This is a genomic window from Lachnoanaerobaculum orale (assembly GCF_003862485.1).
Classification (GTDB): domain Bacteria; phylum Bacillota; class Clostridia; order Lachnospirales; family Lachnospiraceae; genus Lachnoanaerobaculum; species Lachnoanaerobaculum orale.
This window is the reverse complement of the sequence record NZ_RRCM01000003.1, coordinates 1-115,343: the sequence shown is the minus strand read 5'-3', so window position 1 is coordinate 115,343 and position 115,343 is coordinate 1. Positions and strand designations below refer to the sequence as shown.

At 37.4% G+C, this 115,343-nt stretch carries 107 protein-coding genes and 4 pseudogenes (1 of these 111 running past the window's edge); 13 read left to right on the top strand and 98 right to left on the bottom strand.

Annotated elements, in window-relative coordinates:
• From EHW90_RS12405 to EHW90_RS12360, 10 genes are all read right to left on the bottom strand, one after another.
• A protein-coding gene (locus tag EHW90_RS12405) for a glycoside hydrolase family 32 protein (protein WP_124952996.1) crosses the window boundary here: on the bottom strand, nucleotides 1–661 show its 5' portion. Its footprint begins 770 nt before the window's first position; 661 of the gene's 1,431 nt are visible here — the first part of the coding sequence; the start codon lies at nucleotides 659–661; its stop codon lies beyond the left edge, outside the window.
• Nucleotides 651–1,658, bottom strand: coding sequence for a LacI family DNA-binding transcriptional regulator (locus EHW90_RS12400; protein WP_060931895.1), 1,008 nt, complete (start codon nucleotides 1,656–1,658; stop codon nucleotides 651–653). Before EHW90_RS12400 ends, EHW90_RS12405 begins: the two co-directional genes overlap by 11 nt.
• A gap of 31 nt (nucleotides 1,659–1,689) precedes the next feature.
• Entirely contained in the window at nucleotides 1,690–2,535 is an 846-nt protein-coding gene (locus tag EHW90_RS12395; protein ID WP_060931894.1) for a carbohydrate ABC transporter permease, read from the bottom strand.
• Between the two features lie 8 nt (nucleotides 2,536–2,543).
• Nucleotides 2,544–3,443, bottom strand: coding sequence for a carbohydrate ABC transporter permease (locus tag EHW90_RS12390; protein WP_124952995.1), 900 nt, complete (start codon nucleotides 3,441–3,443; stop codon nucleotides 2,544–2,546).
• A 64-nt stretch (nucleotides 3,444–3,507) separates the two neighbouring features.
• Nucleotides 3,508–4,836 carry an ABC transporter substrate-binding protein gene (locus tag EHW90_RS12385; protein WP_124952994.1) on the bottom strand — a complete coding sequence of 443 codons (1,329 nt, stop codon included), beginning with the start codon at nucleotides 4,834–4,836 and terminating at the stop codon, nucleotides 3,508–3,510.
• A 582-nt stretch (nucleotides 4,837–5,418) separates the two neighbouring features.
• Nucleotides 5,419–6,045, bottom strand: coding sequence for a lactate utilization protein (locus tag EHW90_RS12380; protein ID WP_124952993.1), 627 nt, complete (start codon nucleotides 6,043–6,045; stop codon nucleotides 5,419–5,421).
• A gap of 93 nt (nucleotides 6,046–6,138) precedes the next feature.
• Nucleotides 6,139–7,788 carry a SulP family inorganic anion transporter gene (locus EHW90_RS12375; RefSeq protein ID WP_124952992.1) on the bottom strand — a complete coding sequence of 550 codons (1,650 nt, stop codon included), beginning with the start codon at nucleotides 7,786–7,788 and terminating at the stop codon, nucleotides 6,139–6,141.
• A gap of 119 nt (nucleotides 7,789–7,907) precedes the next feature.
• Nucleotides 7,908–8,666 carry an EFR1 family ferrodoxin gene (locus EHW90_RS12370; RefSeq protein WP_124952991.1) on the bottom strand — a complete coding sequence of 253 codons (759 nt, stop codon included), beginning with the start codon at nucleotides 8,664–8,666 and terminating at the stop codon, nucleotides 7,908–7,910.
• A 1-nt stretch (nucleotide 8,667) separates the two neighbouring features.
• Complete coding sequence (locus EHW90_RS12365; protein ID WP_124952990.1) at nucleotides 8,668–9,975, bottom strand: ATP-binding protein; 1,308 nt, start codon at nucleotides 9,973–9,975, stop codon at nucleotides 8,668–8,670.
• Nucleotides 9,976–10,163: 188 nt separating this feature from the next.
• A complete protein-coding gene (locus tag EHW90_RS12360; RefSeq protein ID WP_124952989.1) occupies nucleotides 10,164–10,997 on the bottom strand; it encodes a DUF364 domain-containing protein in 834 nt (277 codons plus the stop codon).
• A 183-nt stretch (nucleotides 10,998–11,180) separates the two neighbouring features.
• Here EHW90_RS12360 and EHW90_RS12355 point away from each other — a divergent pair, with 183 nt between their 5' ends.
• Nucleotides 11,181–12,203, top strand: coding sequence for a hypothetical protein (locus EHW90_RS12355; RefSeq protein WP_124952988.1), 1,023 nt, complete (start codon nucleotides 11,181–11,183; stop codon nucleotides 12,201–12,203).
• Nucleotides 12,204–12,243: 40 nt separating this feature from the next.
• Here EHW90_RS12355 and EHW90_RS12350 read toward each other — a convergent pair whose 3' ends face one another.
• Entirely contained in the window at nucleotides 12,244–12,678 is a 435-nt protein-coding gene (locus EHW90_RS12350; protein ID WP_124952987.1) for a hypothetical protein, read from the bottom strand.
• 245 nt (nucleotides 12,679–12,923) lie between these two features.
• Here EHW90_RS12350 and EHW90_RS12345 point away from each other — a divergent pair.
• Nucleotides 12,924–13,364: pseudogene (locus tag EHW90_RS12345) on the top strand (hypothetical protein); the annotation flags it as partial.
• 171 nt (nucleotides 13,365–13,535) lie between these two features.
• Here the strand turns inward: EHW90_RS12345 and EHW90_RS12340 are convergent.
• From EHW90_RS12340 to EHW90_RS12320, 4 genes are all read right to left on the bottom strand, one after another.
• Nucleotides 13,536–14,753: a tyrosine-type recombinase/integrase gene (locus EHW90_RS12340; protein WP_001291561.1), complete on the bottom strand. Its 1,218-nt coding sequence runs from the start codon at nucleotides 14,751–14,753 to the stop codon at nucleotides 13,536–13,538.
• Between the two features lie 81 nt (nucleotides 14,754–14,834).
• Nucleotides 14,835–15,038, bottom strand: a complete 204-nt coding sequence (locus EHW90_RS12335) for an excisionase (protein ID WP_000814511.1) — start codon at nucleotides 15,036–15,038, stop codon at nucleotides 14,835–14,837.
• 460 nt (nucleotides 15,039–15,498) lie between these two features.
• Complete coding sequence (locus tag EHW90_RS12325) at nucleotides 15,499–15,729, bottom strand: helix-turn-helix domain-containing protein (RefSeq protein WP_000857133.1); 231 nt, start codon at nucleotides 15,727–15,729, stop codon at nucleotides 15,499–15,501.
• Nucleotides 15,726–16,148, bottom strand: a complete 423-nt coding sequence (locus tag EHW90_RS12320) for a sigma-70 family RNA polymerase sigma factor (RefSeq protein ID WP_000804885.1) — start codon at nucleotides 16,146–16,148, stop codon at nucleotides 15,726–15,728. Before EHW90_RS12320 ends, EHW90_RS12325 begins: the two co-directional genes overlap by 4 nt.
• Nucleotides 16,149–16,652: 504 nt before the next feature.
• Between EHW90_RS12320 and EHW90_RS12310 the strand changes: the two genes are divergently transcribed.
• A complete protein-coding gene (locus tag EHW90_RS12310) occupies nucleotides 16,653–17,006 on the top strand; it encodes a helix-turn-helix transcriptional regulator (RefSeq protein WP_001227347.1) in 354 nt (117 codons plus the stop codon).
• A 59-nt stretch (nucleotides 17,007–17,065) separates the two neighbouring features.
• Here the strand turns inward: EHW90_RS12310 and EHW90_RS12305 are convergent, their stop codons facing one another.
• The 14 genes from EHW90_RS12305 to EHW90_RS12235 form a co-directional block, all read right to left on the bottom strand.
• On the bottom strand, nucleotides 17,066–17,254 hold the full coding sequence (locus tag EHW90_RS12305; protein WP_012962334.1) for a cysteine-rich KTR domain-containing protein: 189 nt from the start codon (nucleotides 17,252–17,254) through the stop codon (nucleotides 17,066–17,068).
• A gap of 97 nt (nucleotides 17,255–17,351) precedes the next feature.
• On the bottom strand, nucleotides 17,352–19,271 hold the full coding sequence (tet(M), locus tag EHW90_RS12300; RefSeq protein WP_002414694.1) for a tetracycline resistance ribosomal protection protein Tet(M): 1,920 nt from the start codon (nucleotides 19,269–19,271) through the stop codon (nucleotides 17,352–17,354).
• 15 nt (nucleotides 19,272–19,286) lie between these two features.
• A complete protein-coding gene (locus EHW90_RS12295) occupies nucleotides 19,287–19,364 on the bottom strand; it encodes a tetracycline resistance determinant leader peptide (protein WP_078372222.1) in 78 nt (25 codons plus the stop codon).
• Between the two features lie 283 nt (nucleotides 19,365–19,647).
• Nucleotides 19,648–20,565, bottom strand: coding sequence for a conjugal transfer protein (locus tag EHW90_RS12290; RefSeq protein ID WP_000975335.1), 918 nt, complete (start codon nucleotides 20,563–20,565; stop codon nucleotides 19,648–19,650).
• A 14-nt stretch (nucleotides 20,566–20,579) separates the two neighbouring features.
• Complete coding sequence (locus tag EHW90_RS12285) at nucleotides 20,580–21,581, bottom strand: bifunctional lytic transglycosylase/C40 family peptidase (RefSeq protein WP_000769868.1); 1,002 nt, start codon at nucleotides 21,579–21,581, stop codon at nucleotides 20,580–20,582.
• Nucleotides 21,578–23,755: a CD3337/EF1877 family mobilome membrane protein gene (locus EHW90_RS12280; RefSeq protein WP_000804748.1), complete on the bottom strand. Its 2,178-nt coding sequence runs from the start codon at nucleotides 23,753–23,755 to the stop codon at nucleotides 21,578–21,580. Before EHW90_RS12280 ends, EHW90_RS12285 begins: the two co-directional genes overlap by 4 nt.
• 2 nt (nucleotides 23,756–23,757) lie before the next feature.
• Complete coding sequence (gene tcpF, locus EHW90_RS12275) at nucleotides 23,758–26,205, bottom strand: conjugal transfer ATPase TcpF (protein WP_000331160.1); 2,448 nt, start codon at nucleotides 26,203–26,205, stop codon at nucleotides 23,758–23,760.
• Nucleotides 26,189–26,695, bottom strand: coding sequence for a conjugal transfer protein (locus tag EHW90_RS12270; RefSeq protein ID WP_000506270.1), 507 nt, complete (start codon nucleotides 26,693–26,695; stop codon nucleotides 26,189–26,191). Before EHW90_RS12270 ends, tcpF begins: the two co-directional genes overlap by 17 nt.
• Nucleotides 26,670–27,167, bottom strand: coding sequence for an antirestriction protein ArdA (locus EHW90_RS12265; protein ID WP_000342539.1), 498 nt, complete (start codon nucleotides 27,165–27,167; stop codon nucleotides 26,670–26,672). The genes EHW90_RS12270 and EHW90_RS12265 overlap by 26 nt, the downstream gene beginning before the upstream one ends.
• A 116-nt stretch (nucleotides 27,168–27,283) precedes the next feature.
• Complete coding sequence (locus EHW90_RS12260) at nucleotides 27,284–27,505, bottom strand: hypothetical protein (RefSeq protein ID WP_001009056.1); 222 nt, start codon at nucleotides 27,503–27,505, stop codon at nucleotides 27,284–27,286.
• Between the two features lie 42 nt (nucleotides 27,506–27,547).
• Nucleotides 27,548–28,753: a MobT family relaxase gene (gene mobT, locus EHW90_RS12255; RefSeq protein ID WP_000398284.1), complete on the bottom strand. Its 1,206-nt coding sequence runs from the start codon at nucleotides 28,751–28,753 to the stop codon at nucleotides 27,548–27,550.
• A gap of 177 nt (nucleotides 28,754–28,930) precedes the next feature.
• Nucleotides 28,931–30,316 carry an FtsK/SpoIIIE domain-containing protein gene (locus tag EHW90_RS12245; protein ID WP_000813488.1) on the bottom strand — a complete coding sequence of 462 codons (1,386 nt, stop codon included), beginning with the start codon at nucleotides 30,314–30,316 and terminating at the stop codon, nucleotides 28,931–28,933.
• Nucleotides 30,317–30,344: 28 nt separating this feature from the next.
• Nucleotides 30,345–30,728 carry a YdcP family protein gene (locus EHW90_RS12240; RefSeq protein WP_001234286.1) on the bottom strand — a complete coding sequence of 128 codons (384 nt, stop codon included), beginning with the start codon at nucleotides 30,726–30,728 and terminating at the stop codon, nucleotides 30,345–30,347.
• A gap of 18 nt (nucleotides 30,729–30,746) precedes the next feature.
• Nucleotides 30,747–31,061: a YdcP family protein gene (locus EHW90_RS12235; protein ID WP_000420682.1), complete on the bottom strand. Its 315-nt coding sequence runs from the start codon at nucleotides 31,059–31,061 to the stop codon at nucleotides 30,747–30,749.
• Between the two features lie 338 nt (nucleotides 31,062–31,399).
• Here EHW90_RS12235 and EHW90_RS12225 point away from each other — a divergent pair, with 338 nt between their 5' ends.
• On the top strand, nucleotides 31,400–32,557 hold the full coding sequence (locus tag EHW90_RS12225) for a hypothetical protein (RefSeq protein ID WP_243114015.1): 1,158 nt from the start codon (nucleotides 31,400–31,402) through the stop codon (nucleotides 32,555–32,557).
• Nucleotides 32,558–32,644: 87 nt separating this feature from the next.
• Here EHW90_RS12225 and EHW90_RS12220 read toward each other — a convergent pair whose 3' ends face one another.
• The 6 genes from EHW90_RS12220 to EHW90_RS12195 form a co-directional block, all read right to left on the bottom strand.
• Complete coding sequence (locus EHW90_RS12220) at nucleotides 32,645–33,076, bottom strand: hypothetical protein (protein WP_124952986.1); 432 nt, start codon at nucleotides 33,074–33,076, stop codon at nucleotides 32,645–32,647.
• A gap of 17 nt (nucleotides 33,077–33,093) precedes the next feature.
• The gene (locus EHW90_RS12215; protein ID WP_124952985.1) at nucleotides 33,094–34,491 is read right to left on the bottom strand and encodes an aldehyde dehydrogenase family protein; all 1,398 of its coding nucleotides are present in this window, start codon (nucleotides 34,489–34,491) and stop codon (nucleotides 33,094–33,096) included.
• A gap of 29 nt (nucleotides 34,492–34,520) precedes the next feature.
• Nucleotides 34,521–34,862, bottom strand: a complete 342-nt coding sequence (locus tag EHW90_RS12210) for a hypothetical protein (protein WP_124952984.1) — start codon at nucleotides 34,860–34,862, stop codon at nucleotides 34,521–34,523.
• Nucleotides 34,863–34,993: 131 nt separating this feature from the next.
• Nucleotides 34,994–36,010, bottom strand: coding sequence for a type II toxin-antitoxin system antitoxin SocA domain-containing protein (locus EHW90_RS12205; RefSeq protein WP_243114019.1), 1,017 nt, complete (start codon nucleotides 36,008–36,010; stop codon nucleotides 34,994–34,996).
• Nucleotides 36,011–36,020: 10 nt separating this feature from the next.
• Complete coding sequence (locus EHW90_RS12200) at nucleotides 36,021–36,407, bottom strand: type II toxin-antitoxin system MqsR family toxin (protein WP_124952982.1); 387 nt, start codon at nucleotides 36,405–36,407, stop codon at nucleotides 36,021–36,023.
• A 171-nt stretch (nucleotides 36,408–36,578) separates the two neighbouring features.
• Entirely contained in the window at nucleotides 36,579–36,962 is a 384-nt protein-coding gene (locus EHW90_RS12195) for a hypothetical protein (RefSeq protein WP_124952981.1), read from the bottom strand.
• A gap of 93 nt (nucleotides 36,963–37,055) precedes the next feature.
• Here EHW90_RS12195 and EHW90_RS12190 point away from each other — a divergent pair, with 93 nt between their 5' ends.
• Both EHW90_RS12190 and EHW90_RS12185 read left to right on the top strand, forming a co-directional pair.
• A complete protein-coding gene (locus tag EHW90_RS12190; protein ID WP_124952980.1) occupies nucleotides 37,056–38,081 on the top strand; it encodes a hypothetical protein in 1,026 nt (341 codons plus the stop codon).
• Between the two features lie 12 nt (nucleotides 38,082–38,093).
• Nucleotides 38,094–39,119 (top strand): hypothetical protein, encoded by a 1,026-nt coding sequence (locus EHW90_RS12185; protein WP_124952979.1) that lies wholly within the window; start codon nucleotides 38,094–38,096, stop codon nucleotides 39,117–39,119.
• Between the two features lie 157 nt (nucleotides 39,120–39,276).
• Here the strand turns inward: EHW90_RS12185 and EHW90_RS12180 are convergent, their stop codons facing one another.
• The 3 genes from EHW90_RS12180 to EHW90_RS13665 form a co-directional block, all read right to left on the bottom strand.
• The gene (locus tag EHW90_RS12180) at nucleotides 39,277–40,173 is read right to left on the bottom strand and encodes a hypothetical protein (RefSeq protein WP_124952978.1); all 897 of its coding nucleotides are present in this window, start codon (nucleotides 40,171–40,173) and stop codon (nucleotides 39,277–39,279) included.
• Nucleotides 40,174–40,243: 70 nt separating this feature from the next.
• The gene (locus EHW90_RS13860) at nucleotides 40,244–40,333 is read right to left on the bottom strand and encodes a hypothetical protein (RefSeq protein WP_124952977.1); all 90 of its coding nucleotides are present in this window, start codon (nucleotides 40,331–40,333) and stop codon (nucleotides 40,244–40,246) included.
• A complete protein-coding gene (locus tag EHW90_RS13665) occupies nucleotides 40,330–40,578 on the bottom strand; it encodes a recombinase family protein (RefSeq protein ID WP_124952976.1) in 249 nt (82 codons plus the stop codon). Before EHW90_RS13665 ends, EHW90_RS13860 begins: the two co-directional genes overlap by 4 nt.
• A gap of 176 nt (nucleotides 40,579–40,754) precedes the next feature.
• On the opposite strand from EHW90_RS13665, the gene EHW90_RS13660 reads away from it, so the two are divergent.
• Together EHW90_RS13660 and EHW90_RS13655 are read left to right on the top strand one after the other, a co-directional pair.
• Complete coding sequence (locus tag EHW90_RS13660) at nucleotides 40,755–41,006, top strand: transposase (protein ID WP_124953021.1); 252 nt, start codon at nucleotides 40,755–40,757, stop codon at nucleotides 41,004–41,006.
• Complete coding sequence (locus EHW90_RS13655; protein ID WP_124953020.1) at nucleotides 41,000–41,143, top strand: transposase; 144 nt, start codon at nucleotides 41,000–41,002, stop codon at nucleotides 41,141–41,143. Before EHW90_RS13660 ends, EHW90_RS13655 begins: the two co-directional genes overlap by 7 nt.
• Nucleotides 41,144–41,339: 196 nt before the next feature.
• On the opposite strand, the gene EHW90_RS12155 is transcribed toward EHW90_RS13655, so the two are convergent.
• The 9 genes from EHW90_RS12155 to EHW90_RS13855 form a co-directional block, all read right to left on the bottom strand.
• On the bottom strand, nucleotides 41,340–41,519 hold the full coding sequence (locus tag EHW90_RS12155) for a DUF6440 family protein (RefSeq protein WP_124952975.1): 180 nt from the start codon (nucleotides 41,517–41,519) through the stop codon (nucleotides 41,340–41,342).
• Between the two features lie 56 nt (nucleotides 41,520–41,575).
• Nucleotides 41,576–42,961 (bottom strand): ABC transporter ATP-binding protein, encoded by a 1,386-nt coding sequence (locus EHW90_RS12150; RefSeq protein WP_124952974.1) that lies wholly within the window; start codon nucleotides 42,959–42,961, stop codon nucleotides 41,576–41,578.
• On the bottom strand, nucleotides 42,949–43,641 hold the full coding sequence (locus EHW90_RS12145) for an energy-coupling factor transporter transmembrane component T family protein (protein ID WP_124952973.1): 693 nt from the start codon (nucleotides 43,639–43,641) through the stop codon (nucleotides 42,949–42,951). Before EHW90_RS12145 ends, EHW90_RS12150 begins: the two co-directional genes overlap by 13 nt.
• On the bottom strand, nucleotides 43,641–44,222 hold the full coding sequence (locus EHW90_RS12140; protein WP_009663884.1) for an MptD family putative ECF transporter S component: 582 nt from the start codon (nucleotides 44,220–44,222) through the stop codon (nucleotides 43,641–43,643). The genes EHW90_RS12145 and EHW90_RS12140 overlap by 1 nt, the downstream gene beginning before the upstream one ends.
• Before the next feature lie 9 nt (nucleotides 44,223–44,231).
• Nucleotides 44,232–45,953: an ABC transporter ATP-binding protein gene (locus EHW90_RS12135; RefSeq protein ID WP_124952972.1), complete on the bottom strand. Its 1,722-nt coding sequence runs from the start codon at nucleotides 45,951–45,953 to the stop codon at nucleotides 44,232–44,234.
• Nucleotides 45,937–47,691, bottom strand: a complete 1,755-nt coding sequence (locus EHW90_RS12130) for an ABC transporter ATP-binding protein (RefSeq protein ID WP_124952971.1) — start codon at nucleotides 47,689–47,691, stop codon at nucleotides 45,937–45,939. Before EHW90_RS12130 ends, EHW90_RS12135 begins: the two co-directional genes overlap by 17 nt.
• Nucleotides 47,678–48,286: a TetR/AcrR family transcriptional regulator gene (locus tag EHW90_RS12125; RefSeq protein ID WP_009447429.1), complete on the bottom strand. Its 609-nt coding sequence runs from the start codon at nucleotides 48,284–48,286 to the stop codon at nucleotides 47,678–47,680. The genes EHW90_RS12130 and EHW90_RS12125 overlap by 14 nt, the downstream gene beginning before the upstream one ends.
• A 236-nt stretch (nucleotides 48,287–48,522) precedes the next feature.
• Nucleotides 48,523–48,885 carry a PepSY domain-containing protein gene (locus EHW90_RS12120; RefSeq protein WP_330507922.1) on the bottom strand — a complete coding sequence of 121 codons (363 nt, stop codon included), beginning with the start codon at nucleotides 48,883–48,885 and terminating at the stop codon, nucleotides 48,523–48,525.
• A 259-nt stretch (nucleotides 48,886–49,144) separates the two neighbouring features.
• Nucleotides 49,145–49,870, bottom strand: coding sequence for a helicase C-terminal domain-containing protein (locus EHW90_RS13855; protein WP_279221910.1), 726 nt, complete (start codon nucleotides 49,868–49,870; stop codon nucleotides 49,145–49,147).
• A 1,524-nt stretch (nucleotides 49,871–51,394) separates the two neighbouring features.
• Here EHW90_RS13855 and EHW90_RS13850 point away from each other — a divergent pair.
• Nucleotides 51,395–52,076, top strand: a pseudogene (locus tag EHW90_RS13850) (hypothetical protein); the annotation flags it as partial.
• Between the two features lie 55 nt (nucleotides 52,077–52,131).
• Here the strand turns inward: EHW90_RS13850 and EHW90_RS12105 are convergent.
• From EHW90_RS12105 to EHW90_RS12095, 3 genes are read right to left on the bottom strand one after another with little or no spacing between them, the layout of a single operon-like run.
• Nucleotides 52,132–57,429: a DEAD/DEAH box helicase gene (locus EHW90_RS12105; protein ID WP_124952970.1), complete on the bottom strand. Its 5,298-nt coding sequence runs from the start codon at nucleotides 57,427–57,429 to the stop codon at nucleotides 52,132–52,134.
• Nucleotides 57,430–57,450: 21 nt separating this feature from the next.
• Nucleotides 57,451–61,116 carry an ATP-dependent DNA helicase gene (locus tag EHW90_RS12100; RefSeq protein ID WP_124952969.1) on the bottom strand — a complete coding sequence of 1,222 codons (3,666 nt, stop codon included), beginning with the start codon at nucleotides 61,114–61,116 and terminating at the stop codon, nucleotides 57,451–57,453.
• 16 nt (nucleotides 61,117–61,132) lie between these two features.
• On the bottom strand, nucleotides 61,133–62,821 hold the full coding sequence (locus tag EHW90_RS12095) for a restriction endonuclease (protein WP_243114013.1): 1,689 nt from the start codon (nucleotides 62,819–62,821) through the stop codon (nucleotides 61,133–61,135).
• Between the two features lie 767 nt (nucleotides 62,822–63,588).
• On the opposite strand from EHW90_RS12095, the gene EHW90_RS13310 reads away from it, so the two are divergent.
• Both EHW90_RS13310 and EHW90_RS12090 read left to right on the top strand, forming a co-directional pair.
• Entirely contained in the window at nucleotides 63,589–63,756 is a 168-nt protein-coding gene (locus EHW90_RS13310) for a hypothetical protein (protein WP_167456760.1), read from the top strand.
• 66 nt (nucleotides 63,757–63,822) lie between these two features.
• A complete protein-coding gene (locus EHW90_RS12090) occupies nucleotides 63,823–64,200 on the top strand; it encodes a hypothetical protein (protein WP_124952968.1) in 378 nt (125 codons plus the stop codon).
• A gap of 77 nt (nucleotides 64,201–64,277) precedes the next feature.
• On the opposite strand, the gene EHW90_RS12085 is transcribed toward EHW90_RS12090, so the two are convergent.
• The 30 genes and pseudogenes from EHW90_RS12085 to EHW90_RS11935 all read right to left on the bottom strand — a co-directional run bounded on the left by EHW90_RS12085 (nucleotide 64,278) and on the right by EHW90_RS11935 (nucleotide 90,742).
• Nucleotides 64,278–64,556, bottom strand: a complete 279-nt coding sequence (locus tag EHW90_RS12085; protein WP_124952967.1) for a hypothetical protein — start codon at nucleotides 64,554–64,556, stop codon at nucleotides 64,278–64,280.
• Nucleotides 64,549–64,887, bottom strand: coding sequence for a SymE family type I addiction module toxin (locus tag EHW90_RS12080; RefSeq protein WP_124952966.1), 339 nt, complete (start codon nucleotides 64,885–64,887; stop codon nucleotides 64,549–64,551). Before EHW90_RS12080 ends, EHW90_RS12085 begins: the two co-directional genes overlap by 8 nt.
• 119 nt (nucleotides 64,888–65,006) lie before the next feature.
• A pseudogene (locus EHW90_RS12075) lies at nucleotides 65,007–65,537 on the bottom strand (class I SAM-dependent RNA methyltransferase); the annotation flags it as partial.
• Between the two features lie 116 nt (nucleotides 65,538–65,653).
• Nucleotides 65,654–66,742 (bottom strand): Fic family protein, encoded by a 1,089-nt coding sequence (locus tag EHW90_RS12070; protein WP_124952965.1) that lies wholly within the window; start codon nucleotides 66,740–66,742, stop codon nucleotides 65,654–65,656.
• Nucleotides 66,743–66,901: 159 nt separating this feature from the next.
• On the bottom strand, nucleotides 66,902–67,096 hold the full coding sequence (locus EHW90_RS12065; protein ID WP_040458012.1) for a hypothetical protein: 195 nt from the start codon (nucleotides 67,094–67,096) through the stop codon (nucleotides 66,902–66,904).
• Nucleotides 67,097–67,596: 500 nt separating this feature from the next.
• The gene (locus tag EHW90_RS12055; protein ID WP_243114010.1) at nucleotides 67,597–67,830 is read right to left on the bottom strand and encodes a hypothetical protein; all 234 of its coding nucleotides are present in this window, start codon (nucleotides 67,828–67,830) and stop codon (nucleotides 67,597–67,599) included.
• A gap of 327 nt (nucleotides 67,831–68,157) precedes the next feature.
• Nucleotides 68,158–68,923 (bottom strand): annotated as a pseudogene (locus EHW90_RS13900) (Fic family protein); the annotation flags it as partial.
• A 51-nt stretch (nucleotides 68,924–68,974) separates the two neighbouring features.
• Nucleotides 68,975–69,304, bottom strand: a complete 330-nt coding sequence (locus EHW90_RS12045; protein WP_124952964.1) for a type II toxin-antitoxin system RelE/ParE family toxin — start codon at nucleotides 69,302–69,304, stop codon at nucleotides 68,975–68,977.
• Nucleotides 69,301–69,606 carry a type II toxin-antitoxin system RelB/DinJ family antitoxin gene (locus EHW90_RS12040; protein ID WP_124952963.1) on the bottom strand — a complete coding sequence of 102 codons (306 nt, stop codon included), beginning with the start codon at nucleotides 69,604–69,606 and terminating at the stop codon, nucleotides 69,301–69,303. Before EHW90_RS12040 ends, EHW90_RS12045 begins: the two co-directional genes overlap by 4 nt.
• 323 nt (nucleotides 69,607–69,929) lie before the next feature.
• Nucleotides 69,930–71,213, bottom strand: coding sequence for a hypothetical protein (locus EHW90_RS12035; RefSeq protein ID WP_124952962.1), 1,284 nt, complete (start codon nucleotides 71,211–71,213; stop codon nucleotides 69,930–69,932).
• A gap of 53 nt (nucleotides 71,214–71,266) precedes the next feature.
• Entirely contained in the window at nucleotides 71,267–72,670 is a 1,404-nt protein-coding gene (rlmD, locus tag EHW90_RS12030) for a 23S rRNA (uracil(1939)-C(5))-methyltransferase RlmD (protein WP_124952961.1), read from the bottom strand.
• 62 nt (nucleotides 72,671–72,732) lie between these two features.
• On the bottom strand, nucleotides 72,733–73,680 hold the full coding sequence (locus EHW90_RS12025; protein ID WP_009445873.1) for a 3'-5' exoribonuclease YhaM family protein: 948 nt from the start codon (nucleotides 73,678–73,680) through the stop codon (nucleotides 72,733–72,735).
• An 11-nt stretch (nucleotides 73,681–73,691) separates the two neighbouring features.
• On the bottom strand, nucleotides 73,692–74,951 hold the full coding sequence (locus EHW90_RS12020) for a S1C family serine protease (protein ID WP_124952960.1): 1,260 nt from the start codon (nucleotides 74,949–74,951) through the stop codon (nucleotides 73,692–73,694).
• 125 nt (nucleotides 74,952–75,076) lie between these two features.
• Nucleotides 75,077–76,180 carry an AI-2E family transporter gene (locus EHW90_RS12015; protein ID WP_124952959.1) on the bottom strand — a complete coding sequence of 368 codons (1,104 nt, stop codon included), beginning with the start codon at nucleotides 76,178–76,180 and terminating at the stop codon, nucleotides 75,077–75,079.
• Between the two features lie 4 nt (nucleotides 76,181–76,184).
• Complete coding sequence (locus tag EHW90_RS12010) at nucleotides 76,185–77,189, bottom strand: hypothetical protein (RefSeq protein ID WP_124952958.1); 1,005 nt, start codon at nucleotides 77,187–77,189, stop codon at nucleotides 76,185–76,187.
• A gap of 6 nt (nucleotides 77,190–77,195) precedes the next feature.
• Complete coding sequence (locus tag EHW90_RS12005; protein WP_124952957.1) at nucleotides 77,196–77,741, bottom strand: ATP-binding cassette domain-containing protein; 546 nt, start codon at nucleotides 77,739–77,741, stop codon at nucleotides 77,196–77,198.
• A complete protein-coding gene (locus EHW90_RS12000; RefSeq protein ID WP_124952956.1) occupies nucleotides 77,741–78,493 on the bottom strand; it encodes an ABC transporter permease in 753 nt (250 codons plus the stop codon). The genes EHW90_RS12005 and EHW90_RS12000 overlap by 1 nt, the downstream gene beginning before the upstream one ends.
• Nucleotide 78,494: 1 nt before the next feature.
• Nucleotides 78,495–79,538, bottom strand: coding sequence for an ABC transporter substrate-binding protein (locus EHW90_RS11995; RefSeq protein ID WP_243114009.1), 1,044 nt, complete (start codon nucleotides 79,536–79,538; stop codon nucleotides 78,495–78,497).
• Nucleotides 79,539–79,694: 156 nt separating this feature from the next.
• Entirely contained in the window at nucleotides 79,695–80,213 is a 519-nt protein-coding gene (locus EHW90_RS11990; protein WP_009755531.1) for a YtxH domain-containing protein, read from the bottom strand.
• Between the two features lie 167 nt (nucleotides 80,214–80,380).
• Nucleotides 80,381–80,611, bottom strand: coding sequence for a PF20097 family protein (locus EHW90_RS11985; RefSeq protein ID WP_124952955.1), 231 nt, complete (start codon nucleotides 80,609–80,611; stop codon nucleotides 80,381–80,383).
• An 81-nt stretch (nucleotides 80,612–80,692) separates the two neighbouring features.
• Complete coding sequence (locus tag EHW90_RS11980; RefSeq protein WP_060931617.1) at nucleotides 80,693–80,965, bottom strand: PF20097 family protein; 273 nt, start codon at nucleotides 80,963–80,965, stop codon at nucleotides 80,693–80,695.
• Between the two features lie 24 nt (nucleotides 80,966–80,989).
• Nucleotides 80,990–81,451, bottom strand: a complete 462-nt coding sequence (locus tag EHW90_RS11975) for a hypothetical protein (protein WP_124952954.1) — start codon at nucleotides 81,449–81,451, stop codon at nucleotides 80,990–80,992.
• 126 nt (nucleotides 81,452–81,577) lie between these two features.
• On the bottom strand, nucleotides 81,578–82,726 hold the full coding sequence (fucO, locus tag EHW90_RS11970; protein ID WP_124952953.1) for a lactaldehyde reductase: 1,149 nt from the start codon (nucleotides 82,724–82,726) through the stop codon (nucleotides 81,578–81,580).
• Nucleotides 82,727–82,765: 39 nt separating this feature from the next.
• Nucleotides 82,766–83,197 (bottom strand): RbsD/FucU family protein, encoded by a 432-nt coding sequence (locus EHW90_RS11965; protein ID WP_009663870.1) that lies wholly within the window; start codon nucleotides 83,195–83,197, stop codon nucleotides 82,766–82,768.
• 9 nt (nucleotides 83,198–83,206) lie between these two features.
• Nucleotides 83,207–84,325 (bottom strand): ABC transporter substrate-binding protein, encoded by a 1,119-nt coding sequence (locus EHW90_RS11960; protein WP_124952952.1) that lies wholly within the window; start codon nucleotides 84,323–84,325, stop codon nucleotides 83,207–83,209.
• Nucleotides 84,326–84,338: 13 nt separating this feature from the next.
• Entirely contained in the window at nucleotides 84,339–85,313 is a 975-nt protein-coding gene (locus tag EHW90_RS11955) for an ABC transporter permease (RefSeq protein WP_124952951.1), read from the bottom strand.
• Nucleotides 85,313–86,812 (bottom strand): sugar ABC transporter ATP-binding protein, encoded by a 1,500-nt coding sequence (locus EHW90_RS11950; RefSeq protein ID WP_060931623.1) that lies wholly within the window; start codon nucleotides 86,810–86,812, stop codon nucleotides 85,313–85,315. The genes EHW90_RS11955 and EHW90_RS11950 overlap by 1 nt, the downstream gene beginning before the upstream one ends.
• 12 nt (nucleotides 86,813–86,824) lie before the next feature.
• The gene (locus EHW90_RS11945; RefSeq protein WP_009755540.1) at nucleotides 86,825–87,484 is read right to left on the bottom strand and encodes an L-fuculose-phosphate aldolase; all 660 of its coding nucleotides are present in this window, start codon (nucleotides 87,482–87,484) and stop codon (nucleotides 86,825–86,827) included.
• Between the two features lie 54 nt (nucleotides 87,485–87,538).
• Complete coding sequence (locus EHW90_RS11940; protein ID WP_124952950.1) at nucleotides 87,539–89,320, bottom strand: L-fucose isomerase; 1,782 nt, start codon at nucleotides 89,318–89,320, stop codon at nucleotides 87,539–87,541.
• Between the two features lie 9 nt (nucleotides 89,321–89,329).
• On the bottom strand, nucleotides 89,330–90,742 hold the full coding sequence (locus EHW90_RS11935; RefSeq protein ID WP_060931625.1) for a rhamnulokinase: 1,413 nt from the start codon (nucleotides 90,740–90,742) through the stop codon (nucleotides 89,330–89,332).
• Nucleotides 90,743–91,136: 394 nt separating this feature from the next.
• On the opposite strand from EHW90_RS11935, the gene EHW90_RS11930 reads away from it, so the two are divergent.
• A complete protein-coding gene (locus EHW90_RS11930; protein WP_124952949.1) occupies nucleotides 91,137–91,892 on the top strand; it encodes a DeoR/GlpR family DNA-binding transcription regulator in 756 nt (251 codons plus the stop codon).
• Between the two features lie 55 nt (nucleotides 91,893–91,947).
• Here EHW90_RS11930 and EHW90_RS11925 read toward each other — a convergent pair whose 3' ends face one another.
• The 3 genes from EHW90_RS11925 to EHW90_RS11915 form a co-directional block, all read right to left on the bottom strand.
• Entirely contained in the window at nucleotides 91,948–94,008 is a 2,061-nt protein-coding gene (locus EHW90_RS11925; protein WP_124953018.1) for an IdeS/Mac family cysteine endopeptidase, read from the bottom strand.
• Between the two features lie 151 nt (nucleotides 94,009–94,159).
• Entirely contained in the window at nucleotides 94,160–95,812 is a 1,653-nt protein-coding gene (locus tag EHW90_RS11920) for a glycosyl hydrolase family 18 protein (RefSeq protein ID WP_124952948.1), read from the bottom strand.
• A gap of 667 nt (nucleotides 95,813–96,479) precedes the next feature.
• The gene (locus EHW90_RS11915; RefSeq protein WP_124952947.1) at nucleotides 96,480–96,980 is read right to left on the bottom strand and encodes a QueT transporter family protein; all 501 of its coding nucleotides are present in this window, start codon (nucleotides 96,978–96,980) and stop codon (nucleotides 96,480–96,482) included.
• A 241-nt stretch (nucleotides 96,981–97,221) separates the two neighbouring features.
• On the opposite strand from EHW90_RS11915, the gene EHW90_RS11910 reads away from it, so the two are divergent.
• Nucleotides 97,222–98,610: an ISNCY family transposase gene (locus tag EHW90_RS11910; RefSeq protein ID WP_124952946.1), complete on the top strand. Its 1,389-nt coding sequence runs from the start codon at nucleotides 97,222–97,224 to the stop codon at nucleotides 98,608–98,610.
• 94 nt (nucleotides 98,611–98,704) lie between these two features.
• Here the strand turns inward: EHW90_RS11910 and EHW90_RS11905 are convergent, their stop codons facing one another.
• From EHW90_RS11905 to EHW90_RS13305, 15 genes are all read right to left on the bottom strand, one after another.
• The gene (locus tag EHW90_RS11905; protein WP_124952945.1) at nucleotides 98,705–99,874 is read right to left on the bottom strand and encodes an iron-containing alcohol dehydrogenase; all 1,170 of its coding nucleotides are present in this window, start codon (nucleotides 99,872–99,874) and stop codon (nucleotides 98,705–98,707) included.
• Between the two features lie 30 nt (nucleotides 99,875–99,904).
• A complete protein-coding gene (gene lon / locus EHW90_RS11900; RefSeq protein ID WP_124952944.1) occupies nucleotides 99,905–102,163 on the bottom strand; it encodes an endopeptidase La in 2,259 nt (752 codons plus the stop codon).
• A 389-nt stretch (nucleotides 102,164–102,552) separates the two neighbouring features.
• Nucleotides 102,553–103,725, bottom strand: a complete 1,173-nt coding sequence (locus EHW90_RS11895; protein ID WP_124952943.1) for a MalY/PatB family protein — start codon at nucleotides 103,723–103,725, stop codon at nucleotides 102,553–102,555.
• Between the two features lie 11 nt (nucleotides 103,726–103,736).
• The gene (locus EHW90_RS11890) at nucleotides 103,737–104,876 is read right to left on the bottom strand and encodes a trans-sulfuration enzyme family protein (protein WP_124952942.1); all 1,140 of its coding nucleotides are present in this window, start codon (nucleotides 104,874–104,876) and stop codon (nucleotides 103,737–103,739) included.
• Between the two features lie 144 nt (nucleotides 104,877–105,020).
• On the bottom strand, nucleotides 105,021–105,563 hold the full coding sequence (locus EHW90_RS11885; RefSeq protein WP_124952941.1) for an NUDIX domain-containing protein: 543 nt from the start codon (nucleotides 105,561–105,563) through the stop codon (nucleotides 105,021–105,023).
• The gene (locus EHW90_RS11880; RefSeq protein WP_124952940.1) at nucleotides 105,551–105,871 is read right to left on the bottom strand and encodes a hypothetical protein; all 321 of its coding nucleotides are present in this window, start codon (nucleotides 105,869–105,871) and stop codon (nucleotides 105,551–105,553) included. The genes EHW90_RS11885 and EHW90_RS11880 overlap by 13 nt, the downstream gene beginning before the upstream one ends.
• Complete coding sequence (locus EHW90_RS11875) at nucleotides 105,865–106,509, bottom strand: HAD-IA family hydrolase (protein ID WP_124952939.1); 645 nt, start codon at nucleotides 106,507–106,509, stop codon at nucleotides 105,865–105,867. The genes EHW90_RS11880 and EHW90_RS11875 overlap by 7 nt, the downstream gene beginning before the upstream one ends.
• Complete coding sequence (locus EHW90_RS11870; protein WP_124952938.1) at nucleotides 106,509–107,774, bottom strand: HlyC/CorC family transporter; 1,266 nt, start codon at nucleotides 107,772–107,774, stop codon at nucleotides 106,509–106,511. Before EHW90_RS11870 ends, EHW90_RS11875 begins: the two co-directional genes overlap by 1 nt.
• 13 nt (nucleotides 107,775–107,787) lie before the next feature.
• A complete protein-coding gene (gene lspA, locus EHW90_RS11865) occupies nucleotides 107,788–108,267 on the bottom strand; it encodes a signal peptidase II (protein WP_124952937.1) in 480 nt (159 codons plus the stop codon).
• Between the two features lie 8 nt (nucleotides 108,268–108,275).
• Entirely contained in the window at nucleotides 108,276–109,643 is a 1,368-nt protein-coding gene (clpX, locus tag EHW90_RS11860; RefSeq protein WP_124952936.1) for an ATP-dependent Clp protease ATP-binding subunit ClpX, read from the bottom strand.
• Nucleotides 109,644–109,786: 143 nt separating this feature from the next.
• A complete protein-coding gene (locus tag EHW90_RS11855; RefSeq protein ID WP_124952935.1) occupies nucleotides 109,787–110,155 on the bottom strand; it encodes a hypothetical protein in 369 nt (122 codons plus the stop codon).
• A gap of 145 nt (nucleotides 110,156–110,300) precedes the next feature.
• Nucleotides 110,301–111,293, bottom strand: coding sequence for a hypothetical protein (locus EHW90_RS11850; RefSeq protein WP_009444883.1), 993 nt, complete (start codon nucleotides 111,291–111,293; stop codon nucleotides 110,301–110,303).
• Nucleotides 111,294–111,304: 11 nt separating this feature from the next.
• Nucleotides 111,305–113,491 (bottom strand): RHS repeat-associated core domain-containing protein, encoded by a 2,187-nt coding sequence (locus EHW90_RS11845; RefSeq protein WP_243114007.1) that lies wholly within the window; start codon nucleotides 113,489–113,491, stop codon nucleotides 111,305–111,307.
• Between the two features lie 73 nt (nucleotides 113,492–113,564).
• Complete coding sequence (locus EHW90_RS11840; RefSeq protein ID WP_243114005.1) at nucleotides 113,565–114,221, bottom strand: hypothetical protein; 657 nt, start codon at nucleotides 114,219–114,221, stop codon at nucleotides 113,565–113,567.
• A 161-nt stretch (nucleotides 114,222–114,382) separates the two neighbouring features.
• The gene (locus EHW90_RS13305) at nucleotides 114,383–114,769 is read right to left on the bottom strand and encodes a hypothetical protein (protein WP_124952933.1); all 387 of its coding nucleotides are present in this window, start codon (nucleotides 114,767–114,769) and stop codon (nucleotides 114,383–114,385) included.
• Between the last annotated feature and the right edge of the window lie 574 nt (nucleotides 114,770–115,343).

Below are 115,343 nucleotides of genomic sequence, written 5' to 3'. Positions count from 1 at the left end.
CATATTTCTTACCAAGCATAAAAAAATCCGGGCATTCCCACATCTTACCGTACTTTCCGTCGTTCTCAAAGAGTATTCCTACATACTTCCATTCAAGCAAGTCCTTTGATTCAAACAAAAGTATAGTTCCAAGACCCTCGTCATTTTTGGCACTTACTATACAATAGTATATGTCGTCTTCCTTCCATATCTTAGGGTCTCTAAAGTCAACTCCGCTAAAACCCTCCGGTAAATCTTCCGTCTTAATCGCAGCTTCATTTGAAATACATTTATATTCGGTTCCGTCACCTATGGCTACAGCCTGCTCTTCTTTATCGTCATTGTGAAGAGTATATATCAATGTGTGCTTATCCCCTTCAACTATAGCTGTACCTGAAAAGCACTGTCCCTTTATTTCATCATCAGGTGCCAATGCCACAGGCAATCTTTCCCAGTCTACAAAGTCTTTACTCTTTGCATGCCCCCAGTGCATCGGCCCCCATTTTATATCATATGGATTATACTGATAGAACAGATGATATTCGCCGTCAAAATATGAAAAACCGTTCGGGTCGTTCATCCAACCGATATCAGGCGTAAAATGGTACACCGGTCTGTCAATGTCCTTTATTTTTGATTTATTTTCTCTGAAATATTCGTCAGCTCTTTCTTTATTGTTCATATAAATCTTCTTTCCTGTTTGTAGTCATTCCCTGTCTAAAGTATATATCAAGTACTTTTGTTTTTCTGTCCACCCTCTCGCCTTCTATAATAGCATGCAGACTGTCCACAGCCGCCTTTGCAAGCTCATCAATCGGCTGAACTATGGCACTGAGACTCGGATATGCTGTGTCCAGTATAAAAGTTCCGTCATATGCCACTATTTTCAAATCTTGTGGAATTCTCTTGCCAAGGCTTAATGCCTTTTTCATATATAAAAGCGCATGAGTATCGGTTGCAAATATACCGTCAACATTCGGATAAAGTTTGAATGCCTCTTCTATATTTTCCTCAATATACTCATAGTCAAACCTGTCCATAAGCGGTTTATACTCTCGGGCTGTAATTCCCGCTTTTTTTATCTCCTTTGCAAATGCCCTATGTCTCTTTATAAACGGATAGTTCTTGGTAGTTGCGTCGCTAAATTGTAATACTTCCTTACAACCGCTCTCTATCAAAGCCTTTGCCGCCAACTTACCGCCTTTTTCATGGTCCACAGTTACCACCAAAATATCATCATTTAATTTAGGAGTATCAAATCCTACTATCGGACCCTTCAGCTTTTTATAGATACTGTAATCAAGTGTATGTGTTCCCGTGATTATTCCGTCCACCATATTTCTCTCCAGCATCTCAAGGTACGCTTCCTCATTTGTAGCTTCTCCGATAGTATTACAAAGCATTGTCTTATAGCCATACTTTCTGAGTCTGTTTTCAACCGCACTGTAAAGAGTAGCATAGTACGGATTTCCTATAGCCGGTGTAATCACCGCCACAATATTGGTTTTATTTCTGAAAAGATTTCTGGCAAGTTCATTCGGCTTATAATTAAGCTCCGCTATAACATCTTCCACTTTTTTTCTGGTTTTATCCGAGACATAACCGCTGTCATTGATTACTCTTGATACCGTTCCTACTCCTACTCCTGCCTTCTTTGCAACCTCCTGTATACTTGACATAACCCCTCCATCTACATATTCAAGTTAAAATTTAACCCTTAATTCCTGTAGATGCAATACCTTCTACATAAAATTTCTGCATGAATATATACATTATAATCATAGGAATTGATGCAAGTGTCAATACCGCCATAATAACACCGTAGTGTATAGGGCTTACTCCCACAAATATCTGTACTGCAAGCTGCACCGTTCTCTTTTCCTCTCCGGTAGTAATAAGGAAAGGCCACATAAAGTCATTCCATCTTGATACAAAATCAAGTATAAACACTGTAGCAAATACAGTCTTTGATATAGGCATAACTATACTGAAATATGTTCTTATAGGTCCGCATCCGTCTACCTTTGCAGCTTCTATAAGCTCGTCAGGTATACTGATAAAGTATGAATAGAACATATATATAGAAAAGCAATTCATCATAAACGGAATTGTAAGACCGAGCATTGTATTTACCCAGCCGATTTGTGCCATCTCAATATACATCGGAAGTATAATAGCTTCAACCGGCATTGACATAAGCGCTATTACAAGCGTAAGACTTATACCTCTAAATCTGTACTTTAATTTGGCAAGTGCATAACCGAACATTGAGCCCAGTAACAAATCGCCAAAAAGTACTATCCCTATATAAACCAAAGTATTCTTTAATATTGTGAATACTTTTAATCTTTGAAATACCTCAACATAGTTTTGCAAAGTAAAATGAGCAGGTACAAAAGTAGAAAGTGAGTTCAAGTTTGAGAAGATCTCAAGTTCAGGCTTAAATGATGAAGCAAGCATCCACAGAAGCGGAGATACAAATATAAGACCCACTACAATATTGCCGAGGTAAAATATAACATTACCAAGCACTTTATTTATCTTTTTATTATTCATATTCCCTCCTAATTTGTCTTACTTATCCTTTTAACCACAATTGACAGTGTAACAACTATAATAAAGAACACCGTAGCTATACTGCAGGCATAACCGAAATTACCCTTTTGAAAACCTTGCTCATATATGTAAAAAACTAATGTCTTTGTAGCATTTCTCGGTCCGCCCTTTGTCATAATATATGGCTGAGTAAAGAGCTTCATAGCCTGTATAAGTGTTATCATAAGTACATATTTAATCGTATTTATAAGTCCCGGAAGAGTTACATATATAAGCTTTGCAAACCAGTCCGCTCCGTCCACACTTGCAGCCTCATACTGCTCTGTAGGTATAGCATTAAGTCCTGCAATAAAGATCATCATTTGATATCCCGCACCCTGCCAAGCCGACATGAATATAATAGAATTCATAGCCGTCTTCGGATTGTTCAAAAAGTCAATAGGCTGTAAACCTATGCTCTTTAAAAATGCATTTATAAGTCCTGTATTGGCATTAGAGTTATAAAGTATTGTCCAAAGTACAGCGATAATTACCATTGATGTTATCTGTGGACTGTAATAAAGTGTTCTGAATACTGCGACACCTTTTTTCTTACTTGATACCATAAGTGCAAGAACCAATGCCAATATACACTGCACAGGTACTACAATAACTGTAAAATATATTGTATTTTTCAACGCTACATAAAAGTTTGCATCTTTGAAAAGTTTTGCATAGTTGTTAAGAGCATTGAATTTTATATTATCAGGACGCACTACCTGATAAGTAAAGAATGAATAGTAAACTGTATATATAATCGGAATTATCAAAAAAGCAATCAAAAGAATAAGTGCAGGTGAGGACATTATAAATCCTGCCAAATTATCACCGTATTCTCTTTTACTCTTTTTACTTAGCTTGGCCTCCATATTACTTCCTTTCTACAAAAGGCTTGGCAATATGCCAAGCCTTCCAAACTACAATAGTATGAAATTATTTCTTATAGTACATTTCATAATTCTCATCAAAGTTCTTTGCTACATTGTCAAGCTCTTCCTTAGCGTCCGAACCTGAGAATATATTGAGCATAGCTGTTGAGAAATCTGTTGAAAGTACTGAGTATGAAGGTGTTCTTGGTCTTGATACACCTGTATTCTGTAACTGCCACTTCATAAGTGCTCTTGCACCGCTGTCCCAGCCTTCCATCTTATCATAAGATGATGTTCTTGATGCAGGTTTTGCAACCGCACTTGCATAAGATGCAATATTATCGCTGTTCATTGCCCACTGTAAGAACTTACCTGCCGCATCAGGATTCTTAGAATCCTTTGTGATAGCTGCCGCCCAGTCTCCTGTAGGAGATACAGCCTTTCCGTCATCCGCTACAGGGAAGTATGAAACACCCCAGTTAAGATTTGACTTTTCAAGATCTGCTATATTCCATGAACCTCCAAGTAATGTAGCGGCTTTACCGTTAAGGAATTCATCCTTTACAGGATCAAGATTTGCGTATCCGTTCTTAATGAACTCATTGAGATACTCTGCCGCCTTAACACTTGCATCCGAATTTACATATCCGTCAGCTTTAGATCCGTCGTCACTTACAAACTGTGCTCCGGCTTCTGTAAAGAATGAACCGAGTGCATAGATAATTCCCTCACCCTTGTCCATAATAATATTTGTTCCTACATAATCGGATGTTGTAAGTTTCTTTGCATTGTCAAGGAACTGGCTCCATGTCCAGGCCTGCTTAATATCTGTATCTGAAGGATATGGTATACCTGCCTTATCAAGATAGTCCTTATTATAGAAAAGTGCTACCGATGACTCTGTAGGGGCTATTGCATAAAGCTTGCCGTCATATGTATCGGCCTGTACCGTACTTGGCATAAAGTCCTTAAGATCATCCGCAGGGAAATAACTGTCAAGCGGAACTGTAATGCCGTTTGCCGCATAGTATGAAACCATAGGTCCGTCTACATATAGAATATCAGGAAGATTTCCTGAGGTTGTAGCTGTTGTAATCTTATTCTCATAAGCATATGCATCAGCTCTGTCTATAGCCTCTCTCTTTACCTGAATATCAGGATTCTCCTTATTCCACTGATCAATCTTCTCTACCCACCAAGCCTCAATAGCTGCAGTATCTGTCGGGCTCCAAATAGTTACATTGGTAACACCGTCTGCACTCTTACTCTCTGCAGCCTGTGAACTTCCTTCACTGCTTGCATCCGCCTGCTTTGTCGCACCGGCATTATTTCCACAAGCCGCCAGCATACCGCCAAGTGCCAAAACACCTAAAGTTGTTAAAACTTTTTTCATTATATAACCTCCTCAATAATTGATTACTACCGCAGTAGCAAAACCTCATGCTTTCACAAAGATATCGATAAATCATCCAATTTTTATATATTATTATAGTAAATATTGGCAATTTTATTTTTGTCTCTCTTTGTGGAACGCGTTCCATATCTGTTATTTGTATTTTATCACATACAAATTAAATGTCAATATTTTATTTAAAACATATTTTTGTTAGTTTTTTATCAATAGTTATTACTGTTATTTTAAACTGCTTTCATACTTTATATCCCTATTTATGTCTTTATGATTGGTTATATATCTCCAAGTTTTATCTTGCTTAATAAGCTGTAGTTTCTGATATCGTATAGGCATTTATCCTTATTTTTAAGGTATAGAACTCGCAGACCTCTTCTATGCATACCCTCTCTTGAATTTTATAATAAAGAACTCACGTTTTAATCCTGTCCTAAATTTCTTTAATTACTTATTTTCATACGATTATATTGCTTTCACCTTGTATTCATAACTACAGCATATAAAATTACCCTCCTTACCGTTTTATTCGGTAAAGAGGGTACATATTTTATATATTACACACTTTTAAAATCCCAAACTATCATTAACCAAGATTACATGTATTCTGTCTTTGTGGCGTGAATATCTTGTAATCAAAAACTGGCAGCAGATAGTATCAGGTGATTTACAGTCCGAGCATTTTCCTGTAATCTTGCAAGGAGTATTTATATCAAATCTCTGCGTATTTGCGGTAGCCGCAACATTTCTGGCACGCTTCATGGCACTGTCGATGTCTGAACATATCTTATTGATTCCGACTATAAAAACAACCTTTTTCGGTCCCTGTGCAATACATGATACACGGTTTGAGTTCCCGTCAATATTTACAAGCACTCCGTCATCTGTCATAGCATTGGCGCTTGAAAGAAATATATCCACATCATAAGCCGCCAAAAGAGCTTCTCTAGGTTCCATCTTGGCTCTGTCCATATAATTATAGTTGCCCTGCTCAAGTGCACAAATCAAACCGATTTCATGCGCACTCATGCAACCTCCCATTGCAATCTTACTGTTTTCAGGGATAAGCTCAAGAGCAATCTTAAGTGCTTCTTCCTTATCCTTTGCATAATACCCTGTCATATTTCTGGATTTAAGACCCTTGATTACGGTATCTGCCAACACTTCATTTCTCTTTTTTAAGTTCTCGTTCATATATTCTCCTCTTACTTAATTACTATCAATATATTTGAGCGTTGATATGAAATAGTATTTAGATTATAACTCTTTTTTTACAAATCAGAAATACTAATTGCACTCAAGAGCCTTGGCTCTTTCAAGTGCTTTATTTATATTTTCACAGAAGTTTTCTCTTCCCGCTTTTTCTATGAATCCCGCCTTTTCCATTACTTTCATCGGTTGCTTATTTACATGAGACAATATTAAAGTCATATTTCTTTTTTTGCAAATCCCAAGTAATTCTTCCAAAGCTTCAAGTCCTGAAATATCCATTGCAGGCACATTTCTCATACGAAGAACCAGTACATTTTTTTCGTCCTCATTTGCTATATTAAGTAAATCTTTTGTAGCACCGAAAAATAACGCTCCGAAAATCTCATAGACTATTGTATTTTCAGGTACAGCCTTAAGGTCGGAATTCAGTGCATACTCATCCGAGTCTGATTTATCCACCCATTGGCGTACATTTGCAATATCGGACATACGCTTTAGGAAAAGAAATGCCGCAAGAATCATACCGAACTTTATAGCCATTACAAGGTCAAAAAGTACCGTTAAAAATAAAGTAATCAATAAAACCGCAATATCACTTTTAGGTGCTGTTTTTATTATATGTACCACATTTCTCCATCCGCTCATATTGTAGCCTACTATAATAAGAATGGCAGCCAGACAGCTCATAGGAATGAGCGATGCATATGGCATCAAGAATAACAATATCAGCATAAGTGTAATTGCATGAATCATACCTGCAATCGGTGTTCTTCCACCGTTTTTAACATTGGCGGCGGTTCTTGCAATAGCTCCGGTAGCAGGTATTCCTCCAAAGAGCGCAGACATTATATTACCGACTCCCTGTCCTATAAGCTCTGCATTAGGACTGTGATGACTCTCCGTCATTGTATCTGAAACCACACAGGATAAAAGGGATTCTATGGCAGCCAATATTGCTATGGTAAATGCAGGTGAAATCATCAAGGAGATAAGCTCAGGTGATATATCCGGTACACTAAACTTTGGAAGTCCGGCTTTTATAGTATATAAATCTCCTATGGTTTTTACAGGAAGATTTCCGAACTTTACAATTAGAGTTGTAACTATAATTGCAATCAAAGATCCCGGAATCTTTTTAGATACCTTCGGCCAGAATATCTGAATAAGCAGCGCCAAAAGACCTATTAAAAAAGTTGCGATATTTAATGTGTGAAAGTTCTTAAAAAGAGCAATCATCTTCTCCACAAATTCTGCAGGCACCGCTCCCATATCAAGTCCGAAAAAGTCTTTTATCTGTCCTGCCACTATACTTACAGCGATTCCAAAGGTGAATCCTACCGTAATAGTCTTCGGTATAAACTTTATCAAATCTCCAAGTCTAAAGATTCCCATAAGTATCAGCATAAATCCTGCCATTATGGTGGCAACTGTAAGTCCTGCCATGCCATACTGAGCCACTATACCATAGATTATTATAACAAATGCTGCTGTAGGTCCACCTATTTGTACTATACTTCCACCTAAAAATGAGATAAAAAATCCTGCAACCACTGCCGTATAAAGTCCCTGCTCCGGATTTACACCTGATGCAATTGCAAGCGCTATCGACAGCGGCATTGCAATAATTGCAACTATAATACCTGAAATCAAGTCCTTTGCAAACTGCTCTCCGGTGTAACCTTTTAATGCTTCAAAAATCTTGGGTCTTATATAACTTAAGTCCACATTTCCTCCCTTAAGTCCTAAAAAATTGAGTATTTACTCTTAGAACCATATGATTCTAACATAGAAAAAATAAACTGTACAATAGCTTTGTATACAAAGATTAAACTTATTATCCGACATTATATCTTAGTATACGGATTCTTATATTGTCCGTGTTTGTTGCTTCTTCCGCTGCCATAGCTTATTGCAAACTTCGGACATCTATGTAGACAACCTAAACACATCTCACATTCTTCATCTTTCCATACCGGGTGTTCACCTTCCATAATTATTGCTCCGACAGGACATTTTTTCTCACATAATTTACATCCTATACATAAATCCTTATTTACAGATAAATTCTTTGTCTTTCTTTCTGTAGCATACATAAATGCTGACGGTAATGCTGCCACAAACTTTGGTAATTTCTTTTTGGTAAAGTCTCCGCATCTCTTTAATTTGATATTTTCAATAACTGTTTTAAGCTGAGCTTTTCCTTTATTTAGCCACCGCTCTACCCTCTCTTTATTTGAGAGATTAAAAATCGGTGTCCATGTATCAGGCATTATCACACTGTAGTATGCATCAAATTTTTGACCTTTTCTTTTTAAAATTTCTCTTGCCATAGCTACCAGCTGTCCGGTAGAAGTACCATAGCTCGCAAGAAGAAAAGTATATTTGCAATTCTCTATTGTAAATTTTTCTAAAAATTCCGTTACAATTCTTGGAAGCCTCCAAAAATACGTCGGAGTTATAATACCCAATATTTTTTCATCTTTAAATAAGTATTTACCTTCCCTAATACAATCCACTATGGATATAGCTTTATCATCAGTTTCTGCTGCAATTTGCTCTGCAATATATTTTCCGTTACCTGTTGCACTAAAGTATAATATCATCTTATTTATCTGCGTATTCTCTAATTTTATAAATATTATACAAAGGAATATTTGTCATCCATTCCTGCTCACGATAATCTGACATAGATGTACGAACAGCATACTTTGGATGATACTTTTCACAAAAGGCTTTAAGACTCTTAGCTCTCAAATTCTCTTCCGCTTTCACCTCCAGTGGAATTATCGATGTTTTGCCTTGAATCATAAAATCTATCTCGCCACCTGAATTAGCTGTGGAATAATAATAAGGCTCTATACCTTCCGATGCAATAAGTTGCTGTAAAACATATTGCTCTGTCAATGCGCCCTTAAATTCGGTAAAAATTCTGTTGCCGTCAATAATCACTTGAGCATCCAAATCTGTCATAGCTATCAACAGACCTATATCAATCAGATACACTTTAAATGCATCAAGGTCAAGATAAGCTTTCAATGGAAGCGCTACTTTTCCTACTCTTTGTACCTTATGGATCAACCCGCAATCTAAAAGCCACTGTAGTGCAAGTTCAAAGTCCTTTGCTCTTGAACCCTTTCTGACTTGTCCATAGATGTATTTTTTATTTTCTTTTGCCAACTGCATTGGAATAGAATCCCACACAAGATTTAGTCTTGGAACAAGTGAAACTTCAGCATGCTTTGAAAAGTCTTGTTGATAATAATTCAAAAGGTTTCTCTGTATTTCTCTCACTTTTTTAAAATCTTTACTGTCAACATAAGTTTTTACAACCTCAGGCATTCCACCTACATAGTAGTATTCACGAAGTCTTTCTATATATTTAGTCTTAAACATTGTTATCATATCTGTATCATCACTTTGAAGCACATTTGCAAAACGTTCCTCACCTAAAGCATATAAAAACTCAAGAAATGTCAATGGGTAAAGATCCATAAAGTCAACCTTGCCTACAGGAAATGATGTTCCTTTATGAAGAGCTACACCTAATAATGAACCTGCTGCTACTATTGCATACTCCGGTGCATTCTCACAAAAGTATTTCAATGAAGATAGAGCCTTTGGTACCTCTTGTACTTCATCAAATATCAATAAAGTATTTTCTGCATCAATAGAAACTCCTGTTTCTATACTGATTGCCAATAAAATCCTATCTATATTGATATCGCCCTCAAATACCTGCTCCAACCTTTTATTATTATCAAAATTTACATAAGCAACTTTTTCAAAGCATGTTCTTCCGAACTCCTTCATCAGCCAGGTCTTTCCAACCTGTCTTGCCCCTCTGATAATCAAAGGCTTTCTATTTTGTTTATCCTTCCATTCTATAAGTTTTTCAAGTGCAAAACGCTTCATAAGGTCTACCTCCCAAAATACTTCTCTAAAAACATATACTCTTTTTATATATTAGAGGTTTAAAAGTATTTCGTCAACATTTTTAAGGCCGTAAAAATGTATTCTATCACACTTTTAAGGCCGTAAAAATGTAATTCGCTACACTTTTAAGGCCGTAAAATCGTTATCTGCTTATAAATCTAAATTTTTTACACTCCCTGCTTATTGTAAATTACGATTCTTTCGGCGCTCTTGCCAAAGAAATGATAACCTGAGCCTCCCTCACTTATAACATCAAGCATCTCATCAGGTTTTGTCACCAAGATACCGCCCATTACAGTCACTCCTCTTTTAAAGAATGCATCCGGTATCATACCTGCTGTAGGACCTGTAACCAAAATATCGGCACCGGGTTTACACATAGCCAGTAAATCAGGTAATGTATCATTGAGGATAGTAACACCTGTAATAACATCAAGGTCGGAATCCGGCAGATACAAATTCGCATCCTTTGCAGGTGCAAAATGTTCCAGCTCCTTGCCCTTTAGAGTACATGAGTCCATCTCCAGAACTTTAAAATCTGCATCTGCCGCAATCAGCTTTTTAAGCATCGGTACCAAAGCACCTATTACAACACTTTTTTTACCCTGAGGAATTTCCATAACATCAAAAGAGTCTACATCTGTCTCTATTTTATACTCCAAATTCTTATTTTCTTCCCAATAACAAGCCGAAAGTGCATTAAGTGTTGCAATGGCCAATGTCTTTCTGAGAATATTTGCATGCGAAAGATCGTCCAAATAACTTTTTACACTCCTTCCGCCAAGTTTACCTGATAAAGGCATAGCCTTTGCGGAGCTTGGACAGCATACAGCCTCAGGAATCTCCTTAACGGGTGTAAAACAAAGCCCTCCATGACCTGTACTTAATTTTACTCCTGAAAAGAACAGTCCGAACACCGCCCTTTCAACTACCATTTTATCCAGTCTCTCTCCAAAATACTCCTTTAAAATATCGGCACTTTCCTGCAATAATATATTCATACTTTATTTCCTTTCCGTCTACAGCTCATTATAGATTTCAATACTTTCAATAATAACTTTTTCACTCTCACCTCTAATACCACATACTATTCCATTACAGATATAATATCAATAATATATCGCAAATTATTATGTAAAATGATATAATATAACCACTTATCTGTAATCAAACAGGAGGATATTATGGGATTTTTTATATCTACATTGGCCTTTGGTGCTGTTTCACTGCTTTGCTTTATTTTAGCTGTTTTTATATACTTCAGACTGCTGATAGCTGTTTGTACTTTTAAGAAGCTCCCTAAATGGATATATACTTTAGGTCATATCCAGATTACAAGGAGGGCTGTTCAATATGACGACATTACAGATAGGCCCGCACTTATAGAGGCGAGCGTTTTTATGGTGTGTATTATTTTAGTTAATATAATAGTTACCGGTGTGAATTATTTCAAATTACACAATATTGGAAAAGCAATTTTTTCCTGTTTACAAATGCAGTTTGCTGTAATTATAGCTGCAATAATACTTTCCGGAATTACCAGACCGCTTATACGTTTTTTGATACCCTCATACCGTACGAAATATTCTTACTCAACTACCAATGCGTTGGATGTACTTATGTTTTTCTACTCATTTGCATTCACCTTTTTTATATCTATAGCAGGTATTCCGGCTAAACCGGTAAATGTGCAGATAGCAGGAACTAATGTGATTATCGGTACAACAAAGGCATCCGCTCTTCTTGATAATGGCTTTACCTTTAAAGACAAAAATGCAGACAGTGAGATCATAAATACTCGAAGCGACCACTTTTCCTATGGAGAATATTTGGAATTATATCTTGGTGACAAGTCTTTCGGTCATGTATGTGTCACACCGACATGGAAAGACTCGGATGAGCTTAAAAACTGTACTTTAACATCATTTAAGGTTACACCTGATGATACAGATTTATCTGCTGTGAAGATTAACAATGTAGCGCTGTCGAATTTAGATCTTAACGACTTTGAAAATAAAAATTTGACAGATATTTTTTCACTGCATCCTATAGATTATGATGAGATGAAAGGTCCTTATTATTTTGTACTCACATTGCAAACTCATGACTATTCTATGTGGAAACGCTATAGTATAGAAGCTGATTTTAACTCCGATAACAGTCTTTCATACTACAATGTTATGGCACAACATACTATATGGGAATAAAAAACGGAAAGCTTAAGCGGCTTTCCGTTTTTATATAAGATTATCTAATATTCATATTTTCCATACAGTTTTTCAGTATTGTGCTTATATAATCTCCCTTTTTCCTATTTATACATGCAGTCGCATATGTCATTGGAGCTTTGTATACTTCTCCTATGTAATCGGGACTTATTAAAACAGGCATGGAATAGTATGCATTCTTTTTATTTTTCAAATCTATAAACCACTCTCCACCTATATACTTCCTGAAAGTCTCGCCGATATATACAGTCAAATAGTCAAGGGTTTTGGCATCACCTATCAAGTCCTTTATCTCACTGTAATTAGTGAGAATCCAATTTTCAATTCTATCCAAAGACTCTATACTGTAGTCAAGTTTTAAATTGTTTTCTTTAGCAAATGCATCTGTAAAATACTCCATTTTAGAGTCTATAAAAATAATCCATTCTTCAAAGTTTTCCTTAGTATAAGCCATTTTTTATATCCAACTTTCTTAATTTATATAAATATTCTCCAACTAAATCAATGCTCTACAATTAAACATTTATTTGTATTTAGTATAATCATACATAGATGTAAATACAATATAATTTTTATATATTAGATTAAAGTAAATATAATTTATAAATTCAAAATATTTAAGTATATTTAGTTAATATTAAATAGATTTTTATATAAATATGTAGTAAAATTAAATCAAAATTTATGGAGGTGAAATTTATGTCAAAAAAAATCACGTCAAAACTTCCGGTTGTTTTATGTTTTTTATCCATATGTCTCTTGGCTATATTTACATCTGCCTGCTCATCAGGTAAAAAGCCTGCAGATTCACAAAAGAGTACAAGTTCCAATAAGTTTTCTCTTTATTTAAAGGGAGACAATCTCTATATGGCTCGATATGATAACTCTGAAATTATAGACTTGGGACCTTGTACAACTAACGGAAGTGTTATGGAAAGATTTCCTATAAAACAATACAGTAAAGATACCGATTTATTCTGTTCCTTTTCAGATTATGATGGAGAAACCTATACTCTGTATACATCAACATCTAAAGCACCTACAAAGCGAACCAAAGTAGCTGACAAAGTTACAGTACATTCAACCTTAAAAAACGGTGATATACTATACCTTTCAAATAAAGAGTTATTTTTATATAAACAAAGTATAAATTTCTAATTATCTTTTTATATTTTCTTAAATGCTCGTAAAGCCTTATTCTATGTGCTTTCGAGTATTTTTACTGTAGGAAGATACTTCACGTTTCTTTGCATATTTCCTCATGTCTTAGCTGTCAGAAGTGGTAAATAAGTAGTAAATTCATTTGTACTACTAAGCAACAAGACGCTCCTGTTGCTTCTCTTTATTCAAGCGTTTCATTTCTGCCATTGCAGAATCGAATGTTGCATGTGCGTAATAGTTCAGCGTCATGGCTATATTAGCATGTCCCATAATGTACTGTAATGCCTTTGGATTCATTCCTGCATTTGCATAGTTGGTACAGAATGTATGTCGCAAACTATGTGGAGTGATGTGTGGCAATTTATCCTCGTTATACTTATTGTATTTCTTAACAAGACCTTTCATCATGCCGTTGTAATCACTTGCCACTTTTGGATAGTTCTTTCTATTAAGAAAGAGGAAATCACTATATCCATCAATCTCAACACGCTTATCATTCTTTCGATTCGCTAACACTCGCTTAAATGCTTGATAGGCTTCTTCAACCATAGGAACTTGACGTTCGCCACTTTTGGTCTTTGGTGTTTCAATGTAGTACCCAATTTCAGTATCTCTCAATAGCTGATGGTCTATATTGACAAGACGATTCTCAAAATCTAAATCTGGAAGTGTCAAACCACCAAACTCTGAAATACGAAGACCTGTTTTTAAGAGTATCAGAATTTCATCATAATTTTTGCTGTAGGTTTTATCAGCTTTTGCAAAGGCTAACAGTTTTTCTTCCTGTTCTTCTGTTAGTACGGTCTTAGGGACAGTATCATCATCAAGAACTGCTTTCAGTTGAAAGTCAAATGGATTCTTCCGAACACAATCATCTTGTATAGCAATATAGAATGAAGCCTTTAAAGAACGTTTGTAGTTATTGATGGTTTGATAAGCATAACCATTTTCACTCATTCTAATAGCCCATTCTTTAGCGTCTGATGGCTTAATACTGTCAATACTTCTTACACCTAACTTGTCTTTCTTCAAAATATCCATAAGATATTTGCGTCCAGTTTCAGTGTTTTTTCTAACCTTTGGTCTTTGAGCGTTCTGTTTTGCGTAAAGCTGGCAGAGTGTCATTTTCTTTCCTACAACATCAATACCATCATGAATGTCTTTCTGTAACTCTGCGATTTTCTCTCTAAGTGAGATACAATCACGCTTTCCTGCTGGTACTCGGTCTGTAGCCACAAGTTTCCACGAGTAAACAAATTGCGGTTCTCCAAATGAATCTATATATTTGTATAAGTATCTTCCGTCTTTTCGTTGGCTCTCTCCAGTCTTTAAGATTCGACCTTTATTGTCACGTCTTTTTTCTGACATGGCATTTGCTCCTTTCCTTTATGGAAAGAGCCTTGATACGACTTAATACTATTTTATCATATACAAGACCCTTTGGCGACGCTAGATTGCGTCCAATGTATCTATAATTTTTTCAAATTGTTTTCGTTTAATCTGAATACGATTGCCATTCATAATCAGCCAATTTGCATTTTTATTTTCCTCTGCCAAGCGTCGTAGCTTGTTTTCGCCAATACGAAAATATTTTGACGCTTCTTCAATGGTTAGGGTATAACGTTCCCAAATAGGAATGTCAGTCTGCTTCATAAAATCCTCCTTTCCAAATCACTTATTTGGATTTCATAAAAGTTGTTTTACCAGCAATCGAACAGCTTTAGCAAAGCTCACGGGAGTTCCACCCCTGCATGGTTCTCATGTAGCCATACTCATTGCCTGCGACGGTTTTATCACGCTCGGACTATTGACTGTATGGGAGTATCATTATCACGATAAGAATGTCGTTGCAGGCAATCCTGCTAAAGATTGCTTCTCGGATCACTAACATGAATCGCTCGCTATCTTTATAAGATAGGTCATGGCGGTTAGTTCCGTTGGCTCTTTTCTTATCGAAACGTATTCGATTACTTTTATTCAGTTTTCAAAGAACAATGGCTCGTTAGCCTATCAAAACACATTGAAAGCTCAATATGCTTTGGTGGAATAACAAACCTCCCTGTTCGGGAAGCGTGGAATGGTTTAGCACGCTTCCACGAAAGGAGAGAGGATATTACTTAATTTCAAATGACAAAATCTTTGTAATCAGTCTGGTTTCCATTCTTCCACGTAAGACTTCATCAACGACCATACTTTGATTGCCATATTCATCTTTCATAAGTCGTAGGGAACGCTTCGTTATGTACCCTCTGTAATGATGTAGAATCTGGTTAATCGCTTCGGTATCGCCATCTGTTGCCTTTACAATGAGAGGAAAGGGAATCATAGGATATTGTGTTTTCATTCTTCAAATTCCTCCATAAACTTTTTAATTAAGGCTAGTCCACTGGTTCTATGCCGATAGACAGTAGAACGGTTCAATTTCAACAGGTCTGCAATTTCTGAATCGCTCATGTCCATAAAGTAAAACAGCAGTAGAATTTCACGTTTCTTGTCTGGCAACTCACGTAATGCTTCACTCAACAAATCATTTTCAACGCCTACTGATAACCCATTGAGTGTAAAAATCTGAAAGTCAGTTGAATAGTTATCTGTTGTCGCAAACTGGCTAACAAGATAATCGCCAACATCCGAAAAGGACACCTCACGCTTTGCAATCCTTGAAAGATAAAGCATATAATTCTTTCGCTCGTCTTCCATAGCACGTTTACAGATATAGTCAAACTGATTTTCTATTGTGGTCTGAAAAGAAGATGGTTTCATGTTTCTCACCCCCTTTCTGTCTAGGAAAGGAAGTGAGCCTTGCTCGTTTATCTCCTTTCACTCTTAGTCCCAATGTGAAAGGGGGATTTGTTGCATTACTGATAAATAAACTTTGTAAAAAAGTTCTGAATAGCCAAAAAAGCATATAAACAGATTTATTTCTCTGTTTACATGCTTCTGTTATTCTATCTATATGATTTATAAAACCACATTGGTGGACGTACTTATCTATTGCAGATAGACGACTTTTTTTGACAAGAACCCAATGTAAGGAAATTTATTGTATATGATGTACTTCATGGCGACGTTGACCTCCAACAAACCGCCATTTGGAAGTAATATACAATATTTTAACAGCGTAAATAGCACTACCATATAACGGTTTTTTTTATTGGCGTTTAGTAGTGCTTTTTATTAAATATAAACCTATAAACCATATAACACGTTTTTCTATACCTGTTTTTAATTCAGTAGGAACAATAAAATGTATAGAGGTGGTCTACTATGCGTAAAAAAGAAGATAAATATGATTTTAGAGCCTTTGGTTTAGCCATTAAAGAAGCTCGATTGAAACGAGGTTTAACTCGTGAACAAGTGGGAGCATTGATTGAAATTGACCCACGGTACTTAACTAATATTGAAAATAAAGGGCAACACCCCAGCATACAAGTTCTTTATGACCTTGTATCGTTACTTCATGTTTCCGTTGATGAATTTTTCTTACCTGCTAATAACTTGGTAAAAAGCACCCGACGATTACAGATAGAGAAATACATGGATAGCTTTACAGACAAAGAACTATCCTTAATGGAATCTTTAGCCAGCGGTATCAACGAAGCAAGAAACATCGAAGACTAATTAAAAGAATCCATACATAACGGAAAGAGCCGATAAAATGAGATTGTATTAATCTCATTTTATCGGCTCTGCGTCTTTGCGTCTGGCTCTGTAATCACAGTTACTTTGAACTGCTTTATTTCAATTAAATTTTCTTGTCTGCATTTCGGACAATAGAGGGGGAATTTTTTTAATTCAGTATCTTCCCTTATCTTTAATCGTGTTTTATTTCCACATACAGGACACAATATCCACTTGTAGTTTATAATAACTATCTCCTCCTTTACACTTTAATTCAAATCTTTATTAAAAAATATTTCATCTTATTTAACAAGAAACCATATTTATATAACAACATAAAATACACTAAGTTATTTTATTGAACATATATCGTACTTTATCTATCCGACTATTTGGACGACGGGGCTGGCAAACAGGTTCACCGGTAGTAACATGGTACCCTTTTAACTCTGTTAAACAAACACTACGTCCATTTGTAAAGAAAGTTAAATCACTACGATATTCTTGAATACACCGAGCAGGGATTTCTCCACTAAGAATGACCTCATTATTTTTCAATTGAGTGTCTACGATGTTCGCACAATATTTAGGAGCATCGTTGTATGCTCGTGAAAGATATTCCTGTGGCGCATAAATTTTAAAACTAAGATATGGCTCTAACAATTCTGTTCCAGCTTTTTTTAAGACTTGTTCCAATACAATAGGAGCAAGCATCCGAAAATCTGCTGGGGTACTAACAGGGCTATAGTATAAGCCATACTTAAAACAGATTTTACAGTCCGTCACATTCCAACCATACAATCCTTGTTCACAGCCATAGCGTATCCCCTCCATAACTGCATTTTGAAACGATTGATTTAAGTATCCAAGAGAAACCGAGCTCTCATACTGTACTCCGCTCCCTAATGGAAGCGGTGCTACAGATAGACCAATGGAAGCCCAGAAAGGATTCGGTGGAACTTCGATGTGAATGGTATACTCTGCTTTTTTTAACGGTCTTTCCATATAAATGACTGTAGGCTCTTTTATTTCTATCTCCACATGATACTTTTCTTGCAGCAGAGCACAAGTCACTTCCATTTGTACTTTCCCTAAGAAAGAAAGTATGATTTCATGTGTCGCAGAATCCACATAATATCGCAGAAGCGGGTCACTGTCGGAGATTTCTAAAAGTGCATCAAGTAACATTTCCCTTTGTTGAGGTTTGCTCGGTTCAACAGTCGTTTGCAGCAGAGGGAGGGGATTTTCAATTCTCTCTCTCTGTGGCAATAGCTTTGTATCTCCAAGAACACTATTTAACTTCAAAAACTCATTCTGCAAAATAACAATTTCCCCGGAATAAGCCTTATCGATTTTACATAATTCACCATTTATTGAAGTATACATTTCTGTAATTTTTATTTTTTCCTTTTCCGATATTCTAACCGAATCTCGCAAATGCAGTACGCCACTATAAAGACGTATATATGCAAGACGCTGTCTTTTTTCCGAATACTCAATTTTGAAAACTTTTCCGCAAAGTTCAGACTGACCTCGATGTGTTGATGAATAAAATTTATTCGTAATCACTTCTATAAGGTTATCAATCCCTATATTGTTTTTTGCACTTCCGTGATAAACAGGGAACAGGGAACAATTATGAAATCTTATGCTTTCCTCTTGTTCGAGTTCTAATGCTTCCAATAATTTCCCAGACGTATATTTCTCCAAAAGGTAATCATTTCCTTCTATTACCATATCCCATTGTTCAGATTCGGTAAAGTTCATTACACGCATATTAGGATGCAGTTCTACCTTCTGTTTGATTACAATTTCCGCAGAAAGTTTCTCTTTAATATCCTGATAAACCGTTGATAAATCAATTCCATTTTGGTCAATCTTATTGATAAAAAAGATTGTGGGAATACCTATTTTCCTAAGTGCATGAAACAATATACGAGTTTGTGCTTGTACGCCATCTTTTGCAGAAATCAGTAGAATTGCCCCATCTAATACTGATAATGAACGATATACTTCTGCTAAAAAATCCATATGTCCTGGCGTGTCTATGATGTTTATCTTAGTATTTTTCCACTGAAAAGAGGTTATCGCCGTCTGAATTGTAATTCCTCTCTGACGTTCTAAAAGCGTATTATCCGTTTTCGTTGTACCTCTGTCCACGCTTCCTAATTCTGTAATCGCTCCACTGTTATATAATAAGCTTTCTGTTAAGGTAGTTTTTCCCGCATCAACATGAGCTAAAACTCCAATATTAATAATTTTCATGTGATTTTCCTCCATTCAAAAGCCCAAAAGGGCATAAAAATCCCAGTGATAAATACTCTTATCACTGGGATTTTTATGCATAACCATAGGCATACAAAGCATACAGATATTCTCCGGATACTTTAGAATCACATGATAAAGGTATTCTTAAACTGGGTACAAAAAACTAAGCCCTCCTAAAAAAGGACATCCAATTATTTGTTCCCACTATCAAATTGACAGTTTATTTAAGAATACCTTGCCGCATATTTATTAACTCCTTTTAAATAGATACTTAAATAATAGCACGTAAGAGCATATTTGTAAAGGAATCTCCAATTTTTTATCAAAGAGAGTACGTGATTACAAAATAGCTGTAATAATGTACCAATATTTGTTATTCTATAATCTTCCAATTACTCCCGTTCTTTTCAAGTACCAAATCAAATTGAGATACCTGCGTTGCTTTGGTCTGCTGGTCGATATACTCCACTGTCAGCGATACCGTGACTTGATTATCCTTACGATTGTGAATAGGATTTACCAGTTCTTGAAAGATGTACTCTTTTCCGATTGGTTTTAATATCCCGTCATTCACATAGTAGGAAAGTTCACTGGCTGTCGCTGTAGGATAGAGCTTGAAGAACGTCGTTAAAAACTCATTGATTTCATTGGTTGTAATGGAATCAACCGTCCCCTCACTTTCAATGGCTTTTGGTTTATAACTTGATTTCTTAGGTATGTTGGTAATGGTCGGATTCTTAACCAGTACCATATTTCCAGAACCATCTACATAGACACTCACTATATAAGCAGAGTGGACGGTCTTTGTATTTTCTCCCTCTGTAATGAGCTGGTCTACACTGTAGGTTACATTAAACTCATTGTCGCCAGTTGGCTCTACCGTCCATATCTGAAATCCTCTTACAGAAGACGATACAGGAATATCTTTGCGTACTGTATCAACATTGAGAGCTTGAAGTTCATCTGTCAGATAGCCTTTTAGACTTTCCATTCGATTATCAATGGACTTATCGGATTGCTCCCATGAATAGTAGACTTTCGCAAAGTTCTCTACAAAATTTTCTACATGATGAGTATCAACGTATTCCTTTTCTATGATAGTTGTTTCGTGAATAGTATGAGTATCTATAGCTGTAAAGTGCTTGAATATCGCAAAGCTGAAACTAAGCCCTAAAAGTACCCACAAGGCAATCACAACCTTTTTATGAGGATTGACCTTATAGTAGACACGAGGTTTCTTTTCCTTTGGTATCTGTTTTTCTTTATTCTGATTTTTTCTAAATTTCATCATTAAATCTTCCTTTCTCATTGTTTGATTCGTCCTGCTCCCACTAAATGCTGTTGCCAGTAGGGGCTTGTTAAGTCGGCATAACCGATTGGGTCGCCTGCATGAAACATACGGTTATTGCCAAGGTATATCCCAACATGAGTAATATAAGAGCCAGCGTTATAGGTAGAATGAAAGAAAACCAAATCGCCAGCTTGTGCTTCCGATAGTGGGATATGCTGGGTCACATCATATTGCTGTTGTGCGGTTCGTGGTAAGTTAATTCCAGCTTTTCCATACGTCCATTGTGTCAGTCCGCTACAATCAAAAGAAGTAGTCGGGGAAGCTCCACCGTAAACGTATCGCCAGCCCTCATATTTCAGTGCTTCGTCCATGATGGCTTGTACCGTATCATCATCAAACTCTGTTGTGACAAGATACTGCGTTACCAGTTGCACATAAAACATATTGCCATAGTTGTATCGCCAGCCCCCATTGATAGGTATGGCTATGGGATTGGGGTAAGACACTTTTTCGCCACCTGAATACTCTTTTGAGAAACTTTGAGCCAGTTCAAAGGTATATTTATTTCCACGATTAGCCACATACCCTAAGAAACCACCACCATAATTGTAGGACTGGATAACCGATTCTAAATCTACACTGAGCCTTTCGCTACTGGCTAATAATTCACTGAAATACTTCACACCTTGCTTAATGGATTCTTCTGTACTCAATGAATTAGGTGGAAGACCGAGGGATTCCGAGGACTGCATAACATCTTCCGCAGTACCGCCCGATTCCACCTGTATAATCGCAAGAAGTATGTTGACATATTCTTCAACGCCATATTCTTTGGCATATTTTTCTACCATAGGCTTATGAGCCAGCACTTCTGCGGAAACATTCACACCTCCATAATGAATATTGGAAATTCCGCTGTCCTGTTCATCTGAAAATAAAATGGCAACAAACAGAAGCAGTGAGAAGACCATCAAGAATAATCCAGAACCACCAATCACTAAAGTTTTCAACTTCATGGTTTCTTACCGACTTTCTTAATGGTGGCGGTTTTGATTGGTGGTCTACTTCTTGTATTTTGTAGTGGTACTCTTTGAACAGTAGACGGACGTTCTTTTGTGATTGGACGTTGTGAAGTTCTATCTGCTGTAGTGGTTGAAGTTGCTGGCTTTTGAACGGTTTTTTCTTGAACGGTATTGCCTTGGCGTTCCACTTTTGGACTTGAAAAATCGGACTTAACTGCTGGACGCTCTTGTTTGGCTTGTTGAGATTCCTTATATGAAGTCTGAATATTAGACTGTTTTGAGGTCTGTTCATCATGATATTGTTCTTGTCTTGTAGTCGGTCTTTCATGAACAGAAGAAGCAGGCTGTTTTTTCTGTTTGACCTGTTCCATTTCAGAGCGACGCTTCGCAATGGTTTTTCGCCTTTGTTCCTGCTGTTCCTTGCGTCCACTGGCTCTGTCCGCTTTGGTTTGAGAAATACTACTGGTTAAATCACGGACATTCTCTTTTACTTTGGATTTTCCTTGATATACTGCATATCTTGCATTGGTCGGCAAATCTTTAACCTGTTCTTTCAAACCACTAGCAGTGTCTACCATTCTGTCTTTGGTATCAGCTACTGTACCGATGGTTTGACCGATACGTTTTCCAAGTGTTGATTTTTCCTTTCCGTCTGGTCGGGAGTGATCTGCTTGTGTCCTTGCAGAACTCCCCGAACCCGACTGTCCTTTTTTACCTGTAACAATGGCAGACCCAGCCCCTAGAGTAGTCATGGAACGTCCAAGTTTCCGCTGTAGACGGTGCATGTGAGCGTGCATAAGCATACGAGGTTTTCTCATCACACGACTTCCCACACTTTGAGAATCGTTACTCTGTAGAGAAAACATACTCATTAAATCGCCCAGCTTGAAGTAGATTCCTGCAAAGGTCACAATCTGTAGAAAAGCAATCAAAAAGAACGGATAACCAGCCGATAAGGTATAGAGCATGGTTGAAATACTAAATGCTGTCGTAATAATCAATGTGATTCCAGCTCGTGTCAAAATGGTATTAAAGAGCTTTGTTATGGCTCGTTTTGACATACCATCAAATGATGGAATCATGCTTAAAATAAAGCTCACAGGCAGAAACATAGCATAGATGATAAAAAGTACCTGCGAGAAAATCATGATTCCTGTTAATAGGAATACAAATATGGAAATCCCAATATTGAAGACAAATAGGAAGAAGACTGTACCTAAACGGTTAATGGTCTTTGTAATGGTTAGATTGGTATTGCTTCTGTCTTCAATTTCTTCCGCAACAATTTTTTCTCTGTCTTCGCCATTGTTGGAATCTGGGCTGGTGGAGAGCAGGCTTTCCACACGGTCAATACCGATACTTTCAATGTCTGAACTGTTGTATTGAAGCAGTAGCCACGGTTGCTGAACCTGTATGGAAAACAGGCTATCTCTGATTAAGTCCACGCTGTCCTTGCCTTGACTATCGGAATGGGGCATGACAATCTTCGTGCCAAGTGATAAACTGGCATTACTGATGTCTGATGAAAAGTCATTGATTTTTTTAATGTAGTCGGGAGCGTAGGCAATAAAGGAAGCCGATAGGATAAACACCAGCACAAAATTCATAATGGCATGAATTGCCTTTGTGGTTTCTCTCTTTATCAGTCCCGTATAGGCAACATAAACCCCAAGAACCAAAATCAAGAGTAAGAGGAATCCAACATAGAAACCCTCTGTTGAAAATCCGTTTGCACTCACACCAGCTAAGGTCTGCATATTCTTACCAATGGAATCTGCTGTAGCGGAAATGAAGTCTAAGGAATAGGCTTCCTGTACTAAGTAACCTGTCGCATTGGAAACATACAAACTGATTGTCCAAATAAAATTGGTAATGGCATATAGTCCATACATGACCTGTTTTCCAATCCCGTCCGACCAGTTCCACGGAAGCCAGCCCCAGCTATTATCCACATAAAAATCCAGTTGATAGTTTTCAAGTGGGTATCGGCTGTATTCATTTGCCACATTGACCGTATCATCTACCAAGCCCGCAGCTTGAACCACCGTTCCCAGCATGGCTAAAAGAAAAATGGCAATCACAAGTGTGAAAGCCACTGTCATTGCCACTTTACCTAGACGTTTCAGCGTCCAGTTTGATTTTATTCTGTTTACTATTGATGGTTTCACATTTACACCTCTTTTCGCACAGGTGGTCTGGTATCAAAGGCATGGAGCAGTTCTTCAAATACAGGGTGGAACTGTATCACACCGACACGACCATATAAATCACTGATAAGGCATTGCCCGTTTTCCAAATCACGCAATCGCTTCTGATTGTTTTCGTCCTCTGGGTCTACACCAAAAAAGGCTAAGGTCTTTTTAATCTCGTTAAGGTCAGTGGAACGAAATGCAAATTTTAAGCCGAGGTTATTTTTCAGTTTTTCATCTAAGAGGTCGTCTGTATTTTGGGTCACGAAATATACCCCAGCGTTCATAGCACGACCAGCCCGAACCAGCTTCATAGATAGTGTTTTTCCTTGTGCTACCTGTAAAAAGCTCCATGCTTCGTCTAAATCTACAATCTTGAAAATGCTTCGGTCTGTATGGATAAAGTCTAAAGCAAAGGTACTAATGACAATCAGCATAGCAACGGATAAAAGCTCCATAGTGGTATATTCCTCAAAGGAAGTTTCCTTGTCGGGAAGTACCAAGTCCGCAACCTGTATAATGTTCAGTTGTTTTTCTAAGCTGATAGACTGCTCCACATAACCATTACTGAATAATAAATGTGCAAAGTCATAGTCTGTAAAACTTTCGATATGGTCGGCTATACTGGTACTTAGTGGCGTATTCTCAACCCGTAATTCCTCAATCACTTTCATCAACCCTCGTACTTCACTATTGGTTACTGCACGAATGGCTTTTCTAAGGATTGGGAAGCGTTCCCCATCACGAGAGGAAATCCCCGTAAGGAATGTCAGAATATCAATAGCCAGTGATTCAGAATCTTTGGGATTTTTCATAATCACATAAGGGTCAAGTAAGCCTTTGTTTTTCTCATCAGAAGTCAGAGTGACGATATTGATTTCATGGGAAATCTCTGGCAAGGTTTCTTTCCATCTGCCACGTTCTGCTTTTGGGTCTACAATCACTGCTTGTGCCCCATAAAGCACCGCATAATAGACGATAAGGTTATTCGCAAAGGATTTACCACCACCCAGCGAACCAACAAAAGCCGACGCTAACGCATTGGTTACTGAACCCTTAACCCCTTGACTGGCAAGAGCAGGTTTCAGATAGACATTGCGTCCAGTATCTAAGCTGTAGCCAACATAAATCCCCTCATTTTCCCCCAGCATTTGAGTAGCACCAAAACCTAAACCAGCGAGGAAATCAGAGGTCACGTATTGAATATAATCATTCATATAACGCTTGCTGGCAGGTAAAAATTCTTCATGTAAGCCGAGCATATCCCCAAATGGTCGTACCAGTTTTACGCTTAAATCGTCATAAAAATCTTTCACTTCATTACAACGACGTTTGAGTTCGTCAAGATCATTTGCTGATACCCTTACCACATAAGACAGCTTGTACATAGATTCCTTGCTTTGGTCTAAATTGGTTTCCAGCTCATTCACACTTTCCAGAGCTTCCGCCACATTGGAGCTGGTTTCATTATCACTTTGCCAAGCGTGGTTATCCAAGTCTTTCAGTTCTTTCTTTTTATTGCGGACAGTAGATAGGGCTTTACGATTCGCTACAATTTCCACATTCATTGACGTATCAATCGGGAATGTAAATTGCTGTTGCTGGTAGTAGAAGATTTCAGAGGACGGGAAGTCCAGTTCTCCGACAATGCTGTTAATGGTAAAGTAAGCTACATAGACGGTTTCATCTTCCTGCTGGATTTTCAAATATCGCTGTTTTTCTTCCACCAAACAGCGAGTAGGCTTAATCAAGTCATAGTATTTAATCAGCGTTTCATTATCCAGCTTTTTCTTTGATAGATGGTACTCATACTCTTCATAGGCAGTGCCTGTCTGTCCGTAAAGGTGTTCAATCAGATAGCCGAAGTCGTCCTTATCTAACCTGCGGATTTTGAAACGACGAGAGATTTTATTTTCTAAGAGCTTTTCCATCTTCTGAAAACGCAGGATTTCATCATTACTCATACTAACAAAATCGCCCATCAGCTTATGGTTCACATCATAGACAAAATCAGACAAAGCATTTTTTGCTTCAACGGTAAGACTTTTCATAGAAAACTCCTGATCGTTGAGAAGCAACTTAAAGCCGATAAAGAAACGGTAGTTCACTTGATTTTCGCCAATCATGGATATTAAAGCGTCTGTCTGTTGGTCGATTTTGTCATAGGCAACCGCTTTGAGCTTGCCAGTGACTTCATTTTTGGAACGCTCTTGTGCAGAACGTATGCTGGATTCTGTACTGATTTGTAAAGCATGAATTTTGCCATCACGATTTTGTGCGATAAGCTGTCTGAAAGAATCATGCACTTGTATTTTCTGTTCTGGACTTAGAAATGAGTAATTGTAAGGAACAAGCTCATAGTAAGCATAACATTCCCCGTCTTTATTCCAGACGAGATTGTTTTCAATGTATTTAATTGGATATGCCATAAAATTCACTCCTAACTGCTGTAATGGCTTCTTGTGGCTGGTTTCTGCCAAGCGTTACTTTTTTTCCTGCATAGGTCAGCTTTGGTCGCAGTGCATAAGCAATGACAGACTTCAAAAATCCATAAGGCTTTTTACCATCAAAAGTTTTTGTAGACATAAACCATGTGAAAGCCACAGGAATCCCAAAGTATTTGAGAAATGCTCCCTCTATCATGGAAAGAGGGGGCAAGTTGCCAAGTATCATCACTGCAAAGAGTGACACGACAAACCATGTCATTTGCGTAAAGGTTATGGGAAACGGAAGTCTAAAATCATTGATAGAATACAGTACCTTTTCCACAGACCAGATACTGGTATAGCTTCGTATTTTCTTCATGTAATCAATCCTTTCATAAAAAATAGGGGTAGCTGATTGAGCCACCCCGTAAAATAGAAAATCTGCCAGTAGTAATGTACCGACAGATTTAATAGACGATTTCAAAAATCCCATGATTGGTTGAGATAAACGTTCCTGAAAGGTCTAAATCCCGACCATAGGCTTGATAATCAATATAGTTTTGAAGACTAGCTGGTACTTCGCCTAAAGCACCCGTTTCTTCAATGTAGTAGCGTGCCACGTCATACATATCATCACAATCGGAATGAATGATAATATCCTCTTGATGTTCGCTTAGTTCTTCAATGCTTGAAAAATGAGTGAGCAGAGCAGATAGCTCCGATTGTAATTCTTCGGGTAATTCCGATACCATTTCCCATAGTCGATTGAGTTCGCCAATGGAAGTGTATTCGTCAACCGTAAAGGGTAACTCGTAGTCATGAATGGCGTATTCCTCATATTCATCATTCAAGCCGATTTTCTCTTTGACTTCCTCAAAGTCAATGGGAAAGGTAAACCACGCACCGACCAATTCGCCCTCATTGTATTTGCCTAAATTCGCAATATAGACTTGCATATCGTCCATATATTCACGTCCTTTCTTTGTAGAGATTCAAAAATCCCTACCGCACTTCGTTTGGTGTACCATTCCTTTGCGGAACATAAGAAAACCACTTATATTCCACAAAAGAACGGTTTTATTTAAGCACCAATAATGCGATTGAATAGCTCTAGTAAAATGTCTTTTACTCCAGCAGCGTTGAAGACTAAGCCAACCGCAATAATCGCAATAATTAAAAAGCCAATCAGTTTGCTAAACTCACGCTTGAAGCCAAGATACAAGCCAATCACAACGATTGCTAAAAGCACCAGTGATTGAGCGTTTGATAGAAACCAGTTATAAAGGTTTTGTCCAAAATTCATAAAAATGTTCTCCTCTCTATATTCAATGAATTTGTATTTGAGTTATTTTTTTGTTGTTATCACGTCCTGTTCTTTTACTGACTGTTGCTTCAAAATCTGCTTGTGTCGGTCTGTCAGTTTCGCATGGTCGAGAATGTCTTTTACAACCTGCGTCTGGTTGATTTCATCAAGTTTAATCGCAACCTTTAAGGTCGGGGCAACTTGATGAGATAGCCAGTTCAGCGTCCTTTGGAAGGAGTAAGGCTCTGGTTTTGTGGTTAGTTTTAATCGTTCACGATTGTTCCCAATAAACCAAGCCCATTCTTCATTCAGTTTCCAATCAGAACGAGGTTTGGAATCGTCTTTATCTACAAAACGGATATACCGATTGATAATTTTAAAGGCGGTATGCTCTGGATTGTCATAGACGAGTAAATCACGGACTGCATAATAGGCACGCTCATTTTTCAATCGAATCTCAAAACGGTTTTTTACTTCTGCGTCTTCAATGGGAATATCATTTTTCTTGTACTGCTCGTAGTCCTTTTCATAGATACAGAAATAAACTTCACTTTGTAATGAACCGATATAGAGGGTGTTTCCCATACATTCCTTTTCCTCTTTGCGTACCAGTTCGCCACTGCGATAGCTTTTAAAACTGCGGAAGACGGAGATACATTCTTCCTGTTGGCACTTTTCAGTGAGTACAGGGATATTCAAAATCCCTGTCTTATCGTTAATGGCAAGGTCAAGGCGTTTCATCACACCGCCAGCCACCAAAACGTCCATAAAGAACTCATACCAGCTTCTTTGTTGTGCCAGAAGATAGCTTTCAAATTGTCTGCACCCACGACCTTTCAATTCCACCAGAACTCCTTTGTCCAGTTCATGGGAGCAAAGGACGAATATGTCGCCTAAAGCATAATGCTCTGAATAAGAATAGAAACCATAGTCCTCATGAAGAAAATAGGACAGTTTCAGTTGTAAGATGTTTTCGACCACCTGCTGTACGTCTGTTGTCGGAAAGCGAATCCTTACATAATCAAACAGCATTTCAAGGGGAGCGTCGGGATTGAAGCGTTCCAGAGCTTCCCAAAGGGACTGCTGTAAATCCTCTGATGGCTTGACTTTTCCTGTTTCAATATCGCTTAGATACTGCCTTGTAATACCAGTCGCAACAGCTAAACGGTTTTGAGATAGTCCATAAGCCAAGCGTTTTTCTTTTAAATGCTGTAACCAAGTTTGTTCATTCAGTAAAAATCCCTCCAATCAAAAAGGCGTATGTCAACTTTTAAAGCCCATTTGACATACGCTGAAATTTTGTAAATCCCTTGTAACCAAAGGATTTTCTAATGTTTTTTTGACTGTTTCCTGTCGATTTGTACCCCCCTGTTAGATACGGGGGGTTAAGTGCTGGCGTGGCTATTGCCACACCAGCCAGCAAGATCAGTCCACACCTGCGACTTCCGCTTCGCACGTCGCCTGCGTGGACTGTCTGCTGTTGGATAACTTTTTAATTTCCTCCAAGAAATCATATCCTTTTGGTACAAGGGGAGTATAAAACTCTGATATGACACTTGTTCCTACATCAACATAGCCACGACCTTTGATTCGCTTTAAGAAGAAATCCTTTTGTACGTCACTGCCAAACATCATGCCATAGCCCATTTCAGACATACGACCTAAAGCCACTCTGAAATTAAACTGATCACGGATTCCGTCGCCTAAATATTTTGCGTCTGGACGTTGACAAGCCAGTATTAGAAAGAAGCCAGCTTGACGACCTAACATGACAATCTGTTTCAGCTTATTCATAACTGCGGTGTTTTCTTTTGTTCCCAGCATTTCCATGAAAGCGACGTATTCATCAAAGATTAAGAAGTGTGCCGGGAGACCTAAGTAAGCATAATTTTTGCCAGTCTTATAGTTCTTCATCTGCTTCATTTCCTCACTACGTTTCATCATTTCTTCATAGAATGTTTCAATGCAAGAAAGCAAGTCTTCTTTTCTATAGTAGACATTTGCCATCACAGAACCTAAGTCCGCAAGGTCAGCATTTTTCGGGTCAAGAATATACAGTTTTGAATCTGTATGAAGCAAGGCTTCAATCAGTGTCAGTATAAAGTAAGTTTTACCGCCACCTGTACCACCAGCAATCAACATATGAGGGAGCTTATCATATTCCCACCATACGTTTTTCATTAAGCGAAGTTTACCATCTTTAGCTTCTACTTCATCAATAGAAATACGACTGGCTATGGTGTCATAGAGCAAAGTATATTCCACATAGGAATCCTTTAACTCTTTATCCGTCAGCTCACAGTACAAGCCACTCTCTAATTTCTTTTCCAAGTGTAAGAGTTGGTCTTGATATTTTCCCAGCGTGATTTCCACCCGTATCTGTATCAAGCCATTTTTAAGTCGATAATACATTTTAGGGAAGTAGGTTATCTTTTCCTTTGTACGACCAGCACTATCTTTAAAGAAACCCTCTGTTTTGACCTGTTCAGATTCATACCACTTGTTTTCAAGTATCATCTTTGCCAGTTTTTGACGGTGGTAAAGTTGTTTAACCGTATCATAGCGAACCCGTTTGAATACAAACGCTACCAGCAAGCAGATAAGAATTGCGACACTGAAACTGATAATTAAATAGGGAATGTCAATCTTATCTGCTTGTGATAGGTTAAAATCCTGCCAGTTGATCTGCTGGATTGTCTTCACATGAAACAGTCCGACAACCAGCAGGAAAACAGGCAGGAGTGACGCTATCGTAAAATGAAAGACTAAATCTTTACCAGATGGGCGAATCCTTTTACCACGCTGTTTCATGCGAAAAAGTCTCCTTTCTACCTAGCGACTATTTGTCTTGTGTCGGTTCTTTCTTTGCTTGTGGTTGAGCTTTGAATGAACTAGAATCCTTTGTCAGCACAATATCGTCTGCCTTGATATACCAGTCAACATCTGCTCCTTGATAGGTGGCAGTAGCAACGGTGTCCGCAATGGGATTGATAAGTTCCACCCGTGCGTTATAATCAAACTCTTTCAAAGGCACGCTGGCAGGAATACTTACTTGAATCATGCGTCCTTGTCCTTTGGATTTTAAGTCATAGGTACGTTCCTTGATTTCATCTGAAACCGACCCGTCTTCATTTTGGATTCTCACTTCACGACGTAGAGCAGAGAATTTCAATTCTCCAAAAGTCGTGTCTTTATCTAATACAATGCCATTTGCTAATCTCATCATTTTTCCTCTCTTTCTTTATTCTTTTATCATGTCGTCAGCATGTAAAAGGTAATTTGTAAAACCACGAGTGCCGATTTTGTAGCCCTCTGCGGTAATACGTGGATTGACTAACTTCACACGTTCCTCAAAGCCGAAATGTTTTTCGCCAGCTTCAGCAGGAAGCACCACCACAATATCATCTGCTCTTTGAACATCAGAATAGAGATTATAGCTTCTTGATAAGACAGTTAGCCGTCCGTTGATTCTTCGCTGAACGACTTTATCCTCGCCAGCAAATTCTAAATTGCCGAATGTTTTTTCCATGTTGGGAATCACAAATTTAAGTTCCATATTTTTACCTATCCTTTCTTTTTTATTGGCTGAATGAATGTTTGATGGTCTTAAAGAGTGGGGAACGACCTTTTGATTCTTGATTTTTTGTTTTCATAAGTTCACTTCCTTTCAAAATCGGGTAAAAAAATAGACACCTCATTTTTTGAAGTGTCTACCTATTAAATATTCAAATTTTATTGGAAGTATCTTTATATCTTCACTTTTCAAGGATAAATCGTCGTATCAAAGCTCATTCATAAGTAGTAAATTAGTAGTAAATTGAGTGGTTTTGACCTTGATAAAGTGTGATAAGTCCAGTTTTTATGCGGATAACTAGATTTTTATGCTATTTTTCTTTGAAAAAAGGTAAATCAATCAGTCTATTTAAAGAAAAGGAAGAAGTAGAATACATACTTTCTGAGGCTCAGGATAAGCTTTTAATTATTCCCGATAGTCGTAATTATGGCAAAGAGGACTTGGCAAATGTATATTTAATTGATATATATAAAGGTACTAATACAGTGTACTCAGATGTTAACATTAATTCTTTCGATTATTCTTATGATTTTGATAAAATATGCTATTTTAAGAATAATACAGTATATCAGTTAAAAGATGGAAACTCAAAAGTAATAGTAAAGGGTATTGAAAAACCATATAATTACATTACTTTTGCTTCTGATAAAGTCATCTATGCTTCTAAGACTAATGAGCCTACATCTCTCTATAGATTTGACTTTAACGGCAATGAGGAATTAGTCAGTGATACCTTTGTAGACTTTGTAGAATTTAATATAGAAGAAGATTTACTGGCATACACTGAAAAAAATTCCGAAGGAGAAAATATTCTAAAAATAAAACAAAACGGTAAAATACTGGGAGAATATGAAGATATACAGGGAAACCGTGACAAACTAAATGAAGCATTACCTTCCAAATCAAAATATTGGTATTTTTTCTCTGAAGAAAATAAGAAGCTTTGGAAGGTCGCTTTAGAAGGAGGTAAAAAAGGCAGAATTGAACTTGTAAATGAAAATATAACTGATTTTTCCGATTTTACTTACTCACAGCACTCTAAAGCAGAAAATGACAGTTTGTTATATAGAGCAAAAATCGATGGAAACGACTATTATTCTTTATTCCTGGATGGAAATATTATCAATAAAAATATAGGCAAATATTATCCGTCAGCACATTTAGAAAATAACGGTACTGAGAGTTATATCATATATAATGACACTCTATCACAGACTTCATATGAAGATGATAATGATACCTATCATATTTGGGAAAACGGTAAGGATACTGTAATTGTAAAAAATATAAAGGATTATTCCGGATATACACCATATGTGAATAAATTCGAAAAAACATATTTCTTAACAGATTATGACGAAAGCAAAGGAACAGGTACTTTAAAACAATATTTAAATGGAGAACTTAAGGATATAGACAGTGATGTAAAGGGCTTTGTAAAAAATAATACAATTTCATTTAGCACTATATTCAGATAATAAATATATAAAACTGCCGGAGCCGCACGCGACCCATGTGGATCACGTAAGGTTCCGGCAGCAATATATCTTCTAACTTATTATACCCTACTTTCCCATGTCTTCCAAACAGTTTTTCAGTATAGTACTTATATAATTGCCCTTTTTTCTGTTGATACATGCAGTTGCAAATGTCATCGGTGCTATATAGCTCTCTCCTATGTAATCGTGGCTTGTCAAAACAGGCATAGAATAATATGCATTCTTTTTATTTTTCAAATCTATAAACCACTCTCCACCAATATGTTTCCTGAAAGTCTCACCTATGTATACTGTCAAGTAGTCTAAGGTCTTCGTATCTCCTATCAAATCCTTTATCTCACTGTAATTAGTGAGAATCCAATTTTCAATCTCGTCCAATGACTCTATACTGTAGTCAAGTTTTAAATTGTTTTCTTTTGCAAATACATCTGTAAAATACTCCATTTTAGAGTCTATAAGAATTATCCATTCTTCAAAGTTTTCCTTGGTATACGCCATATTTTGTCTCCGGCTTTCTAATTTTTTGAATCATTAAATGATTCCAATATTTTTTTCAATATTCTAAATTTTAGCGGACTAAAAGGTGCATACCTGATAGGCAAATCAATCATTGTTTTACTCCAAACAATACTCTTTTTATGGCTGAATGTATCAAAACCAAATTTTCCATGATACGAACCCATACCACTACTTCCCACTCCTCCAAACGGCATATAATGATTTGATACTTGCAGTATAACGTCATTTATACATCCGCCACCGTATGAAATACTCTTGATAATATGCTTTGCTGTATCTTTATCCCTTGTAAATACATAGCATGCCAAAGGCTTATCATGTTCTTTTATTATCCTTATTATATTATTGATATCATCATATTCTATGATTGGAAGCACCGGTCCGAATATCTCTTCTTTCATAATTTCATGGTCGAAATCCACATCAGGTAAAATAGTAGGCTCTAATCTACGAACTACATCATCACCTCTACCACCTATTATATTCTCCTCTGTTTTTATTAAATTTACCAATCTTTTATAATGGTGCTCATTTATTATTCTAGGATATGTGTCATTTTTTATGGCATTAGGATATCGTTTCTTTATCTCTTTTTTTAGATACTTTATAAACTTATCCTTTACACTGCTATGTATCAAAACATAGTCAACCGCTACACAAGTCTGTCCGGCATTAAGCAGTTTTCCCCACAGTACTCTCCTTGCAGCAAGCTTTATACTTGCTGTCTCATCTATTATACAAGGACTCTTTCCACCAAGCTCCAAAGAAATCGGTATAAGGTTATTGCTCGCTATATTCATTACAATCTTTCCTACTCTTTGACTTCCTGTAAAGAATATATAATCATATCTTTGATTTAGAAGCTCATCATAATCTATATCTTCATCCACACAGAAAATATAGTTTGAACTAAACGCTTTATTCATAATATATTTGATGACTTTTGAAGTATAAACACTCTCTTTCGAACATTTGATAATGGCTGTATTTCCCGCTGCTATAGCAGCTATTAGAGGGGATATAGCCAGGTTGAACGGATAATTCCAAGGTGCCATAATAAGCACTACCCCATATGGCTCAGAGTAGACATAATTCTTTGACGGAAATGTAGATATAGTTCCTTTTACCTTCTCCGGACTGCTCCACTTTCTCACATTTTTTAAAGCCTCATTTATCTCCGCATAAACTATTGCCAGTTCACTCATATATGCCTCAGCCTTAGACTTTAAAAGATCCTTATATAGAGCGGAAAGGATTGCTACCTCATTATTTCTGATTGCCTCTTTCAGCCTTTGCAACATCTTAATCCTATATTTGACTGATTTAGTTGCATTTGTGTTAAAGAAATCTCTTTGTTTATTTATAATTTCTTTTAATTCTACGTTTTTCTCCATAATGTACCCCCTCTCTCCGTCCTTCCACATTATAAAATAGATTTAATCGAGTTAAATACCAGCTTGGAGAATTTTGACTTGTCAATTTCTTCAGGAAGCACCAAAGTAACTCTATTTTCCTTTAATAAATATCCACTGTTAAAAATCAATAAAAACGGCCCTTCCCCGGACAGTTCATCTACATAAAAGCCCTTTTCGTCCATCAACTGAAACATCTCTTCATCTCGAGAAACAAAAATATCCGTTGTCTCATCTTCATTATCCATGACAATATATGGGTTTTTCCAAAATGTAATACTTTCTTTTATTTTTTCTATAAAAGCATCCTTGCTTTTATCAGTATATAAGATGTAGTCGATACCTGTAATCATGTTTTCACCTGCTTATTCTATTTTTTTTTACACTTAAGCATCACTTCAAGCCATTTCTTTACATTTTCACAGTTCTTTTAAATTATTTTTACAGATGTATCTGTAAAATATTCTATTTCAGGTTTTTAATTTTAGAATATATTATTCAGCATATCATGGATATATCTACGCAGGCCATCTTCTGTGTCTATTCCATATTTATTATTTGTCTGAATATAATAATTCATTATTTGATCTTTTGACAAAAGCTCATTTGAAGGAATACTCTCACCATATCCTATTCGTGCTTCCTTCCAAGGGGACTCATTGTGTGTAATCTTTTCCAATGCCTTTCCACTATATATTCCAAATGTATTTACAACAAGCTCTATCACTTTTTTTTCATTAGCTTTCAAAGTGTCTTCCATTCCGCTTAAAAGTGCAAAACGTGCATCGTCAATAGGATTATACTTAAAATCTCTAAACAGTTCATAAACCTCCGGATATACAGGTCCATGTACCCACGCCCTACAATCCTCCACAAATATAGGCTTCCTATACAACGCTAAATATACTCCCTGAGTAAAATATAATAGTTTCTGCAACATTAGAGGTGTTACCTCTTCCAGCTTTTTAAAAATATATGCTATTACCCTAAGCATGTTATCAGAAACAGAAAACAACCTTTCCATACTTACAGCTGCATTATAGGCTTTTCTATATGCTGTATCTGTTATTCGCTCTCTGTTTTCAATAAGTTTCTTTTTCATATATTCAGGAGATGAAATTGCAGATTTAATTATATCCGAATATTCTTTTGACGGCACCTGTCCTTCCAGATATCTGGGAATAGTTACCTCTCCAAATCCAATTGCTAAAGATAGAGGTCCTTTTCCTATATTATAAATTTTCATGAACCTTTCGATATCATCAATTGATATCAATCCTTCTGCTTCCCTATACTGCTCATCAATTTCTCGAATATTCTTATCCATAAGTCCCGGAACACTCATTTCCTCACCGCATTCCGTACACACAGCAACAGTAATTGAAAAATTATAATCCTTATCCTTTATATTTTTTATAATATCCTTCTTTTGTAAAGTGTATTCCGTCTCTTTTCTACACTCGATACAGAAATCCCTTCTCTCCTTTGACAAAATAGTCACCTCCAAATTATTACTTGAAATAGTATGTAAGCGGATACTTCTGCTCATGGAATGAAATAACAATCACAAAACAGTTCTCCAACTTATTAAATTTGATGTACAGTGATACTGTTTTCTCTTCTGTACCATTTCTTTCCAAAAGTATAATATCCTTCCCGAATACATAAAGTTTCTCATGTTCAAAGCCTTTATGCTCATTCTGTAATATTGTTGAAAAGTCCTGCGTATCAAGATCAAGTATAACTTCCTTCACTTTTGCTTCATCAATAACATAATCCAAGAATAACTTAATGTTATCCTGTCTTCTTGAATTATGATCAAGCCTATACTTATCTTTTTTTACAGATTCTTTCACCTCTAGCAGATATTGCTCTATACTCTCTCGCTCTATATTCAATACATTATCCCTCGGAGTATATGATTTTTAAATTATATAACCAAGATACATCTATGATTGCTTTTTGTCAATATCCTATCATTGTTTTTTTTTTAATCTTATATACTTATACAAATACCTTTTACTTATTTAACGTGCAACAATGATATATGTTTTACACCTTATATACCCCTACTCCAGTATCTCCAAAATATCCTCTATCTCTTCTCCCTCATTCAATACAAGTGTTTTACTATATCCCTCATCACATAATAAAGCTTCCTTTTCATAAGGGAAGTAGCTTCTGAGCCATTTTATAAACTCTGCATAATCATAGAGCCTGTTCTTTGAGTTGAAATAATTTATCATGAATACACTTCTATCCTTAAGCATCCAAAGTTCAAACTCATACTCATCCTCGTAGTCTTCCCAACAAATATTGTACCGACAGTCCTCATCATCCTTTACTAAAATACCGACTTTAGGAAATCTTTGTTTAATGTCATTATTAAACTTATCCAAATTAAAATCATTATTTTCTTTATCCGTCACATAGATAAAATATGAAACAGCCATATTCCTCCCCATAAAAGTATTAAATATCGTAAATTTTACAACAAAATGATATAATATAAGTATACAACTTTTAATTTGAAAAGGGGAGCTACAATGGCCTTTTTTATAGTTTCAATAGCGCTCGGTATTCTTATATTGGTGCTTCTTATGTTTACAGTTTATATGTATGTAAAACTTGTAATAGCTGTGAGAACAAATACTGAAGTTCCAAATTGGATGTACAAGATTGGGCAAGGATTTAAAAGTAAAATCAATATCAATTACGAGGATTTTACAGAACCTGCAGCATTGTGGGATACCAATTTTTTTATCCTTTGTTTTATTTTAGCCAATATTTTTTTCTATTTTGTAATGTATTATCAAACACAAAATTCCAAGAAATCATTTTATATATGTGTAGGCTTGCAGGCAGTAGTTGTTTTGATAGCAATGTTATTCTACTTTATAGTAAAACTGATTTTATTTTTTGTATCTCATATATTGGGAATTTACAGGCCACTCTACTCACCGACAAACGCTGTAATGGCCGGGATATTTGTTACCGCACTTGTATATACTCTATGGATGCTTAGAGTGGGACTTCCTGAAAGACCTGTAAATATACAAATAGATAACAGCACTGTGGTAATAGGCGAAACAAAAGCCTCCTCTCTTTTAGCAGACGGCTTTACCTTTTACAGTAAAGATGCAGGCAGTGAAATTGTAAATAAACGAAACAGCCAACTTCACTATGGTGAACTTGTAGAATTACTTCGTGACGAAAAATCTTATGGATTTATGAGTATTACTCCTACATTTAAAAATTCTGATAAACTCGAAAACTGTACCATAACATATTATGAGGTACCCGGTGACAGCGAGGTTTTATCTCAGGTAAAATTTAATGACACAGCTCTATCAGGATTAAGTATTCAAGATTTTGAAGACAGAGATTTGGCTGATATCTTTTCACTAAAGCCTTATAATTATAATCAGTATAAACGCAGTCCTTTGTATACCTTAAAACTGCAAACTGTAGGGTACTCACTGTGGAAAAGTTATAGCATTGAGGCGGATTTTTTTGAAAATAACTCAGTACACCATTATGGTGTCAGGACACAGCATACAATTTGGGAATAATGGAGGAATAAAATGGGATTTACTATATTTGCATTAATTTTTGGTCTTTTGGTTTTACTATGCTTTATGTTAACAATATATATGTTTTTAAGGCTGGTAATTGCAGTAACTACCGGAAAGGAAGTTCCAAAATGGATGTACAATATCGGACAGGGCTTTCAAGGTAGAATACATATAGACTATGATGATATTACCGAATCTGCTGCGCTGAAAGCTGCATTATTATTTTTCTTCGTGTATGTTTTGGCAAATATCTCCTGCATAGGCATTATGTTTTACATGACAAATAATTTTACCTTGTCACTTTATAGATGTTTAAAATTTCAGCTTGGACTTGCAGTAATAAGCTTGATAATTTATCATCTCTTTCAGCTTATCTTAGGACTTATAAGCAATCATAAAAATAAAATATTTCGACTCTACTCAGCTTCAAATGCTGTTATAGCCGGACTGTTTATTTCACTTTTTACTCTTACTCTCTTTGTATCTATGATAGGTTTTCCCGAAAAGCCGGTCGTAGTACAAATAGATAAAAGCAATATAATTGTCGGCGAAACAAAGGCATCCACTCTTTTGTCTGACGGCTTTTACTTCTTAGAAAAGTCTGCAGACAGCGAAATAGTAAACAATCGTAATGACCACTTTTATTATGGTGAACTTTTGGAAATATTTCGTGATGATAAATCCTACGGTTTTGTAAGTGTTACTCCTACATTAAAAGATAGCGATAAACTAAAAAACTGTACAATAACTTATTACAGGATTCCGGCAGACAGTGAAGCTTTATCAGAAGTTAAATTTAATAATACCGACCTGTCTAAACTGAGTATAGATGACTTTAGAGAAAGAGATTTGACGGATATTTTTTCACTACATCCGATTGAATATGAAGAAATAAAGAATGATATTTCATTTACACTTAAAATTCAGACTTCCGACTATGTTATATGGAAAAGATACAGTGTGGAAGCTGATTTCGATTCACTTTATAAACCTGATAAATATAGTGTAAGAGCACAGCATACAATATGGGAATAGACATAAAAATCCTCCTAAAGTAGATTTGGTTATTTGCCTTGTCTACTTTAGGAGGATCATATCAATTTCTACCTCTTCATAATTTCCGTTTAAATTTGTAACAGCAGAATAAAACTAATCTACTGCAATATTAAGGGCTAATTTAAAAATATAAACATTAATTTTGAGCTATTATATTTTTTATATTATAAAAAAAATCTATCAAACTATTTTTTAACTCTGACAACAAGTATGTTTCCTCTTTTTTAGTCTTAAGATTTAAGTAAGTAATCTGTTCGTTTCTAATTGAAGAACTTTCAATATCATGAGCTAATGAATTCCTCACATTTATCCAATTTTGTTGTGGAGCAGATGTATTACATAATTCTTTGAACAATTGATTTTTAATCTCGATATTTCCTCTCAATTTTTTATCAATCTCAACTGCTAATATTTTTTTAGAAAAATCAGAAATGTTATTTTCTTGGGGAATTTTATTAACAATTGCACTTTTAAACATACTTTCTGTAATACTAAATGCTGCTAATAGCAAGGACTTTTTAGTCAATTCATCGGATGTGGCTTCAATTTTACTAAATATATTATTAATTTTTTTATCAAATGAGTTAACTTCTATTGGATAATTTATATATTCTAACAACTCACTTTCTGAACTATCCGACATATTATTCCAATAAGTTAACTCTGTTGGAAGTTCTTGCTCATATTCTGTCCCACCGGGAACACCGTACAAATCAAGGCACTCAGATACAATAATATCTGCAATTTTATTATCTCTATCAATAAATTTAACTTCTGAATCTAATATTTCATTTAAATATTCTACACTTTTAATACCAAGATTAGATAATTCTGATAATAAATCATTGTACTCTTGTATTGATAAAATCTTTCCCCAGGGTAGTTCAATACCTGCTTCGGCTAATAATTCTTCTTCATAATCTTTTCTAAATCTATCCCATTCAACATAGTTTCCATAAATGATACCATCCGTTCCAGTTTCCTGGTCAAGATAATATAATATCTCTTCTTGCCAATCTTTATAATCAAACATTCCAATTCCCCCAAAATAAATTATAAATTTTTATTTTTAATATACAACTTTCATGAATTCTTCTAATCGCTTATAAGCCTTCTTTAGCATCACGTCCAAAACGGCTAAGACTTTTAGTAAGAATAATATCTAAATTCCCATGCTCGCACTCATTTATCATTCTATTAAATTCTGATCTTTTGATCCTGTCTTAGCAGATGCAACATCAATAAAAAAATCCGCTATAAACCATGTTCTATGTGCAGCCGCTAGTCTAGTCAATCCCGATATTTGTACAGATAAACTATCCATTTGGGCTTTATGGCTTGTACTTACACGAGCATATATCCCCACAGCATAATCTTTTATAACTCTCTGCTTCTGTATTACAGTTACATTTTCAGCCATATCTCTTATTCCGTTCATAGAGATTCTCCACTAGTATTTTAGTACACTTATTTCTTAGTTATATTATAATGTTAATTAGGCTATTTTGCAATTATCAAATCTTTAGTTGGGTGCAAGTGGGTGCATTTTTTCTTGTTATCCATTCCCTAGTGTCAACTCTCATCTATGTATATGTTCCCATTCAATAACTTTTTATCATAAAAAATAAGGCTTACTCCAAACTACCTGATGATAGCAAATCTGCCCTTGAATTAATGTTAGAATACTCAGAAGATCTAAGAAAGGCACATTTTATCAAAGAATTATTCGTTGATATGCTTGAAGAGAACTCTTATGCTAAGCAAAGACAATTATTAAGAGAATGGCTACTTGAGGTAGAAAGTTCCAGTATTAAAGAATTTAAAGCGGCAATAACAGCATTCAGAAATAACTATCCGTTATCTTAAATGCTCTTGAATACAGGCATATCTCCAATGGTCCAACAGAAGACTTTAATAATAAGATAAAAGTACTTAAAAGAATCTCTTATGGTGTACTAAACTTTAAATACTTTAGGAATAGAATTTTAATGGCAATGGCTTAAAAAGAACTGGGGACGAGGTTTATTTGTTGTACAAAAAAATATCAAATCACTATGTATATAGCACATCCCTTATATTAGTAATATAAAACCATGAAAAATCATAAAAAGAGTGGGTTGAAAATCAACCCACCCCAACATTTGACAAAGAACCCATAAAAAACTGTAGTAGAAGCTACCCTTCCGCTACAGTTTTTATTTATAATTCTTCTTTACCATTGTATGTGATTACAGGATTTCCGTCTTTATCAAGTAAAGCTGTCAGACCTCCTGCGTATCCGTTTGTTTTAAACAAATAGTTTACACCTGTCTCCGTATCAACCCATACTTCAAGTATATCAATTACTCCCTGTCTGTAAACTTTCTTGAAACGATCCATAAAGTATCCTCCGATGTTTTCTTTAATTATATCATATAATAAATGATTCTAATCATTTACTTTTTGGATGCCGGGGTCGTAAATTCCTCAAGGCAAAGTATACTGTCTGCGGTTTCATTTAAAAATTCAATATCGTGGGAAACAATAAATATAATATTATCTTTAGTACTCATCTCCTTTATCAGCTTTGAAATTCTTATCATATTCTTATAATCCATACCGCTTGTGGGCTCATCAAAAAATATAAATCTTGAGTTTTTACATAGAACTGAAGCAATGGCTACTCTTTGTTTTTGTCCACCTGAAAGGCTCATAGGATGTCTGTCCTTTAATTCTGTAAGCTCAAGACCATATAGGACCTTATCTAATCTATCCTGTGACAAATCCTTAACCCCAAGTTTTATTTCCTCCTCTACAGAATCTGTGAAAAGCTGATGATTTACATCCTGCATAACCAATGATGAATTTTTCAGTCTGTCTTTTTTGTTCAGAGTTTTCCCGTTAAATATTATCTCACTCTTTCCCTTATCATCAAGGCCTGTCATTACTCTTATAAATGTAGATTTACCGCATCCGTTTTTTCCGGTAATACCGTAAATATTTCCAAGACCAAATGAAATATCTTCTATCTTTAGTTTGAAACCGTCTTTAAATTTGTACTCAAGTTTTTTAACAGTCAAATCATTTCCAACCGACTTATTTTGAGCTTTCAATACTGTTTTTATCGCAGAGCGAAGTCCAAGTTGTCTTTCAGAGTTTAAAAGTTCATCTTTTGTAAGCTCCTTAAAAAGCTCTCCCTTTCTGACAAGAATAATTCGATCTGCCAAATCCGTCAAATAATAGATTCTATGCTCTGCAATGATAAGTGTAATTCCCTTATTCTTTAGTATCTGCAACATTTCTTTTAATATATCAATATATCTATCATCCAGATTTGATGAAGGTTCATCAAGTACTATTATCTTACAACCTGAAATATAGCATGCAGCCACACAAAGTATCTGCTTTTCGCCACCTGAAAGATCAAATATGCTACGTCCGAGCAAATGCTTTATAGGAAAGAGCCTTAGCATATCTTCCATACGACTTTCCATTTCTTTTCTATCAAGGCCTATGTTTTCAAGATAAAATAAAAGCTCAAGTGTTGTATCCACATTGAAAAAATGTGTCTTTGGGTTTTGGAAAACGCTGGATATCATCAGTGATATTTCATAAAGCTCCATTCCCTTTAAATCTTTATTGTCAACCTTTATGTTGCCGCTAAATTTAGCATTCTCATATTCAAAGGCAAGTCCATTTATAGAATTTATAATAGAAGATTTTCCGCTTCCGCTCTCTCCGGTAAGCAATATACATTCACCGTCTGCCACATTTAAGTTTATACAGTCAAGAATCTTTTTGTCCTGTCCATAAAACAGTGATAAGTTTTCTAATGTGAGCATATAATGCCTCCTGCTACTATAACACTGATTGTTACGGCATAAATAAAATCAATCAAATGTATTCTTACGCTTACATACCTTGTTTTCTTTATAGGATTGGCAATACATTTTGTTTCTGCAGCCTTTGAAATATCGTCAGCAATATTTGATGAAATAATAAGCAGCGGAACTGCTACATACTCTAGATATTTAACAGGATTTTTTGTTTCTATTCCTCTTATTCTCATTGCCATTTTAATACTGTTTTTCTCCTCTACAAAAGACGGAAAGAATCTGAACATCACCGCAATAGGAATGGAAACCTCCTTAGGTATTTTTATGGCATCCATTGATGAAATAATGCTTCCGACATCAGAAGTCTTGATCATAAATTTACCTGCCGCAAAAGGAAGATAAAACATACGGCATAGAGCAAACAATGAAAGCATCATCAGTATAAAAATAGGAAACTTTTCCAAAGCACTGAAATCAGGTACGAAAAACAGCACACCAAACCAAAGTATATTTTTTATTGCATCTTTTTTAAATCCGTTTATAAAATACATAGCGGAAATTACAATTACTACTGCCCATTCTGAATAGTGATTTATAGAATGTACTCCTGTAAACCCCAGTAACACTACGACAAAAAACTTGGTTATAGGATTCGGATTTAATCTGTTATCTTTGATGTAATACATCAAACTATACCTGCCTTTATAAAATGCTTTTTCAGTAATATTCTTCCAATATTTGCTCCTATAAGTCCTCCGATTATAGCGCCAAGATAAACCAAAGCCATATGCTGATAGGTAATAAGTTTTATCAAAATATCTACATACTCCTTGCCCATCATCATAGATAACTCAATGTATTTCTCCCTTGCCCATAACATTTGCATAAGTGAACCGCAGATCCAGGTATTAAATATTGCGAATGAAAGCATATTGTATTTAAATGAATTATAATGACCGATTCTTCTTATCAACTCGGCTATAATCATTACTGCAAATGCATGAAGTAAAATTACATAGGTATGGCCTCCCACAAGCATAATAAGAGGTGACAGCATTCCGAAAATAAACAATGCCCAAGGTTTTTGTACTTTAGCCATAAATAACATAACAACAGTTCCGCTAACAATTCCCAGTATTGTAGGATATATCAGGAATAAAATCGGAATAACTCCAATCATTCCAACGGCAAAAGTAACTACAAAATATATAACAGCAAATACACCTATAGTCACCAGATCCTTTATTTTCAGCTTTTTCTCTTTCATATCTTCCCCCTAATAATTAAATGCTTCCGCTAATTTTGTCTTTTCAATCAAGTTTTTATATACCTTTGAATCTTTTATAAGCTCATCATGATTTCCTGATGTCTCAACAACTCCCTCATCTATTACCACAATCTTATTCACATTTTCTATTGATTTTAATCTGTGAGAGATAATAATAACCGTTTTGTCCTTAATAAGCTTATTTAAACTGTCCTGTATCTTCTTTTCATTGTCCACATCAAGGCTTGCCGATATCTCATCCAATATCAAAACAGGTGCATCCTTTAGAAATGCTCTTGCAATAGAAATTCTCTGTCTTTCTCCACCTGATAATTCAGCACCGTTTTCTCCAATCAGAGTATTAAATCCATCCGGCAATTTTTCGATAAAATCCATACAGTTTGCAAGTCTGGCCGCTTCCTTTACTTCCTCATCTGTTGCACTCTCTCTGCCCAAACGAATATTTTCCATAATGCTTGTATTAAACAAAGTCACATCCTGAAATACTATTGAGACATTCTTAAACAATGATTCTGTAGATATATTTTTGATATCCTTTCCGTCTATTAAGATACTTCCGGTATCATAGTCATACAGCCTTGATATAAGTCTTAGTACGGAAGTTTTACCGGAACCCGATATACCTACCAAAGCTGTAACCTCACCCTGCTTTGCCGTAAAACTCACATCTTTTAATACCTTTGCATCTTTATTATAAGCAAAAGAAACGTTTTTAAATTCTATATCGTAGCTTGAAAGGTCTGTATCTTTACCCTCTTGAAGCGCTGCATTTTTTATCTCCTTTATTCTTACAATTGCAGGTTCAATATAGGACATTTCGGTCATTCCTTCCCTTGAAACATCAAAAAGTTCTTTAACCTTTATTGCTCCTATCAGGTATCCTATCAGATATAAGAGGCTGATCTCATTGTGAATAAGTAACTGTATTCCGACAGCCAATACTACTGCAAGGCTTATATATGAGAGAGATGAAGATATACCTACCGCCAGCATTGGAACTATCTCTACATTAAGATGAATCCTCTCGCTCTCCTCCATCTTTTTATACAGGTTTTTCTTCACCTTGTCGGCTTGATTAAAGCTGCTTATCTCCTGTTGTAACTCTATTGTTTCTTGAAAAAGCTCTGAATTATCTCTTAGCACATTAAAGTATCTGCTGTACTCTGAAACTTCCTTTTGTTTTGCCAAAGGATTGATCATAAAGCTTAAAAGAGTGGGAATAATTGCTGCAAGTCCAAGCTTCCAGTTTCCAATAAGCATAATAAGTCCCATCAGAGGAAAGAATAACCACATAGCCACAACCTTTGGTATAGAATGGCTCATAGAATGCTCTACCCTTTCCACATCAGACATTATCGTTTGTGAAAGGTCGGAGAGATCGTGCTTTGAAAAATAAGCCAGCGGAAGCTGTGCCAGATTCTCTGCTATTCCCTTTCTCAAATTTGCCGATTCTTTATAGGTGGAATTATAAAGGCTTACATATTCTTCTGATAATAAAATATACATAAAAACAAGAGTAAGTATTGCCATAACAATATACTGCAAGGTGCTTGATACATTTCCCAAGACCAACTGATTAATAAGTCCCATTAAAATAAACATCGGACCAAGGTTTATACAATATGTCAAAAAACAATATATCGTTGCTTTTTTAAGATTTTTTGCACCCTGTTCTGAGAGAGCATATCTTTTCTTATAGTAGTTTTTCATTTGACACCCTCCAATCATTTGCAGTTTCGTAAAGACCGAGGAGTCTACTGTATAACCCTCCGGTTTTTACTAATGAATCATTATCTCCTCGCTCTATTATATTTCCCTTTTCCAAAACTATTATTTCATCTACATTTCTGATACTTGTAATCCTATGGGCAATCATTATAACAGTCTTATCCTGCATTAAATTTTTAAATGCTTTTTGTAATTCATATTCATTATCTGCATCAATTGCCGCACTCGCTTCATCCATAATAACAATAGGTGAATTTTTCAAAATAGCCCTTGCAATAGCGATTCTTTGCTTTTCACCTCCTGAAAGATACACCCCCTTTGAACCTATAATTGTATTTTCCCTGTCTTTAAACTTTTCAATAATTTCATCACAACCTGCAAGACTGAGAGCCTTCATTACTTTATCTCTACCTGCATTTTCATCAGCCAATGCTACATTATCATATATTGATTTTTTAAACAGTTTGCTGTCTTGGAATACAAACGAGATATTCCTTATGATTGCCTCCTTTGTATATTCCGAAAGAGGATATCCACCTATTTTTATTGCCCCCTTATCAACCTTATAAAATCCTGACAAAAGCTTTGCAATAGTTGACTTTCCTGAACCTGAATGCCCTACTAAGGCATAAGTTTTTTTCTCTTCTAATGAAAATGATAAGTTTTCCAGAACCTTTTTATCCCCATATGAAAAGCTCACATTTTCAAATTCAATATTGAAATTGTCAAAATGATCTCTGTTTCCATATGTGAGTTTATCCTCCTGCATCTTTTCATATAATTCTTCCAAACTGTCAATGGCAAAATTTGCATTATAGATATTCATGCTTGCCCACATTATTTTCATAAAAGAGACCATTATTACACCGCTTAAGAAAAAGATCATAATAAGCTCCACAGCCATAAATTTAGGATCTTTTATATCAGTCAAAAAGAAGCTGAGCGGAATGCTGATAATGGCAATCAATCCTAAAAATATCAGCTGATATATGACATAGGGTGTTTTACAAGACAGAGAATAATCATAAGCATATTTTGAATACTCCATAATAGAATCATGCAATGCCTTAAAAGATCTAAGTTTTGAACCGAATATCTTTATTACCTGTATGCCTCTGATATACTCCACAGTTTCAGAACTCAGTTTGTCAAGTGAAGTCTGATAAAGCTTCATAAAATCTTTATTGCCCATCATTCCCATCAATATAAGTCCGCTTACAACAGATAAAACTATAATAACGATTCCGACTCTAAGACTTATGGCAAATGCCAGTATAAATGCAAAAATCGGTACCAAAAATGCCTGTGAATTATCCGGCAACATATGAGCTACCGCCATATGTGTTTTTGCCGCATTGTCATCTATAGTTTTTCTTATATATCCTGAGGAATGCAGATCGAAAAATCGAAAGCTTGCATCTGTAAGTCCTTCAATTCCTCTTTTTCGTAAGTTTGTTTCAAGTCTGAATGCCAGCTTATGTGAAACAATGCCGGATACCAAATACATTACCGCACTTATAGTTAAACATATAACTATCCTTGTAGAATAATATCCTGCATTTTCATAATTTCCCTTTACTACCGCTTCTTTTAGAAGTAGAAATATATAATAATACCCATAAACCACCAGGAATGCCGAAATACTTGATACTATGATTGTCATATATCCGATATATTTTTCATTCGGCACATATCTGAATAATTTCTTATAAACTCCCATCAGTTTTCTCCTTTACTTGTTCAAATAAGTAAGTAAATATTGCTTCCAAATGCTGCCTGTTCTTTTTGAAATTTTCTCTTGCATCCAGTACATCAGAAGCCATTATCAGAGCATTCATAAAATCGGTAACAAACTGAAAAATTTGAGGATCAAACAACCATCCTGAGTCATAATTCCATATCGCTTTAAATCTTTCCTTTGTCTGTTCTTGAAGCTCTTCCATAATATTATTCAGTTCGGGATTTCTTTTTTTCTCTATCAAAAACTCAACATAAAGAGGCGTTAAAGGATTGTTGTCTATGACTTTATCAACCAACTGTTTTGCCATAAACTTACTCTCACCACCCTTTTCACATTCAACCAAATGTTCCTTAATGATATTGTTTCTGTAATCGATCCCGCTTATCATAATGTCTTTAAAGATTTCTGTTACGTTCCCATAGTAGTGATACACTCCTCCTTTTGATAAAGTTGTTCCCGCGATGATGTCTTCCATAGTTGCCTTTCCTAAACCCTTTGCGGCAATTACTTTTGCGGCTGAATCCATAATTTCTTTTTTTCTTTCAGCCTCACTAAGCCTCTTCGCAGCAGCCATATTGTATACCTCCTCTTTACCGACGTTATCGTCGGTAAAATTATTATATCATAGTTAGGTTTTGCTAACAAGTGGGTATTTGAACTACTTCACAGTTACTTCAAAGTCAACTTCAATATCACTTCAAACAAACTTCAATTTACTTTGAAGTAATTTAAACTTAGCCCGACTTACTGTTATACATAAAAAATCAGCCCGGGGATTCACCCCGGACTGACTGTAAGTATATATCTCTATTAATCATCTACCTCTACGCTACTTGAAATTATATCTCCGCTCACTGCATCTATCTCATAATCATATTCTACATTTCCGCTGTAAAAATCAACATCATACTCATATCTGTTATTATCCTCAAGCTCAAGCTCCACTTTAACAAAAGTCACGTCCTTTTCCGCTAACTTTGCGTGTGCAAGTGCGATTCTTTTAGCCTCATCAGCTGTTATTTTCTTTGTTGCTTTATATGATTTGGATACTTTTGACTTGGCAACAAAGCTGCTTCCATAATACGGAACACCTGTCATTCCTGCTGCAAATAACATGCAAGTTACTTTAGCCGCACCTATTAAACTCTTACCTAATTTATTAAACTTTTTCATATTTTCCATCCTTTCCGTGTACAGTGAAAATAATTTTACCAATCTGTTATTACAAGCGTTTTTTCAAAAGGTCGTAAGTTCTTAATAGATTTATCATCCACCGTCGACGTTTATATGGATAATACTGTCTTTTTTAAGTTCTCTTATTTACCCTTTCACTATATTAATGCACGAGGACTTCATTTTATTGCATTGTTTTTAAATTTTTTTATTTTTTTTAATATCATAGCTTTTATAAAACTATAACTGTAACGAAGGTTTAATCAGGTAAGTTCTTCTTCTTAGAAAACGGGCTCAAATCTATAAATAATTTTTTCAGTTCACTTGTATCCCTAAACTCTTTAAATAAATACTCTAAAAGCTCTTCCTGTCTTGACTGCCCCAAAGTCAATCTGTATAAAGAAAGAATTTTAATCAATCTCTCATAATTTAATTCATCCTTACTCAAAGGATACATCGGCACAAGTCTTTCAATTTTTATACTCTGATTCTTTCCGAAACACCAAAACGGAATAAGTTCGGATTGCCCCTCTTGCCTTTCTTTCACTGCCGCTTCAAAGAGTTCTTTCCATATATCTTTCACAAACTGTGTATTCATACTGTATTTATCGGCTACATTCTGTCTTATTGCCAAACATTTAAACCTGTTTATTCTGCCTTCTCTTTGTTCAAGATCTATAGGATTACTTGGCAGATTCCAATGCATTATAATGCGGCAATAGTTATGAAAATCAAGTCCCTCCTGACCTATGGATGTAGTAGCCAATACAAAGGGACGCATCGGAGAGTTAAAGGCATTTCTGATATTTTCCTTTCTTATAACAGTTTTGGAATTATCTCCCCTCTCATTACCAAATCCTACCGCATAGCTTGATCTAATCCTACATTCATCCCCTATTTCATTTGTACCGGTAATTCGCTTCTTAAAATCCGCATAAGTATCAATGGCATATGTGGCTGTACGTATATTTAATGATTCAACCATTATATTATGTACGAGAGAGTTTCTATCAGAATCATCTTGAGAGCCTACACTTTCTCTCAACATATGAATATATTCATCAATCATAGCCTGAAAGCATCCGTCTTTACAGTATTTAAGGACATTTTGCCAATGTGAATTATCATCCCTACACCTTCCATATGCAAGGTCAATAATGGCTGTGGATTCGGGAAGATTAAAATTATTTATAAAAATTTTGGCCAGTGATGTAGCCATTTCTCTGTTTCCCAAATTTGAACGATATATGCAAACAGCCGGAGAGCCTAAAACCATATTTATCAGTGTTTCTACCAAGTCATCAGGTGTTCTGCCAAGATGTATTTCTTCCGGGTAATTCAGGTAATTTTGAAGTTTTTCAATATGGGCTTTAAACCCCTTGTTTCCTTTATCTTTTGGATTATCCGCTACATCAAAGTTTTCATACTCATTATCTCGAATCGCTAAAATATTCTCTGTCCATTCTTTGGCGTAATCAAATCCATCCATAAGTATAGGTGCAAGATAATACCACCTTTTATCTTCCTTCTTGTTAGAAGAATATCCATACTTTTCTTTCAATACCCTAAGTTTACCTGTTAATCTACGTCTTATAGACTTTTCTATATCTTTCAGAGATTCATGTTTATTTAGCGATTCAATAGGTGAATACATATCTGCCAGCACTTTTGACGGATAAATCAGTGTAAGTAGATTCATACCTCTTACTTCACCGTTTGATGTATTAAATCTTAGCCTTGGTGAAGGGTACTTTCTCGTACCTTTTGCAAAATAGCCTGTATTTTTTATATCTTTATTTTTTATTTGATTTACAAGCTTTCCAACTGTGAGCCTTTCTGACTCATACGATAACATAACACCTATCATTCTGGGCACCATCTCCCATGCTGAAAAGACAAGTATTTTAGAAAAACCTTTGCTGTTTTTATATACCCCCTGCAACTCATAGTATGGCATTGAAGGTGGAATCCATAGATATTTTTCTGCGCCGTTAATAAATGCTTTCTCTTTTAAAGCCTCCAGTCTTGCATTTGTCTTTGGGAGTTCTTCATATTTACTGATTTTACTTCGGCTTAACCACAGCAGATTTTGAACTCTTTCACTCTCAAGTTCATATTTATTTTTTCGATAGTACCTTTCAATTTGTTCTTTAATCTTATATTTTCTCATAAATGACATTAGATAGGGGCAAATCTTTACATAGTCTATCGGACAGGTATCACCTACCTTTGCATTTGACAATAAAACAGACATCTGTATATAGGAATTTATATCATTTTCATTTACTTGCAAATGATATTTAATACCGGTATCATCTATAAAATCTCCTGTATCCATAACAGATATACGCTCCGTCCTGCTGACACCCCGATACATGGCGTCTTCAGCTGAATTCTTTAACTCGATAACGGTAGTGTCTACTAGCTTCGTCTCTCTGAGTACAACATGATAATTATCCCATATTTTCTTAAACTCAACGTATTTTGCTTCATCATTGAAGATAAATTTAATACCTCCCAGATGTTCGACGTGCCAGTTGAAAAGCATGGTCGTAACAGCCACCTCAGACAGAAGGGCAAAATCGCAGAACTGGCTCTCGGATACGGTGGCTCCGTCGGTGCGCTGAAATCTATAGGCGTATTGGAGATGGGCTTATCAGAGGACGAGCTGCAGCCGCTGGTAGATTCCTGGCGTGCTTCCAATCCGAATATCACAGCCTACTGGTGGGATGTGGACAGAGCTGTCAAAACAGCTATCAGGCAGTGCATCCACACAGAAGTCCGTAGGATCCAGTTCCTGTATAAGAGCGGCATGCTCTTCATAAAGCTTCCCTCCGGCAGGCTTCTCTCCTACGTGAAGCCCCGCATCGGATAGAATGCCTTAGGCGGCTAATCCGTTACCTACATGGGTGTCGGCTCCACAAAGAAATGGAAACGCATCGAATCCTACGGCCCAAAATTCGTGGAGAATATCGTGTAGGATGTCAGCAGGGATCTTCTGGCCTTTGCTATGAAGAACCTCCCCCACTGCTTCATCTGCGGTCATGTCCATGATGAACTGATCATCGAATGCGGCAAGGATGTATCCGTGGAAGCCATAGCCGATGTTATGAGCCGGACACCTGACTGTATGCCAGATATCCTGATTCGCGGGGGATGGGTATGAGACTCCGTTTTACAAAAAGGATTAAAGTCAACAAGAGGGAGCCGGCATACAGCCGACTCCCCAATATTAATCGTATATTTTTAAAAGAAACCCTTTCTAAGTTCTATTCCATCCGGTTCACTTAAGGCCTGCTCATACAATTTAAACATATCCTGAGAAATGTATATAATTCGATCTTCAGGAACCACAGATACACTAACCATCTTTTCTTGCCCGTTCCTCATAAGCGGAATAAACATGCCCTCTGTCTTCTTTATTGTGTGAGTCTTAAGCTTACCGTCATAAGGGACAAGATAACACCACCCCTTGATAACACCCTTCACTGGAAGGTCAATTGCAGTCTCCCGCAATTCCTCCGGAATCAGTTCTTCTTTCAGTTGGTAAGAACTGATATATTCATCATCCTTACCCGGAGCATATTCTGAACTATTCGAATCAGTTGAGACATTACCACTATTTGTGGATGGCTTATGTATCTGAACGTCGACAGCAGTATCTTCTGTTCGAACTTCGTAACACTTCTCAGGCAGCCCATATACATTCACACTCTGATGGCTTGTAGAAAAGGCATTATTCTCCAGATACTTTGAATCTCCAAACATCAGCTCTTCCAGATCAGTTGACAGGAATTCCATCCATGCATCAGTGCTGTGCATCAGATCTTCTACTCTCTTCACCAACCGGAGATTTGAGATATTTTCTGTGTTATCATCTGGCATCACAACAAAAAGATAATCTCGCGCCCTGCTTATAGATACATTGATGATATTTCTCTTATTCAGGAACATTTCCTTACTCGAAGAGATAGATGGCGGCGTATTGAATACAGCAAAAATAATATCGCATTCATCCCCCTGGAAGCCATGAATTGTACCCACCTGCACATCGACCGTCTTAGGCAATTTCTCGGAGGCAATCATCTTATCAATCATATCTGCCTGAGCGCGATATGGTGCAATTACACCGATATTAAATTGCTCGTTAGGATTGTTATCAGCTATCACCCTCGACAGATAGAAAACATACTCATATGTAAAGAGCGCCGAATACACCTGATAGGAGCTACTATGCTGAAGCCTCTTGCAACGATAAATACTCTCATATTTACTAACAGGGAACTTAATGATATTCAATGTCTCTATTCCAAGATCATTTCCTACATTAAGCGGACGCTGACTGTCTGCAGACCTGTGATGCTTTAATATGCCTCCATAAGCAAAATTGCTGAATACATGACCAATGTCCGGTACGCTTCTATACTGTGTAGTAAGAAGCTCAACCTTATATTGATAAGGCACTGTCGTAGGATCTGTAAACGAATCCAGTTCCACCATCGTGTAGATATTTTCATTCTTCCACAAATCTACTGATGTAATTGGCTCTATCTGGAACGGATCCCCTGCAATGATGAACTTCCTCGGTGTTTTTTTGTACAGTGGGAACACAATATTAGCAATCGGTATCATCGACGCCTCATCGATTACTATGTAGTCCCAATTAATGCCATATAAGAATATCCTTGCACACTGAGGCATAAAGAAGTCATACGGAAATCGTGCTATCGTCGTAACAGTGACATGCTTATCAAGTGTCCTTATATCAAATGTCTTATCTCTGAAAACAGGGCTCTGCTCTATTTCTTCATCTCCAGTAGCACCAAATCTTACCAGCCAATTATTATATGTATGATCATTCCCAGACACTTCCATAATCCGGCGAACAAGTACATCCGCTGATTTATTTGTCGGAGTCAGAACCAGTACCTTACAATCCTTATTTTCCCTCATCATCGGGATAAGGACATTCTGCGCCAAATGAGTTGTCTTGCCGGTTCCCGGAGGTCCAAATACAAATTCTATATTTTTACATAAATTGTCCTTCATGCTGAAACCATCTTCATATTCCAGCTCAGTAAACTGTTTTCTAAGTTCTTCAAGCAGAAATGCCGGGCTCTTCGCATCTATAGTTACGGAGGTTACTGATTCAAGATCAATCCCATCTATATCCGATGCATTCTTCATCTTCACACGAAGAGTATAGGACTTAATATTTGCAACCTCTATGGCAACGGTTTTTGTCTGATCCCCCATATGAAGAATCATCGGAATATCAGCCAGGTCTTCCATAAACTGCGGAATATATCTATTCGGATGCTTGAGCACCAATGTCCGCTTGGTTCCTGACTCTCTCTCGACCTTTGCAAAACTGATGGAGACTTCTTTGCTGTCCGCATTTAATTCTCCGCTGTTGAGGCTTTCCATTTCCAGCAAAGCATTGAACCATTCATAAGTGTATTTCTCTGCCTCAACTGCCCGGTTCTGCAATTCTTCAAAGTACGTGATTTTTTCAATCTCGGCAGCACTCTTTTCCTTAGCACGCTCAATCTTCTTTTGATAATCCACCGTCGATGGAATAAGCTCATCTCCATCAACGTCTTCATCCTCAGCTATCCTCTTTTTCTTTGATTCATCAGGTTTCTGTTTTGTTCTACGGACAATATCCTTAACTACATCAGAAGTAGCTTTATCAAGCGGTTTCTTTTCATCAGAATTAGGAGTACCTTCTTCTTCTTCAAAGATATCATCCATATCAACATCGTCCGCGGCATTATCAGTGGATGGATTGCCATAGTCATCGTGTGATACAGCTCCAGCCGCTTGTCTCTGTGCCTCTCTCTGACGCTTAAACTCTCTGAATTCCTCTAAATCATCCTCATCCTCAATACCATACTCCAGCAGTTTATTGGCAAATGCTATCTTCTCACGCTGTTCGTCCGTTAGATTACTATCTTCCTCTTCAGCCTCCTGAATGCCAAGGATGTCGAGCAAATTATTAGCAGCTTCAGACGATGTATCATAAATATCAGAGAGCGTGTCTACCGTAAGATCCTCCGGAAGAGAAAAATCTCCATCTGAATTTACAAGCCAAGCCGTTTCTTTCAATGCAATAACATCTGAAGATGTAAAGCTTGTTACTTGTGAAGAATAGTAGAAATAATGGCAATCCCCTCTTAGCAAGGCTTCAATATCCCTGCAATTCCATGATGTACACCTTGTCTCTGTGATTTTCAAAAGACAATTCCATAACAATACAGATTTTGTACTATCCTCAGTATCCTCTATATAGGCAAGAATTTCTTTGCAACCATCGATTATCTTCTCATCATATGTCACTCCACGTGTTGAATGTGGAGTCGGCAAATCATTCCGTCCGGATGTATAGTAGTTCACTTCTGTTCTGAAAATTGCGACATCCGTCTTGATTCCAAGTGACATGAGAAACCTCATAAGCTGGTTTTCTTTGGATACTCCTACCATCTCCTTATACTCATCCAGCGCAATAAAGCGTGTGTCCGGTTTGGTTTCAAAATATGCTTTCATTTCCGCTGTGGGAAGATACATAGAGCTGGCTTCTGCCCTGTATGCTACTCCATCATCTGGATCAGAATAAGTCAGAAATTGACATCCCTTTATTAAACCAATAAATTCATCTACCTCAGAATTAGAGCATTTGCAGTAATACTCAAAGAACATCTTAAAATGAGGATCTGTATCTATTTCAGCTCCATCCTCATATTGAGGAAGGATAATGTTGTAAATTTGATCCCGAAGTGATGGCTGCTTAATACCTATTTGATCGATAAAGTTTCTTGTTTCTTCCTTCTCGAGAAGAGCAGAATTTACCATACGGTAGCCTGTCATATTCTTCACGGGAAGAAACAATATCAGCTGACCTGCCTTATCAAATGCAGCAGAAGCTTTCCCGTCCTGATCTATAAATATCGGCTTACTCGAAGCAACATCCTTTCTGTGCTTCGTCTCAGATATCCATTTATATAAATCATGAAGCCATTCTATCGGCTGGTTTTCAATAAACTCACCTGTAATACCTTTTATGTTTTCAAGGCTTTGGCGAATTCCACTGCGCACAAAAAACTCTCTTGTACGTCCGCTTAATACTATATCTTCATTGATATTTGTCCTTACAAGAGAATCAATATACGAAAATAATTCTCTGTTATTTCTCTGAACTTCATCTCTTGATAATGTGGGAAATACCCAGCACGCATCTGGGTTCTCAACAATTTCACCAAGTTGAGAATCACTGAACAGTTGAGGAATCTGGGATACAGATGCCCAATAAGCATTCCCCTTCCTAACATATCCATCCTTTCCGGGCAGAAGCTCAGATTTCTCAAATTTTTCCTTAATACGTTCAAAAAAAGGCAGAAAAGAAATCTGATTCTTATCTTCTGGATCACTGAACTCATCTTCGTATACAGGAATAATTTCAACAATACTATCGTCTATCAGGCGTATTCCTTTCTCTATGCCAATATCCCTAAGATATTCAATTGCGTCTGCGGAGAGATCCGCAAGAGCATTAATCATCTTATCATTATGCGGTTCTCCTGCCTTGATTCCTTCTCTACTATCTGTCAAAAGAAACGGTGCATGAACTATAAATTTCAAATCTGTGTACTCTTTTGTCGGGAAGTAACAAAATGCCGGCATATCTATAGGTATCAGATGACTCTCCTGATCAGTAAAAAAACCAGCCGAATACGTCAGATATCTTCCATCGCCATTGTATTCCTCACCACGGTCATATTCCCTTGAAAACAGCCATAGGTATTCATCGTAAAGATCATCGCCATCATTTTGAGTCAGAACAATATATTCTGCCTTTGTATCATCTATTACGCGGGTCTCTTCTATTCGCTTATCATACAAACCCAGTACATTCCCGAACTCAAACTCTATATTCTTCAGGTTACTGAGAAATAGTAACGGATATGACAGATTCTTTAATTTCTCGGATATATCCCTATATGCTTCAGCAGGTTCCCTTTCCTTATGGTCAAAAGGAAAGACAAACAGCGTTTCATCCTCACGCCTTCCCGGATAATCCTCGTTAAGAACCACAGGTACAATAAATCTTTCAATTCTAAAGCAGAAGTTCGGATCATACACACGGGGAGTAGATGTATACTGAAATACAGCCTTAAAGCCGACCCCGAATTTGCCGATGGTTGACCCTGTTGTTTTACTTGAATTAGCAACAGAGGTAATAGCATTTATATCGCCTAGAGCATTCGTCCCGGAATCTTCCTTTTCTTTATCCGGATCTGAAATTGAAAAATGACGCGATCCATTATGCGCAAAAATAAGTTTGTCCTTTTCAAGTATAAACCTGGCATTTGTCGCAAATGCATCATCCGCATTCTGAAGTAGCTCATAAATAAAATGCGCCTGATCTCTGTATTTATCTACGACGCTGCTTTGAACGCCCCTAAGTGCCGGATCCTCCAGCGCCTTAGCCAAGCCCTCTCTGTGCTTTGTCAGTTTTTGAAAGGAAACCTCATCCTGTTTATCCATACATTTTCACTTCCTGTTACTTTATTTACGGCTGGAAATCAATTCTGCCGCATCTCTGGAAAGATTGTTGCTTTCATAAGTCGTAATCAGCTTGCCGGGAAAATGTTTATTGTACCAGGCCTCTTTCTTTGCCCAGTGCGCCATATAGCCTCTGTCACTTGTTCTTCCAACATGCTCCCAGTAGTATTCTTCCCCTCTGAATGTCACAGTGAAATCCGGAAGAAACATGGTTCCATCAGGCGCATACAAAGGCTCCTCATACTTAAAAGGAATCTCTCTGTCAACAAGCATATTTGTTATAATAGCTTCCGATTTGGATCTCACAAAATACTCCGATAACGTAGCAACATTCTTACCATCCTCATACCAATTACTTCCTGCATAAAGTAGCGCATCAGGAAGCGGATTAAACTGATAGACAGAAGAATTTATTTTTCTCACCGCTGATTTATCATTACGGCTGAGCGAAGTAAGGGTACTCACATCCTGCTGCAGAAATATCGTCACCTTTTTCTGCGCTCTTGTTATTGCCGTATAAAGCAGCTCCATTGAAAGAAGATGGCTGTCTCTATGCGGTATCACAATATACACATAATCGAATTCAGATCCCTGAGACTTATGAACACTGATGGCATAAGCAAGCTCAAGATTATCTACAACCTTCTGTTCTTTAATCCATCTTCCGTCAATATCCTGTCCCAGATCCTTACCATAGTTATATCGAAGTCCTTTCCTTGTTTCCCCGGAGAAAAAAACCTGCAATCTATCAATCGAACCCTGCCATATATATTTTGGCTTTTTTCCTTCCTTTGCATATCTGTCAAGTCCGTGAATAGTGGTTAGCCCGATTTCTCCGTTATATATCTCTGACTTTATATTTTTCCTCAAACTGTCCTGATATGCATATGCCGGATCAGATTGTGGACGGTTTCTGAACTGGATGACCTTGTCAAAATATCCGATTCCGTCAAGTTTCTTAATACTCCATTGTCCATTAAAGGTCTTCTGCATAAGAAGATTTAGGGAGCCGGTTCCGTAAAATTCTCCTCTGTACGGAGAGATAACCTGAATGATTTCCGGATTACTGTTCCCATTCTCATCCCTGATCATCTGCTGCCATAATTTGTCCGGTGTGGCATCTTTGGCGGACATGTCCATCTGCGTATATTCTTGCATATCCCGCATCATTACATTCGTAAGGACATGCTCAAGTTCTTCCTGCTCTGTCCAGAAATAAACGCCAAGATCCTTATCTACATCACCATTTCCGTTTTCGACAATATTCTCAAACAGTTCTTCTTTTCTTGCTTTTAAGATTGCAGCTTTATCCTCATCCTCAGTCTGTTGATTTTCCTGAATGAAAATCTCTGCCAAATCAAGAATTCCGTGTCCTTTATCTTCTACCGTATTTACAAGCTGCCTTATATTATCCAGAAGTGTAGCAACATTATCAGGATACTCTACATTCAGCCAGTCTATGGTATCTGCAAAGACTCTGCCACGTCCTATAGGCGGAAGCTGATTAGGGTCTCCTATCAGTATCACGCGCTGTACACTGTTCCAATTAATCGACCTTAAAAGTGTTGCGAACAGATTCAAATCAATCATGGAGCACTCATCAATGATGATCGTGTTATAGTCTTGGCCAGTAGCACCACCGGACCGTTTTAAAGTAAAATTCTCATTGTTCCAGCCAGTCTTTGCCAGATGTGAATGAATGGTCTTTGACGGCTTTCCTGTTTGTGTCTTTATTCTCTCCGCCGCCTTGCCTGTAGGAGCCATCAAAAGGAAGCTAGTTACTGCCCCATGAACCCGGTCTATATTATCAAGGATCGCCTTTATTACGGTTGTCTTCCCTGTTCCCGCTGCTCCGGAAAGGACGCATAGCGGCTTTCTGAAAATCTGCATGCATTTATCAGCTTGATGATCCAGTATTTCCTCATATTCCGCTGCAACTTTCTTTTCTAATGGTGACCCTTTAACTCTGAGACGTTCCTTAAATTTATCAGGCGTAATTGCCATCTTTAATGTAATATCAGGTCTGTCCGCAAGATTCCGGAAGGTTTCTTCAATCGTTCTTTCGTCTTCATACACCTCTCTTAAATACAGGTATAAATCATCCTTGTCGTCTTTTTTTCGCTCAAGAGCGCCATCAAGTATTTCCGTTTCCACATCAAAGTTCTGTAACTTATATACATGTCTCTTCCATTCTGGAAGCCGGTCGATTCTAGCATTGATTCTTTGAAGAATAGTATCCGCTTTACCAAATGAATGAGCTGGGATTCTGTTAAGCTCATCTACACAATAAGCACGAAGACGTTCAGTTGAGCCGTTATCCAAAATCTCTTCAATTCCATATTCCGGAGATGGTATTACTCCATTATCAATCTTGTAAAAAGGTATCGTATCATCTGAATCAAAGCCTACATACTGCTCAAAAATAATATATGGATTCTCTGACATCTCTTCGATTGATGCCGTAATAGAAACCTTCTCTCTATCCTCTCCGATAATGCGCTTTACCTGATCCGCAGATAGGTCAAATCGTGAAAGCGTATCAAAGAGAAAATCAGCAGTCTCTGATCCTGTAAGCTGATACTCTCTCCGAATCTTCTTAAGTACCGCCTTGCTGAATTCTATTCCGACGACCTCATCTCTTTTTCCTTCGAGAAAATCTCTAACACCCTGCTTGTAATCCTTCATAGATGCATCTGTTGTCAGTGTCATATATGGAGAAATCAAGTCATGCAGGCCAAGGCTCTCTAAGACAGACGGAAACCCTGGATATGGTCCACGCGCCGTCCACAGTTCATTAAGAACGCTGTTAAGCCATTCTTTTCTTATGTTCCAATCCTCTGTATCATCACCAATTTCAATCAGAACATCTACGACTGCCAGCAGTTGATTTACTACCTCAATCGCATCGTCGTTATCCACTTCACGACTGCCATATTTAAACGGTGAACGATTTAGCGGCTTCAGTAATATACGCTCAATAATCTCCTCATTGTTGATATACTTCCAGTATGGGATGCAAAAGCCCTCATCAGGATACGTAGATGTAACAGGTCTCTGCCACACAAATCCCCCGGCATACTTTTTCTGTACCTCTGGGCTTGTATTGTCATAATAATAAAGTGGTTCAATATTCTTTACACGGGATATCCCTGCAATGACATAATTATTCTCTTCATTCTCACAGAACGGATTGCTATATCCGGCATAATAGAAAATCAAAGATTTTCCGGGTTCAAACTGAGAAAAATATTTCTCCGCTCCCGCCTTTCTCTTCTCGTAATCATACTTCTGACCGGACCCACCATGAACTTCCACATCCTCGTTGTACATCTGCTCATAGCACCATGTGCAGACTGTATGTGGTGGCAAATCCAATTTAATTGCATCGGCATCACTTTCCTTCCAGAAATCCGGCGGATCAACTCTTACCCTGATGGTGTCCTTGCCAAATGCATTAACACTAAGTCCACAGGCAACAGCGCATGGATTCGCTGAACAAGGCTCTCCTGCATGAGCAGTCTCATACTCAATATCACGGGTACCTGCAATCAGATCCCCCGGATATGAATGCTGCCCGATACAATATAAATTTTCACACGGCTTCTGGCAGATGTGGCCATTCCAGCCCTCATTATGCCATGCCAGTCTTATACTCATATGTGTTGCCATTCGACAACCTCCTAACTTACTTCATCACCTTCTCAATCAGCGATGTATAGCTGTCCACAACATTATAGACAACATTATCGCCGGAGATAGCCTTAAAGTGTTCTCTCGCACAATGGATCTTCGATTCCTCAATCAGCCTCAGCTGCATGGAATTCATGGATCCCTTAGTCTCAGCCACAAAGTAAATATGTTTTACGCTGCCCTCGTAGAACGCGATTGCCCAGTCCGGATTATAGTGTCCGACCGGCGTAGAAATATAGAATCCGTCCGGCAGCTTCACATACACAGCCACATCTGTATTGGTATCCATATCTGTCGCAAAGTCGCGCTCATTTGACGAATCATAAACGATATGATCATACAGGTGCTTCTTTGCTTTCATAGCATTTACGCCCAGCTTGCCCTTGATTGTCGGATCCGTGAAGATATCCGTACCGTACTCTTCATCCAGCACATCGTAAGTAATATGCTCGATAATGGCGGTTGCCTTCTGATCATTGATCAGCTGCGCTGCCTTAGAGATAAACTCTTCCGGATTATCTTTGAACTGATTAAATACAAACGCCTGGATCCCCTGAAGGATTGCTATGATTACTTTACGTGTAAGTCCAGTCTCATCCACCAGTTTGCCAATCAGATCATACTTTACATTCGAATTGGCAACCACAGATACGCCGTAGCTTCCTGATTCTTCCTTCACAAAAGATCCTCTAACCACCAGGTCTTCCTTCGATTTGATGGATTCCATCTGACCGGTCTCTACACGAAAGTAAATCTTAGATACCCTAAGCTTTGAATCCAGAGAAGCAATAGACTTCCTAACCAGTTCATCCGTATCGAAATTCACTACATAGACCGACTTTGCATTGATCTTAGAACACAGCGCCTTGAATTCCTTGCTGTTAAGCTTTTCATCGTCCACCTGCAATTCCACATTATTACTGCGGGCATTCTCAGGCTGCAGTGCCTTGCTGTCGTAAATAGAATCAATGATTCCGATAACTCCGGCAGCAATATCCTTGGCTTCATCCGCGATTTTTATTTCGCCGTTTGTCTTATCTTCATAATATTTATCCGTCAGCTCACCCAGTTTATTGATATAGCCATTTACTATCAAATCAAAATAAATCGCAGATGCCATATCGCTGGTGATAAGTACCTCATTACCCTGGTCATCCTTTACAAGACGATCTACAAACAGATCTTTGTTAACAGCCTCAGCCATTTCTGTCTGAAGCCCTTTTTCAAAGGAATCATAGCTCTCACTTGCGATAACGGTCAGTACATTGACATTATGAACATCATTGTCCAGTGCATTGATATCCATACGTTCGCCGTTCTGATTTACACAAAGCCGAAGACCTCTACCAACCTCCTGACGTTTTCTCACATCACTGCTGCTCTGCTTCAGCGTACAAATCTGGAATACATTCGGATTATCCCAACCCTCTCTCAGCGCAGAATGTGAGAAAATGAAACGCACTGGAGACTTTTTCGGTTCACGATCCAGCAACAGCTCCTTATTCTTCATAATCAGCTCATAAGCACTGACATCATCCGAAGTCGTTTCTTTTCTGCCGACCTTTGAGTTAATCACCTTGCCCTTGCCATCCACAGAGAAATATCCTGCATACGTCTTTCCTGCCAGGATAGCTTGAAGATATTTGAATTTCAGACCGCTTACTGTCGGAAATCTTTTTATCATCCTTAATGACACCGCGCAGATGGAAGATGATTTCTTCTTCCACGTCCGGCATAAAGCGCTTAATCACATTCCTCTTGAAGAATTCACCGATAGACGCTTTTACTTTTGGATTCTGAGAATTGCCCCTGATCACTTTGAGTACATTCCCCTTAGGTTGTCTGTTGACAATCAAGCTGACAGCGCCCTTCTGCACTTTATTCAATTTAATTCCCAACGGCTCAGCAACCCCTATACAGGAGCTCAATCATATCCGGATCATTGATATCTTGAATGAACGCATTCTTGATCTCAGCTACCACCGTGGCTAATACCAGCTCTTGCAACCGGTTCACCTCCAAAAAAGAAAACTTTAGGTTAATTTCGCAGAAAACACTTTGACACCTTGAAACACAGTTATTTACTGATTTTTTCGACCCTATAGGATATAATAGCAATGTGGGCAGGGAAGCTCTCCTAACAAAGCTAAAAACCTAAATTTCATTGTAGCATAAGTCGGACAAGAAATAAATAAAATATCTGTATTCGCAAATATTTATTTCATTCACTTCCCGCCACAGCCCCTGCTCCGGGCAGCAGGATACAAACAAGTAACTTTTTAATGCGTAATGCAGCCTGACCATCGGTGGAAAGGATGCAAACCGAAGCGGATTTTCCGTTCGATTTGTATGTCTTCCACCGATTTTATTTTGCGTACAAATCTATAACGTTCTCACAGACATAGTTAGGACCTTCCGTTTCGGCCCCTGGGTCGAAGGAAGGCCCAAATTATGTTTCGGAATAAATCTTTCACAAACAACGTCAACCAGAGTAAATATGGTGACAAAAAGTCTTACAACAATGTTCCGCCTACAGCGGACGAAGAGCTCGCTCACATCCTTGTAACCAAGGAACTGCTGAAGGATAAGTCCATTGACAGCGACAATATGGAGACTTGAACTATCGGAGGTCATAAAATCCCGGTAGCCTTTGCTCCTATTAAAAGAGGTACGCTTAATAGCTGGATGAAATTCTTCAATACGCAGGTTCGTACTTACATCGCAACCGGCGGCACCGACGATTTCTTGAAGGAAAATGGACATGAATATGATTTGTCCTATGACAAATTCACAGATGACGCAGAATCCGATGAAGACAGCAGCGGCTTTGAACCTGCTCAGACCGAATCTCTTGAAGATACCGTCCTTCTCGGAATCATTATCAAGGATTTGATTAAGGAAGTATCAGAGATTAATCCCAAGTATCGGAAAATCATCACTCTTCTTTCAAAGAATCGCAAAAAGGGCGATATTCTGAAGGAGCTTAGGCTTGGCAAGAGCCAGGGCTACGAAGATATCAAAGCAGCACAGAAATTAGCCTATCAGCTCTACCACAAAGACTAAATCGGTAATACCTGCATAACAGAATTGAATGAAGCGCATGCCCGGATGCACTTCCCTCTTTTTGATTTGAGCCTATCTTATTTTCTTCTCGGTCTTCCTTCTATCTGCCACTTATCGTGGCTCTGAATACTTCTGACCACTTGCCTTAAGCTGTTCGCACGACCGTGCTGATGATATGGATGTGACGCCTTATTCTTATGGAATATAATGCAGGTTCCCAGTGTCGGATACTCCGGATTATAAATGAACCTGTAATGCCCGGTGTTCCAGCTCATGATCGTCACATCAAAGGCATCCGTGTAGATGATGGAAAAGTACTGTGGATCCAGTACGGAGAGGTCATTCGTATCAAACATAGGCAGCCCCCTCTCCGGCATCCGAATCGCCATAGGTTGCTCTATGCTCTGCCACAAACTGAACATGCAGCTGCTTCTTCTCCTGCTCAAACCGTTTCTTCTGCGCACCCAGCTTCCTGTCCATAAACTCCTGCTCAGCTTTCGCAAGCTCTGCCCTCGCCTCATCCGTCGTGATGATAAGTCTGCCGTTTTCGCATTTCACCATCACCGGCATTCCTTCCTTAAAACCAAACTCCCGAAGCCATACTCCCTTGAGCTGGATCTGCGGCACCTCCTTGTAATGATAACCGCTCTGTGCACGCACCTTAAGTTCTCTTACGTTCTTTGCCATGTCTTGTCCTCCTTTTTCAATCGACTGCTTTTGGCTTGAAACAAAACAAGCTGCAGATAACAGATTGTATTTTCCGCTCCTGCAGCTTATCTATTCAAACTCCTATTCGATTGTGAGGCTTACTTGCCGGTGTTAGAAGCCTTCTCCCATTCGCCCTTGATGCAGTAATAATCAGCCATTTCCACATCTAGAGTTATGTAGGATTCCTTCTTCTTTAGGTTGTTGCTCAAGAGTGCGACCGTCTCCGTATGATAGCTCCTCGCAAACTGATCCACCACTGTCAGTTTCTTAAGTTCATATTCCTTCTCACAAAGCAATTTCAGATCCCTTGCCAGTGTAGAGGAATCACAGCTTACATATACTATTCTCTTTGGCAATAACTTCAGCATTGTATCTATTGCAAGCTTATCAAGACCCTTTCTTGGCGGGTCTACCACTATTACATCTATATCTCTTATATTACCGTTTTCGTATTCACCTGTGATGATTTCTTCAGCTTTGCCTACAAAGAATTTCAAATTTTCTATATTGTTGATCTTTGCGTTTTCTATCGCATTTTGTATGGAGGCATCAACTATCTTCTCAACACCATAGACGAACTTTGCGGACTTTGCAAGAAAAAGCGAGATAGTACCTATACAGCAGCACATAAGTTCTCTATGAGCTTATCACCATGTGGCAGATTGATAACATCCAGTGCCTTTTGTCTATCTTCTTTCGAAAAATCAATCCATCCTAATTGCATACTCTTCCTTTTTAGTGCGTATTATGCTTCTATAAGTATCTTCCATTTACCGTTTCGTTTTCCGTTTTCACGAGCAATTAAACCTTTTTCCTGCATTTCTACTGTGCATCTCTTAATTGTTCTCTCTGACTTCCCTACAAGATCCGATATCTGCTTTTGAGTTAATGCCGGATTAGTCTTTAAGACATTTATAATAGCTAATTCTTCCAAAGATATTTTCAAAGTGCCATTTTGGCACTTTGAAACCGAATTATTGGCACTTTGAATGGCACTTTGGCCATCAAAATCAATATGCATATATCGATTTTTTAAATTATGCTTCGTATCCATTAAAAGATTTTCAAAGAACAATTCAAGAAATTCACTTGTAGCATGAATACCTGCTCTCAGATTGTTATAATTTGCTCGTACTAAAGCATTTCTGAAATACCATGAATTTTGGGCAAATGTATCGTTACTTATGGTAAAACCGAATGTCTTTGAGTATTTAATAATAAATACTGCAGTTGATCTTGTATTTCCTTCTCCAAACGGATGGATTTGCCATATTCCTGATGTGAATTTGGCAAAATGCCTAATAGCCTCATGTATATTCAGTCCCTTATATGAAAAGTTCTTCTCCTGCGAAAAGTCGTAATCAAGTGTAGCCCTAATACTGTCAAACGATGCATACAGTACTGTATCTCCCTTAAGCACCCACTCATTTTTTGTAATATTGTAATCTCTTATTCTTCCGGCATAATGAAGTACACCTTCAAATAATCTACGATGAATATTTTGTAATTCTACCGGTGAAAATTGAAAGGTCTTCTCTCCCAGTAATTTTGCAATTCTTACAGATACAATATCCGCTTCTTTAGTATCTGCTTCCACACCATCCCTGTCTTTTCTCTCTTTATAATAACTGCTTATAAGCCTATCTGCTTCAAAAATGCTGATTTTACCTTCAATATGATCTTTTGCAGTTTCAATCAAATATTTTGAGGGCTTAAGTCCGTCTACATCCTGAAGCCCGATAGCAGTTTTCCATGCATTACTCTTTTCTATCTTATCCGGTTCACCTTGGCGTATGTATTCGTTTAGCTCAAGATTCCAACTATTGTATGACAAACATATCACCTCCTATTTTGCTATGTACTTTAATTATATTATGTTAACCAGATCTGTAAATCACTCTCTAACCCAATTTGTTGTTATCTTGCAAGTACACGAATCATTTAAAACTTTAAGATTATGTGCTTTGCTGTAACTTAATCCTTTATATGATTTTTATTCATCCTCTAAAACGGATTTTCCCTTGCTCCCGTCCGGCAAAATATAGTAACCATCCTGAATTTCATTTATACCGCCACCAAAAGACCAACCCTTGGATTCAACAAATTGAATAAATGCATTAGAAAATTCGTCCTCTGTTATTTCCGCTTGAACTTCTATACAACCATTTATTTCAAACTCTTTTCTCATAAATCTCCTTTTCAATAACTTTTCAATAATATTTACATGCAATGCAATGCTTAGTATATGCATACTTAAGGTTCAGTACTTCCAAAACGAAATATATATATATTATACTTACAAACCCAAATATCTATAAATCCGCAATGTCCATCACCTTTATTCCATTCTCCTGCAAATACACATGTCTATGAATAAGCTTACCCGGAAAAGATCCGTCATATATTGTATTCACTCCACTGAAGTACCGTCTTTATGACTTAGCTTTGATATAATCAACTAACTTTTTACTATAATTATTTCCCCATTATATTTGCAGTTCTCTCCAAGTAAACAATCACTGACTGCTATTCTCATTTTCAAAATCTTTCATAGCATTTTTACTGTAAAATAAATCCATTTTGTATATTAAAATAGTTATTATATTACAATTATCTAATCAACAAAAATTCTACTTAAAATCACTTTCAAAAATTGCAATAGATGGATAATGATCTAATTCTTCCAGTTCAGTATCCAATGGATACACTGTGCACCATAAAATATCTTTTAGGATATTTTGCTTCAAATTCTTCCATTTTTTTACTGACAAGTTCTTTGTTTTCAGACACAAACATAACAGAAACTACACCCACTTTTTCTCCACCATTCTCACTCTTATCATTCTCAACATATCCCGATAAAATCATTTTTAGAGAATCCTTATCATTTAAGCCTAATTGAACTAATTTTTCATCTGTCATTTTATTCCCTTTCCTATTCACTGAGACCATCTTTATTCTTACCTTCTGACAACATAAGATTATACCTTACTCCGACATATATTAATTTGTTGAAGTCACATGCAAACTTCATCATATCTGTCGTTTCGCTATCAACTTTATCTGACAGCACATATCTTAAAGACTCAAAACTGTCCTATTCATCAAGGATAATCTTATTTTTAAGTATATCCTCTACGAATTTTATAGCAGATTTTTGATTTTCAATCTTTAGTGCATATTATGCTTCTATAAGTATCTTCCACTTACCGTTTCATTTTCCATTTTCACGAGCAATTAAACCTTATTGACACTTTGAACATTGAAATCAATATGCATATATCTATTTTTTAAGTCATGCTTCGCATCCATTAAAAGATTTTCAAAGAATAATTCAAGAAATTCACTTGTAGCATGAATACCTACTCTCAGATTGTTATAATTTGCTCGAACTAGAGCATTTCTGAAATACCATGAATTTTAGGCAAATGTATCGTTACTTATGGTAAAGCCGAATGTCTTTAAATATTTAATAATAAATACTGCAGTTGATCTTGTATTTCCTTCTCCAAACGGATGAATTTGCCATATACCTGATGTAAATTTAGCAAAATGTCTAATAGCCTCATGTATGTTCAGTCCTTTATAGGAGAAGTTCTTCTCCTGCGAAAAGTCGTAATCAAGTGTATCCCTAATACTGTCAAACGATACATACAGTACTGTATCTCCCTTAATTACCCACTCATTTTTGGTAATATTGTAATCTCTTATTCTTCCGGCATAATGAAGTACACCTTCAAATAATTTACGATGAATATTTTGTAGTTCTGCCGGTGAAAATTGGAAGGTCTTTTCTTTCTTTATAATAACTAACAATAAGCCTGTCTGCTTCAGAAATACTGATTTTACCTTCAATATGATCTTTTGCAGTTTCAATCAAATATTTTGAGGGCTTAAGTCCATCTACATACTGAAGCCCGATAGCAGTTTTCCATGCATTACTCTTTTCAACCTTATCCTGTTCACCTTGGCGTATATATTCATTTAGTTCAAGATTCCAACTATTGTATGACAAACATATCACCGCCTATTTTATGACTACCATTTCCCTACAGCTCCATTCTTATTAATCATTTGAATTTATGATTCCTTCGATGTCACGACAACCATAGATAACACGAGCCACAGTAACTGTCATCTCTTCGTCATCGACCAGATAGTAGACGATGAAGTTATCTACAGGCAGCTGATGCATTTTCATAGAATGCCACGGCTCCCAATCAACTAACGTATAGCGAGCCGGCATGAAATCCAAGGAACGGACTTCTTTTTGGATACGTCCCACCTGAGCGGCGGCTGTTTCCGGAAATAGAAGCTCATTTGCAATATAAGCATAGATTTCTCGTAGGTCATCAAGTGCATCTACAGAATATCCGACCTTATAGGCTTCCGTCATATACCAAACTCCTTTGCAAGTGCCTCATCAACTTCATCAGCAGAATATACTCTTCCTGCCTTGATAGAATCGACACCCTTCCGGAGCTCTGCATCAAGCTGTTCTCCGGTCATTGCACCAACAGCTAACGGTTTGGAAGAAGGAAGACGCAAATCAAATGGCATCCCCTTCTTCAGTACAATCTGGCTATAGAGCATCTGAATTGCACTTGATGGCGAAATGCCAAGTTGAGAAAGAATCTCTTCCGCACTATCCTTAAGATTGGTATCTATTCTTGCATAAACAGCGGATGTATTTGCCATAGTATCACCTCCTTTTTACTATATTATATCAGTTTTTTGCTTGCGATTGCAAGCATTTGCAAAATATATTCTATGAAGAAACCTTGAATTTTATACGTCTAACAAGCCGAAAGGACTTTTTATGGGATTTTTATCAGGATTAAATTTCTCAGCAGATATCCCATCTCACCAAGTTTGATGAATCACCGGTGCTAAGCAGATAATCATCGGGATAACAGCATCACCGTTGAACTGAAATCTGATGTCAGCACAGACGTTGATGCATAGCTCCATAGATGCACAAAACCCTCCTGACCATTGATGGCCGGGAGGGTTCTTTTACTTTATTCTGCTTTCGTTTCCGGCAAATAATATATTTTTCCATCCTTAGCAATAAGCTGCACATCCTCTAAATACAGCTCTGATTTGTCAATTGATAGTGTACTCTCTTTGGAAGCCTGCGTACGAATCATGTTTGCCGTACTCTTTTCAATAGAACGATAATTTAAATCTTTATAAAATACCCCCGGAAGGAAATGAATCACTCTGTCAAATCCTGCTCGTTTTCTTCTAACTTCATCAGTATCTATTTTCAATCTCTCAGTTGTTCCTTCATGCCATGCAGCCAGCATGCTTTGTGTGTCTTGAACCTGCTTTGTATATGTTGAAAGAATCGCAATACATTGTTCTCTCGATACAGCTCCAAGATGTAACGTATACCTCAAATCCGCTATTCTGTACAAAACATCCAGCAATGACTTTTGATACATAAACCAATTCTGAGCATTACCGACGACTTTTTCATACTCTTCATAATCAAGGTTTGTTTTCTTTGCAAAACCGGCTAAAGTTAAATTGGCTTGTCCCAACAATTGAGTACATTCTTCCTCAAGACTGTCTAACTGATTTATCTTAGATATTCTGAGTTCATTATTTTCTAAAATTTCTGTCCGGAAATCGGCAATCTTCTTTACATGAGCTAAGAGAGAAAATACACGACTTCTATACTCATTGTCTTGGAAATTCTGTATCTCTGAAATCCCATCACTAATGGCACCTAGTTCTGCGTTTATTTGAGTCATGTAATACTGGCCAACAACCATCGATGCAACTCCCATAGCAGCTGCGACGGTGTTTGCTACCACTGCAGTTCCTTTTTGCGCTTCAACCGCCACTAAATTGGCATGTCCCTGAATTCCTTCTGCTCCACGATAAAACCCTCGAACTGCGCCTTCCATAGCCTTTGAATCTGTTAATTTTGTACCTGCAGGAATAATAGCTCTATATAGAACACCTACATTTGCAGCTTCCACAGCCTGCGCTACATTATTGACTGCATTTCCTGCCTGCGCTAAACCGGGAACAAGATTGTTGACATGAGCAAGCAAATTGCTGTCTGTAATTTCAACAAGTGCATTCTTATCCTTGATGGTTTCTGCCGGAAGCATTTCCATCTCAATGACTAATTCTACCGGTGCATCATTAGAAACAGCTATTGCACGTTCCTCTCCGTCAGTTTTTACATCCTCGTTTTGATTTGCTTCTTTAGCATTCTTTTTTCGTTTAACTATGAATATACAGATTGCTACCACAGCTATCACGCATATTCCAATACCTATGTACTCCATTTTCAGTACCTCCTATCATTTTCTATAATAGGCCTTGTAAATTTTGCGAATTACTATACCGCTTTATCTTTTCTTGACAGCAAGCACACACTCTCCGTATGATAGCTCCTAGAAAACTGGTCCACCACCGTAAGTTTCTTTAGCTCGTATTCCTTCTCACACAACATCTTTAAATCCCTTGCCAGTGTAGAGGAATCGCAGCTTACATATACTATTCTCTTTGGCAGGAGCTTCAGCATTGTATCTATTGCAAGCTTATCAAGACCTTTTCTTGGAGGGTCTACCACTATTACATCTATATCTCTTATATTACCGTTTTCGTATTCGCCTGTGATTACTTCTTCCGCCTTTCCTACGAAGAACTTCACATTTTCTATATTGTTAAGTTTTGCGTTCTCTATCGCATTCTGTATGGCGGCGTCCACTATTTCCACGCCGTAGACAAACTTTGCGGACTTTGCGAGGAAAAGTGAAATGGTACCTATGCCGCAATACATATCCCAGACTGTTTCCTCACCGGTCAGTGCAGCATACTCTAATGCCTTAGAGTATAGTTTCTTTGTCTGTACAGGATTTACCTGATAAAATGACTGTGGCGATATTCTAAACTTCACATCCCCTATGTAATCCTCTATATAGCCGTTGCCATAAAGAGTAACTGTTCTTTCTCCCAATATGACATTGGTATTCTTTTTATTTATATTCATAGAGACGGATTTTAAATCACTTCCCAGTGCGCTACGTAAGCTCTCTACAAGCTTATCACTATGTGGCAGATTGTTTGCGTTTATAACTATGCACACCATCAACTCACCCGTAGCAAAGCCTTTTCTTATAAGTACATGCCTTACTATGCCGCTTCCATCTTCCTCATTGTAGGCATCCACACTGTACTTCTCCATAAAATCAAGAACTTTCTGCAGTACAGTCTTATTTTCTTTGATACCGATAATACAGTCATCAAACTCTACAATGCTGTGGGTTCTGCCTGCAAAATAGCCTGTGATGTTCTTGCCGTTCTTTCTTCCGAACGGAAATTGGGATTTATTTCTGTACCTTATCGGGTCTTCCATACCGATAATTTCTTCTATCTCCACATTTGACAGGTCAAATCCGCCTATTCTTTTCAGATGATTTTCCACTTTGTTTTGCTTGAGTTTAAGCTCCGCACTATAATCAAGACTTTGTAATGTACATCCTCCACAGCTTCTTGCCACCGGACATTTGGCCTCTATTCTGTCGGGGCTCTCCTTAACTATACTGTCAAGTCTTGCATATCCGTAGCTTTTCTTTGTTTTCATCACCTTTGCTGTGACTTTATCTCCGATAACAGTATCTTTTATAAACCATGTGAAGGCATCGGTTTTTCCGATGCCTTCGCCATTTTCTCCAAAGTCTGTTATATCAACTGTTATCATTTCACCTTTTTTGTAATTTAATGTACTGTCAGTTTTCATATATCTCCATTACTAAACTTATCAGACTGTTTTGATAATCAGTCTATATTATCGACTTTATATTATACACTTGTCTTTCTGTAATTGCTCTCAAGTAATTTATTATAGCCGAGCCATCCTGTAGCTCCGTCCTGTCCCTGTGCGAGAAGCTCAATAAATGTCTCCATCTTTGCATCCGCATTATCCGCCAAATTGAGTGCCAAAGCTTCTATAAGCGCAGGTTTTTTAGGTGAGCCGTATTCAAGCTCTCCGTGATGAGCCAGTATACAATGTATCAGCTCATTTGAAAGTTTCTTCGGGAAGCCCGGAATCTTGTCGATATGTGCTTTTAATATCTCAACACCTATTACTATATGTCCCACCAGCTGACCTTCATCAGTATAATCGTTTGCCGGAAATGCCGACAACTCTCTGGTCTTTCCTATATCATGACAGAGTGCCGATGTGATAAGTAAATCACGATTTAATGATTCATAGTTATTACAAAAATATTCACAAAGTTTCACCACTCCAAGAGTGTGTTCAAGTAATCCGCCAAGGAATCCGTGATGCACCGTCTTGGCTGCCGATGATGACTTAAAAGCAGTCTGAAATTCAAAATCATCTATAAAGATTGCTGTCAAAAGCTTACTTAGGAACGGATTTTTTACCGACTTTATCTTATCTTTCAGTTCGCCAAACATCTTGTCGATATCTTTTTTGGATACCGGCACATAGTCGGACGGTGTATACTCCTTCTCATCCGCTTCTCTTATTCTTGCCACCTTAAGTTGCAATACATTATTAAAAGACGTAACATCACCGTCCACTACAACAAATGTCATAGCGTCCACATCAGAGATACCCGGAGAATATAAATCCCATATCTTCGCATCAATGCTTCCTGTCTTATCATGCAGGCTCAGACTGGCATACTCTTTGCCGGTCTTTGACATTGCAATTGTCTTTGTCTTGCACAGATAAACCTCTGAAACATGCATTCCTTCTTTTAAGCTTTCAATAAATTTCATTTTCTACCCTTCTAGCTCCTGGCACCAATTGTTGTTTCAAAATTCAGTTCTGTAAAACCATCTTTACCGGAACGGCTCACTTTGATATTTACCACTTGGTTTGGCTTCAGTTTTTCCATTATATTTTTAAACCCTATAATAGAGTTCACTTCCTCGTCACCAATCATGGATATTATATCACCTGATTGTATACCTATATTGTAGGCCGGAGAATCTGCCCTTACTTCTGTGACATAGACTCCGCTTGGCATACCTTCCGGTGCCTTATCCTTGTCTATATCAATTGCACGAACTCCCAGATATGAGGAGCCCACACCGTTTGTCATATTTTCAATAAGCATCTTCAAATCCGATATACCATATGCCATTGATATAGGGCTGTCGCCGTCCAAATTTGAAATTACACCTACCAACTCACCTGATGTATCTATCAAAAACGTACCTCTGTTGTCTAAATGCTTGTCACAGTATATTACCCTGCCATATCCGTCAAAAAAGCTTGCATTTTTTTCAATAGCGGTCACATTGCCGATATCAAGACTTCTTGACACTCCCACCGGACTGCCTATAGCCAATATAAATGCGCCCTTCTTCAGCTGATATGAATTTCCCAGTACAATAGGTTCTATACTCTTGACCTTCTCTCCCATAGAAGAGATATCCACGGAAAGTATCATAAGATTGGTCAGGCTGTCCGTTCCAAGTACACTTGCTTCTTTCACGCTGCCGTCAAAAAATCCTACTCTGATACCGCCCTCTATGGACATATTTGTGGTCAATACAATAAGATTATCACCGGACTTTGCTACTACTATACCTGAACAACTGCTTTCATTTTGCAATGTGTTGTCAAACCAATCTGTATTTGTGGTGATTGCACTTATCTTCACTATTGTATTATCTTTATTTTCCGCAACCTTGCTTAGACCGGCATACATCTGTTCCAAGTTCTTTTCACTCAAGTCTATACTTTCTATAGCCGATGCCACTATATCTTCTACAGGCTCAGACGACTCCGCCTCCTCACTTCCCTCAAGGCTTGTCTCCTCCTTTGGAATCTGTATAGTGGTTTTTGTCTTTTTGCTTAGTATGTTTTTGTTTATAATATGTGATGTCAATGCCGTACTTGGGCCTGCAACAATTCCAAAAACAACAGCAAGGCAAGCTGCCGAGACAATCCTCTTACGCTGATCTTTTTTCTCTTCTATAATAGTCTGCTTTATAAAAGGATTTTTCTCATCAGACTCATGGTCTTTTTTTGTATTTGGCATAAAAACCCTCTGCTTTCAGGATATATTACATAATATCTCGCTCTCCCTAAGAAAGATTATAAAGGTTTACAGCCGATTTATCAAGCAAATGTAACACTGATTTAACATAAACTACATACTCTTAATTAAAGTCTCTTAAGAGTTTCTCTTTTTAAAATAAAGTAAAGGCTTGCAGCCACAGGAACCGCAACAAATACTCCGAATATTCCAAAAAGGCTGCCTCCAAGTGCTACCGCAACTATTACCCACATGCCCGGAAGTCCTACAGAGCTTCCTACCACTCTCGGATATATTATATTGTTTTCAAACTGCTGTACTATAGTATGTACTATGATAAATATAATCATACTTGAAAAAGACTTTGTAATTATCATAAGTGCTCCGATAAAGAGTCCGGCATAAGCTCCTATCACAGGTATCAGCGCCGTCACCCCCACCAATATGGCTATAGAAGATGCATAAGGCAGCCTTACTATAAGCATCACAATATAGAGCAGTACACCAAGTATTATCGCCTCTTTTACCTGACTGATAAAATAATTTCTGAAACTTTTATTAAAAATACTCAGTACATCAATTACAGTATCTCTCTTTGACGGTAAAAAAGCTCTTAAAAGTTTATCACCCTGCACCGCAATTCTTTCCTTATCCACAAGTATATATATTGCAAATACCACCGCCATAAAGACAGATATTACAGTATTGAAAAATCCCGATATTCCGCTTATCACTCCTATAAGAATATTTCCTACACTTGACATTACACTGTGTATAAGCTTTGTGACATAACCTGAAATATCTATATTGTTAATATCAACATTCATTATATCGGCAATCTTGTCCACTATATTGTTTTTGCTTATACTTTCAATTATCTTTTTTATATCACTTGGATTTGTATACATTATTGAAAACATTATCTTCACAAGCTGCGGAATAATAAGACCCAGAAGCAACCCTATCACCAACACAAATGTAAATATTGACAATAGTATTGATACAGTTCTTATAATTTTTTTATTATGAAATTTTTTCAAAAGTAAATCTTCATATGAATCCATAAGAATATTTATAATATATGCCATAATTGCGCCTGCCACAAAAGGCATCAATGTATTTGTCACCCTTAATATATAACTCTCTACAGTCCCGAAATACCTGACTGTTGCATATACTATAATCGTTGCAACTACAATATACACAATATATTTTTTCTTTATATTATTCAAAATATTACCCTTCCGTCATTTTACAAAGTGCTATCTTATCTACCTCATCACTGATAAATGCATTCTCATCAAAAATATCCAGTACTCTAAACTTTGAGTATCCTCTTGGCAATGTGATATCCAAAAGTTCCAAATCTGAGAACCTCAGTAATTTTTGTTTACCCTTCCATTCATCTGTTTTAAAAATAGGGGATAATATCAGATATTTCTTATCTGCACTGAATTTTCCTCTTACTCCACGCTTTCCCTGCAGTTTATCCAGTCTTTCCGCTCCCCAAATTTTCTTTTTATAAACTCCGTCTTTAGTTATTTCCACATACCAATAATACTTATAAGTACTGAGTCCTGCCGGGTTTACAATATCAGCCTCTAAGAATACATATATCACATCATCCTTTATCATCATACTTCCGATTTGAGGATAGTTATATTTAAAATTCATCTTATAATAAAGCCCGTCCACCTCAGACAATGAGTCAAAAAATCTTTTCATTGTATTTTCGGTTGTAAAAATCGGCTGTAATATATCTTCAAATTTTATAGTATTTTCATCTTTATCATATTTAAAAAATGTAAAGCTGTTGGCAGCCATCGCCTCCACACTTACACGACAAATAACAGGATAATTTTCATTCTCCCCCAAAGTTGAAATCTCTGTTATATTTTCAGCAATACAAGGTTTCTCTATATTTATCGTAGTAAATACTTCGCTGTCCGCTTCCATTTTCCATGCCTTATTTTTAGTAATTAAAATTATGCCGTCATCCGTATTAAGCAATAAATTAGCGCCTCTTCCATCATCTGCATTTATGGGAATAAACTTATATTCATTATTCTTTAACCACAAAACGCCCTTATTTTTCTCATTGTCAATACAGTAAATAACAAATTCATCCTTCGCTCTTGCAAAATAATTCTTTGCATATATCGGTGCATACTTATATGAGACCTCAAAAAGAGTTATACCTTCCATATGCAACTCCGATAACTTTTCCAACTTTATTTTCATAGCTACTTAAATCTCCACTATTCTGTCTGCAAAATCTTTTGCTTCATTTATATCATGTGTAACAAAGATTGCACTTTTTCCATCAGTATACTCTTTTATAACAGTCATAGCCACAGCTTTTGTCTTTTCATCAAGTCCCTTTAGCGCCTCATCAAATATATAAAGCTCTGCATCTTTTACAAGGCATCTTGCAAGTGCAACTCTTCTTTTTTGACCACCGCTCATTGTACTTACTTTTTTTGTGCTGTCAATTCCAAGCTTATCAAAGATTTCTTTTGCAAGACTCTTATTTCCTTTCAATAAGCATACATTTGAGCTTGCGCAAAAGTCTTCACAAAGTCTGTTCTCCTGAAATACTGCAGATATCTCATTTGGAAGTTCCGTCTCACCGCTGTCCGGAAGTTCAAATCCCATTATAATATTCAAAACGGTGGTCTTTCCCTTCCCCGACTTTCCCATAATGGCGATATGCTCACCTTCATCCACATTTAGACTAAAGTCCTTTAAAACCTCTATATCTTTAAAGCTCTTACATATATTTTTCAGTCTCATCAATAAACCCTCTTTAACATATAGAAAAACCTCTTTATTATCAGTACTGCCAGTCTTTCAAATATCGCACTGCATATGATGACTGTCAATGTTATCGCAAATACCTTCGAAGTATCCAAATACATCTTCGCATCAAACAGAAAAAATCCGAGAGTATCTTTGGGTCTGCCTATTACCTCCGCCGCAATACCCGACTTGAATGCAATACCTATGGATGCCACACTTGCCGACAAAAGAAACGATTCAAGTGCAGGCAGATAAATATATATAAGTTTAGCATTATTACTCATCTCAAATATCTTCGCCATTTGAAGCATCTTCACATCCACAGACTTCAGCCCTTCCAATGTATTGGCATAAAATATAGGCATCACCATAAAAAAGCATACAAATAAGGAGAGTCCCCCGCCTCCAAGCCATATAAGTATGATGATTACAAATGACGCCACAGGTATGGAGCGAATCACCATAATATAGGGTGAAATGTAGACTTCAAACAGCTTAAATCTGTATGACAGCCCTGCAAGAAATATCCCCACTCCGGCACCTGATAAAAATCCTAAAAGTATTTTGCATACACTTTTCCACATCCCCGTCCAAAAAACACCGCTAAGTCCAAGTTCGAGCAGTGACTTCAATACCTCTATAGGTGAGGACAGTAAAAATGACCTGTCAAGAATCATTGCCGCTATTTGCCAAAACAGCAGTGCAAAAAGCACTGCTGTAATCTTGTGTAACCTACTTTTATTCATATTATTTTCCGGTATAGTAGAACTCTTCTCCCGGCAATGCGCCTCCTACAGACTTCGGGTCAGCATCAAAGAGTGTCTTTAAATATTCTTCGGCATCCTTCTTCATCTCATCACCTGTTATAGAAACCAAGTTACAGTAAGGTATTGCCTTGGCTGCAACAGGTGCTTTGATAATACCGTTTTCTTCTACAAGCTTGGATGCATCTTCCACATTCTCATTTATCCATTTCACAGAATCTGTGTAGTTTGATAAAAACTCATCTACAAGTTCCTTGTTTGACTCCAAGAAGTCACTTCTTACAAATATTCCGGATGTGATAAGTTTTCCGCCTGTTCCTATTGCATCCCACTCCTTTGTGAGGTCTATTACAGTCTTAAGCTCAGGCATCTTTGTCTGTGCCACCGTAACAAAAGGCTGCGGAAGCATCACTACGGCATTGTCTGTATTTTCAACAGCCGCCAATACCTCGTCTGCAGATGATTTCCAATCCATAGTTACATCCTTATTTATATCCATACCGTGTGCAGACAGAATATAGCTGAGTGAATACTCAGGTGTTGCACCCTGACCATGTGCTGTAATTGTCTTACCCTTAAGGTCCTCTATAGTCTTTATATTCTGATCACCCTTTTCAAGGATATAGAGTATACCTAGTGTGCTTGCATTGAGCATTACCACCTTACCGTCAGATTTATTGAAAAGTACCGAACCCATATTTACAGGTAATGCGGCAATATCCACCTCTCCGTTTAAAAGCTTAGGTGCCATAACATCAGGTGCATCTTCCATATCAAATGATACACTGTATGAAAGGCTTCCTTTCTTCGCATCGTCTAAGAGCTTGACCATTCCCATACTTGTAGGTCCCTTAAGGCCTCCAAGTTTTATAGTACCGAGGCTCTCCTCGTTTTCAGAACTTTGAGCTACCGTTGTCTGATCGCTGCTGCTTTCACTTGCACTGCTGCTTTCTTTTACATTTGCTTTTCCACAAGCTGAAAGTGCCAATACGGCACATGCCATTATCGCTAATATTCTTTTTTTCACAAAAAACCTCCAAAATGTTTATTCCGAGCAAAACACATCCTCTTAATTATAAAGTTTCTCTATAAGACACTCATTGTATCTTATGCTAAAAAGGAGCAAAACCTCTTCAGTTTTACTCCTTTTATTTTAAAGAATTTTCATAAAAATATCAATATTTTAGTTGTTATCTTCCTTGATATTATCTACAGCATCATGAACAGCATCCTTTGCGTCTTCAACATGATCTTTTACTTCATCTACAACATTATCGGCTGCATCCTTTACATCTTCTGCAAAGTCCTCTGCATGATCCTTAACATCACTTGCAGCATCCTTTAAGTCATCAACCTTGTCGTTAACTTCTTCTTTGAGGTTAGTTGCTCTCTCTGCTGCGGCAGCTTTTACTTTTTCTATCTCTTCTTTAAAGCCGTCTATATTTAACAGATGTGACTTTATATTATCACAAAATTCCTTAACCTCTTCAGGAACTTCCTCGCCTCTTGCAAATCTTTCAAAAAGTGCATCGCTTAATTTCTTCTTTTCTTTCTCAATCTCCGCATTCTCTGCAGAAATCTTTGTATTAAGCTTGCTGATCTCCAAAGCGTCATTTGTCTTATCACCTACCTGCTTTGCAAAATCACCTGCAGACTTACCGATATTCTTTGCAACATCACCTAATTGATCAAAAAATCCCATTTTGATACCTCCTCAATATATATAATCTGTCATTGAACTGTTAACCCGAATCAAATCTGATTTAGTCAATTATATCAAATACAAATAATTTTGCAATTTATTTTATCTTAATATTTATTATGTTTTTGATATCTTTTACATCTTTGTTTTGAGAATATGTCTAATACCTATACATCAATTATTATTTTCCTGCAAACTCTGCAAAGGTAGGCAATGCAACATATTTCACCCCAAACAGAAGAGAGCTTTACATCCTTTTTATCAAAGTTGAACATATAGTTTAGACTGCTTCTGTTTTCATAATCACTCTTCCACTTAAGCGAATACCTTCCCGGAGGTATACTCCCCTTTTCCATTGCTCTGCCGCAATAAGGGCATTTCTTATAATAACTTCCCATAATTCCCCTTTCATAATAATCTGATAAATATATTATATATTATACCGGTAGTCAGTTGTCTTATATAAATCCTTCTTACTGTTAAATATCAATTAATATTATTTTGCACTCCCTGCAAAGGTAGGCTATGCACTTCTTCTCATCCCATATTGTGGGATAATACTTACTCGTCAATTCTATTACTTTATCTTCATCTTCCTGAGAAAAGAAATATAATAACTCCTCATACCATTTACCTTTTTCGTGTTCAGGAATCCACTTGATGTCATGAGGTGAATCCCCTCCACCTCTGGGAATTTCTCCCCTTTCCATAATCTTTCCACAGTATGGACATCTTTTATTAAACTTTTCCATATAACCTCCTAACACAATAATACTTCATACTTTAAAAATATCTTTTTTTCTAAACAAAATAAGTATCCTTTGTTTATTATTATTCTTTTTTATATAAATTCTTGCACTCAAATTCTCTACTCTATCCCATGGAGAAAGCAAGTAACAACCGCTTATATCGTTGATTTCAGACTGTTCACTGTTGTACGTATATTTAATTCGGGCTGTAAGATAATTGCCGATTCTAATCATATTTATCGGAATGACTCCGGTAACAAAACATTCACAACACAAGCCTTCTTTTTCCAATATTTTAAGTTTACATTTATCAATTTTTGCCTTTAACAGCAGTATTAAACCAACCACAATCCATAGAGCACCATTGTACAAAAAAGCAACACTTCTATCTTGAAAAAACCAAAATAACCCTACTATAAAAAATGGAATTCCAAATCCCAATTCTATAAATTTACCCAGTCGATTCCACGGAGTTTCTATAACTTCCATTTAGTTTTCTCCATTTATTTGCCATGATTTGTAAATAACATTTTAGTAAGTAAAGCACAAAGGGCATATACTCACCCTAAGGTAAGTATACACCCTTTTATTAAAATAATATAGAAGGTATCAATTTTACATTAAGCTTAAGAATAATTCCTTGATCTCCTCAAACTTAGGATCTCTAGGGTTGCCCGGTCTGCAGGCATCATCCATGGCTGACTGTGACAAGAAGTCTACATCCTCAGGTTTTACGATCTCTTTCAAATCCTTCGGAATGCCTACATCTTCAGAAAGCTTCTTTACCGCATCAACAGCAGCTTTTTTGTACTCGGCTTCACTCATGTTCTCTGTGCCCTCAACGCCCATAGCCTTGGCAACGTCTCTTAACTTCTCGCCTACAGCATCGGCATTGTATTCCATAACTGTTGGAAGAATAATAGCGTTTGCTACACCATGAGGTGTATCATACAATGCACCAAGACCATGTGCCATTGAATGAACTATTCCAAGTCCACAGTTAGAAAATCCCATTCCGGTCAGATACTGTCCGATAGCCATTCCTTCTCTTCCCTCTGCAGTGTTTTCTACTGCACCACGAAGTGATTTTGCAATAAGCTCGATGGCCTTTAAGTTGAACATATCTGTGATAATGTTAGCACCCTTTGTAGTATATCCTTCGATAGCATGTGTAAGTGCATCCATACCTGTTGATGCTGTAAGTCCTTTAGGCATACTTGACATCATATCAGGATCTACGAATGCTACTACAGGAATATCATGTGGATCTACACACACGAATTTTCTCTTCTTCTCTACATCTGTGATAACATAGTTTATAGTAACTTCTGCTGCTGTACCTGCTGTTGTAGGTACTGCAAAAATAGGAACACACGGGTTCTTTGTAGGTGAAAGTCCCTCAAGACTTCTCACATCCTCAAACTCAGGGTTTGCAATAATTATTCCGATAGCCTTAGAGGTATCCATAGATGAACCGCCACCGATAGCTATTATATAATCTGCACCTGATTTTTTGAAAGCCTCTACTCCGCTTTGAACATTTTCAATTGTCGGGTTTGCCTTAATATCAGAATAAATCTCATACTCAAGACCCTCTTTATCAAGTAAATCAGTAACCTTTTTTGTTACATTGAACTTAATCAAATCCGGATCTGAACAAACAAAAGCCTTTTTGAAACCTCTAAGCTTTGCTTCTTCTGTAATGCTTAAAATAGCACCCTGTCCATGATATGATGTTTCATTTAATATGATTCTGTTAGCCATAATGAATCCCCCTAATAATCTGTCACTTACTGACCAAAATTACACAACACCCTTTTGCAACATTATATTGCCATAGAGTGCCTTCTCTGATGTAGCAATAATCAAATAAGCTTTTCTTGCTTCATCGTAAAATTTAAATCTCTCAATGCTTCCGATAGCATCTTGTCTTGTATCATATTTTGATACGATTTCTTTGAACTCATCCCAAATAGGAGTCGCTACTGTATCTCCCGGTACTTTTTCCATAATACTAACCGGGTGCGGATCATAGGTATCAAGTGGAAATAGCTTTAATATAGCATCCAATATCTCACATACACCATGACCATCCATTCTTATGATATGGGCATCCTTCCCCACACTATGTGTGGGGAAATTGCCGTCTGCAATGACCAATCTGTCAGAATGACCCATTTCACAAAGGTATTTTAAAAGTTCCGGTGATATTATCTCGGGTATACCTTTTAACATATTTACCTCTTATTCATATAAACATGGAGCAATCTTTGGATCTTCCATGTTATCCTTTGTATACCATAAAGCACCTGTATCAACGTCTGATACGCTCTCACCGTTTGCTGCCTTAACTGCAAGCTCAACTGCCTTATATCCGATCTGTACAGGATCCTGTGTTACACTACCTGCAAATAAACCGTCTTTGATTGCCTGAAGCTGCTTCTTACCTGCATCAAATCCAACTGCAACAACTTTTCCGTCACCGATCTTATCAAGACCTTCGTTAGCTGTGATGATTGCATTTGCTGCAAACTCGTTTGAACCATAGATTGCGATAAGGTCTGACTTCTCTAAGATTGCTGATGCAACAGCTGCACCGTCTGCATCCTTAACTTCTGCAGGGATACCTACATCAATAACTACAGGAGCGCCTGCCTTTTCAGCCTTTAAGCTGTCATGTCCCTCTACAGAAACCTTATCTTCTCCTATGTTCTTCTTCATCTCCTCAACAAATCCCTTTGTTCTCTCAACGATTGACTGTGAGTTTGACTCCTGAGCAACAACACCGATTCTTACAGTACCTGAAGCGCCGTCAATCTTATCCTTGATAAGCTTGTATGTCTCATCGGCTGCCAATTTTCCTGCTTCCAAGTTGTTTGTAGATGCATTTGCCTTGATAGCTCCTGCCGGTGCATCAGGAACACCTGAGTCAAAACCGATGATAGGAATACCTGCATCCATTGCTGTCTGGATTGAACCGAGACTTGCCTGTGTATCAAGTGCAGCAAAACATATAGCTGCCGGCTTTTGTGCGATTGCGGCATCAAGATACTCAATCTGCTGTGCAATAGCTGACTCGTTATCAGGACCCTGGAAAGTTACCTCTGCACCTAATTCACTACCTGCCTGCATTGCTCCCTTTTCTACCGCCTTCCAGAACTGATGCTGGAATCCTTTTGCAATCACATTGATCTTCTTTCCGCCTGCACCGTCTGTCTTTGATGCGTCAGCCTGTGAGCTGTCTGCCGCTGCTGCTGTTGTCTTATCAGCCTCGCTTGAACCGCTACCTGAACTACCTCCACATGCTGCAAGTGACATTGCCATCAAACCTGCTACTGCAACTGCCAAAATTCTCTTCTTCATAATTTCCTCCTTATTAACCCTTTCTTTTTCTATTTAAGATATCCATATACACAGCGAATACCAATATGATTCCTGTGATGAAGAGCTGATAGTGTGACTGTACTCCGATATACGGGAAACCGATTTTAAGTACCGTCATAATAAATACACCGATAATTGTTCCGACTATTGAACCTACACCGCCTGAAAGTGATGTACCGCCGATAACTACACCTGCGATAGCATCAAGCTCGAATCCGTTACCTGTGTTAGGCTGTGCTGTTGAGAATACCGCTACATATGCAAGTCCTGCAAGTGCTGCGAACAATCCTGAGAACACATATGCCAAAGTCTCATATTTCTTTACATCTATACCTGAAAGTCTTGTAGCTTCCTTGTTTGAACCGATTGAAAGTATATATCTTCCAAGTCTTGTCTTGTTAAGTACTATTGCCATTACAACGGCACATACTGCTAAAAGTATAAAACCTGTAGGGAAATTCTTAGGTAACACTCCGCCGTCCTTTGTTACCATAAATATCTCTCTGAACCAAGCACCTGCGCTGTTTCCCTGCGGGAATGAGATTGTCTTTGTCTGTGATACTATTGATCCGAGACCTCTTGATACCATCATAGTTCCCAGTGTTGCGATAAATGCCGGCAACTCAAAGTGTGATACCAAGATACCGTTTATAAGTCCGAATATTCCGCCTACTAAAAGCATTATAAGTATAACTACAAACATAGGTGCTCCCTTTTCCATAAAGGTTCCGCCTATAAGTGCCGAGCATATGGCAACCGTACCTATTGAAAGGTCAATACCTCCTGTAGCGATAACAAAGGTAACTCCGATTGCCATAAACGCTACATAGTATGCCGACTTTGAAATATTGGTAAATGTTGTAGGTTGTAAGAACTTGTTTGTCAGTAATGAAAAAACTATACATATCAATACCAGTGCAGCGATAACAACCGCCTGCTGATTTGAAAAAATCTTTTTTAGGTTCATTATTTTGCCCCCTGTCTATTTGTTGCACATGTCATGATTCCCTCTTGACTGGCCTCAGATATATCAAGGCATCCTGTTATTCTGCCTTCACACATTACAATGACTCTGTCGCTCATTCTGAGCACCTCAGACAACTCTGAAGAAATCATTATAATGGACTTGCCTTCCTTGACCAATCTTTCCATCAAATCATATATTTCACTCTTTGCGCCTACATCTATACCTCTTGTAGGCTCATCAAATATAAGTATCTCCGAATCCTTCACCAGCCACTTGGCTATAACCACCTTCTGCTGATTACCGCCTGAAAGCTTCTTTATAATCTGCTTTACATTAGGTGTCTTTGTTTTAAGCTCCTGAACATACTTTTCACTGACGGTCTTTTCCTTGCCGCCGTCTATGAAAAGACCCTGTGTGAACTTTTCAAGTGAAGCGATTGTTGTATTCTCTTCTACAGATTTATCTACAAGAAGACCGAATCTCTTTCTGTCCTCGGACAGATAACCTATACCTGCGTTTACCGCATCCTTTGTAGATTTGATACTTACTTCTTTACCATGGATAAATATCTTTCCCGAATCCATAGGATCGGCTCCAAATATCAGTCTGGCAACTTCTGTTCTTCCTGCACCCATAAGTCCTGAAAATCCGAGTATTTCACCTTTTTTCAGATCAAATGATACATCTTTTACATACTTTCCCCTGTTAAGATTCTCACACTTTAAAACAACTTCCGCATCCGGTGCAACCTCTGACTTGCTCTTAGGCTCCATAAAGACTGTTCTTCCTACCATCATCTTTATGATATCGTCCTTCGTACATTCCTTTGTAACAAGTGTTCCGACATACTCACCGTCTCTCATAACAATAACCTTGTCAGAGATAACATTGATTTCGTCCATTCTGTGTGAGATATAAATTATTCCCGTACCCTTAGCCTTAAGATCGTTTATAACCTTGAAAAGTTCTTCAATCTCGGAGTCTGTAAGGGCTGCTGTAGGCTCATCAAATACGATAACCTTTGCATTTGTTGAAATAGCCTTTGCAATCTCGACCATCTGCTGCTTTCCTACAGTCAGATTTCCTATCTTTACATTAGGATTTATATCTACATTAAGCTTTCTAAAAAGCTCCTTGGCATCCTGTGCCATCTTTGCATCATCTATAAAGAAGCCCTTTTTTCTTTCCTTACCGATAAAGAGGTTCTGTGCTACCGTCAAATCGTTCATCATATTAAGCTCCTGATGAACAATCGCAATACCTGCCTCCTCCGATTCGGATACCGACTTATATTCAACTTCTTTTCCTTCAAAGGTTATAACACCCTCATCTTTTGAATATATTCCGGTTAGGATCTTCATAAGAGTGGATTTTCCCGCACCGTTTTCACCCATCAGCGCTACGACTTCACTCTTATTAAGTTCAAGTTCGGCATTTTTCAGTGCTGCAACACCTGAGAAAGATTTCTTTATATTTTTCATTGTAAGTAATGCTGACATAAAATCTCCCTCCTATTTATCTTTTATGCTTACCCTCTGACCATATGTTTTAAACTTTTCAGCCATCAAAGTCATCTCTTCATGAGGCAGTACCACCGGCTCTCCGATTGCCTTTGCCTTGGTATAAACTTCGGCACAGTACTCAACTTCTTCTATTATATTGAATGCGTTAAGCAAATCGTTTGCACCTGCAAGTATTCCGTGGTTTGCCAAAATAACGGCTTTTCTGTCCTTCATAGCTTCAAAAGCGTTCTGTGCAAGCTCGGGACTTCCGTATGTTGCATATTTTGCCACTCTTACATTCTCACCTGCTACAGCGATCATATAGTGAGTTGCCGGCAAATCTTCTCTTAAGCATGCCATAACTGTTGCATACATTGTATGTGCATGAATAACAGCGTCAATATCATCTCTGTACTTATAAGGCATTACATGCATTGCCCACTCTGATGACGGCACTCTGTTTCCTTCTATTACATTGCCGTCCACATCTATAATAACTATATCCTCAGGCTGTATCTCAAAGAAATCTATTCCTGAAGGAGTGATTGCCACATGTCCGTTCTTTCTGTCAAATATACTTAAGTTACCGCCTGTACCTTTGGTAAGACCTGCTTTTACCAATTTCTTTCCGTACTCTATTAAAAGCAGTCTTTCCTTCTCCATCAACATAATGTTTTCCCCTTTACTATCAAGAGGGCAATGCTGCCCTCCTGTATTTAATTTTTACTTATAAAGCGGACCGTAGTAAGCACATGCTCTGTAGTCCTGTCCCTCTAAATCAGCTGTTCCGAATCCGTTAAATGAATGTGGTCTGAATATTCTCTCGTCCTCAATATTGTGGAATGCTACAGGGATTCTAAGCATTGAAGCTAATGTAAGAAGTCTGTCTCCTACATGTCCTTCTACTGTTGCACCGTGGTTTGCACCCCACTTAGCCATAACATTGTATACTGAATCTGCAGCACCTACTCCGATCTTAGGAGCGAACCATGTTGTCGGCCAAGTCTTGCTTGTTCTCTCATCAAGGATTCTATGTACATCATCATCAAGTACACATGTATGTCCTTCTATTACCTGAAGTGTAGGTCCTACACCTTCAACCATATTTACTCTTATCATAGTAACAGGCATCTCTGCTGATGTCTTAAAGTGTGATGAGAAACCGCCGCCTCTGAAGTACTCATAATCGGCTCTGCACCAGTCTGTAGCCTCACAGCATGCCTTAACATCTTCATCTGTAAGGTTCCACCACTCCTTCATTGTTCCGTTACCGTTCTCATCCTTAGCTGCCGCACTTGCGTCAAGACAGCTTGCACCTGAGTTGATAAGATGGATGATACCGTTCTTAGCATATCCGCTAAGTTCTTTACCGCTGACTCTCTTTACCGCATCCGGTGACCAGTATGTTCTAACGTCTGAGAAGATAGGCGCCTTTCCTGTAGAAAGCCATCCGAACATCATAGCTACACCGTTTAATGTATCATTCTCTGTTGCAAACGGTGTCGGCATCTTCTTACCGTTCCAGTTGAAACCTGAAGCCATAATAGCCTCTGTAAAGTCTGCGTTTGGAAGCCAGTCTGTCCACATTCTCTGTCCCTGGAATCCGCCTGCAATACCGTTTCTTCCAAGTGACTCCTCATGCCATCCCATTTCGGCAAGCTTCGGATTTCCTTCAAGGATATCTCTTACTACCATTGCATGCTTTACGCAGAATTCCCACTGCTCGTCATCTTTAATATATCTTGATTTCTTGATTATCTCAGGGAAGTCCTTACCTGCATTGATATCCATACCCTCTTTGCAGTATTCCTTTACCCATGCAAGAGCTCTTGCAAACTCTTCATGATCATAGATACCAAGTGTAATTCTTCTAAGAACCTCTGTCATATCTACCCATTCGGTTCTCATTCCGAGATACTTCTGTAAGAAGTCTACGTTTACCACACTGCCTGCAATACCCATAGATACTGAACCGATATTTACATATGACTTATTCTTCATGATACCGACAGCAACCGCTCCTCTTGCAAAGTCCAAGATCTTCTTTGCAACGTCTGCTGTGATAGTTGTTTCATCCTTATCCTGAACTTCCGTTCCGTAAATTGAGAATGCAGGAAGCCCTCTCTGTGCATATGCAGCCATAACAGCTGCAAGATAAACCGCACCCGGTCTCTCTGTTCCGTTAAATCCCCAAACAGCTTTGATTGTGTTAGGGTTTAAGTCCATTGTCTCCGTTCCGTAGCACCAGCAAGGTGTAACTGTAAGTGTTCCGATTACGTTCTGATTTGCAAAATACTCTTCACAAACAGCAGCCTCTGCACCGCCACCGATAGTTGTAGGTGATATTACAACCTCTACCTTTTCTCCATCAGGATATCTAAGGTTGTCCTCTATAAGTTTAGCCGCTCTTTTTGCCATTCCCATTGTCTGTTCTTCAAGTGACTCTCTAACGCCGCCCCATCTGCCGTCAATTGTAGGTCTGATACCGATTTTTGGATGTTTCATACTTCCTCCTTATTTGAAATCCACTGTTTTTATCTCACATGATCCTAAGATCAATTCAATACCTGTTTTTAAATCCTTTACTTCCTTCATATGTAATAGTGAAAGAAGTATATTTCCGAGGGCTGAGCTCTCATAAGGTCCCGCCTTTAGAGCTACGCCCATTTTGTTTGCAATCATTGATGTAAGTACACTTGACTTGGCACCGCCACCGATGATATGTATTCTTTTAAAATTCTTATGTAAAATCTTTTCAATATCGGTTTTTACTTCGATATACTTATTTACCATGCTCTCATAAATAACCGCAAAGTAGTCAAAGTCATCCTCAGGAACCTTTTCTTTGTTATTTTCAACGAACTTATCAATCTCAGTCTTTACGTCGATACTTTCTTTTGCAAAGACCTCCGCATCCATATCTATAGTCGGAAGTTTCTTATCCAAGCCGTTTACATAAGCGCTTATTTCATCAAATGAAATCTTTCTTCCAAGCTTCTTTTCAAGCTGTGACTTATACTTTTCAAGCAGATAAAGTCCTGTGATATTCTTAAAGAACATCGGCTTTGAGTCAAATCCGAGCTCATTTGTCAGATTGTTCTCATATGCCTCATCGGTTATGATACATTCATCCACCGCACTGCCTATCAGCGACCATGTTCCGCAGCTTAAGAACATACTGTCTTCATCAAGGAAACTATCCGTCATAAGAAGTGCACTTGCAGTATCATGTGTACAAACAGGAATCACATCTATATTCAGACTCTTTAACACTTCTATCCTTGAATCTTTTGTATTTCCGACCACCTCTGTAGCCTTTACAATCTCAGGAACCAGACTCTTTTTAAGCTCAAGCTTTTCAAATATAGTATCTGAAACTTTTTTCTTACCCATATCGTAAAGCCCTGTAGTTGACCATATGGTTTCCTCTCCCACCTTCTTGCCTGTAAGCATATAGAAGATAAGATCCGGCATCATAAGCAGCTTGTCAGCCTTTTCGTATATATCAGGGTTGAGCTTTTTCAGAGTGAGAAGTTGAAATACGGTGTTTATAGTCATTATCTGATTACCGCTGTTTTTAAATATCTCAAGCTCACTTATCTTTGACTTTGCTTCTTCTCTTCCTATAGAGTATTTTTCATCTCTATAGGAGAAAGGAGTATCTATAAGCTCTCCGTCTTTGTCAATCATACCGAAGTCTACGCCCCATGTATCAATACCTATACAGGACACATCCTTATTCTCGATGATTGTATTTACTATCTTGTCCAAAATCGCATCGAAGTCCCAATATAACCTTCCGTTTTTGTTCTTTATACTGTGGGACATTCTCATAACTTCCTCAGTGATGAGCTTTCCGTCAGCAATATATCCAACAATACCTCTGATGGAAGTCGCACCCATATCGAAAGCCAATACCTTGTTCATACTTCACCAACTTTCAATAATAAAGTCGATAATACTTTAGAAAACTCACACCCCCGTGAAAATAAAATTTCAAGATCGCCGTAAACTATGCTTTGAAAGTTTGTTTCAATCATTTGTCAGTTATGGCCTCTTTATCAGGAAAATTTTTAAAATAATAATTTACTTTTCCTAAGTTTTGGTTCTACTTTCATTTTCCTAAGGTATTATCGAAAATGTTTTTCATTAACTAGAATATATCATATTTAATAATAAAAATATATATATGGATATATTCTTGAATACTTTTTTTTATTTTATGATATAATGTTCATATATGAACTTTTTTGTTCAAACCTATATATTGATTGCTACGCTCTTTAATACAATCAATATAAAAACATATTAAGAGGATTTTATGGATTCAAATGTAAGAAAAAAACAGATATTGGACGTACTTAATAAGTGCAACGGCATATCTACCATAGACAGTCTTTGCAGACGTGTCTATGCTTCACGCTCAACTGTCAGAAGAGATTTGATTGCACTTGAAGAAGAAGGCACTGTAAAGAGGTCTCACGGCTATGTCTCGGTCATTGTTAAGTCCGCCAATGAAAGCCCGATCGGAATGAGAAGAATAGAAAATCTTGACAAAAAGCAACTTATCGCAGGTAAGGCCGCACCGCTTTTAAAGGATGATATGGTCATCTTTCTTGACTCATCCTCCACAGTTTGCCAATTGGCTCCTATGTTGAAGTTGAGACAAAATATCACCATCATCACTAACGGAATAAATATTGCAAATGAGCTTTCAAATGCTCAGAACCTCAAATGCTTTCTTTGTCCGGGCGTATTAAAGCACAAGAGCCTTTCCATTGTAGGAGAGTTCGCGTCAAGCTTTATCAAAAACTTTAATGCCGAGCTTGCCTTCATGTCATGTAAGGCGATAAGCACCAAGGGAGTTTTTGAGGGAGACGACTCACAAGGACTTGTAAAAAAGAGTATGATAGAAAATGCCGATAAAACCGTGCTTTTATGTGACAATACTAAGGAAGAAGCGGTAGGATTTTTTAAGGTATCGGATTTTAATGATATTGACGTACTGGTTTCAAACGGCAATTTCTCCGAGGCACTTGATAAAATTCTGGAAAAGAATATAAAAAAGATAATATAATAAAAGGTCTGAATCAACATAACAAGATTACTTGTATATGATTCAGACCATTATTTTATTTGAAATAATTATTCCACCGGTTGCTTCCAAGATAAAGGATATGCAGATATCCTACAGCGGCACCTGCCGATTTATCACTAATATTTGTGGAAAGCTTTGCTTTTCCTCCAACATTGCGGACTTCATAGCGTTTCATACCTACATCGCTTTCATCCTGATCGTCGGAATCGCTGACGTATACGGCTTTCAAATTTCCGTTCAAATCATACTCCGCACCCCATAGAGTTACTATATGATTTCTTGAAAGTGCCTTATGAGATAATCCGACCAAACCGCCGTCTCCAAGTACTTCTTTAAGTTTTTCACTTAAATATTCATAGTCTCCGCCATCAGTACGGTCTGTAAGCTTCTCACCTTTAAATACATCATAGAAAAAACCTCCGTTATTATCAGGAACCAAATTATCATTTTCTATATTTGTTGCACCGCTAAGTCTAGGTCTGTACCCGTTTATAAACAGATCCATCAAAAGATCGGTATAAAAACCTCTCTCATTATAACCGTACAAAACCTTATAAAGTTCAAATATTTTGCTCTCTTCCTGACTTTCAAATGAATTCTTCAATTCCGACAGTCGTCTATTTGCACGGATTATATCCCCATTTTTTGCTATATAATTATCAACGTTCTCGCTGTTTTGATCAAACCACCAATGCAACATATTTGATGCCGTCGCAGCAAAACAAAGGTTTTTATCTATATCAATATTTCCGCCGCTTCTTGTCTTATTGACATCATACCATCCGTTTCCGCTTGAAAAAGGAGCCTTATAGATTACATAGGTATCAAAACCGCCCTGTGTAACTTCTTTTCTAAAGTCTCCGCCTGCTCCCATAACCGGAGCACTTATGCCCTTTGCCCAGATAACGGTTCTTATTTCACCTTCTTCATCGGTGTACTGAACAACATTGTTATTCTTTGCGGTAATAAGCGCTTCTTTTATATTTTCAGCCTTATCCTGTATATTTTCTTTTCTTTCCTGTTCGGTTTTCTTACTATCCTTGGTTTCCTTTATTATTTCTACATTGGAAGATGTGGCAGGCTTTATACGACTGTCGTCTGGTTTTATATTTTCAGGCTGACTTACATTATTCTCTACTTTATCCGACTCAGTATTTTTATTATTGTTTTCATCAGGCCATAGATTACCATCTTCGGAATTTTGTGATGTACTTTCCTTTATTTTAGTATTTGTATCATCTACTATATTTCCTGTTTTACTCTTATCGGCATTATCGCTTAGCTTACCCGGCAAAACACTTATATCCGGTATCTTGTTCCCATTTGAAACAGCCGAATCATCACTTTTTGGAAAACTTCCTATGTTACTGTTTTCCGACTCGTTTGATACTTTGCTCTCTTCCGTGATTTTGCCTTGACTTGTGTATCCGCTTACTTTCGGGCTTTCACTTTTTCCCGAGTCTGACGAACCGCCGGCTTTTACCGAGGACTCGCTTCCTCCCAAGTTTCCACCGGTATTTGATTCGCTATTTTCCAAGTTTCCGCTCTTACTTGAACCGCCCCCCGAGGTTCCGCCTTTTCCAGAACCTGAAAAACTTCCGCTTCTTCCCGAACCTCCGCCTTTTCCCGAACCTCCTGCAGACCCCGCTTTCTTTGCGGTATTTGATAAGCTGTGTGAAGCATTAACTGTACTTAATCCTTTACCGGCTTTATAATACGCCTTTCCGCTTTCATTTACCCATCTGCCTGCAGCATCGACTCTATACCCTTTGACGACAGTATTTGCATACATCTTTCCGAATGTAGCCTTGTCCGTTCCTTCAAAATAATAACAGTATCCGTCTATCCACTGCCATCCGAATAAAAGCACTCCCTCATTGGCAGTTTTACTGCTGTCCAAAAAATACCAATTATTGGAAGCATCCAAATACCATCCTGTTTTTAAACTTCCGTCTTCATTAAAGAAATACCAATTGTTATTTATCTGCTGCCAGGCCTTGAGCACCTTATCCTCTTTATAATATTTCCATTTGTTATTTTCAAGCTTCCAGCCGTCAACACCTGCATAAGCATTAAACGCCGTAAATATTGACATGCTAAGTCCAAAAAATATTGGAGCTACTTTAAATTTTCTCACCATGCCACCCTTTCATTCCTCAAAATTGCACAAAAAATCAGCCACACAAAAATGACTGAAATTTTGTAAGCAATTGTATTGTACTACATTTTATTTTAAATATCCATTATCATTTATATGATATAACATCCCAAATTTCTTTCGGTTCAAGTCCGAGTTTCCAGACCGCCACTCCTGCAAGGTCCGCCTCCTTGACAGCATCCATCTTAAGTTTCATAGACTTCTCATCTTCCATCCAAATATACTTGGTGGCACTGCCTACGCTTATCTGACCGACATACTGCCCTACAGTATCATCCCAAGTAAGATTTACATTATTTTCCTTAACCCAGTTTGATGCTCCTGTCATGCCTAAGGCGGTTGAACTTACCTTACCGTTTTCCTTAGTCCACACTCTGGTATATACAGGCACCGCATTGATAAGCTTCTCTTTCGGTACTTCCTTTAGGCTGTCTGTAATTGAATTTTTCACAAAATCTATGGAGGCACTGCTGCCTTCATCAGAGCCGCTGTAATGCTCATCGTAGCCCATGTTTATAACATAGTCCGCTACCTCTGCAAGCTCAGCCCTTTGGTAGAATGTATTGTATGATGCCGGAACCGGAACATCCACACTGAGTACCACCTTATTGTTCCTGCACGAAACCGAAAGCTCACGTATGAATTCTATAAAATGAGGAGCATTGTCCTGTGTCAAATATTCAAAATCTATGTTTATTCCGTCAAATCCGTATTTCTTGGTATCACTCATCAAATTTTCAATAAGTTTTTTCCTACTTGCTGAAGATGAGAGGATTTTCAATGTACTTATTTTATCGCTGAAATTGTCAATAAGCGGCCAAACCTTCAATCCCTTCTTATGTGCAGCATCCACATAATCCTTGCTTGCTATAGAAGTATAATTACCTTTATTATCAGACAGTTTAAACCATGTAGGAGATATGACATTCATTCCATTGGTATTATCAACTACCTTTGTAAAGTTTTTATTGGCTGCCGCAGCTGTAACCTGATGCCAACCGAGTACCACCTTCTCATCCATCGACATAGATGTGTACTCGGGCTTTACAAAACTGCTGACTCTGTTACCTTTATTTATATTTCTCAGATACTTTCTTTTTATATAGCCCATAACACCGCTTTCTGTAAGCACCTTATCCCACTTGCCTTTTTGCTCTACCACAGTTACCTTACTGTCTTTCTCAAGCTCGACATTTTCTATACTTGCGGAAAGCATACTTGCATCAACTCTAAGTGCCGACTTTGCTTTTACATTGCCCTCTTCATATTCACCGAAGTTATCATTTATATATATCTTCTTGATATCACCGTCTGTGAATATATCTGTCCAAATATCGGTATATGTCTTTACTGTCTCTATCGAAATATATGTCTTATTATCCCTTTCAAGAAGCAGCGGCTTGCCGTTCTTATCTTTATTTTCAAAATTTGCGTATACTATCTCTGTCGGCAGTGCATACGAAAGCAGCTTTTCATCGTCACTGTAATAAAACTTGTCATTAAGTATTGACCTTGTCCAATTCAAAGGTATATATACCACACCGTCCTTGTATACAGCCTTTGCCTTTTGCAGTGAGTAGTTGTATACAAGCGCAACCTCATCATCCTTTACCTGATAAATCTGTGCTTCGGAGATTTTCTCGCTTGAACCGACTATCTCTTCTATCTCTCTCGGCAAAAATATAATCCCCAGCACAGCGCATAGGACTATTACAATACCTATCAAAACCCTTTTCTTCACATTGCCTCCATATAATTCAAATATAAATAGTGTTCGTAACCAGTATACAATATAAATATGTATAAATGTTTAAAATTATAGTTATTTAAACATAATTATAATTGTACTTAAAAAACTGCCAAAACTTTTTATTGTTCTGGCAGTTATACTTACACGGCATTTCTCTTTTTGATTTGTTTTATCAATGTTCGGCTACCTAGTTCAGCCTTTCTGTGACACTTTTTCATTGATAAATCTTTTTGATATTTGATTTTTACATATACTTATAGACGGTCTTTAATAAAATATAGAAAACACCTGTATGTACCTTCTTTCTATCCACTAAAGCAGTGTGTGCTATGCAATCAGATGATATTCTTATTTTCATATGTATAAATCTTTTGGTTTCGGTTTGAATAATAATTAGAAATCTAAGATAAAATTGAATTTTTAGATATTACTTGTTACAACTTTTATATTGGGGACTTTGATGGCTAAACGATCATTTATAAAAGTTATCTATATGGCTCCTTTCTCCGTCTGTAAATACATTATAAATCCTAAAATATCCTTATGCAATCCTAAACCGTTGTTCGGTCGATATATGGCAAGATAGATTGTGCAAAATAAAAGAGCCGACAAAAGTCGACTCCATACTCTATTTCTCACTCCTAAACCACTTTTTTCCCTAAAAGGCTCTCGCTTCTTTTCCGAAAATAAATGAACTTTTTGGTTCAAGAGCTAACATAAGTAAATTTCCCAAAACAGCTACCGCAAGCACCTCACCTATTCCGACTGTAAGCATCAAATACGGTATCAAATCAGGTAAACCGTAAGCATACTTCAGTACAAAAGGAATAATAATTGCATTTGCAAGTATCGGCGGCACACATACAAGCCACTTTGAAACACTTCTAAGTCTGTAGCTTACTATCGCGCCTATCAGTGTAGCCAATGTTCCGAATATAATATCGGGAAGTGCGGCTCCGGCAAGTATATTTGCCAAAAGGCATCCTATACTTACTCCCGGCACTGCAGCCACTGTAAAGAAAGGCAAAATGCAAAGTGCCTCTGAGATTCTGAACTGGATTGCACCGAAGCTTATAGGTGCAAATGCAAGTGTAAGCACCACATATACTGCTGCTATGACTGCACCCTGTGCCATCATCTTGGTTGTAATATTTTTCATATCTTCTCCTTTAGTTTTGTTTTAGGTGAGGAAGGTTTCGAACTCACCAAGTACGCTAGATACTTTACGGTATTTTAAAGAATAAATCAAGTGTTTTTAAAGTATAATCGTGTTTTATATAAGCCGTATATGATAAAGTCCTAATATACCCCAAACGAAAATGTCCTGTTTATGATAGAATAGTGCTTTATACATTTTATTAAACAGGAGGAACAGACTTATCAGAAAGGTAGTTTTATCAATGAATGAGCAAAAGAAATACGAAGTTATCAAAGGGTTGGCTGACCACCCTGATACCGCTAACAAGAACAGAGCCGCTATGGTACTGGGATGCACCAGGAGGCATATAAATCGTATGTTACAGGGATATATAAAAAGTGGCAAGAAATTCTTTCTACACGGTAACAAAGGCAAAAAGCCGGCCACTACAATCTCCCATGATATTCGTAGACAAGTCATAGACCTTTACAGAACTAAATACTATGATGCAAACTTTGAGCACTATACAGAGCTTCTGAAAAAGAATGAGGGCATATGTATCTCACATTCATCTGTAATGAATATCTTGGAGTCTGAATATATTCTTTCTCCAAAGGCCACCAAAGCTAAACGTAGACGTATTAAGCAAAAGCTGAAAGCTAAAAAAGAAACAGCAAAGACAAAGAAGGAGCTGACATCTATACAGGCCAACCTGGTAGCAATTGATGATGCCCACAGCCGTCGTCCAAGATGTGCTTATTTCGGTGAACTACAACAAATGGACGCAACCCCATATGAATGGGTACCGGGACAAATATGGCATCTACATTTAGCTATTGATGATGCTTCAGGTGTTGTTACAGGTGCCTGGTTTGACACTCAGGAAACTCTTAACGGCTACTACCATGTATTCAATCAGATACTTACTGATTACGGTATTCCTTATAAGTTTCTTACAGATAGAAGAACTGTATTTACTTACAAGAAAAAAGGTGCCTCATCTGATGATAAAGACACCTATACACAGTTCGCTTATGCCTGCAAGCAGCTTGGTGTAGAACTTGAATCAAGTAGTGTACCTCAAGCTAAAGGACGCATAGAACGTTTGAATCAAACCTTACAGTCACGCCTGCCGGTTGAATTCAGAATCGCAGGCGTAACCGATATCAATAAAGCCAATGAATTCCTTCACTCCTACATAAAAGAATTCAATGAGAAGTTTGCACTTCCACTTTATGGTATCAAATCTGTATTTGAAACGCAACCGTCTAAGGAAAAAATAAATCTTACTTTAGCGGTTCTGACAGAAAGAACTGTTGATGCAGGACATGCGATTCAATTTGAGAAAAAGTTTTATAAGATGATAGATCATAAGGGAGCGCAGATCCATTATCGAAAAGGAACAAAAGTTATGCTTATCAAGGCTTTTGATAGGTCTTTGTTTGCGTGCGTTAATGACAAAGATATTCATGTGCTGGAGGAAATACCAACACATGAGCGTAAGTCTAAAGACCTGGACGCTGATTACAAAAAGCCAAAACCTAGAAAACCTTATATTCCACCAATGAATCATCCTTGGAGAAGAAGTGCCTTTAAAAAATTTGTCCACTCACAACCACACAGAATTGAACAAGATTTAAAAAGTGCATGATAAAAAGCCCCGTTTGTGGGGCTTATAAAATAATTATTTTAGGACATAATCATTTATGCTTGACAGTGTTTTTAAAGTATAATCGTGTTTTATACTATAAACATGCCTTATAGATTTCAACTATGTCCTCATTTGTAAGTGCAACAAAAGCATCTTTTAAATATCCGTCCACATTTGCATGAGCCGCCATAGCTTCAAAATACTTGTCGTCAATGCCAAGCTCTGTAAGAGTCATAGGAATACCTGTTTCTTTAAAGTAATTTTCCAGTGCATCTATTCCTGCAAACGCCAGCGCTCTCTCATCATCACCGCTAAGCCCCATTACATTCTTTGCAAACTTTACAAATCTCTCTGTAGCAGTTACATCCTTATTAAGGATATGACGCATCCACCTGATTGTAAGTATAGCAAGACCTACTCCATGAGTAATATCATAATATGCGGAGAGCTCATGTTCCATCGCATGACAAGGCCATCCTGTTTCCTGCTTACCGTACCCCGGAATTCCCGAGCAGGCTACGGAGGCGTCCGCCATCAAATTGGCTCTTGCAGAGTAGTTTGTAGGATCTTTAAGTGCAATCTTGCAGTTTTTCATTACTGACTTAAGAACCGTTTCCGCTATACCGTCCGAGAGGTCGCTGTCCATAGTCCTTGAAAAGTAACATTCAAATATGTGGCTCATTATATCCGCACTGCCTGCCGCGGTCTGATACTTTGATACGCTGAAAGTATATGTAGGGTCACATATGCTGACTGAAGGATATGTGTATACAGCACCAAGCTTTTCATTAGTATCCATATTTGTGATTACACCGCCTGCATCAAACTCCGAACCTGTTGCACTGAGTGTAAGAATATCCACAAGCGGGAGAGCCTTTGCAAGATGCCAACTTGTCTTTACCATCTCCCATAAATCCTTACCTTCATAGTAGCGTCCCACTGCAATAGCCTTTGCGCAGTCGATGGTGCTTCCGCCTCCTACAGCCAAGACTACATTGATATCATGCTCCTTACAAAGCCTTACGCCTCGCTCTACAGTGGTAATTCTGGGATTCGGATCGACGCCGTCACATTCTGTGATATTGAAATTATTCTCTTTTAAAATCTTTATCACTTCATCATAAAGACCTATTTTCTTGATTGATCCGCCACCGTATACCAACAGTACATTTTTACCGAATCTCTCCAATGAGCTTGCCAATTTCTTTATCTGTCCCTCACCGAAATACAACTTGGTCGGGATATCATGTTTAAAGTTCAGCATACACTACCTCTTTTCAAAATTTTATTATTCTTATTTTAGAACAATCTTCAGTACATCTTCAACCCTTTTTACAGGAATAATCTCAAGTTCATCCAAGACTTCCTTAGCCACTTCCTTAAGATCATCCTCGTTTTCTTCAGGGATGAATACCTTCTTTATTCCGGCTCTGGCTGCCGCCATAAGTTTTTCAGGCAATCCGCCTATAGGCATTACATTGCCGCGAAGTGACACTTCACCGGTCATGGCATACTCAGGAGATACAGGAATATTGTTTATAAGTGATGCAAGTGCCGTAGTCATTGTGATACCTGCACTCGGTCCGTCCTTCGGTACGGCACCTGCAGGCACATGGATATGAATATCGTTTTTCTCAAAGATTTCAGACTTTTCAGGGTACATAGACTTCACAAGGCTTAGTGCAATATCCACACTCTCCTTCATTACATCTCCCAGCTGACCTGTTACCTTTATATTACCCTTTCCCTTTGTAAGCATTGTCTCGATAAAGAGTATTTCACCGCCTACTGCAGTCCAAGCCAAACCTGTTACTACACCTGCCTGCTTTTTCTCCAAAATACTCTCATGCTTTATAGGTCTTTGGTCAAGGTAATCGCTCAGATCCTCAGGCTTTACATCAAGCACCTCTTTATTATTTCTTACAAGCTCTACGGCAGCATATCTGCAAAGTGAGCTTATCTGCTTTTTCAGTCCGCGCACACCGGCTTCCATAGTATAGCCGTTTATCAGTGCTTTTATCGTGTCGTCTTCTATTATGAGATTCTCATCACTTATACCGGCCTTTTTCTTCGCCTTAGGAATCAGATGATCCTTTGCTATAGAAAATTTCTCAAGCGCGGTATATCCTGTAAATCTGATAACCTCCATTCTGTCAAGCAGAGGTCCGGGTATTGTATCAAGTGAATTGGCGGTACATACAAACAGTACATCCGAAAGATCGTAAGGTACATTCATATAGTGGTCGGTAAAAGTATTGTTTTGCTCAGGATCAAGCACCTCAAGTAATGCGCTTGCAGGGTCACCGTTATAGGATGACGCAAGCTTATCAATCTCATCAAGTACCATTACAGGATTTGATGTGCCCGCCTTTTTCATACCGTCCATTATTCTGCCCGGCATTGCTCCTATATAAGTCCTTCTGTGTCCTCTTATATCGGCCTCATCTCTTATACCGCCCAAAGAAATACGCACATACTCTCTTCCGAGAGCCTCCGCGATACTCTTTCCGATACTTGTCTTTCCTGTACCTGGAGCACCTACAAACAAAAGTATCGAACCGCTTTGACTTTTATTAAGCGACATCACAGCCAGCTGCTCTATAATTCTTTTCTTTACTTTTTTCAGACCGTAGTGCTCTCTGTCCAGAACCTCCATAGCCTTATCAAGCTCTATTTCCTTCGGTTCTTCCTTCTTCCACTGCAGTGAAGTTACAAAGTCAAGATAGTTGTAAAGCAGTCCGTACTCATGGCTGTCCTTTCCCTCCTGCTTCATACGATTCAATACATTGTCGGCTTCCTTCCTTGCAATCTCGTTCATGCCTGAGTTTTCTATCTTTTCCTCAAACTTTCTGACCTCCGAGACATTCTCAGGGTGCATATCGTCCAAGGCCTTTTGTAAGAAACTTATCTGCTTTTTGATTGCATCCTCTCTGTACGCCTTCTCATGAATCTCTTTTTGTGCCTGCTTTGCCTCTTCGCTTACCTCATTGATTGCCATAAACTCTCTGGCATACTTTGCTATAAGCTCGGCTCTTGCCTTCGTGGAATCCTCCGCAAGTACGGCATACTTTTCTTCAGGAGTTATATTCATAAAAGGTGACAATCCTACCATCAGCTCATTCATGTTTTTCCATGCAAGTACATAGCCTCTTGCCATAAGTCCCCACTGAAACTTAGTCACATAGTTTAAAAGCTCGTCTCTAAGATCTATAAGCATTGTATTGGCACTTTGCGGGTCCAAGTCATCTATCTCAGGCCTTTGAACTCCCACAACATTTTGGGTTTCAAAGTCTATATATTCAACATTTATCCTGTTAAACGCCTCCAAATTGGCACCGCCTTCATCATCTACAGACAACACCTGACCTGCCACCGCTATAGGATAAACATCCTCCATAGTGATATCTCTATCCTTTGACTCTTTTAAGTAAAGAAATGTTACTTTTTCGCCAACAGATATCTTATCCACTCCCGCTTCCTGCAAATAATCTTTTCTGAAATATATTTTTGAACCCGGTAAAACTACCGTATTATATGTTGGTATTAAAATCATACATCCTCCTTTGTTAGCACTTATAATAAAAGAGTGCTAAAGAATATTTATAAAAAAGAGGTTGTAACACCGGATCGTTTACAACCTCTCCATTTATACATTGTGATTATATCACTGGCACTCATATTCGTCAAGTGATAAATAGATTTTGTAAAATTTAATAAACATAATAGCTTTACTCCAGCTTTAACTTGACTATTTTCCTGTATTTAGTGTATACTTCTTATAGCCAAAGGAAATAAGTTCCATATGGACACAACGAAAGCCCCGGGAGGTTCGAGCTCCCGGGGCTTTCTTCTTGTTTTAAGTACAAGCAAACTCTAGGCTAATTGTCGCTATCATTTCTGTCCAGCCATTTGCAAATATAGTAGCCAACTATACTTGCTATTCTACAAACCTTTAATCGCCTTTGCCAAGCTGTCAAGTGCCATCTTCAAATATTCTCTCGTACAGGCGATATTGAACCTCTCAAATCCTTCTCCGTCTACTCCGAACATTGCTCCCGAGTCTATCCAAAGCTTTGCCTTATTTACTATCAAGTCTTCTCTTTGCTTTTCACTAAGCCCAAGTTTTCTGAAATCCACCCAGACAAGATATGTTCCCTCAGGTTCTATTAAGCTGAGCTCTCCAATATTTTCTTTCAGGTAATCTCTAAAGAATATCAGATTGTCCTTTATATAGGCTCTCACCTCATCAAGCCACTCTTTACCGGACTCATATGCGGCTCTTGCAGCTGCAAGTCCCATAGTGTTTAACTGTGAATATCCCGATTTTACTATCTCATTTCTGAAAGCGTCACGAAGCTTCTTATTTCCTATAAAGATATTTGAAACCTGAAGCCCCGCTATATTAAAGCTCTTGCTTGGTGCCGTTGCAATCACCGAGTTGGCGGCATAACTTTCTCCAAGTGAAGCAAATACATGATGCTTATTCGGTTCATACACAAAATCCGCATGAATCTCGTCACTGAAAATCACCACATCATGCTTTATACAGATATCTCCGATTCTTTTAAGCTCTTCTACACTCCACACCCTTCCCACAGGATTGTGAGGAGAACAAAGTATAAACAGCTTCACATTATTTTCCACTATTTTTTTCTCAAAGTCCTCAAAATCAATCTCATATCTGCCGTCTTTTAACACCAACGGAGAATTGACAAGCTTTCTGTTATTAGCAATTATCATCTCACTGAACGGGTAGTAAACGGGCTGCTGTATAATAACGGCTTCACCTTCTTTGGTAAATGCCTTTACCGCCATTGCTATTGCATATACGACACCCGGAGTCTTTACAAGGCTTCCCTTCTTTATCTCCCAGTCAAAGTTGTCTCTAAACCAATTTTTTACTATATCAAAATAGTCCGACTTCACCTCGGTATAACCGTATATTCCGTGGTTTACCTGAGCCTGCAAGGCATCTGTAATAGGCTTTGCCACCTGAAAGTCCATATCCGCAACCCAAAGTGAAAGTTCGTCACCGTTTTTTCCCCTCTCCTTTGCAAAGTCGAACTTCAAACAGTTTGTTCCGTGCCTATCTATAATTTTATCAAAATCATACATAAAATATTCCTCTAAGCCAACGCTCTCTCCAAATCTCTTATCAGGTCATCGGCATTTTCTATTCCTACCGAAAGTCTAAGGAATTTGTCGGTGATTCCAAGTCTCTCTCTTACTTCCACAGGTACATCCGCGTGAGTCTGTATCATCGGGAATGTAATCAAAGACTCCACACCGCCAAGGCTCTCCGCATACTTTATTATTTCTATCTTTTCAAACGCATCAAGTGCGGTCTTTGCGGTATCTGTAGTAAATGCGATCATTCCGCCGAAGCCTCTTGACTGAGCCTTGTTTATCTCATATCCCGGATGGTCCGAAAGTCCGACATAGTATACATTTGTAATCTTTTTATGATTTTTCAAAAATTCCGCTATCTTTAATGCGTTCTCCTGTACCCTGTCCATTCTCACCGCCAGAGTCTTAAGACCTCTAAGCACCAAAAAGCTGTCAAAAGGTGAAAGACTCGGTCCTACAGTCTTATACATAAATCTTATCTTTTCAGCAATATCGGCATTTGCACTGCATACAAAACCGGCCAGAGTATCATTATGACCTGCAATATACTTTGTACCGCTGTGAATAACTATATCCGCACCGAGTTTTAGAGGGTTTTGGAAATAAGGACTTAAAAATGTATTGTCTACTATAAGTAAAAGACCGTGTTCCTTTGCAATCTCTGCCATCTCCTTTATATCTGTGACAAGCATTGTAGGGTTACTTGGAGTCTCTATAAATATTGCCTTGGTATTTTCATTTATAGCATTAAGTACATTCTCTTTTTTGGTTGTATCCACATATGTGAATGTCCTGCCGCGCTCTATTCCGAGAGTATTAAAGAGTCTTGTACTTCCTCCATATATATCTTCCTGTGATATGATATTGTCACCTGCATTAAAAAGTTCCAATACCAATAAGCAGGCAGCCATTCCTGTGGATGTCGCGACCGTATCATAAGCACCTTCAAGTGCGGATATGCTCTCCTCAAGCTCCGTTCTTGTAGGGTTTGACTGACGTGAGTAATCATAACCTGTACTCTCTCCTACTCCCGGATGTGAAAAAGTTGCCGTCTGAAAAATAGGTATTGTCATCGCTCCGTATGCATGAGCAATTTTATCTTCATTCGGACTGTGTACGCATAATGTTTCAATATTCATAATTCACCTGACTTTTCTAATACTATCTGTTAAAATGTTATACCTTATATACATAAGCTATAACCGTCATCAATAAGCAGTATTTTACAAGTTCTGTATTCTCTGGTCAATAAGATGTTTTCTTGCCCTGGTTATAAATAAAAGCTATACCTGATACTTGTTCTTATAGGCAAGTATGGCAGCCACAGTCTTTGAATCCTTTATTTCTCCCTTGTAGATAAGCTCCAACAAATCGTCAAGTTCCCACTCTTCAATATCAATACTCTCATCCTCATCAAGGTCCTGTTCGCCCTTTTTGAGATTTTTGGCTACAAATATATCTATCTCCTCATCTCCGAACGCGACCATTGTATCAATCCTTATGAGAAACTCAAGTTCATCAGGTGAATCCACTCTGTAGCCTGTCTCTTCCCTAAGTTCTCTAAAAGCACAAATTCTTCTCGGTTCATCCTTTGCATCCACCTTACCTGCCGGAAGTTCAAGTGTATATCTGTCAAGTGCGTTTCTGTACTGACGCACAAGTAAAATCTTACCGTTATCAAGTATCGGAACTACCGCAGCCGCACCGTTGTGCTGTATATAGTCCCACACAGCCCTCTTGCCGTCAATTACCACATAATCCTTATATACCTTTACTATTGTTCCCTCATATGCAAGCTCTCTGCTCTCTCTTTTTATTGCTCCCATGCTTTCTCCTTACCTGACTTTACAATCTCAGCCACATTGTTTAAAAACTCAATTATATTCTCAATCCCTTCATTTGAATAATCAAAATAATGGTCTTTTTTCTTATCATCCTCTGTATGGTCAAAACTAAAGGGCTCAGGCCACACTGTCAGTTTCAGCTTGGCCTCGCCCCTCTTATCCTTCGGTGTGAAATTAACTTTTTCAAGCGGGTCTCTGCCCAATCTGAATCTCAACCCGTCCAGACTTCCTGTGAAATATTGGCCATAATCATAATATCCTATATTTAACAAGTCACCTTTTTTTAACATATAAACATTTCTCTCAAATCTTTGACACTCTTTACAATATAATTTGCCTCCGCAAACTCATCAAGTCCGCCATAGCCGTAGAGTACTCCGATACTCTTTAAACCGGCGCTCTTTGCACCTACTATATCATGGCTCTTGTCTCCCACCATTATAGCATAAGTCTTGTCCATTATTTTGTTTGTTTCAAGCACATACTCAATTACTGCAGTCTTTGTGGCTCTCTTTGTATTAAAATCTCCGTCTGAACCACCAACAAATGTAAAGTATTTGTCCAGTCCGAAATGCTCTATAACTCTTCTTGCCTCTCTTTCAGGCTTTGAAGTCGCCACATAAAGCTTATACTCTTTTGACAGACTATCAAGCATCTCTTCTATCCCCTCATAAAGCTCACATTCAAATATTCCGACACTTTTATAATACTTATGAAAAACACAAAGCGCCTCTTCATATTGCTTCAGACTGAATCCGTAAAAGTTTGTATAGCTTTCCACCATAGGAGGTCCGACAAACTTTTTCAAATCCTCAAGCTTTTCATTGATGCCGAAATGCTCCAAGGACTTTTGTACTCCCTTTGTGATACCGAGGTCCGATTTCACTATAGTTCCGTCCAAATCAAATAAAATATGTTTTTGCTTCATCACTGCTCCTTAACTACAGGTTGCTTCAGTTTCAGGCAGACCTTTTCTATTCTTGCATGGTCCATCTTCTTTACAGTAAGTACAATATTGTCGAAATTGATTATTTCACCCTCTACAGGTAATCTTCCAAGCTTCTCCATTATAAGTCCGCCTATAGACTCGTATTCCTCTGAAGAAAGGCTAAGTCCTATTCTGTCGTTGATATCGTCAAGATTTGTGGAACCGTCTATCAGATATTCCAAATCTGAAACCTTGGTTATGCCCTCATCCTCATCGGCATCAAACTCATCCCTTATCTCACCGACTATCTCTTCAAGCATATCCTCCAAAGTGATAAGACCTGCCGTTATACCGTATTCATCAAGCACTATTACTATGTTTGCGCCTGTCTTTCTCATATCCATCATCAGTGCGGAGGTCTTTTTGTACTCATAGGTATAAAGCGGCTCTCTTAAAAGCTCCTTCATAATGAAGTTTTCCTTGTCTTCTATAAGAAGAAAATCCTTTACATTCAATATTCCTATGACATTATCCGGAGTCTCCTCATATACCGGTATTCTTGTATACCTTTCCTCTCTGAACACCTGCAGTATCTCCTCATAGCTTGACTTTTCATCAACCATCACCATATCCACTCTCGGCACCATGATATCTCCGGCTACGGTATCACCGAAGTCCACCACATTTACAATCATCTTCTTCTCTTCGTTTTCAATGACTCCCTCTTCGTGGCTGTACTCCACCATCGCCCTGAGTTCTTCCTCAGTTACAGCATTATTATCATCACCGTTTTTATTAAATATGGAGATAACAAACTTTGCAACGGTATTTACAATAAAGATTACCGGAGTCAATAAAGTAACCAAAAATGAAATTACCCCGATATAGGAAAGCGCCATATTCTCCGCATTCTTTGATGCCACATTCTTTGGAGTAATCTCACCGAATACAAGTATGAGAAATGTCAATATACCTGTTGCAATACCCACAAGCTTGCTTCCGAATATCTTCAATGTAAGTGCTGTTGAGATTGAAGACGCTGTAAGGTTTACTATATTGTTTCCTATCAGTATGGCGGAAAGCATCTTATCTGTATTCTCCGTAACCTTAAGTACCTTCGCGGCTCTCTTGTTTCCGTTCTCAGCCAGATTTCTCATTCTCAACTTATTTGAAGTCATAAGGGCTGTTTCAGCAGATGAAAAAAATGCTGAAGCAGACAACAATATAATCACTATTACTAACTGTATTATGTCACTCGTTTCCAAAATTACTCCTATATTATTCTTCAGTAGCTTTAGTATCTACCGGTATTTCTTTTATCTTTTTCTTTGTTCCGAAAGGCATCATCAAGCTTCCAACCAGTATAAAAATATCTCCCAAATTGAATATCACCTTATCAAGACCTTTCACCTTGATACGAATATAGTCAACCACATATCCGCGGGTAAATCTGTCAAATATATTGCTCAACGCACCTGCAATAATAAGACATAGTGACAGCTTCTTTATCTTATTTCCCTTTTTAGGAAGTAAGAATGAAAGAAAACCTACAAGTACCGATGTAATAAGCACAGGAACATACTTCACCGCTTTTTGATTTTCCTTCATATTACCGAAAGGAAATCCGTTGTTGTGAAATTTATCTATTTCTATCTTCTTTGCAAATGTCCTCGGCAAATCCTTATCATCAAATGAACCCACCGCATACTTTAGTATAAGGTCAAGACAGGACAGTATCGGTATCAAAATAACAGACATAACCCCTCCTATGCATTCCTGAATACTATGTTCGGAGCGCCCTTATGTTCCAAATAATCTCTTGTAATTATAACCCTGCCGATATTCTTATCCTTAGGTATTTCATACATTATATCAAGCATAAACTCTTCTATAATAGAGCGAAGCGCCCTTGCTCCGGTATCCTTTTTCATAGCTTGCTGTGCAATATAGTCCATTGCGTCATCATCAAATACAAGCTCCACTTCATCAAGCTCCAAGAGCCTTTTGTACTGCTTTAAGATAGCATTCTTAGGCTCGGTAAGTATCTTTTTGAATGCCTCTTTATCAAGCTTTGAAAGCGTACATACCACAGGAAGTCTGCCTATAAACTCCGGAATCATGCCGAACTTTCTGATATCCTCATTAGTCACCTTGGAGTAGAGGTCCGCTTCATTATCATACTTATCCTTAAGATCTGAATTAAAGCCTACACTTATATTCTTTTGTAATCTTTCCTTTATAATATCGTCAAGTGCCGGGAATGCACCTCCACAGATAAATAGTATATTATCGGTATTTACAGTCTCCATAGGCGCAAGGACATTTTTTTGATTGGTACCTACAGGTACCTCCACCTTGCTGCCTTCAAGAAGCTTTAAAAGTTCCTGTTGTACACTCTCTCCGCTTACATCTCTGGTATTGGTATTTTTCTTTTTTGCAATCTTATCTATCTCATCTATGAATACTATACCGCACTCCGCTCTCTCCACATCATTGCCTGCAGAAAGCAAAAGCTTTGATATTACGCTTTCTATATCATCTCCGATATATCCCGCCTCTGTAAGTGATGTCGCATCAGCTATTGCAAGCGGTACATTGAGAAGTTTTGCAAGTGTCTTTACAAGGTATGTCTTTCCGCTTCCTGTAGGTCCTATCATAAGGATATTTGACTTTTCAATCTTTGTCCCCTCCTTGTCCTTGTCAAGGAATATCCTCTTATAGTGATTATAAACAGCAACCGAAATGACCTTCTTTGCCTGCTCCTGCCCTATAACATATTCATCAAGCATCTCTTTTATCTTATGTGGAGCAGGTACATCCTTCATTGTAAACAGAGGCTCTGTCCTCTTTTCATCTCTTTTCTTTACTCTGGCTCTTTCAGGTATCGGATTTACATTCATATTCGGGATATTTAAGCTGCCAAGATCAATATTTTTGATATCATCCATATTCATCTTCCCCGAAAGCTTACTTATATCCATGCTCTGCATTGAATTGAATGTCTTTTGTATACAGTCGGGACAGATATCTATTCCGCCGGGCATTGATATCATAGTTCCTGTCTTGGACTCAGGCCTCCTGCACATATAACATATTTTTTCATATTTATTATCATCTTTTTTATTGTCTTCCATATTTCCATTCCTATTTTTAAAACAGTTTTATGTCATTCTACCACAAATAAAAAAAATGTGCCATATAGGTACAATGGCACAACTTGCTGTTTCCAAGCCTGTTATGGCTGTAGCTTCTTGCTTTTACCGAATTCTAATTGAGTTTATCTGCTCTTACCGCTTATAAAATCTTTTATTCTTTTTATCAAAATCTTTATTACAAGTATCGTATCAAATATTGAACATATTCCTACATATATATTTAAAAATTTTCTAAAAATATTTATATCACCTAGGAAATAAAGAACCCAGACCACAATAAAAAGTATGCTTTCACTTATAATTATGATATATACCAGCCAATATAATTTTTCATTCCTATTCCATAAGAAAAACAATTTTTCAGTATACTTATTAAGTTTTATCTTTTTTTCATGTTTTTCTATTTCTCTCTTATCTACTGCAAAGCAAAAAATATACTGCATTATATAACATAAAAATGTAGTCAAAATTACAATAGTTAAACTTGGCATTCTTGTCTCCTCCCAAGATAGTCTTAAGCCCATCTTTTCCATAGCCTATCTGTTTTTCATATTCTTTAAAACCTATCCTGTTTCCAAGCCCGTCATAGCTGTAGCTTCTTGCTTTTCCTGATTTTGAGTAACTTAAGCTTCCTCTCTACCAATCAATTCCATAAAACCTATCTCCTTTCTCCCACCTATTTAAATTCACTTTGTTCCCGGTTTTAGTATCCACTATAAAGAAATTCATCCTATAGTAATCACTCCAGAAAAATGGAATATCCCCAACTGTGTAAAATAGATATCTTCCATCCGATGACAGCTTAAGGTATAACATATGTTGCCAAATCAAATATTGACTACTAATATAATTATTTTTATCTGTTTCTAGGTTATACATATAGATTTTAGGTTCACTATAATACACAATCTTAGTCATATCATCCGACATATCAATAAAAGCATTTTCATCAGTACCATCAACTAACACAATCTCATCATCTTTATCAATTGTCTTTTTTATAATAATTCCTGTTTCAGTTTTATTTTCTACAAATGGCTTCTCTGTTTCCAAAAATAAAGTTTCCGGTTCTTTTTTTAGAAAGTAGTTATGTCCTGTAGAATCTGTATTATTTAATATTCGTATATTCCACTTTCCTTCTTCTTCTCTTATATAGCAAATGACTGTTGAATAGTAACCCCAAAAAAATGTATATCCATCTTTATAGTATTTTGGCATACGAAGTTGCGTAACTCCGGGACCATCATATTCAATTTCTTTCAGGTTAACCTCTTTAACACATTTATTTAAATCTTTAAGGGATATAATTGGCCTCAATGTATAATCTTCCATATCAAGTTCTGCCAACCCCTGAAATCTGTCTTCCCATATCACACCTATAATCTTTTCATAATCATCACTATAAGACAATTCCTGAAATATATAGTCTGAAATTCGTTCATATTTTCTATTCTTGATATTATATTTAAAGGTTCCTCTGTCTCCATTTTTAAACCGCACTGAAAATACTATTGGTGGCTGATCTACTATTCCTTTTACCATCTGATAGCCGACATATCCCTTATACATATAAAACATACACAAAATGCCTATTAAAATAGCACATGCTTTTATTATCGTCCTTCTCATAACATTTTCTCCTAATCAGATGTAATGCATCTCTTATTACCTGAGACAAAATAAAGTTGAGGATGTAATCTATTCCAAATATCATATAAATCACCATATTGTGCATTTACATACTTAACTTTTCTTCCTATGTTCATCTGCCTAACATTATAGTCATATATCCAATTCGGTGCTACACGATCTCCCGTTTCCAAGATTATTCCTCCTGCCTGAATCCACCTTCTTGCATTTTGATCACAATTATTTGTTAATAATTTATAATCATTTTCATCAATCCCTATTCCATTGGTTTTTAAGATAGTATCCCTTGCTGCATCTGCCATTGCTTTTCCGGATTCATCTGTTATTGGAAAATATATTGCTCTATTGTACTTGTCGCCTTCTTTACCTTCTCTGGTGTTAACATTAAATTCATAATTTTCTTTTTTCTTGTTTAATATTTCTTTTAAATCTATACCATACGCATAATTTACATTAGCATCATTATATCCCCTAAAAATAGTTAAAGGACTATGAATATCACCCACAAAACTATATAAATCTCCTGTATCGTCACTTCTAAGCAGCATCATTGCAGCATGTCCAAAGCCATTAGCACCTGATTCGATATTTAAATAAAATACTCCCACATAAGGTGAACCATTTTCATTTTGTAAAATGTCATCCTCAGCATGTTCCCTTGCAGTTTTTCCGTTATAATCAATTAATGCCAATGGATTCCCAAAACAATACCCATACTGATTCAGGCTAAATGGCTGCTCTATATTTCCCTTTATCCAATCTTCTCCTGCAAACCTGCCTACTCCTGCCATATACTCTCTTGCCTGTGCAAAGTAGGTATCAGCTACCTTATCATATCTGTAGCCTGTATAACCGAATGGCTGCAAATGTCCCTGTGTGCAATAGGTGTCTTCTCCGAATTCGTCATATCCGTATATAGTTTGACTTTCTTCTCCATGCTCAAGAAGGCGAATTGTACTTCCAAGTTCATCCTGTAGATATGTAAACTCTTTTTCTCCTTCTTCCATATATGCAACATTAAAGTCCCATACATAGCTTTGTATTGACTGTCTGCCTCTTTTTCCGGTTTTTCTTTGTAAAAGATTGTGATATGCCCTTGTTCTGTCAAGGATATAGTTCTCTTCATATGACGGTGTCAGCTCTGACAAGTTTGCTCCCAAGATATTCTTAAGCCCGTCTTCTCCATAGCCTATCTGCTTTTCATATTCTTTAAAGCCTATCCTGTTTCCAAGCCCGTCATAGCTGTAGCTTCTTGCTTTTCCTGATTTTGAGTAACTTAAGCCAAGCCTACCTGTAATATCATATTCGTAGGCTCTTACTCTCTTTCCTCTATCGCTTATGCCGATAAGATTTCCTCTTTTATCGTATTCGTATGTCTTATTTTCCTGCAATCCTCCCTCTTTTATAAGTCTGTCAAGAGCATCATAAGTATATCTTATCTCTAAATCATTAGACCTTTTTAGTGATTCCCTGTTTCCATAGGCATCATAGGTATACTTGCTTACAAGTCTGTCTCCTCTTTTTACTTCTATAAGTCTGTTCAGAGCATCATAACCGTAATAAAAGGTAGCTGAATCATTCCATAGTTTATGTATGATCTTTTCTTTATTATCATTTTCCTTTATTCCCTTCGGGTTTACATCCCTGTGTCTTACAATCTTTGTTTTATTCCCTAAAAGGTCATAATCATAGGCATACTCTTCAAGCTTTACATTATTCTTTAAATGAGAAAGTTTGCTTAAAAGTCCTCTTTCATTATATTCATAGATACTGCTTACATCCTCAGACATATCTTTTCTGATAAGTCTTCCTTCTTTGTCATAAGTATAATCTACACTTTTATTTCCTGATGTAAGGCTTGTCAGCCTTAAATATTTATCGTATTCATATGATACACTACTTCCGTCAGAATATTCTGTCTTTAATCTCTCACCATACTTTCCGTACCTATAACTTACTTCATCTCCGCCATAATCCACTACCTTTGTGGTTCTGCCAAACTTATCACCTTCTATATTTATAGTACCAAGTGCATCCTTTACCTGACTTAACTCTCTTAAGCTGTTGTAGGTGTACTCCACACTTTTTCCGTCATTATATATAATACTTTTGATATCTCCGGCTTCCGTGTAGGAATAGGCGGTATTATAACCTTCTCTGTCTTTCTTTTTGGTCAATCTTCCTAAAAGTTTATAGGAAAGTACGAAAATATAATGAAAACCCACGTCAATTCAAATATTCTTAAATGCTCTACTTCACCTTCATATTTGATGTCCAAAAATACAGTGGTTTTCCATTCTTATCTACTATGATATATGCCCTTTTATTACCATGTAATGAATATATGTTACTTCTATACCACCCCTTTTCACTAATATAATATGAGTAGGTTTCCCAACTTTCTTTATCTAAGTAATCTCGTTCATCACTTGTATTTTTTAAATAATTCATAACGTATTTGTACGCCAAATCATCTACTGTATCATATCTAACATGCTGTATTCCACTATAGCCAAACTTACATAATGTACTGTCTTTAACAAAGGCATCTTTTACAATAGGTTCGTCACTTAGCACCTCAAAAGAAATTATATAATGTGAATTTTTTAAATATTCATATTCAAACTCCATATTTTCTTTCATATTCCCAATATTTGGTGCAACGTAGTAATGTGTATTTCCTATTACAACCGCATTAACACCTCTTTCATATGAATACATTTTATCTACAATACCTATAGATTTTATTACTGACATTTCTTTCAAATCTTTTTTTAAATCAGCTGTCCGTTTTAAGTGCTTTATCATCGGCATAATAATTGATAGACATATAATAGCAGAAATACCTATAGAAAATAAAAAGGACATTGTCAACCTGATTTTCTTTATATATTCTCTTTCTTTCAATTTTTGTCTTCTAACCACACAAATACATGCCACTATTATCAATGCAATAACTACAACAATATCACAAAAAAAAATTTGTATTTAATATACTATTTCTCTCAATTAAAAAATTTATATTTTCTTTCATTATAAAACACCTACAAAAAATATTATAGCCTTACTTAATATACCTGTGTACAATAAGGATTACTTTTTTGCGGAACATCTCCTGTATCATGGAAATAACTACCATGAATCCAATCTTGAGTATCTGACACATAATAAGTTTTGCTATATCCCAAACTCATCTGAAACTTTGAAATAGCTAACTTCGAAACAGATGTAACCTTTTCTCCTGTTCTTGCACTAACTCCGGTTGCTGTAATTTTTCCACCTTTTAATATATTATATGTATATAGTGCATCGAATTCTCCTTTAAAATCTACAGGTTCATAAACATTACGTACAACCCCAAGTGATATAGTCGTATCAACTACCGGAATTCCATAGCTAATATTAGCTGCAAATCCCCCATAATCATAAATACAATACTTATCTTTATCAAACAATACCCATACTGATTCAATGAAGTGGGATAACTTATCTCTCCTTTTATCCAGTCCTCTCCTGCAAACCTGCCAACTCCCGGCACATACTCTCTTGCCTGTGCAAAGTATGTGTCAGCTACATTATCATATCTGTAACCGGTATACCCGAATGGCTGAAAATGTCCCTGTGTGCCATAGGTATCCTCTTCATATTCTTTAAAACCTATCCTGTTTCCAAGCCCGTCATAGCTATAGCTTCTTGCTTTTCCTAAATTTGAGTAACTTAAGCCAAGCCTACCTGTGATATCATATTCGTAGGCTCTTATTTTTTTCCTCTATCTGTTATGCTGATAAGATTTCCTCTTTTATCGTATTCGTATGCCCAATTTTCCAAAATACCATAGGCATACTTCTCAAACTTTACACCTTCCTTTAAATTGCAAAGTCCGATTAATAGTACTCTTTTATTATATCAATAGATATTACATACCTCATTGAAATATACTATCTATACTACATTATCCTTAGGTTTATCTACTCTTACCACTTATAAAATCTTTTATTCTTTTTTTTAGAATTATTATACCAAGAATAA

Excerpts from the sequence above, each read along its gene's own strand:
- EHW90_RS12035 (WP_124952962.1), bottom strand. The coding sequence starts at position 71,213 with ATGGAGTACATAGGTATTGGAATATGCGTGATAGCTGTGGTAGCAATC.
- EHW90_RS13855 (WP_279221910.1), bottom strand. The coding sequence starts at position 49,870 with ATGGTTGAATCATTAAATATACGTACAGCCACATATGCCATTGATACT.
- EHW90_RS12265 (WP_000342539.1), bottom strand. The coding sequence starts at position 27,167 with ATGGACGATATGCAAGTCTATATTGCGAATTTAGGCAAATACAATGAG.
- rlmD (WP_124952961.1), bottom strand. The coding sequence starts at position 72,670 with ATGAAAACTGACAGTACATTAAATTACAAAAAAGGTGAAATGATAACA.
- EHW90_RS11965 (WP_009663870.1), bottom strand. The coding sequence starts at position 83,197 with ATGTTAAAAGGTATACCCGAGATAATATCACCGGAACTTTTAAAATAC.
- EHW90_RS12240 (WP_001234286.1), bottom strand. The coding sequence starts at position 30,728 with ATGAGATTAGCAAATGGCATTGTATTAGATAAAGACACGACTTTTGGA.
- EHW90_RS11940 (WP_124952950.1), bottom strand. The coding sequence starts at position 89,320 with ATGAAACATCCAAAAATCGGTATCAGACCTACAATTGACGGCAGATGG.
- EHW90_RS12360 (WP_124952989.1), bottom strand. The coding sequence starts at position 10,997 with ATGAATATATTATTGCAGGAAAGTGCCGATATTTTAAAGGAGTATTTT.
- EHW90_RS12285 (WP_000769868.1), bottom strand. The coding sequence starts at position 21,581 with ATGAAGTTGAAAACTTTAGTGATTGGTGGTTCTGGATTATTCTTGATG.
- EHW90_RS12140 (WP_009663884.1), bottom strand. The coding sequence starts at position 44,222 with ATGAAAGAGAAAAAGCTGAAAATAAAGGATCTGGTGACTATAGGTGTA.
- EHW90_RS12055 (WP_243114010.1), bottom strand. The coding sequence starts at position 67,830 with ATGACAGATGAAAAATTAGTTCAATTAGGCTTAAATGATAAGGATTCT.
- EHW90_RS11890 (WP_124952942.1), bottom strand. The coding sequence starts at position 104,876 with ATGAATATTGAAACATTATGCGTACACAGTCCGAATGAAGATAAAATT.
- EHW90_RS11975 (WP_124952954.1), bottom strand. The coding sequence starts at position 81,451 with ATGGAAGTTATAGAAACTCCGTGGAATCGACTGGGTAAATTTATAGAA.
- EHW90_RS12220 (WP_124952986.1), bottom strand. The coding sequence starts at position 33,076 with ATGGCGTATACCAAGGAAAACTTTGAAGAATGGATAATTCTTATAGAC.
- EHW90_RS12155 (WP_124952975.1), bottom strand. The coding sequence starts at position 41,519 with ATGGATCGTTTCAAGAAAGTTTACAGACAGGGAGTAATTGATATACTT.
- EHW90_RS11945 (WP_009755540.1), bottom strand. The coding sequence starts at position 87,484 with ATGTTGATGGAGAAGGAAAGACTGCTTTTAATAGAGTACGGAAAGAAA.
- EHW90_RS12245 (WP_000813488.1), bottom strand. The coding sequence starts at position 30,316 with ATGAAACAGCGTGGTAAAAGGATTCGCCCATCTGGTAAAGATTTAGTC.
- EHW90_RS13310 (WP_167456760.1), top strand. The coding sequence starts at position 63,589 with ATGTTTCGGAATAAATCTTTCACAAACAACGTCAACCAGAGTAAATAT.
- EHW90_RS12325 (WP_000857133.1), bottom strand. The coding sequence starts at position 15,729 with ATGAAAACACAATATCCTATGATTCCCTTTCCTCTCATTGTAAAGGCA.
- lon (WP_124952944.1), bottom strand. The coding sequence starts at position 102,163 with ATGATTTTAATACCAACATATAATACGGTAGTTTTACCGGGTTCAAAA.
- tcpF (WP_000331160.1), bottom strand. The coding sequence starts at position 26,205 with ATGGCATATCCAATTAAATACATTGAAAACAATCTCGTCTGGAATAAA.
- EHW90_RS12235 (WP_000420682.1), bottom strand. The coding sequence starts at position 31,061 with ATGGAACTTAAATTTGTGATTCCCAACATGGAAAAAACATTCGGCAAT.
- EHW90_RS11855 (WP_124952935.1), bottom strand. The coding sequence starts at position 110,155 with ATGCCAAGTTTAACTATTGTAATTTTGACTACATTTTTATGTTATATA.
- EHW90_RS12335 (WP_000814511.1), bottom strand. The coding sequence starts at position 15,038 with ATGAAGCAGACTGACATTCCTATTTGGGAACGTTATACCCTAACCATT.
- EHW90_RS12385 (WP_124952994.1), bottom strand. The coding sequence starts at position 4,836 with ATGAAAAAAGTTTTAACAACTTTAGGTGTTTTGGCACTTGGCGGTATG.
- fucO (WP_124952953.1), bottom strand. The coding sequence starts at position 82,726 with ATGGCTAACAGAATCATATTAAATGAAACATCATATCATGGACAGGGT.
- EHW90_RS11990 (WP_009755531.1), bottom strand. The coding sequence starts at position 80,213 with ATGGGATTTTTTGATCAATTAGGTGATGTTGCAAAGAATATCGGTAAG.
- EHW90_RS11850 (WP_009444883.1), bottom strand. The coding sequence starts at position 111,293 with ATGAGAAGGACGATAATAAAAGCATGTGCTATTTTAATAGGCATTTTG.
- EHW90_RS11980 (WP_060931617.1), bottom strand. The coding sequence starts at position 80,965 with ATGGAAAAGTTTAATAAAAGATGTCCATACTGTGGAAAGATTATGGAA.
- EHW90_RS12340 (WP_001291561.1), bottom strand. The coding sequence starts at position 14,753 with ATGTCAGAAAAAAGACGTGACAATAAAGGTCGAATCTTAAAGACTGGA.
- EHW90_RS12395 (WP_060931894.1), bottom strand. The coding sequence starts at position 2,535 with ATGAATAATAAAAAGATAAATAAAGTGCTTGGTAATGTTATATTTTAC.
- EHW90_RS12120 (WP_330507922.1), bottom strand. The coding sequence starts at position 48,885 with ATGAAAAAGTTTAATAAATTAGGTAAGAGTTTAATAGGTGCGGCTAAA.
- EHW90_RS12400 (WP_060931895.1), bottom strand. The coding sequence starts at position 1,658 with ATGTCAAGTATACAGGAGGTTGCAAAGAAGGCAGGAGTAGGAGTAGGA.
- EHW90_RS12295 (WP_078372222.1), bottom strand. The coding sequence starts at position 19,364 with ATGCCTATGGTTATGCATAAAAATCCCAGTGATAAGAGTATTTATCAC.
- EHW90_RS12095 (WP_243114013.1), bottom strand. The coding sequence starts at position 62,821 with ATGATAAAAAGATTTCCGACAGTAAGCGGTCTGAAATTCAAATATCTT.
- EHW90_RS12380 (WP_124952993.1), bottom strand. The coding sequence starts at position 6,045 with ATGAACGAGAACTTAAAAAAGAGAAATGAAGTGTTGGCAGATACCGTA.
- EHW90_RS12090 (WP_124952968.1), top strand. The coding sequence starts at position 63,823 with ATGAAATTCTTCAATACGCAGGTTCGTACTTACATCGCAACCGGCGGC.
- EHW90_RS12145 (WP_124952973.1), bottom strand. The coding sequence starts at position 43,641 with ATGTATTACATCAAAGATAACAGATTAAATCCGAATCCTATAACCAAG.
- EHW90_RS13665 (WP_124952976.1), bottom strand. The coding sequence starts at position 40,578 with ATGAACGGAATAAGAGATATGGCTGAAAATGTAACTGTAATACAGAAG.
- EHW90_RS12180 (WP_124952978.1), bottom strand. The coding sequence starts at position 40,173 with ATGTTTGATTATAAAGATTGGCAAGAAGAGATATTATATTATCTTGAC.
- EHW90_RS12290 (WP_000975335.1), bottom strand. The coding sequence starts at position 20,565 with ATGATGAAATTTAGAAAAAATCAGAATAAAGAAAAACAGATACCAAAG.
- EHW90_RS12215 (WP_124952985.1), bottom strand. The coding sequence starts at position 34,491 with ATGGAGAAAAACGTAGAATTAAAAGAAATTATAAATAAACAAAGAGAT.
- EHW90_RS12150 (WP_124952974.1), bottom strand. The coding sequence starts at position 42,961 with ATGCTCACATTAGAAAACTTATCACTGTTTTATGGACAGGACAAAAAG.
- EHW90_RS12105 (WP_124952970.1), bottom strand. The coding sequence starts at position 57,429 with ATGGATAAACAGGATGAGGTTTCCTTTCAAAAACTGACAAAGCACAGA.
- EHW90_RS11880 (WP_124952940.1), bottom strand. The coding sequence starts at position 105,871 with ATGTTAAAAAAAGGTGACTTGTTAAATATAGGATATTATGATTATGGC.
- EHW90_RS12100 (WP_124952969.1), bottom strand. The coding sequence starts at position 61,116 with ATGGCAACACATATGAGTATAAGACTGGCATGGCATAATGAGGGCTGG.
- EHW90_RS12190 (WP_124952980.1), top strand. The coding sequence starts at position 37,056 with ATGGCCTTTTTTATAGTTTCAATAGCGCTCGGTATTCTTATATTGGTG.
- EHW90_RS12010 (WP_124952958.1), bottom strand. The coding sequence starts at position 77,189 with ATGAAAATAAAGTTGGAAAAGTTATCGGAGTTGCATATGGAAGGTATA.
- EHW90_RS12020 (WP_124952960.1), bottom strand. The coding sequence starts at position 74,951 with ATGCCAAATACAAAAAAAGACCATGAGTCTGATGAGAAAAATCCTTTT.
- EHW90_RS11915 (WP_124952947.1), bottom strand. The coding sequence starts at position 96,980 with ATGAAAAATATTACAACCAAGATGATGGCACAGGGTGCAGTCATAGCA.
- EHW90_RS12065 (WP_040458012.1), bottom strand. The coding sequence starts at position 67,096 with ATGAGAAAAGAGTTTGAAATAAATGGTTGTATAGAAGTTCAAGCGGAA.
- EHW90_RS11960 (WP_124952952.1), bottom strand. The coding sequence starts at position 84,325 with ATGAAGAAGAGAATTTTGGCAGTTGCAGTAGCAGGTTTGATGGCAATG.
- EHW90_RS11925 (WP_124953018.1), bottom strand. The coding sequence starts at position 94,008 with ATGTCAATATTTACGGCGTTTAATGCTTATGCAGGTGTTGACGGCTGG.
- EHW90_RS12260 (WP_001009056.1), bottom strand. The coding sequence starts at position 27,505 with ATGAATTTTGGACAAAACCTTTATAACTGGTTTCTATCAAACGCTCAA.
- clpX (WP_124952936.1), bottom strand. The coding sequence starts at position 109,643 with ATGGAAGACAATAAAAAAGATGATAATAAATATGAAAAAATATGTTAT.
- EHW90_RS13860 (WP_124952977.1), bottom strand. The coding sequence starts at position 40,333 with ATGATAAATGAGTGCGAGCATGGGAATTTAGATATTATTCTTACTAAA.
- EHW90_RS12080 (WP_124952966.1), bottom strand. The coding sequence starts at position 64,887 with ATGGCAAAGAACGTAAGAGAACTTAAGGTGCGTGCACAGAGCGGTTAT.
- EHW90_RS11895 (WP_124952943.1), bottom strand. The coding sequence starts at position 103,725 with ATGTATGATTTTGATAAAATTATAGATAGGCACGGAACAAACTGTTTG.
- EHW90_RS12135 (WP_124952972.1), bottom strand. The coding sequence starts at position 45,953 with ATGAAAAACTACTATAAGAAAAGATATGCTCTCTCAGAACAGGGTGCA.
- EHW90_RS12390 (WP_124952995.1), bottom strand. The coding sequence starts at position 3,443 with ATGGAGGCCAAGCTAAGTAAAAAGAGTAAAAGAGAATACGGTGATAAT.
- EHW90_RS12085 (WP_124952967.1), bottom strand. The coding sequence starts at position 64,556 with ATGTTTGATACGAATGACCTCTCCGTACTGGATCCACAGTACTTTTCC.
- EHW90_RS12195 (WP_124952981.1), bottom strand. The coding sequence starts at position 36,962 with ATGGCTGTTTCATATTTTATCTATGTGACGGATAAAGAAAATAATGAT.
- EHW90_RS11985 (WP_124952955.1), bottom strand. The coding sequence starts at position 80,611 with ATGGGAAGTTATTATAAGAAATGCCCTTATTGCGGCAGAGCAATGGAA.
- EHW90_RS11930 (WP_124952949.1), top strand. The coding sequence starts at position 91,137 with ATGGATTCAAATGTAAGAAAAAAACAGATATTGGACGTACTTAATAAG.
- EHW90_RS12125 (WP_009447429.1), bottom strand. The coding sequence starts at position 48,286 with ATGGCTGCTGCGAAGAGGCTTAGTGAGGCTGAAAGAAAAAAAGAAATT.
- EHW90_RS12025 (WP_009445873.1), bottom strand. The coding sequence starts at position 73,680 with ATGAAATTTATTGAAAGCTTAAAAGAAGGAATGCATGTTTCAGAGGTT.
- EHW90_RS12000 (WP_124952956.1), bottom strand. The coding sequence starts at position 78,493 with ATGAATAAAAGTAGGTTACACAAGATTACAGCAGTGCTTTTTGCACTG.
- EHW90_RS11910 (WP_124952946.1), top strand. The coding sequence starts at position 97,222 with ATGAATGAGCAAAAGAAATACGAAGTTATCAAAGGGTTGGCTGACCAC.
- EHW90_RS12370 (WP_124952991.1), bottom strand. The coding sequence starts at position 8,666 with ATGATATTATACTTTAGTGCAACAGGTAACGGAAAATATATTGCAGAG.
- EHW90_RS12310 (WP_001227347.1), top strand. The coding sequence starts at position 16,653 with ATGCGTAAAAAAGAAGATAAATATGATTTTAGAGCCTTTGGTTTAGCC.
- EHW90_RS11905 (WP_124952945.1), bottom strand. The coding sequence starts at position 99,874 with ATGCTGAACTTTAAACATGATATCCCGACCAAGTTGTATTTCGGTGAG.
- EHW90_RS12130 (WP_124952971.1), bottom strand. The coding sequence starts at position 47,691 with ATGGGAGTTTATAAGAAATTATTCAGATATGTGCCGAATGAAAAATAT.
- EHW90_RS12355 (WP_124952988.1), top strand. The coding sequence starts at position 11,181 with ATGGGATTTTTTATATCTACATTGGCCTTTGGTGCTGTTTCACTGCTT.
- EHW90_RS11950 (WP_060931623.1), bottom strand. The coding sequence starts at position 86,812 with ATGTCAGCATTACTTACAATGAAAAATATAAAGAAATCTTTCTCAGGT.
- EHW90_RS12365 (WP_124952990.1), bottom strand. The coding sequence starts at position 9,975 with ATGAAGCGTTTTGCACTTGAAAAACTTATAGAATGGAAGGATAAACAA.
- EHW90_RS12210 (WP_124952984.1), bottom strand. The coding sequence starts at position 34,862 with ATGATTACAGGTATCGACTACATCTTATATACTGATAAAAGCAAGGAT.
- EHW90_RS12350 (WP_124952987.1), bottom strand. The coding sequence starts at position 12,678 with ATGGCTTATACTAAGGAAAACTTTGAAGAATGGATTATTTTTATAGAC.
- EHW90_RS11935 (WP_060931625.1), bottom strand. The coding sequence starts at position 90,742 with ATGAACAAGGTATTGGCTTTCGATATGGGTGCGACTTCCATCAGAGGT.
- EHW90_RS12045 (WP_124952964.1), bottom strand. The coding sequence starts at position 69,304 with ATGACGGAAGCCTATAAGGTCGGATATTCTGTAGATGCACTTGATGAC.
- lspA (WP_124952937.1), bottom strand. The coding sequence starts at position 108,267 with ATGTCTGTTATTTTGATACCGATACTGTCCTGTCTTGACCTTATACTA.
- EHW90_RS12005 (WP_124952957.1), bottom strand. The coding sequence starts at position 77,741 with ATGAGACTGAAAAATATATGTAAGAGCTTTAAAGATATAGAGGTTTTA.
- EHW90_RS11875 (WP_124952939.1), bottom strand. The coding sequence starts at position 106,509 with ATGAAGCAAAAACATATTTTATTTGATTTGGACGGAACTATAGTGAAA.
- EHW90_RS12040 (WP_124952963.1), bottom strand. The coding sequence starts at position 69,606 with ATGGCAAATACATCCGCTGTTTATGCAAGAATAGATACCAATCTTAAG.
- EHW90_RS11955 (WP_124952951.1), bottom strand. The coding sequence starts at position 85,313 with ATGAACCTAAAAAAGATTTTTTCAAATCAGCAGGCGGTTGTTATCGCT.
- EHW90_RS12185 (WP_124952979.1), top strand. The coding sequence starts at position 38,094 with ATGGGATTTACTATATTTGCATTAATTTTTGGTCTTTTGGTTTTACTA.
- EHW90_RS12320 (WP_000804885.1), bottom strand. The coding sequence starts at position 16,148 with ATGAAACCATCTTCTTTTCAGACCACAATAGAAAATCAGTTTGACTAT.
- EHW90_RS11885 (WP_124952941.1), bottom strand. The coding sequence starts at position 105,563 with ATGGGAGCAATAAAAAGAGAGAGCAGAGAGCTTGCATATGAGGGAACA.
- EHW90_RS12270 (WP_000506270.1), bottom strand. The coding sequence starts at position 26,695 with ATGGGATTTTTGAAATCGTCTATTAAATCTGTCGGTACATTACTACTG.